The organism is Chishuiella sp., from assembly GCF_032109125.1.
Lineage (GTDB): Bacteria > Bacteroidota > Bacteroidia > Flavobacteriales > Weeksellaceae > Empedobacter.
In genome coordinates, this window is sequence record NZ_DAMCLZ010000001.1 from 492,312 (window position 1) to 607,654 (window position 115,343).

At 27.4% G+C, this 115,343-nt stretch carries 113 protein-coding genes (1 of these 113 only partly in view); 53 read left to right on the top strand and 60 right to left on the bottom strand.

Annotated elements, in window-relative coordinates; translation table 11 throughout:
• Nucleotides 1-514, top strand: the 3' portion of a protein-coding gene (locus RT575_RS02205; RefSeq protein WP_313578453.1) for a hypothetical protein. Its footprint begins 26 nt before the window's first position; the window shows 514 of its 540 coding nt (coding positions 27-540); its start codon lies off the left edge, out of view; its stop codon occupies nt 512-514.
• 72 nt (nt 515-586) lie between these two features.
• On the opposite strand, the gene RT575_RS02210 is transcribed toward RT575_RS02205, so the two are convergent.
• The gene (locus tag RT575_RS02210; RefSeq protein WP_313376324.1) at nt 587-778 is read right to left on the bottom strand and encodes a cold shock domain-containing protein; all 192 of its coding nucleotides are present in this window, start codon (nt 776-778) and stop codon (nt 587-589) included.
• A 126-nt stretch (nt 779-904) separates the two neighbouring features.
• On the opposite strand from RT575_RS02210, the gene hemW reads away from it, so the two are divergent.
• Genes hemW through rocD form a run of 3 tightly spaced genes read left to right on the top strand, consistent with a single transcriptional unit; the run spans nt 905 to nt 4,117 of the window.
• A complete protein-coding gene (gene hemW, locus RT575_RS02215) occupies nt 905-2,032 on the top strand; it encodes a radical SAM family heme chaperone HemW (protein WP_313578455.1) in 1,128 nt (375 codons plus the stop codon).
• 18 nt (nt 2,033-2,050) lie between these two features.
• Nucleotides 2,051-2,857, top strand: a complete 807-nt coding sequence (gene murI / locus RT575_RS02220) for a glutamate racemase (RefSeq protein ID WP_313578457.1) — start codon at nt 2,051-2,053, stop codon at nt 2,855-2,857.
• Between the two features lie 27 nt (nt 2,858-2,884).
• Nucleotides 2,885-4,117, top strand: a complete 1,233-nt coding sequence (gene rocD / locus RT575_RS02225; protein ID WP_313578459.1) for an ornithine--oxo-acid transaminase — start codon at nt 2,885-2,887, stop codon at nt 4,115-4,117.
• Nucleotides 4,118-4,201: 84 nt separating this feature from the next.
• Here the strand turns inward: rocD and fumC are convergent, their stop codons facing one another.
• Nucleotides 4,202-5,599: a class II fumarate hydratase gene (fumC, locus tag RT575_RS02230; protein WP_313578461.1), complete on the bottom strand. Its 1,398-nt coding sequence runs from the start codon at nt 5,597-5,599 to the stop codon at nt 4,202-4,204.
• A 134-nt stretch (nt 5,600-5,733) separates the two neighbouring features.
• Here fumC and RT575_RS02235 point away from each other — a divergent pair, with 134 nt between their 5' ends.
• Nucleotides 5,734-5,940: a hypothetical protein gene (locus RT575_RS02235; protein ID WP_313376332.1), complete on the top strand. Its 207-nt coding sequence runs from the start codon at nt 5,734-5,736 to the stop codon at nt 5,938-5,940.
• A 97-nt stretch (nt 5,941-6,037) separates the two neighbouring features.
• Here the strand turns inward: RT575_RS02235 and RT575_RS02240 are convergent, their stop codons facing one another.
• Nucleotides 6,038-6,793 carry an arylamine N-acetyltransferase family protein gene (locus RT575_RS02240; RefSeq protein WP_313578463.1) on the bottom strand — a complete coding sequence of 252 codons (756 nt, stop codon included), beginning with the start codon at nt 6,791-6,793 and terminating at the stop codon, nt 6,038-6,040.
• 248 nt (nt 6,794-7,041) lie between these two features.
• Here RT575_RS02240 and pafA point away from each other — a divergent pair, with 248 nt between their 5' ends.
• Nucleotides 7,042-8,688 (top strand): alkaline phosphatase PafA, encoded by a 1,647-nt coding sequence (pafA, locus tag RT575_RS02245; RefSeq protein WP_313578464.1) that lies wholly within the window; start codon nt 7,042-7,044, stop codon nt 8,686-8,688.
• 1,218 nt (nt 8,689-9,906) lie between these two features.
• On the top strand, nt 9,907-10,740 hold the full coding sequence (locus RT575_RS02250; RefSeq protein ID WP_313578466.1) for a sulfurtransferase: 834 nt from the start codon (nt 9,907-9,909) through the stop codon (nt 10,738-10,740).
• 222 nt (nt 10,741-10,962) lie between these two features.
• Here RT575_RS02250 and RT575_RS02255 read toward each other — a convergent pair whose 3' ends face one another.
• Nucleotides 10,963-12,063, bottom strand: coding sequence for a PorV/PorQ family protein (locus RT575_RS02255; protein ID WP_313578468.1), 1,101 nt, complete (start codon nt 12,061-12,063; stop codon nt 10,963-10,965).
• Between the two features lie 105 nt (nt 12,064-12,168).
• Between RT575_RS02255 and RT575_RS02260 the strand changes: the two genes are divergently transcribed.
• From RT575_RS02260 to RT575_RS02270, 3 genes are read left to right on the top strand one after another with little or no spacing between them, the layout of a single operon-like run.
• Nucleotides 12,169-12,909, top strand: coding sequence for a CDP-alcohol phosphatidyltransferase family protein (locus RT575_RS02260; protein ID WP_313384186.1), 741 nt, complete (start codon nt 12,169-12,171; stop codon nt 12,907-12,909).
• Nucleotides 12,906-13,664 (top strand): 3'-5' exonuclease, encoded by a 759-nt coding sequence (locus RT575_RS02265; protein ID WP_313384184.1) that lies wholly within the window; start codon nt 12,906-12,908, stop codon nt 13,662-13,664. The genes RT575_RS02260 and RT575_RS02265 overlap by 4 nt, the downstream gene beginning before the upstream one ends.
• A gap of 3 nt (nt 13,665-13,667) precedes the next feature.
• Nucleotides 13,668-14,276: a fumarylacetoacetate hydrolase family protein gene (locus tag RT575_RS02270; RefSeq protein WP_313384183.1), complete on the top strand. Its 609-nt coding sequence runs from the start codon at nt 13,668-13,670 to the stop codon at nt 14,274-14,276.
• 60 nt (nt 14,277-14,336) lie between these two features.
• Here RT575_RS02270 and RT575_RS02275 read toward each other — a convergent pair whose 3' ends face one another.
• Nucleotides 14,337-14,801: a hypothetical protein gene (locus RT575_RS02275; RefSeq protein ID WP_313384181.1), complete on the bottom strand. Its 465-nt coding sequence runs from the start codon at nt 14,799-14,801 to the stop codon at nt 14,337-14,339.
• Between the two features lie 317 nt (nt 14,802-15,118).
• On the opposite strand from RT575_RS02275, the gene RT575_RS02280 reads away from it, so the two are divergent.
• Nucleotides 15,119-15,529 (top strand): hypothetical protein, encoded by a 411-nt coding sequence (locus RT575_RS02280; RefSeq protein WP_313578470.1) that lies wholly within the window; start codon nt 15,119-15,121, stop codon nt 15,527-15,529.
• Between the two features lie 6 nt (nt 15,530-15,535).
• On the top strand, nt 15,536-16,207 hold the full coding sequence (locus tag RT575_RS02285; RefSeq protein WP_313578472.1) for an HAD-IA family hydrolase: 672 nt from the start codon (nt 15,536-15,538) through the stop codon (nt 16,205-16,207).
• 64 nt (nt 16,208-16,271) lie between these two features.
• On the opposite strand, the gene RT575_RS02290 is transcribed toward RT575_RS02285, so the two are convergent.
• Genes RT575_RS02290 through RT575_RS02310 form a run of 5 tightly spaced genes read right to left on the bottom strand, consistent with a single transcriptional unit; the run spans nt 16,272 to nt 20,511 of the window.
• On the bottom strand, nt 16,272-17,057 hold the full coding sequence (locus RT575_RS02290; protein WP_313578474.1) for a C4-type zinc ribbon domain-containing protein: 786 nt from the start codon (nt 17,055-17,057) through the stop codon (nt 16,272-16,274).
• 2 nt (nt 17,058-17,059) lie between these two features.
• Entirely contained in the window at nt 17,060-18,154 is a 1,095-nt protein-coding gene (locus RT575_RS02295; protein WP_313578476.1) for a Nif3-like dinuclear metal center hexameric protein, read from the bottom strand.
• A gap of 4 nt (nt 18,155-18,158) precedes the next feature.
• Nucleotides 18,159-18,644, bottom strand: coding sequence for a GNAT family N-acetyltransferase (locus RT575_RS02300; protein WP_313578478.1), 486 nt, complete (start codon nt 18,642-18,644; stop codon nt 18,159-18,161).
• A 14-nt stretch (nt 18,645-18,658) separates the two neighbouring features.
• Nucleotides 18,659-19,576: a dTDP-glucose pyrophosphorylase gene (locus tag RT575_RS02305; protein ID WP_313578480.1), complete on the bottom strand. Its 918-nt coding sequence runs from the start codon at nt 19,574-19,576 to the stop codon at nt 18,659-18,661.
• 56 nt (nt 19,577-19,632) lie between these two features.
• Nucleotides 19,633-20,511, bottom strand: a complete 879-nt coding sequence (locus RT575_RS02310) for a ChaN family lipoprotein (protein ID WP_313578482.1) — start codon at nt 20,509-20,511, stop codon at nt 19,633-19,635.
• Between the two features lie 76 nt (nt 20,512-20,587).
• On the opposite strand from RT575_RS02310, the gene RT575_RS02315 reads away from it, so the two are divergent.
• Both RT575_RS02315 and RT575_RS02320 read left to right on the top strand, forming a co-directional pair.
• Entirely contained in the window at nt 20,588-21,487 is a 900-nt protein-coding gene (locus RT575_RS02315) for an ABC transporter ATP-binding protein (RefSeq protein WP_313578484.1), read from the top strand.
• Nucleotide 21,488: 1 nt separating this feature from the next.
• The gene (locus tag RT575_RS02320) at nt 21,489-22,319 is read left to right on the top strand and encodes an ABC transporter permease (RefSeq protein WP_313578486.1); all 831 of its coding nucleotides are present in this window, start codon (nt 21,489-21,491) and stop codon (nt 22,317-22,319) included.
• 55 nt (nt 22,320-22,374) lie between these two features.
• Here RT575_RS02320 and RT575_RS15570 read toward each other — a convergent pair whose 3' ends face one another.
• Nucleotides 22,375-22,503: an ArsC/Spx/MgsR family protein gene (locus tag RT575_RS15570; RefSeq protein ID WP_409515939.1), complete on the bottom strand. Its 129-nt coding sequence runs from the start codon at nt 22,501-22,503 to the stop codon at nt 22,375-22,377.
• Nucleotides 22,482-22,718 (bottom strand): hypothetical protein, encoded by a 237-nt coding sequence (locus tag RT575_RS02325; protein WP_313578488.1) that lies wholly within the window; start codon nt 22,716-22,718, stop codon nt 22,482-22,484. Before RT575_RS02325 ends, RT575_RS15570 begins: the two co-directional genes overlap by 22 nt.
• A 40-nt stretch (nt 22,719-22,758) precedes the next feature.
• Between RT575_RS02325 and RT575_RS02330 the strand changes: the two genes are divergently transcribed.
• Genes RT575_RS02330 through RT575_RS02350 form a run of 5 tightly spaced genes read left to right on the top strand, consistent with a single transcriptional unit; the run spans nt 22,759 to nt 27,667 of the window.
• Nucleotides 22,759-23,166 carry a DUF6146 family protein gene (locus RT575_RS02330; RefSeq protein ID WP_313578490.1) on the top strand — a complete coding sequence of 136 codons (408 nt, stop codon included), beginning with the start codon at nt 22,759-22,761 and terminating at the stop codon, nt 23,164-23,166.
• Between the two features lie 36 nt (nt 23,167-23,202).
• A complete protein-coding gene (locus RT575_RS02335; RefSeq protein WP_313578492.1) occupies nt 23,203-23,601 on the top strand; it encodes a hypothetical protein in 399 nt (132 codons plus the stop codon).
• A 34-nt stretch (nt 23,602-23,635) separates the two neighbouring features.
• Entirely contained in the window at nt 23,636-24,736 is a 1,101-nt protein-coding gene (gene prfB / locus RT575_RS02340; RefSeq protein ID WP_313578494.1) for a peptide chain release factor 2, read from the top strand.
• A 22-nt stretch (nt 24,737-24,758) separates the two neighbouring features.
• Nucleotides 24,759-26,126, top strand: a complete 1,368-nt coding sequence (gene trkA / locus RT575_RS02345; protein WP_313384163.1) for a Trk system potassium transporter TrkA — start codon at nt 24,759-24,761, stop codon at nt 26,124-26,126.
• On the top strand, nt 26,126-27,667 hold the full coding sequence (locus RT575_RS02350) for a TrkH family potassium uptake protein (RefSeq protein ID WP_313578496.1): 1,542 nt from the start codon (nt 26,126-26,128) through the stop codon (nt 27,665-27,667). The genes trkA and RT575_RS02350 overlap by 1 nt, the downstream gene beginning before the upstream one ends.
• Nucleotides 27,668-27,816: 149 nt before the next feature.
• Here the strand turns inward: RT575_RS02350 and RT575_RS02355 are convergent, their stop codons facing one another.
• Complete coding sequence (locus RT575_RS02355) at nt 27,817-28,779, bottom strand: glycosyltransferase family protein (RefSeq protein ID WP_313578498.1); 963 nt, start codon at nt 28,777-28,779, stop codon at nt 27,817-27,819.
• Complete coding sequence (locus tag RT575_RS02360; protein WP_313384160.1) at nt 28,780-29,604, bottom strand: UDP-2,3-diacylglucosamine diphosphatase; 825 nt, start codon at nt 29,602-29,604, stop codon at nt 28,780-28,782.
• Between the two features lie 92 nt (nt 29,605-29,696).
• Here RT575_RS02360 and RT575_RS02365 point away from each other — a divergent pair, with 92 nt between their 5' ends.
• Nucleotides 29,697-29,903 (top strand): hypothetical protein, encoded by a 207-nt coding sequence (locus RT575_RS02365; RefSeq protein ID WP_313384159.1) that lies wholly within the window; start codon nt 29,697-29,699, stop codon nt 29,901-29,903.
• A gap of 38 nt (nt 29,904-29,941) precedes the next feature.
• On the opposite strand, the gene RT575_RS02370 is transcribed toward RT575_RS02365, so the two are convergent.
• The 8 genes from RT575_RS02370 to RT575_RS02405 form a co-directional block, all read right to left on the bottom strand.
• Complete coding sequence (locus RT575_RS02370) at nt 29,942-30,706, bottom strand: LytTR family DNA-binding domain-containing protein (RefSeq protein WP_313578500.1); 765 nt, start codon at nt 30,704-30,706, stop codon at nt 29,942-29,944.
• Between the two features lie 62 nt (nt 30,707-30,768).
• The gene (locus RT575_RS02375) at nt 30,769-32,088 is read right to left on the bottom strand and encodes a RagB/SusD family nutrient uptake outer membrane protein (protein ID WP_313578502.1); all 1,320 of its coding nucleotides are present in this window, start codon (nt 32,086-32,088) and stop codon (nt 30,769-30,771) included.
• A 13-nt stretch (nt 32,089-32,101) separates the two neighbouring features.
• Complete coding sequence (locus RT575_RS02380) at nt 32,102-35,452, bottom strand: SusC/RagA family TonB-linked outer membrane protein (protein ID WP_313578504.1); 3,351 nt, start codon at nt 35,450-35,452, stop codon at nt 32,102-32,104.
• 7 nt (nt 35,453-35,459) lie between these two features.
• On the bottom strand, nt 35,460-38,030 hold the full coding sequence (locus RT575_RS02385) for a zinc-dependent metalloprotease (protein WP_409515933.1): 2,571 nt from the start codon (nt 38,028-38,030) through the stop codon (nt 35,460-35,462).
• A 124-nt stretch (nt 38,031-38,154) separates the two neighbouring features.
• On the bottom strand, nt 38,155-39,729 hold the full coding sequence (locus RT575_RS02390; protein WP_313578508.1) for a histidine kinase: 1,575 nt from the start codon (nt 39,727-39,729) through the stop codon (nt 38,155-38,157).
• A 90-nt stretch (nt 39,730-39,819) separates the two neighbouring features.
• Nucleotides 39,820-40,371 (bottom strand): cysteine hydrolase family protein, encoded by a 552-nt coding sequence (locus RT575_RS02395; protein WP_313578510.1) that lies wholly within the window; start codon nt 40,369-40,371, stop codon nt 39,820-39,822.
• A 61-nt stretch (nt 40,372-40,432) separates the two neighbouring features.
• On the bottom strand, nt 40,433-41,311 hold the full coding sequence (locus RT575_RS02400) for an AraC family transcriptional regulator (protein ID WP_313578512.1): 879 nt from the start codon (nt 41,309-41,311) through the stop codon (nt 40,433-40,435).
• A 38-nt stretch (nt 41,312-41,349) separates the two neighbouring features.
• A complete protein-coding gene (locus RT575_RS02405) occupies nt 41,350-42,366 on the bottom strand; it encodes a hypothetical protein (protein ID WP_313578514.1) in 1,017 nt (338 codons plus the stop codon).
• 132 nt (nt 42,367-42,498) lie between these two features.
• Here RT575_RS02405 and RT575_RS02410 point away from each other — a divergent pair, with 132 nt between their 5' ends.
• Nucleotides 42,499-43,389 carry a LysR family transcriptional regulator gene (locus tag RT575_RS02410; protein WP_313578516.1) on the top strand — a complete coding sequence of 297 codons (891 nt, stop codon included), beginning with the start codon at nt 42,499-42,501 and terminating at the stop codon, nt 43,387-43,389.
• 78 nt (nt 43,390-43,467) lie between these two features.
• Complete coding sequence (locus RT575_RS02415) at nt 43,468-44,427, top strand: YeiH family protein (RefSeq protein ID WP_313578518.1); 960 nt, start codon at nt 43,468-43,470, stop codon at nt 44,425-44,427.
• A 62-nt stretch (nt 44,428-44,489) separates the two neighbouring features.
• Here RT575_RS02415 and RT575_RS02420 read toward each other — a convergent pair whose 3' ends face one another.
• The 3 genes from RT575_RS02420 to RT575_RS02430 form a co-directional block, all read right to left on the bottom strand.
• Nucleotides 44,490-44,807 carry a DUF4286 family protein gene (locus RT575_RS02420; RefSeq protein WP_313376618.1) on the bottom strand — a complete coding sequence of 106 codons (318 nt, stop codon included), beginning with the start codon at nt 44,805-44,807 and terminating at the stop codon, nt 44,490-44,492.
• A gap of 66 nt (nt 44,808-44,873) precedes the next feature.
• Complete coding sequence (locus RT575_RS02425) at nt 44,874-45,695, bottom strand: hypothetical protein (protein WP_313376617.1); 822 nt, start codon at nt 45,693-45,695, stop codon at nt 44,874-44,876.
• Nucleotides 45,692-46,750, bottom strand: coding sequence for a hypothetical protein (locus tag RT575_RS02430; RefSeq protein WP_313578520.1), 1,059 nt, complete (start codon nt 46,748-46,750; stop codon nt 45,692-45,694). The genes RT575_RS02425 and RT575_RS02430 overlap by 4 nt, the downstream gene beginning before the upstream one ends.
• 247 nt (nt 46,751-46,997) lie before the next feature.
• On the opposite strand from RT575_RS02430, the gene RT575_RS02435 reads away from it, so the two are divergent.
• Both RT575_RS02435 and RT575_RS02440 read left to right on the top strand, forming a co-directional pair.
• Nucleotides 46,998-48,383: a dipeptidase gene (locus tag RT575_RS02435; RefSeq protein ID WP_313578522.1), complete on the top strand. Its 1,386-nt coding sequence runs from the start codon at nt 46,998-47,000 to the stop codon at nt 48,381-48,383.
• Between the two features lie 331 nt (nt 48,384-48,714).
• The gene (locus RT575_RS02440) at nt 48,715-49,866 is read left to right on the top strand and encodes an FAD-dependent monooxygenase (RefSeq protein ID WP_313578524.1); all 1,152 of its coding nucleotides are present in this window, start codon (nt 48,715-48,717) and stop codon (nt 49,864-49,866) included.
• A 14-nt stretch (nt 49,867-49,880) separates the two neighbouring features.
• On the opposite strand, the gene RT575_RS02445 is transcribed toward RT575_RS02440, so the two are convergent.
• Complete coding sequence (locus RT575_RS02445) at nt 49,881-50,165, bottom strand: hypothetical protein (RefSeq protein WP_313384135.1); 285 nt, start codon at nt 50,163-50,165, stop codon at nt 49,881-49,883.
• Between the two features lie 232 nt (nt 50,166-50,397).
• Between RT575_RS02445 and RT575_RS02450 the strand changes: the two genes are divergently transcribed.
• Nucleotides 50,398-51,492 carry a hypothetical protein gene (locus tag RT575_RS02450; protein WP_313578526.1) on the top strand — a complete coding sequence of 365 codons (1,095 nt, stop codon included), beginning with the start codon at nt 50,398-50,400 and terminating at the stop codon, nt 51,490-51,492.
• An 11-nt stretch (nt 51,493-51,503) separates the two neighbouring features.
• On the top strand, nt 51,504-52,289 hold the full coding sequence (locus RT575_RS02455) for a M15 family metallopeptidase (RefSeq protein ID WP_313578528.1): 786 nt from the start codon (nt 51,504-51,506) through the stop codon (nt 52,287-52,289).
• A gap of 69 nt (nt 52,290-52,358) precedes the next feature.
• Here RT575_RS02455 and RT575_RS02460 read toward each other — a convergent pair whose 3' ends face one another.
• From RT575_RS02460 to RT575_RS02480, 5 genes are all read right to left on the bottom strand, one after another.
• Nucleotides 52,359-53,603, bottom strand: a complete 1,245-nt coding sequence (locus RT575_RS02460) for a T9SS type A sorting domain-containing protein (RefSeq protein WP_313578530.1) — start codon at nt 53,601-53,603, stop codon at nt 52,359-52,361.
• Between the two features lie 6 nt (nt 53,604-53,609).
• Entirely contained in the window at nt 53,610-55,013 is a 1,404-nt protein-coding gene (locus RT575_RS02465) for an HmuY family protein (protein ID WP_313578531.1), read from the bottom strand.
• 11 nt (nt 55,014-55,024) lie between these two features.
• Nucleotides 55,025-57,175, bottom strand: a complete 2,151-nt coding sequence (locus RT575_RS02470; RefSeq protein WP_313578533.1) for a TonB-dependent receptor domain-containing protein — start codon at nt 57,173-57,175, stop codon at nt 55,025-55,027.
• Between the two features lie 184 nt (nt 57,176-57,359).
• Nucleotides 57,360-57,911 (bottom strand): acyl-CoA thioesterase, encoded by a 552-nt coding sequence (locus tag RT575_RS02475; RefSeq protein ID WP_313578535.1) that lies wholly within the window; start codon nt 57,909-57,911, stop codon nt 57,360-57,362.
• Between the two features lie 16 nt (nt 57,912-57,927).
• Nucleotides 57,928-59,427, bottom strand: coding sequence for a GH3 auxin-responsive promoter family protein (locus RT575_RS02480; protein WP_313578537.1), 1,500 nt, complete (start codon nt 59,425-59,427; stop codon nt 57,928-57,930).
• A 239-nt stretch (nt 59,428-59,666) separates the two neighbouring features.
• Here RT575_RS02480 and RT575_RS02485 point away from each other — a divergent pair, with 239 nt between their 5' ends.
• The 5 genes from RT575_RS02485 to RT575_RS02505 all read left to right on the top strand — a co-directional run bounded on the left by RT575_RS02485 (nt 59,667) and on the right by RT575_RS02505 (nt 65,240).
• The gene (locus tag RT575_RS02485) at nt 59,667-61,937 is read left to right on the top strand and encodes a hypothetical protein (protein ID WP_313578539.1); all 2,271 of its coding nucleotides are present in this window, start codon (nt 59,667-59,669) and stop codon (nt 61,935-61,937) included.
• A gap of 223 nt (nt 61,938-62,160) precedes the next feature.
• Entirely contained in the window at nt 62,161-62,694 is a 534-nt protein-coding gene (locus RT575_RS02490; RefSeq protein ID WP_313384122.1) for a methyltransferase, read from the top strand.
• Nucleotides 62,654-63,541 (top strand): glycosyltransferase family A protein, encoded by an 888-nt coding sequence (locus tag RT575_RS02495; protein ID WP_313384120.1) that lies wholly within the window; start codon nt 62,654-62,656, stop codon nt 63,539-63,541. The genes RT575_RS02490 and RT575_RS02495 overlap by 41 nt, the downstream gene beginning before the upstream one ends.
• Before the next feature lie 4 nt (nt 63,542-63,545).
• Nucleotides 63,546-64,304, top strand: a complete 759-nt coding sequence (locus RT575_RS02500; RefSeq protein WP_313384119.1) for a hypothetical protein — start codon at nt 63,546-63,548, stop codon at nt 64,302-64,304.
• Between the two features lie 108 nt (nt 64,305-64,412).
• Nucleotides 64,413-65,240: a hypothetical protein gene (locus tag RT575_RS02505; protein ID WP_313578541.1), complete on the top strand. Its 828-nt coding sequence runs from the start codon at nt 64,413-64,415 to the stop codon at nt 65,238-65,240.
• Between the two features lie 52 nt (nt 65,241-65,292).
• Here the strand turns inward: RT575_RS02505 and RT575_RS02510 are convergent, their stop codons facing one another.
• On the bottom strand, nt 65,293-65,619 hold the full coding sequence (locus RT575_RS02510) for a DUF493 family protein (RefSeq protein ID WP_313384116.1): 327 nt from the start codon (nt 65,617-65,619) through the stop codon (nt 65,293-65,295).
• Between the two features lie 216 nt (nt 65,620-65,835).
• Here RT575_RS02510 and asnB point away from each other — a divergent pair, with 216 nt between their 5' ends.
• A complete protein-coding gene (asnB, locus tag RT575_RS02515; protein ID WP_313578543.1) occupies nt 65,836-67,446 on the top strand; it encodes an asparagine synthase B in 1,611 nt (536 codons plus the stop codon).
• Nucleotides 67,447-67,503: 57 nt separating this feature from the next.
• On the opposite strand, the gene RT575_RS02520 is transcribed toward asnB, so the two are convergent.
• The 4 genes from RT575_RS02520 to RT575_RS02535 form a co-directional block, all read right to left on the bottom strand.
• Nucleotides 67,504-67,830 carry a multidrug efflux SMR transporter gene (locus RT575_RS02520; RefSeq protein WP_313384112.1) on the bottom strand — a complete coding sequence of 109 codons (327 nt, stop codon included), beginning with the start codon at nt 67,828-67,830 and terminating at the stop codon, nt 67,504-67,506.
• Between the two features lie 68 nt (nt 67,831-67,898).
• Complete coding sequence (locus RT575_RS02525; protein WP_313578545.1) at nt 67,899-68,462, bottom strand: Crp/Fnr family transcriptional regulator; 564 nt, start codon at nt 68,460-68,462, stop codon at nt 67,899-67,901.
• 77 nt (nt 68,463-68,539) lie between these two features.
• The gene (locus RT575_RS02530; protein WP_313578547.1) at nt 68,540-69,244 is read right to left on the bottom strand and encodes a phosphoadenylyl-sulfate reductase; all 705 of its coding nucleotides are present in this window, start codon (nt 69,242-69,244) and stop codon (nt 68,540-68,542) included.
• Between the two features lie 162 nt (nt 69,245-69,406).
• Entirely contained in the window at nt 69,407-69,862 is a 456-nt protein-coding gene (locus RT575_RS02535) for a hypothetical protein (protein WP_313578549.1), read from the bottom strand.
• A gap of 252 nt (nt 69,863-70,114) precedes the next feature.
• Here RT575_RS02535 and RT575_RS02540 point away from each other — a divergent pair, with 252 nt between their 5' ends.
• From RT575_RS02540 to RT575_RS15580, 3 genes are all read left to right on the top strand, one after another.
• Nucleotides 70,115-71,296, top strand: coding sequence for an MFS transporter (locus tag RT575_RS02540; protein ID WP_313578551.1), 1,182 nt, complete (start codon nt 70,115-70,117; stop codon nt 71,294-71,296).
• Nucleotides 71,253-71,441 (top strand): hypothetical protein, encoded by a 189-nt coding sequence (locus tag RT575_RS15575; RefSeq protein WP_409515934.1) that lies wholly within the window; start codon nt 71,253-71,255, stop codon nt 71,439-71,441. The genes RT575_RS02540 and RT575_RS15575 overlap by 44 nt, the downstream gene beginning before the upstream one ends.
• Before the next feature lie 118 nt (nt 71,442-71,559).
• Entirely contained in the window at nt 71,560-71,682 is a 123-nt protein-coding gene (locus RT575_RS15580) for a hypothetical protein (RefSeq protein WP_409515940.1), read from the top strand.
• Between the two features lie 95 nt (nt 71,683-71,777).
• Here the strand turns inward: RT575_RS15580 and RT575_RS02545 are convergent, their stop codons facing one another.
• Nucleotides 71,778-72,194: a cupin domain-containing protein gene (locus tag RT575_RS02545; RefSeq protein WP_313578553.1), complete on the bottom strand. Its 417-nt coding sequence runs from the start codon at nt 72,192-72,194 to the stop codon at nt 71,778-71,780.
• Between the two features lie 299 nt (nt 72,195-72,493).
• On the opposite strand from RT575_RS02545, the gene RT575_RS02550 reads away from it, so the two are divergent.
• The 4 genes from RT575_RS02550 (at nt 72,494) to RT575_RS02565 (ending at nt 79,590) form a co-directional block, all read left to right on the top strand.
• Nucleotides 72,494-73,315 carry a helix-turn-helix domain-containing protein gene (locus RT575_RS02550; protein WP_313578555.1) on the top strand — a complete coding sequence of 274 codons (822 nt, stop codon included), beginning with the start codon at nt 72,494-72,496 and terminating at the stop codon, nt 73,313-73,315.
• Between the two features lie 55 nt (nt 73,316-73,370).
• A complete protein-coding gene (locus RT575_RS02555) occupies nt 73,371-76,838 on the top strand; it encodes an AAA domain-containing protein (RefSeq protein WP_313578557.1) in 3,468 nt (1,155 codons plus the stop codon).
• 209 nt (nt 76,839-77,047) lie between these two features.
• Entirely contained in the window at nt 77,048-78,331 is a 1,284-nt protein-coding gene (hemL, locus tag RT575_RS02560) for a glutamate-1-semialdehyde 2,1-aminomutase (RefSeq protein WP_313578559.1), read from the top strand.
• A 371-nt stretch (nt 78,332-78,702) separates the two neighbouring features.
• On the top strand, nt 78,703-79,590 hold the full coding sequence (locus RT575_RS02565) for a hypothetical protein (protein ID WP_313578561.1): 888 nt from the start codon (nt 78,703-78,705) through the stop codon (nt 79,588-79,590).
• Nucleotides 79,591-79,634: 44 nt separating this feature from the next.
• On the opposite strand, the gene RT575_RS02570 is transcribed toward RT575_RS02565, so the two are convergent.
• The 13 genes from RT575_RS02570 to RT575_RS02630 all read right to left on the bottom strand — a co-directional run bounded on the left by RT575_RS02570 (nt 79,635) and on the right by RT575_RS02630 (nt 91,933).
• Nucleotides 79,635-80,225 carry an LUD domain-containing protein gene (locus tag RT575_RS02570; RefSeq protein WP_313384100.1) on the bottom strand — a complete coding sequence of 197 codons (591 nt, stop codon included), beginning with the start codon at nt 80,223-80,225 and terminating at the stop codon, nt 79,635-79,637.
• The gene (locus tag RT575_RS02575) at nt 80,215-81,600 is read right to left on the bottom strand and encodes a lactate utilization protein B (protein WP_313384099.1); all 1,386 of its coding nucleotides are present in this window, start codon (nt 81,598-81,600) and stop codon (nt 80,215-80,217) included. Before RT575_RS02575 ends, RT575_RS02570 begins: the two co-directional genes overlap by 11 nt.
• Nucleotides 81,601-81,618: 18 nt before the next feature.
• Nucleotides 81,619-82,368, bottom strand: coding sequence for a (Fe-S)-binding protein (locus RT575_RS02580; RefSeq protein WP_313384097.1), 750 nt, complete (start codon nt 82,366-82,368; stop codon nt 81,619-81,621).
• 365 nt (nt 82,369-82,733) lie between these two features.
• Complete coding sequence (locus tag RT575_RS02585; protein WP_313578563.1) at nt 82,734-83,447, bottom strand: DUF2071 domain-containing protein; 714 nt, start codon at nt 83,445-83,447, stop codon at nt 82,734-82,736.
• A 212-nt stretch (nt 83,448-83,659) separates the two neighbouring features.
• A complete protein-coding gene (locus RT575_RS02590) occupies nt 83,660-84,592 on the bottom strand; it encodes a polyprenyl synthetase family protein (RefSeq protein WP_313578668.1) in 933 nt (310 codons plus the stop codon).
• 57 nt (nt 84,593-84,649) lie between these two features.
• Nucleotides 84,650-85,603, bottom strand: coding sequence for a hypothetical protein (locus RT575_RS02595; RefSeq protein WP_313578565.1), 954 nt, complete (start codon nt 85,601-85,603; stop codon nt 84,650-84,652).
• A 9-nt stretch (nt 85,604-85,612) separates the two neighbouring features.
• Nucleotides 85,613-86,662, bottom strand: a complete 1,050-nt coding sequence (gene rlmN, locus RT575_RS02600) for a 23S rRNA (adenine(2503)-C(2))-methyltransferase RlmN (RefSeq protein ID WP_313578567.1) — start codon at nt 86,660-86,662, stop codon at nt 85,613-85,615.
• Nucleotides 86,663-86,669: 7 nt separating this feature from the next.
• Nucleotides 86,670-87,719: a tRNA preQ1(34) S-adenosylmethionine ribosyltransferase-isomerase QueA gene (queA, locus tag RT575_RS02605; protein ID WP_313384590.1), complete on the bottom strand. Its 1,050-nt coding sequence runs from the start codon at nt 87,717-87,719 to the stop codon at nt 86,670-86,672.
• Between the two features lie 165 nt (nt 87,720-87,884).
• Complete coding sequence (gene frr / locus RT575_RS02610) at nt 87,885-88,439, bottom strand: ribosome recycling factor (RefSeq protein WP_313384090.1); 555 nt, start codon at nt 88,437-88,439, stop codon at nt 87,885-87,887.
• Nucleotides 88,440-88,446: 7 nt separating this feature from the next.
• On the bottom strand, nt 88,447-89,157 hold the full coding sequence (gene pyrH / locus RT575_RS02615) for a UMP kinase (protein ID WP_313384089.1): 711 nt from the start codon (nt 89,155-89,157) through the stop codon (nt 88,447-88,449).
• Between the two features lie 41 nt (nt 89,158-89,198).
• Nucleotides 89,199-89,975, bottom strand: coding sequence for a TatD family hydrolase (locus RT575_RS02620; protein ID WP_313578569.1), 777 nt, complete (start codon nt 89,973-89,975; stop codon nt 89,199-89,201).
• Complete coding sequence (locus tag RT575_RS02625) at nt 89,969-90,955, bottom strand: GSCFA domain-containing protein (protein ID WP_313578571.1); 987 nt, start codon at nt 90,953-90,955, stop codon at nt 89,969-89,971. The genes RT575_RS02620 and RT575_RS02625 overlap by 7 nt, the downstream gene beginning before the upstream one ends.
• 6 nt (nt 90,956-90,961) lie before the next feature.
• Nucleotides 90,962-91,933, bottom strand: a complete 972-nt coding sequence (locus tag RT575_RS02630; RefSeq protein WP_313578573.1) for a polyprenyl synthetase family protein — start codon at nt 91,931-91,933, stop codon at nt 90,962-90,964.
• Between the two features lie 223 nt (nt 91,934-92,156).
• Between RT575_RS02630 and RT575_RS02635 the strand changes: the two genes are divergently transcribed.
• From RT575_RS02635 to RT575_RS02655, 5 genes are all read left to right on the top strand, one after another.
• A complete protein-coding gene (locus RT575_RS02635; protein WP_313578575.1) occupies nt 92,157-93,191 on the top strand; it encodes an AI-2E family transporter in 1,035 nt (344 codons plus the stop codon).
• 26 nt (nt 93,192-93,217) lie between these two features.
• On the top strand, nt 93,218-93,649 hold the full coding sequence (locus RT575_RS02640; RefSeq protein ID WP_409515935.1) for an acyl-CoA thioesterase: 432 nt from the start codon (nt 93,218-93,220) through the stop codon (nt 93,647-93,649).
• Between the two features lie 90 nt (nt 93,650-93,739).
• Nucleotides 93,740-94,225, top strand: a complete 486-nt coding sequence (locus RT575_RS02645; RefSeq protein ID WP_313578577.1) for a SixA phosphatase family protein — start codon at nt 93,740-93,742, stop codon at nt 94,223-94,225.
• The gene (gene ppk1 / locus RT575_RS02650; RefSeq protein WP_313578579.1) at nt 94,222-96,288 is read left to right on the top strand and encodes a polyphosphate kinase 1; all 2,067 of its coding nucleotides are present in this window, start codon (nt 94,222-94,224) and stop codon (nt 96,286-96,288) included. Before RT575_RS02645 ends, ppk1 begins: the two co-directional genes overlap by 4 nt.
• The gene (locus tag RT575_RS02655) at nt 96,278-97,165 is read left to right on the top strand and encodes an exopolyphosphatase (RefSeq protein WP_313578581.1); all 888 of its coding nucleotides are present in this window, start codon (nt 96,278-96,280) and stop codon (nt 97,163-97,165) included. The genes ppk1 and RT575_RS02655 overlap by 11 nt, the downstream gene beginning before the upstream one ends.
• A gap of 46 nt (nt 97,166-97,211) precedes the next feature.
• On the opposite strand, the gene RT575_RS02660 is transcribed toward RT575_RS02655, so the two are convergent.
• Nucleotides 97,212-97,808 carry an NAD(P)H-dependent oxidoreductase gene (locus RT575_RS02660; RefSeq protein ID WP_313578670.1) on the bottom strand — a complete coding sequence of 199 codons (597 nt, stop codon included), beginning with the start codon at nt 97,806-97,808 and terminating at the stop codon, nt 97,212-97,214.
• A gap of 94 nt (nt 97,809-97,902) precedes the next feature.
• Here RT575_RS02660 and RT575_RS02665 point away from each other — a divergent pair, with 94 nt between their 5' ends.
• The 3 genes from RT575_RS02665 to RT575_RS02675 all read left to right on the top strand — a co-directional run bounded on the left by RT575_RS02665 (nt 97,903) and on the right by RT575_RS02675 (nt 100,718).
• Nucleotides 97,903-98,808, top strand: coding sequence for a LysR family transcriptional regulator (locus RT575_RS02665; protein ID WP_313578583.1), 906 nt, complete (start codon nt 97,903-97,905; stop codon nt 98,806-98,808).
• A gap of 69 nt (nt 98,809-98,877) precedes the next feature.
• Nucleotides 98,878-99,843, top strand: a complete 966-nt coding sequence (locus RT575_RS02670) for a nitronate monooxygenase family protein (RefSeq protein ID WP_313578585.1) — start codon at nt 98,878-98,880, stop codon at nt 99,841-99,843.
• Between the two features lie 11 nt (nt 99,844-99,854).
• Nucleotides 99,855-100,718, top strand: coding sequence for an acyl-CoA thioesterase II (locus tag RT575_RS02675; protein ID WP_313578587.1), 864 nt, complete (start codon nt 99,855-99,857; stop codon nt 100,716-100,718).
• Nucleotides 100,719-100,938: 220 nt separating this feature from the next.
• Here RT575_RS02675 and RT575_RS02680 read toward each other — a convergent pair whose 3' ends face one another.
• The 8 genes from RT575_RS02680 to RT575_RS02715 all read right to left on the bottom strand — a co-directional run bounded on the left by RT575_RS02680 (nt 100,939) and on the right by RT575_RS02715 (nt 107,605).
• Nucleotides 100,939-101,115: a hypothetical protein gene (locus tag RT575_RS02680; RefSeq protein WP_313578589.1), complete on the bottom strand. Its 177-nt coding sequence runs from the start codon at nt 101,113-101,115 to the stop codon at nt 100,939-100,941.
• Nucleotides 101,116-101,118: 3 nt separating this feature from the next.
• Nucleotides 101,119-101,964: an aldo/keto reductase gene (locus tag RT575_RS02685; RefSeq protein ID WP_313578591.1), complete on the bottom strand. Its 846-nt coding sequence runs from the start codon at nt 101,962-101,964 to the stop codon at nt 101,119-101,121.
• 47 nt (nt 101,965-102,011) lie between these two features.
• Nucleotides 102,012-102,203 carry a hypothetical protein gene (locus tag RT575_RS02690; protein WP_313578593.1) on the bottom strand — a complete coding sequence of 64 codons (192 nt, stop codon included), beginning with the start codon at nt 102,201-102,203 and terminating at the stop codon, nt 102,012-102,014.
• The gene (locus RT575_RS02695) at nt 102,200-102,745 is read right to left on the bottom strand and encodes a hypothetical protein (protein ID WP_313578595.1); all 546 of its coding nucleotides are present in this window, start codon (nt 102,743-102,745) and stop codon (nt 102,200-102,202) included. The genes RT575_RS02690 and RT575_RS02695 overlap by 4 nt, the downstream gene beginning before the upstream one ends.
• Nucleotides 102,746-102,897: 152 nt before the next feature.
• On the bottom strand, nt 102,898-103,731 hold the full coding sequence (locus RT575_RS02700; protein WP_313578597.1) for a hypothetical protein: 834 nt from the start codon (nt 103,729-103,731) through the stop codon (nt 102,898-102,900).
• 29 nt (nt 103,732-103,760) lie between these two features.
• Nucleotides 103,761-104,501, bottom strand: coding sequence for an MIP/aquaporin family protein (locus RT575_RS02705; protein WP_115001127.1), 741 nt, complete (start codon nt 104,499-104,501; stop codon nt 103,761-103,763).
• 12 nt (nt 104,502-104,513) lie between these two features.
• Nucleotides 104,514-106,016 (bottom strand): glycerol kinase GlpK, encoded by a 1,503-nt coding sequence (glpK, locus tag RT575_RS02710; protein ID WP_313578599.1) that lies wholly within the window; start codon nt 106,014-106,016, stop codon nt 104,514-104,516.
• A gap of 29 nt (nt 106,017-106,045) precedes the next feature.
• Nucleotides 106,046-107,605: a glycerol-3-phosphate dehydrogenase/oxidase gene (locus RT575_RS02715; RefSeq protein ID WP_313578601.1), complete on the bottom strand. Its 1,560-nt coding sequence runs from the start codon at nt 107,603-107,605 to the stop codon at nt 106,046-106,048.
• A gap of 130 nt (nt 107,606-107,735) precedes the next feature.
• Between RT575_RS02715 and RT575_RS02720 the strand changes: the two genes are divergently transcribed.
• Nucleotides 107,736-108,515 (top strand): DeoR/GlpR family DNA-binding transcription regulator, encoded by a 780-nt coding sequence (locus tag RT575_RS02720; protein ID WP_313578603.1) that lies wholly within the window; start codon nt 107,736-107,738, stop codon nt 108,513-108,515.
• A gap of 77 nt (nt 108,516-108,592) precedes the next feature.
• Here RT575_RS02720 and RT575_RS02725 read toward each other — a convergent pair whose 3' ends face one another.
• Nucleotides 108,593-109,195 carry a DUF4126 domain-containing protein gene (locus RT575_RS02725; RefSeq protein WP_313578605.1) on the bottom strand — a complete coding sequence of 201 codons (603 nt, stop codon included), beginning with the start codon at nt 109,193-109,195 and terminating at the stop codon, nt 108,593-108,595.
• Between the two features lie 312 nt (nt 109,196-109,507).
• Here RT575_RS02725 and udk point away from each other — a divergent pair, with 312 nt between their 5' ends.
• The 5 genes from udk (at nt 109,508) to RT575_RS02750 (ending at nt 115,238) form a co-directional block, all read left to right on the top strand.
• Nucleotides 109,508-110,188: a uridine kinase gene (udk, locus tag RT575_RS02730; RefSeq protein WP_313384060.1), complete on the top strand. Its 681-nt coding sequence runs from the start codon at nt 109,508-109,510 to the stop codon at nt 110,186-110,188.
• On the top strand, nt 110,189-110,572 hold the full coding sequence (locus tag RT575_RS02735; RefSeq protein ID WP_313578607.1) for a septum formation initiator family protein: 384 nt from the start codon (nt 110,189-110,191) through the stop codon (nt 110,570-110,572). It begins immediately after the preceding gene.
• Nucleotides 110,572-111,762 carry a methylmalonyl-CoA mutase family protein gene (locus tag RT575_RS02740; RefSeq protein WP_313578609.1) on the top strand — a complete coding sequence of 397 codons (1,191 nt, stop codon included), beginning with the start codon at nt 110,572-110,574 and terminating at the stop codon, nt 111,760-111,762. Before RT575_RS02735 ends, RT575_RS02740 begins: the two co-directional genes overlap by 1 nt.
• A gap of 34 nt (nt 111,763-111,796) precedes the next feature.
• Entirely contained in the window at nt 111,797-112,966 is a 1,170-nt protein-coding gene (locus RT575_RS02745) for a THUMP-like domain-containing protein (RefSeq protein ID WP_313578611.1), read from the top strand.
• Between the two features lie 61 nt (nt 112,967-113,027).
• Nucleotides 113,028-115,238, top strand: coding sequence for an FUSC family protein (locus tag RT575_RS02750; protein ID WP_313578613.1), 2,211 nt, complete (start codon nt 113,028-113,030; stop codon nt 115,236-115,238).
• Nucleotides 115,239-115,343 lie beyond the last annotated feature (105 nt).

A 115,343-nucleotide genomic window follows, 5' to 3' on the forward strand; every position in this document is an offset into this window, starting at 1 on the left:
ATTATTGAGTCGACCTCGATTTAAGGTTTATACAAATTTATCTAAAAATGAATTTATTAAACTAATTAAAAAATATTTAGATCAAAATTCCGAAGAATATGGAGGATATGTAAATAAAGAAGTTGCAATGATTCGAGTTAGAAAAGGTAAGGATAAGTATTGGCATCCGCAATTACAAATAAGAATTGAAGAAGATGAAGAAGATAATTCTAATTATCTCGTTGTACGAGGAATTATAGGACCCAAGCCAAGTATATGGACATTTTTTGCATTTTTATATGGCTTAAGTGGAGCTATATTTATTACTTTAGGTTCCTATACACTTTCTGAATATATTGTAAAAAATGAAAGTGTATGGATTTGGTCTATTCCTTTTTCTATTTTACTAGCTATGGGAACATATTTCGCAAGTTTATATGGACATCATTTAGCTAAATATCAATTAGGAAGATTATATCATTTTGTAAATATAGTTTTAAATGCTGCTGATTTTTATGAAAATCACGAAAATTAAAACTAAAAATAATGAAATAAAAAAAGCGACCAATATGGTCGCTTTTACAAGAAATATGTTGAAAATATTTAATTATATCACTTTAACATTAACGGCATTGATACCTTTTTTTCCTTGTTCTAGATCAAATGATACTTTATCATCTTGAGCTACTTTGTCTGTTAAACCAGAAATATGTACGAAGTACTCTTTTCCTGATTCATCATCTTTAATAAATCCGTATCCTTTTTCTTCATTAAAGAATTTTACAGTTCCTTTATTCATAGTATTTTTATTTACGTTATAAAGATATATTTTATATTTCAATAAAATATAATTTTTTTTGAAAAAATTTAAAATAGTTTTCTCCCTAAGTTATTAAAAAGTACTTTTGCTGAAAATAATAATAATTTGTCAGGAATTTACATTCATATACCTTATTGTAAACAAAAATGTAGTTATTGTGATTTTCATTTTTCTACAAACTTAGATTCTAAATCTATGTTAATAGATAGCATTAATAAAGAACTGATTCTTAGAAAAAATGAAATAAAAGATCCTCTTGAAACTATTTATTTTGGAGGAGGAACTCCATCTATTTTAACAGAAGTAGAATTACAAAATATATTTGATACAATTTATAAACATTATAATACTTCTCAAATAAAAGAAATAACATTAGAAGCTAATCCTGATGATATTTCGAAAGTTAAATTAGATTATTTAAAATCAACTCCAATTAATCGTTTTTCGATTGGAATACAGTCTTTTTTTGAAGAAGACTTACGATTAATGAATAGAGCTCATAATTCAGTTGAAGCAGAAAAATCTATAAAATTAGTACAAGATTATGGGTTTGATAATATAACTATTGACTTAATTTATGGATCTTCTACAACAACAAATAATATGTGGAAAAAAAATCTTTCTAAAGCAATAGAACTGAATGTTCCTCATATCTCTTCTTATGCGTTAACTGTAGAAGAAAAAACAGTTTTGGATTATCAAATAAAAAAAGGAATAACCAAACCTACTGATGATAATCAACAAAATGAACAATTTCAATTATTAGTTGAGACTTTATCTAAAAATGATTTTATACAATACGAGATTTCAAATTTTGGAAAAAAAGATTATTTTTCTGTACATAATTCAAATTATTGGAAAGGTATTCCTTATTTAGGAATTGGTCCTTCAGCTCATTCTTATAACGGAAAACAAAGAGCTTGGAATATTGCTAATAATTCTAAATATATAAAAAACATTAATGAAAATATTTTGCCGCAAGAAATAGAAACACTTAGCGAAATAGATAGATTTAATGAAATGATTATGATTGGCCTTAGAACCATTTATGGTATTGATATTAAACGAATAAGCAAAGAATTTTCACAAGAATTAGTCAATTATTTTAATTCAGAAATTAAAATATTAGAATCAGAAAAAATCATTCAACAATTAAATGGAAAAATCATCTTAACACCAGAATCATATTTTTTTGCAGATGGTATTGCTTCAAGGCTATTCTACATCAAATAATTTATTATTTTTGTAATTATGAGTGATAACAGACCTATTGGTGTTTTTGATTCTGGAGTTGGAGGTTTGATGTTTGTCAAAGAAATAAAGAGATTATTACCTAATGAAAGTATAATCTATTTTGGTGATACAAAGAATTTACCTTATGGAGATAAATCTAATGAAGATATTACAAAATTTTCTGTAAGTATAACTCAATTTTTAAAAAACAATAATTGTAAAGCTATATTAATTGCTTGTAATTCTGCTACAGCAAGCGCTTTAAAAGAAATAAAAAAAATTGCTGGAAAAGATATCATTGTAATTGATGTAATCTCTCCAGTTGCAGAAAAAATATCTTTCGAACTTCGAGAAAAAATTGGAGTTATTGCAACCAAAACTACAATAAAGTCTGGTGCATACAAAAAAGCAATTCGTAAACGTAACAAACATATAAACGTTATAGAATTAGCAACTCCTCTCCTAGTTCCTGTTATTGAAGAAGGATTTGTAAATACACCTATTTCTAAAGTTGTTTTAGAAACTTATTTATATAATAAAAAATTAGAAGGAATAGATTCTCTTATCCTTGGTTGTACACATTATACTCATCTAGAAAGAGAAATAAATCAACTTTTTAATAAAAAAGTTAATATCGTTAATTCACCATTAATTGTTGTTAATCATATTATTTATTTACTATCCAAAAATGGAAAATTAGCTCCAAAAGATGCTAAATCAGAATATTTATTTTATATTTCATATACTACAGATAGTATTGTAAAAACAACAAAAAGATTATTTGGAAAAGATATTCAGCTAATTGAAAAAAGTTTAGAAGATTAAAAAAATAACAAACAAATACAAAATACAATGGAAAAATCAGTAGAATTAATCGAATTAGAAAATAAGTACGGTGCACATAATTATCACCCACTTCCAGTTGTTTTAGAAAAAGGAAAAGGTGTTTATGTTTGGGATGTAGATGGAAAACAATATTTTGATTTTCTTTCTGCGTATTCAGCTGTTAATCAAGGACATTGCCATCCAAGAATTATAAATAAGTTAAAAGAACAAGCAGAAAAACTTACTTTAACTTCTCGTGCATTTTATAATGCTGAACTAGGAAAATTTGAAAAATATATTACAGAACTTTTTGGTTTTGATAAAATATTACCAATGAATACAGGAGCAGAAGCTGTAGAAACTGCTCTTAAAATAGCTCGTAAATGGGGATATGAAAAGAAAAGAATTCCAAATGGAGAAGCAATAATTGTTGTATGTAAAGATAATTTCCACGGACGTACAACAACTATTATCTCTTTTTCTAATGATGATGAAGCTAGAAAAAACTTTAATCCATATACAAGTGGTTTTGAAGCAATAGAATATAATAATGTTGATGCATTAAAAATATTATTAGAAGAAAAAGCTGATAAAATTTGTGGTTTCCTAGTTGAACCTATTCAAGGTGAAGCTGGTGTAAATGTTCCTTCAGAAGGATACTTAAAAGCTTGTGAAGAATTATGTAAAAAACACAATGTTTTATTTATTGCTGATGAAATACAAACTGGTATAGCAAGAACTGGGAAAATGTTAGCAATTGATCATGAAAATATTGATGCAGACTTATTAATTTTAGGTAAAGCTGTTTCTGGTGGAGCATATCCAGTATCTGCTGTTTTAGCTAATGATGAGGTAATGAATGTTATAAAACCTGGTCAACATGGATCAACTTATGGAGGAAATCCTTTAGCTGCTGCAGTGGCAAAAGAAGCTTTAGAAGTTGTTTTAGATGAAAAACTAGCTGAGAATTCAGAAAAATTAGGTCAAATTTTTAGAAATGAAATTACTAAAATGGCCGAAGAATTTGAATTATTTAAATCTGTTCGTGGTAAAGGTTTATTAAATGCTATTTTAATCAATGATACACCTGAGTCTGAAACAGCTTGGAATTTCTGTGTTGCATTAAAGGATAACGGATTATTAGCAAAACCTACACATGGAAATATTATTCGTTTCGCTCCTCCTTTAGTTATAACTGAAGAACAATTACATGAATGTCTTTCAATAATTAGAAAGACAGCAGAAGAATTTAAAAAATAAAATTTTATATTTCAAAGTTGTTTAAATTTATATAAAAAAGGTCTCGTAATACGAGACCTTTTTTATATAATACTATTCTTTGAATTATTTTAAAGAACCTACCATGTCTTCTGGTTTAACCCACTCATCAAATTCTTCAGCAGTTACATATCCTAATGAAATAGCTGTTTCTTTTAATGTTGAATTATTTTTATGTGCAGTTTGAGCGATTTCAGCTGCCTTATAGTACCCAATTTTAGTATTTAAAGCTGTAACAAGCATTAAAGAATTATTTACTAATTCATTAATACGAGCATGATTAGGCTCAATACCTTGTGCACAATGTTCGTCAAAAGAAACACATGCATCACCAATTAAACGAGCTGATTGTAAGAAATTAGCTGCCATAACTGGTTTAAATACATTCAATTCATAATGACCTTGTGTTCCTCCTACAGAAATAGCAACATCATTTCCAATTACTTGTGCAGCAACCATTGTAAGAGCTTCACATTGTGTTGGATTTACTTTACCTGGCATGATTGAAGAACCTGGTTCATTTTCTGGAATTAAAATTTCACCAATACCTGAACGAGGACCAGAAGCCATCATTCTAATATCATTCGCAATTTTGTTTAATGAAACAGCTAATTGTTTTAAAGCTCCATGTGTTTCTACAATTGCGTCATGTGCAGCTAAAGCTTCAAATTTATTTTCTGCAGTTACAAATGGATGCCCTGTAAAATCAGCAATATATTTTGCTACTAAAACATCATAACCTTTTGGAGTATTTAATCCTGTACCTACAGCAGTTCCTCCTAAAGCTAATTCTGATAAATGATCTAAAGTATGGCGTAATGCTCTTAAACCATGATTTAATTGAGCTACATAACCAGAAATTTCTTGTCCTAAAGTAAGTGGAGTTGCATCCATTAAGTGCGTACGACCAATTTTTACAACATTCATGAATTCAGCTGATTTTTTAGCTAAAGTATCACGTAATTTTTCTACTCCAGGAATTGTTACTTCAACAACTGCTTTGTAAGCTGCTATATGCATTCCTGTAGGGAAAGTATCATTTGATGATTGAGATTTATTTACATCATCATTTGCTTTTAATACTGGATCTCCCTCTCCAATTTTGAATCCAGCTAAAACTTGTGCTCTATTTGCAACAACCTCATTTACATTCATGTTAGATTGTGTACCTGAACCTGTTTGCCAAATTACTAAAGGGAATTGGTCATCTAATTTTCCAGCTAAGATTTCATCACAAACAGCTGCTATAGCATCACGTTTTTCAACTGGTAAAACACCTAATTCTGTATTAGCAAAAGCTGCTGCTTTTTTTAAATAAGCAAATCCTTCTATGATTTCTTTTGGCATTGATGCTGGAGCACCGATTTTAAAATTATTTCGTGAACGTTCTGTTTGAGCTCCCCAATATTTATCTGCAGGAACTTTAACTTCCCCCATTGTATCTTTCTCAATTCTGTATTCCATCTTTCTAAGTTTTATTTTTTAGTTGTCTTACAAATTTAGCAAATCATTGGTAAATGTTAAGATGAAAGAAACTGATTATTATTAGTTATTCAATAAAAAAAAAATGCTATTTTTGTATACATAAAAATAAAATCATGATTCAATTTTTAGGTTTCTTATTATTTTTAGTAGTCGCTTTATGTGGTTTTTGGGGAATCATCTTCTTTGCAACGATGGCAATTTCTTGGATACCATTATGGCTTGCTAATCTTAAAAAAGAAAAAGCTGGTATTATTACAGCAGAAGAAGTTCGTCCTATTTTACCAAATCAAGACGGAGTTACAGTTTTATTCAAGAAATAAAATTATACAGAAAAAAAATTAAAAAGGAACTTTGACGAAGGTTCCTTTTTTTATTGAAATTTTTAACAATAAACCCTATTTTAGGATAAATATTCTTTTATTTTTCTATTCGTATATTAAAATATTTATATAAATATCTATCAAATTCTAATTCATTAAAATTAACTATTTTTGTTTCATCACCTTCTGTAATTTTCAGATTTGTATTTGTAAGAGTAATTCGTCCATTAGGTTTTGATATTGAAATAACCTTATTTTTAGTAAAATGAGATTCATGATTTGATTGATGAAATTTACACATTTCTTCAAACTCTATAAGTTGTTTTTCATTGAATTCAAAAATATATTCTGGTATTATTTTATTATGTTCTAATCTATTTACTCTGTAATATTTATTGTTCCATTTATCAATCATAAAATTCCCATACTTATCTAATTGAGATTGATTAATTATTAATTCAAGTGGTTCGAAAGTAAATTTTCCAAATCCAACATCTACTAAAAATAATTTAGTATCTATTTCAACTATTATTGCCATATGATCAAATTCTTGACCATAAGTTCCATTTTTATTATATACTCTTGCTGAAATTAAAAATGTTTTGAAACCTATTTTTATTAATAATTCATTAAATATTGAATTTAGTTCATAACAAAATCCACCTCTTTTTCGAGTAACAATCTTATCAAAAATTTTATCTAGATTGAGTTCGATTTTAGATCCATAATGAATATCTAAATTTTCAAAAGGGATGTTTTCCAAATGATTACTTTGTAGTTCAAATAAAACTTCTTTAGTTGGTGATACTTTTGATGTGAAATTTATTCTTTTAAAATATTCTTGAATATTCATCTTATAAAATAATTTTAGATACTTATTAAAGTTATTTATTTTGGTTTAATTATAACATAACTTATATGTAAGTAAACATAAATAGAATTTTTAATTTTATTTATAAGACTGAACATAATTTATAAGTTTATATTCAATTAATTATCTATAAATATAAATCTATTCTAATCATAAGTATATTTATAACGTAAATTTAAAAGTTATAGACTTTATTTTATTGCTACATTTGTTATCGTAAATTATAAAAAATGAAATTTAATAAAACTTTTTTAAGTGTATTAGGACTTTTTGCTGGTTTATCTTTATATGCCCAACAGGAAGTTAATCGTCCTAAATTAGTCGTAGGAATTGTAGTTGATCAAATGAGATGGGATTATTTATATCGTTATCAAGATCGTTATAGTAATGGAGGTTTTAAACGACTTTTAAATGAAGGATTTAGCAACGAAAATACATATATCCCTTATATTCCAACAGTTACAGCAATAGGTCATAGTAGTATTTATACTGGTTCTGTTCCTGCAATTCATGGTATTGCTGGAAACGATTTTATTATTCAAGCAACAGGACAAGAAATGTACTGTACACAAGATGATAGTGTTACTGGCGTTGGAGCTACTTCTAAAGCTGGAAAAATGTCTCCTAAAAATTTATTAGTTTCTACTGTTACAGATCAATTAAGATTAGCTACAAATTTTCGTTCAAAGGTAATTGGTATTTCTTTAAAAGATAGAGGAGCTATTTTACCTGCTGGTCATTTTGCTAATGCTGCTTTTTGGTTTGATGGAGAATCAGGGAATTGGATTTCTAGTTCATTTTATATGAAAGAATTACCAAAATGGGTTCAAAATTTCAATAATAAAAAACTTGCAGAAAAATATTTAGATACTTGGAACACTTTATACCCAATTAATACTTATGTACAAAGTGAGAAAGATGGAAATCCGTACCGTCAAAATTATAAAGGTTTAGATAAAATGCAATTTCCTTATAATCTAAATAACTTGAAAAAAGAAAATGGATTAGGATTAATTCGTAGTACTCCATTTGGAAATTCTTTAACAAAAGATATTGCTATTGAGGCAATTGATAACGAAAAATTAGGACAAAATGAAAAAGGAATTACTGACTTTTTAGCAGTTAGTTTTTCTTCTACAGATTATGTAGGTCATCAGTTTTCTCCAAATACAATAGAAACGGAAGATACTTATTTACGTTTAGATAAAGATTTAGAAACTTTATTCAATCACTTAGATCAAAAAGTTGGTAAAGGAGAATATTTAGTTTTCTTAACTGCTGATCATGGAGGAGCTCATAATCCTAAATATTTTCAAGATAAAAAAGGTAATGCAGGATATTTTCCAACAAGTGATGTAAAAAAATCATTGAATGAAAAACTAGTTGCAAAATTTAAAGTTGATAATCTTGTTCGTTCATTTGCTAATTATCAAATTCATTTAAATTATCAAACAATTGAGCAAAATAATTTGAATGTTGATGATGTAAAAACTGAAATCGTAAACTTTATGCAAAAAGTTGAAGGTGTTTCTTTTGTTGCTGATATGGATAAAATTGACTCTACTCCAATACCAGCAATCATAAAAGAACGTATGGTTAATGGTTACAATAGAAAAAGAAGCGGTGCAATCACTTATATTTTAGAACCACAATGGTATGGAGGAAAACAAAATTCTGGAGGTACAACTCATGGAACTTGGGGTTCTTATGATTCTCACATTCCTTTTGTATTAATGGGTTGGGGAATAAAACATGGTGCAAACAACAACCGTGTTTTTATGACAGACATTGCTCCTACTATTTCAGCTTTATTACATATCGAAGAGCCAAATGGTAATATTGGTTCTCCTGTTACAGAAGTACTTCAACAAAAATAATTTTATAAAACTATTATAATTATAATAGCGTTATCATTTATTTGATAGCGCTTTTTTATTTTTCATTATTTTTATAAATGAATTTCAATAAACTTCGTACAAAGATATTTTTAAGTTTAAATTGATAATTACTAAAACTACATTAATTATAATGTATTGATATACAAGTTATTAAATTTATTTTTTTTATATGAATAAATTATGTAAGTAGAATTTATCTTTTTTGTAAATTCTTTAAAATTATTTCTTAATAATTTATAGTGTTAAGTATTTGATTTTTATTTATTTAACTGAAGTAATAAATTATATAAATCTAATTTTTCTTAGAAAAGAAGAATAATTTTACAATATAACAAAACTTTATAGTTGATTACCAATCACTTTCATTGAATAGAGCTAAATTATGTTAAATTCAGTTTTTAATTTTAATTAAAACCCCATTAATTGGACGTTTTAGGGATAATTTACAAATATTTTACAATTAAATAAAAGTAAAAAATATTCCTTTTTAATAATAAATAACTTCTCTCCTAGTATTTCTGTTTTAATCAAGTTCTAAAAACAAAATTTACAAAATGCTTCATCAAAATATTTTATGAACTATAATTTATGTGATAATGCTTTTCATTTATTTTTTTCAAAGTACAAATCTTATAATTATTAAAACTACTTTTAATTATAAACTATTTATATTGAATTAATTATGATTTTTTTGTTTTAGATGAATATAATAAGGATTCAGAAACTATCTTTTTCGTAAATACTTTAAAAGTATTTTACAATAATTTAAAATATTAACTATTTAATTTTCAGTAATTTAATTAAATTAATAAAATATATAAATCTAATTTTTATGAGAAAACAAGAATAATTTCGCAATAAAATAGAAATTTATAGTTGGTTATCAATCACTTCCATTTATTAGGCTAAATTATGTTAAATTCAGTTTTTAATTTTAATTAAAACCCCATTAATAGGACGTTTTAGAGATAATTTGAAAATATTTTACAATTAAATAAAAGTGAAAAATTATAACTTTTTTTTAAATAGATAACTCTTCTCCTAGTATTTCTGTTTTAATCAAGATCTAAAAATAAAAATTAAAAAAAATGGTTTAGTTACAAAATGATTCATCAAAAATAATTTTATAAATTTATTACCATTAGAAAATGTCATCATATATTACTGAAGTTTCTATTTCAATAAAAATTATTACTTATGTATTTCAATCAACCAATAATATCTGTACAAGAACTAAAAGAAAATATTAATAATCCATCTTTGATATTGTTAGATTGTACAATCAATAAAGTTGGACAAAAAATGTATTCAGAAAATTTAGAATTAATCCCCAATTCTAAATTCTTTGATTTAGAAGGTAAATTTTCTGATCGTGCTATTAATTTACCACATACGCTTATTAATGAAAATGATTTTACTAGAGAAGCACAAAATTTAGGAATTAATAATGATTCAATTCTAATTTGTTATGATAGATGGGGAGTTTATTCTAGCCCTAGAGTTTGGTGGATATTTAAAGTGATGGGATTCAATAATGTGTTTGTGCTAAATGGAGGTTTACCAAGTTGGAAACAAGAAAATTATTTGATTACAAATAACTATATTTTAGAAAATAAAAAAGGAAATTTTACAGCTGATTTTCAATATGATTGGTATGCAGACAAAGAAATTATGTTAAATTCAATTCATGACTTTTCGAAAACTATAATAGATGCACGATCAGAAGGTCGTTTCAGAGGAATTGATCCAGAACCAAGAAAAGGTTTGAGAAGTGGAAATATTCCAAATTCGAAAAATTTATTTTTTGAAAATGTTTTAGAAGGAGATAAACTAAAACCTAAACAAGAATTAGAAATTATTTTTAATTCTATTACCAACAACGAAAAGGAAAATATTTTTAGTTGTGGTTCTGGTGTTACTGCTTCTATCCTAGCCTTGGCAGCAAACTTTATTGGTTACGATAAAGTAAAAGTTTACGATGGTTCTTGGTCTGAATGGGGTGCTGATGAAAATTTACCAATTAGTAAATAAGCAATTATGACATAAGAATAATTCTTCTTAAAAATAAAGAATTGAATAGTTCCTATTTTATTCGTATTTGCGTTAAGGATTGAAGTTTAAATCCTTTTTTATTGGTAATTCTTTTTATAAATTTTCATCTGAAAAAAAATAAATTACCAATAAAAAAGATTGTAACGAAAAGCCTGACCTGAAAGGAAACGCCCAATTAAAATTTATAAAAAATAATAAATGTTATCTCCATTTATCCATTTCGAAACGAACAGAAAAGATATTTGAGTATAAACCTAACCCACTATTTCCGAAATTTGTTAAAGCATAATCTATTGATATTCCTTTATATTTGAAACCTACTCCAGCATTTGGCTGAATTTGTGTTTTCTGTTTACCATCAAATTGTTCAATTTTTTGAGCATTATTGAATCCTCCACGTACAAAAATCATTTCATCATAAGATAATTCAAAACCTATTTGTGGTGAAATAGAAAAACCTTTTCCTGAAATAATAGAGTTAGTTTGTTGAAATTCTACGTTCATATCTATTTCTCCTAAGAGAGAAACTCTATCATTAAAATCATATTTTTTACCAATACCAAATTGCACTTTTGGCAAAGTAAGCTCTATATTTTCTGCAGGTAAATCATTCAAAATCATAGGAGGACCATCAACATTTGGTTCATCAACTTCTATTTCTTTTACTTTATTTTTATTTATACTCCAGGCATTAAAAGTAGTTGTGATATCTCTTGCCATAACACCAAAATACATCTGATTATCTGTACGATACTGCAAACCTAAATCTATTCCAAACCCAACTCCTTGTGCAAATTTACCAATATGTCTGTACACAAATTTTGCATTAGCACCAAATTGTATATTTTTATTATTGAATACATTTCCAGCATAAGACATTGTTAAAGCATAATCTGCAGTTGAAAATTTTGATATTTTATCATAATTAACATTACCTTGCTTATCTATTAATTCTGTTGTATTTAAAATATCATCTACTCCAAAACGCATCAAAGAAAATGCAATTGTTGAATTACTTTCTCTAAGAGGAATAGCAACTGCAGCATAATCAAATTTTGCAATTGACTGAAAATATTCCGCGTGCATTGCTGCAGCTTCCCAATCATAATTTACCTCAGTTAAACCAGCTGGATTCCAATAAGCAGCATTTGCATTACCAATATTTGCTACAACAGCATTTCCCATTGCAAAAGAACGAGCATCTGCACCAATACTCAAAAATTCATTAGAATATTTTCTAATTGCTTGAGAGAATACAAATTGACTGGTGATAAATGATAAAAAGAAAATAGATTTTTTCAAAATAATTTGATTACGAGTATAAAAACACAAAAATAGCTGTTTTATTGTATGTAAAAAGGATAAGGATTAATATTTGTTTGTATTTTTGTTTAGAAAAATTCATTTATGAAATTAATAACAATACCTAATTTACTTACACTTCTTAACCTTTCTTGTGGAGTTTTATCCTCAATATTTCTTATTTCGAGCAATGGAAACGTATCAGCTGAAACAATTACAATTGTTTTGATATTAATGGTTATCTCTTTAATTGCTGATTTCTTAGATGGAATGGTTGCTCGATTAATGAAAATTGGAAGTCCAATAGGTAAAGAACTTGATTCTCTGGCTGACTGTGTTTCATTTGGTGTTGTTCCAGGATTGATGTTATTTGAAATATTTAATCATTTTTCTACAAATTTTATTTATGAAAATGAAAATTTAAAAATAGCTGCTATTTCATTATTCGCTTTTCTTGTACCTGCATTTTCTGCATTACGTTTGGCTAAATTTAATTTAGATGAAGATCAAGCTACATATTTTAAAGGATTAGCAACACCATCAAATACTCTTTTTATATTTTCAATTTTCTCAATTTATTATACAAAAGGAGAAATAATTAATACTGAAATAGATCCATTTTTATTGATAGTTATTTCTGTAGTTTTTAGTATATTATTAATTATTGATTTACCTTTATTTGCCTTAAAATTTAAAGGATTAGGTTGGAAAGAGAATTATTATAAATATATATTTTTAATTATTACATTGGTTTTGATTGCATTATTACAAGTAAGTGCAATTCCATTAATTATATTATTATATATTATTATCTCTATTATTTTTAGAAAAGAAATTATAAAATGAAATTAAGTAAAAATATTTGTTTCTTTGATTTGGAAACAACAGGAATTAACGTGTCAAAAGATCGTATTGTAGAAATTGCTATTGTAAAAGCTTTTACTGATGGATCTAAAGAAGTTAAATCTTGGAAAGTAAATCCAGGTATTCCGATTCCTCCAGAAACTACTTTGATACATGGTATCTCTGATGAAGATGTAAAAGATGCTCCTAGTTTTAAAGAATTAGCGCCAACAATTATAGAAATGATTAAAGATTCTGATTTAGCAGGCTTCAATTCAAATCGTTTTGATATTCCATTATTAGCTGAAGAATTATTACGCAACGGTTTCGATTTTGATTTAGCGAAACATCGCCCTATCGATGCACAAGTTATTTATCATAAAATGGAACCAAGAAATTTAGGTGCTGCTTATAAATATTACTGTGGTAAAGATTTAGTTGATGCGCATTCTGCTGAAGCAGATACTTTAGCAACGTATGAAGTGTTAATGGCACAAATTGAAAAATACGATGAAATAGAAAATGATAACAAATTTTTGAGTGAATTTTCTTCTCAACGCAAAACAGTAGATTTAGCTGGATTTATACAAGTTGATGACAAAGGAAATGAAGTAATATCTTTTGGTAAATATAAAGGACAAATTGTTTCTGATGTTTTTGCAAAAGATCCAGGATATTATACTTGGTTACAAAATGCAGATTTTCCTCTTTATACAAAAAAAATATTCACAAAAATAAAACTACAAAACGGATTTTAAGTTATGAAAATTATATGTGTTGGTAGAAATTATGTAGATCATGCAAAGGAATTGAATAATGATGTTCCTGATTCTCCTATGTTTTTTATGAAACCAGATTCAGCAATATTAAGAAAAGGATTTCCATTTGTAATTCCAAGTTTTACAAACGAAGTTCATTTCGAAACAGAATTGGTGATAAAAATAGATCGAGTTGGGAAAATGATTCAACCTCAGTTTGCTGATCGCTATTTTTCTGAAATAGGTCTTGGAATAGATTTTACAGCAAGAGATGTACAACAAGAATTAAAAGATAAACGTTTTCCTTGGGAAAAGGCTAAAGCTTTTGATGGTTCAGCATTTGTTTCTGATTTTTTTCCGAAAGAAAAATTTGATTTAACGAATCTTAATTTCAAATTAGAAAGAAATCAAACTATTGCACAAGAAGGAAATACAAATCAAATGATTTTTGATATTAATACACTTATCGCTGATTGTTCAAGATATTTTACTCTTAAAAAAGGTGATTTAATTTATACTGGAACTCCAGCTGGTGTAGCAAAAATAAATTCAAAAGATATTCTTGAAGGATTTATAGAAAATGAAAAAGTTTTCGAAGTAAAAGTTCTTTAAAAAAAATAGGGTAAATGATTTTTTCATTTACCCTATTTTTTTGATTAATCAAAAAAATGATTAGTTTAATACATACTTAAATCCTAAAGAAAATCTTCCTGCTTTAAAATTAGAATCATCAGAAATATTCCACCAAGGTTTCCAATCGAAATGAAAAGCTAAAGGAACACTTGGTATTTTATATTCTAAACCAGCTTGTGGACGAATTCCAAAGTAAGTTTTATCACTGCTACCGCGATCTACAAAAGATAATTGTGGACCAACACCAACATACCAATTTAACCCATTTGCTCCAGCAATAGATTCATTGTATGTATAATCTGCACCTAAAACAGTAATGTTGTCACCAAACATAACTTGTACATTACCTGCATTTCTACCATCAAAAGAATGTTTAAATTGTGGTCCGAATAATGATTCTCCATTACCAAAATCTACAACTAAACCCAATGAATTATTATAGTCCTGAGCATTTACTTCCGTAATTCCAAGTACTAAAACAGCGGCTAATAATAATTTTTTCATTTCTAAATTTTATATTTTTTTTATTGAGTCTTAAATATTACAAAAAGCGTGCAAATTTTTTGTTAAAGAATAAAAAATCATAAAAAAAAACTAACAAAAATCATCATTTAATTGATTATAAAATGGTTAATAATCTATTTTTTTATAAAAAATATTATTTTTAGAACAATCATATTAAATTGTATTGTTCATTTTTATTATTCGCAAAAAAATAATTAACAGAATATCAATAACCTTGTAATTTATTATGAAGAACATATACTTATTTCTAACAATTATATTTGATTTTTTAACTATTTTTATTTTAAATTTAAAATATGAGATTTTTATTATTAATTTTCACTATCATTAGTTGTAATTTACAATTTAGCTATGCTCAAGAAAAATCTTTAATTGAATATGAAATTTATTTAAATAAAATAATAAAAAATGGAAGATATTATATATCGTCTGAAGAAGCATTGATTAAAAATTCACCTAATTATGTGAAAAATGAAAAAGCTGAGTTTTTTTTTATTATTAACTATATTTCAGACGGAATTTATCAAGGTATTTTACAAAGTGATTTTGGAAAATTAGTTTATGTTAATGAAAAATATCTTTCAAATGATAAAAATTCTAAAAATGCTAGAGAATATATAAAAACCCATAAAAATGAAAACATATCCTCAAGAATAGGAAAAGCTAGATTTGCTATAATTTCAGCAGAGTTAAAACATAAAAATTAAAAAATCATGACAGTCATTTTTGATATGGATGGAGTAATCGTAGATACTGAACCATTACATAAATATGCTTACTTCAATCATTACAACGAATTAAACATTGATGTTTCTGATGAATTATTTGAATCTTTTACTGGGCAATCTACAAAAAATGTATATCAAAATTTGAAAGATAAATTCAATTTAAAAGAAGATGTAAATGATTTAGTTTTACGTAAACGTACAATTTTTAATGATTCGTTTGATACAAAAGAAGATTTAGAATTGATTCCTGGAGTAGAACAATTAATTAAGGATTTGTATCAAAATAATTTCGAATTAATTTTAGCTTCTTCTGCTTCTAAATCTACAATCAACAAAGTATTTGATCGTTTTAATCTAAATCAATATTTTGTACATAAAGTTTCTGGAGAAGAATTTCCAAAATCAAAACCTGATCCAGCTATATTTATTCATGCTGCAAATTTAGCGACTTCAAAAAAAGAATTTTGTATTGTTATAGAAGATAGTACAAATGGAGTGATAGCTGCAAAAAATGCAGATTTATTCTGTTTAGGTTATGATAGTGAAAACTCTAAAAATCAAAATTTATCACAAGCAGATGATATTACAAATAACTTTTTTAATATTAATGCTGATTATATTAGAAATCTTATTTCAGGATTAGTTTCTAAAAAATAAAAATTAAGGCATTTATAAATTATAAATGCCTTAATTATATATTTTAAATTATTAAAAGATAAAATTATCCTTTGATAACATATTCCATTTTTTCTTGCTCTTCTAAAGCTAATTCTAAATCAACCAAAATACGGCCAGAATGCTCATCAGTAATAATTTTTTTACGTTGTGCGATATCCATTTGTCTTTGTGGTGGAATTGTAAAGAAAGATCCAGCAGATGCTCCACGTTCTACAGGAACAACAGCTAATCCATTTTTTACAGAAGATCTAATTCTACTATAAGCATCAAATAAACGTTTTTCTATTTTATCTGCATATTCTGTAGATAACTTTAATAAAACAGCTTCTTCTTTTTCAGTATCTTTTACAATAGTATCCAATTGAGCTTGTTTATGAGACAAATGCTCTTTCATTGAAACTAATTTTGTATTGAAATCTTCAATTTGAGAATTTTTTTGTTGAATTTTAATTGTAAATTCACGAATACGTTTTTCAGATAATTCGATTTCTAATCCTTGGTATTCGATTTCTTTAGCTAAAGCATCAAACTCTCTGTTGTTACGTACGTTATCTTGTTGCTTTGTATATTTTTTAATTAAAGTTTCAGCATTTTTAATAGCTTCTTTCTTTAATTTAATATCTTCATCCAAACCTTTAGTTTCGTCAACAACTTTTTGAATTCTTGTTTCTAATTGTGCAACATCATCACTTAAATCATCAACCTCCAAAGGTAATTCTCCTCTAGTGTTTCTGATTTCATCTAAACGTGAATCGATTAATTGCAAATCGTATAATGCGCGAAGCTTTTCTTCTACGCTAAGCTCTTTGATATTTTTTGTTTCAGACATAGTTAACAATAATTAACAGGATTGGTATTAATTCCAGAATTAAAGATGACAAAATTAGTAAATTTTTCTTTAAGATACGAAGTTATTAAATTTTTTGTAAACTGTTCCGATTCAAAATGTCCAATATCTGCCAAAACAAGCTTATTTTCAGCAGAAAAGAAATCATGATATTTTAAATCTGCAGTAATATAAATATCAGCTCCAGCATTTTTTGCATTTTTTATTGCAAAAGCACCAGATCCTCCAAGTACAGCTACCTTTTTTATTTTCTTATTTAATAATTTCGAATGACGAATCATTGGTGTATTCATTTGTTCTTTCAGATAACTAAAAAAATCTTGTTCTGACATTTCTTTTTCTAATTCACCAATCATCCCAATTCCGATATATTTATTTTTATTATTTAAATTTATAACCGAATAAGCGACTTCTTCGTAAGGATGATTATCAAATAATGCTTTCATAATATTTCCTTCCAAATGATTTGGCATTACAACTTCTACTCTACTTTCAGCTACAGTTTCTAATTTTCCTTTTTCTCCAATATATGGATTAGCACCTTCTATAGGTCGAAAGTTTCCTTTTCCCTCTGTGCTAAAACCACAAGAATCATAATTTCCTATTTTCCCTGCTCCTGCTTCGTAAAGAGCATTTTTTAATGGATCTAAATTTACTTTAGGTACATAAGTAATTAACTGTTTAATAGTATTATCTTTCGGGATTAAAATAGTTGTATTTGTTAATTTCAATTGTTCTGCAATTTTAAAATTAACTCCAACTTTAGAATTATCCAAAGCTGTATGAGTAGCATAAATGCTTATATCATTTTTAATTGCTTTTAAAACAGCTTTTTCTACATAATTATTCCCATTCAATTTCTTTAATCCAGAAAAAATGATTGGATGAAAGCTAATAATTAAGTTACAGTTTTTTACAATAGCTTCTTCTACAACTTCTTCTGTTGTATCTAAAGTTACCAAAATTCCTGTTACATTATTAGAATAATCTCCTACCAATAATCCTACATTATCAAAATCTTCTGCATAAGTTAATGGCGCTATTTCTTCCATTACTTTTGCTACATCCTTTACTTGCATTGTTTTATTTTTTCAAAATCAACTTTTCAGTTGGAACATCGTGTTCAATTCCTTTCCAATAAGAAACAAAGTTAAACTTTTCTAATAATTTTCTAGACGCTGTATTATCTGGATCTATAACAGCTATAATTTCATAAGTTGGAAATCTATCTTTTGATAAAGTTATTAAGTGTTCACAAATTTTAGAACCTATTCCTTGTTTCCAAAAGTCTTTTTTTAATACATAGCCAATTTCAAGAGAATTTTCTAAATGTTTGTTATATACTAATTTACATTCTCCAGCAATTGTTTGATCATCTTTATAAACTTTAAAATAACCAATATCATCATGAATTGAGCTTTTTTCTAAAATAGAATTAAATTTATGATTAGCTTGTTCTTCGGTCATTCCTTTACCAGTAATGTACCTCATTACATCATCATCTTGAACAAGTTTAAAATATTCATTAAATTCTGATGGTTTATATTTTTCAAAATGAATTTTACTCATGTATTTTATTTAATTTATTTCCATAACATTTTTGGATAAATATCCATTTCGATTAGATCTCTAATTCTTTCTATAAGATATTGTTTATCCTCTCGATTATATATTCTACTACATCTTTCATTAGTTTTTCTTACAATTACTTCTAATTGATTTTCTTTAATCATATTATTAATTACTGAATAAAGAGAAAATGTTGATTCTAATTCAGAAGAATCTTTCTTTAAAAATTGAGAAAACTTATCCTCTAAAAATCTAAATATTGATGGATGAAAAATCCAAAAGTTAATAGAAGTTGATGCTTGAGAATCAAATATTAAATCGTCATTTATTTCATCAGAAATAATTTCTTCATTATCATTAAAATGAATATTATTAAATTTTTTAATATGAACTAGATAATCTTTATTTATTGTACAAAGACCTCTAGTAACATAATTATGCTTTTCTATAGTATTTTCTAAATAATAAGTAATTAAACCATATCTATTTGGTAATATTATTCCTTCAACAAATAATTCTTTTGCTTTATAAAAAGTTGTCTTTCCATATAAATGATCAGCATCAATGACAATAAATGGGTTACTAAGATGACTTTTCGCTATAAGCAAAGCATGACCTGTTCCCCAAGGTTGTTTTCTATTTTCAATAGAGTCATAAATACTTCTTGGAACTGCTGTATATGTTGTTTGTAAAATAAATTCTACTTGACTAAAGTTCTTATCAATAATATGCTGAAAATACTTTTTTGTTTCTAGTCCAAAATCTTGATTAATAATAAAAACAAAATGTTTTATACCTATTTCAAGTGCATCAAAAATTGAATATTCTAATAACGTTTCTTTATTAGGTCCTATTGGATCTATTTGTTTTTGCCATTCATATTGTTTACCAATATTTCCTGCTAATATTACTAATGATAAATTATCAGACATGATTTTTTATTCTACAAAATTTGAATTTAATATTTTATCTACAGATAACCTAATGTTTAATAAGATTTAGGAGAATCTTTTGGTAAAACAATTATAAATTCTGTTGGAGTAAAACTTTCTTCTTTTGGTTTTTCTATATTTAATTTATTATCTGATGCTTCTAAAATTTCGATAACAGCTATTCTTAAATTAGGATTTGTATGTTTCAAATACCAATAAATACCTCCGTAATTTTTTGAATGATAATCACCATTAAAATGTATAAATAATTCTCCTACTTTATAACTAGATAAAATAGATTCAGCCATTGTAGCATCTTTTACTGCTTGAGCTGCAACAAATTGTTTAGCTTTTAAACCAGCATGTTCTCCCATCATCTTTATCATTTCTGGATATCCAGGAGCATTATAATCAATATCAAATGGAAGTTTAACAATATTTTTTTTATCATCATTTGATATTGTATCTAAACTTGACAACCCATTTTTTGAAATGTATGAAGCAAATTTTCTAGTAACATTTGTAGCAATAAATGAAATTTTATTTTCTTTTGCGAAATCAACCAAAGGTTTATAATCTGTTGAGTAATTTTTCCATAAAGTTGTTCTTGTTTGTAAATCCTTATCTTCTATCTTATTTTTTAAATAATCAGTTAGATCTTTTTGTTGATGACGTTCAAACATTTCAGCACCAAGAATAATCTTTCCATCCTTTGCTTTGTATAATGCTTTAGTCGTTTGTAATTGTAACCAATGATTTATCGCATCATTATGGTGCTCTCCAAATAAAACAATGTCATAAGAAGAAAGTTCTTTTATCATTTTATCAAAATTAACTTTATCTTCTTTTTGATTATAAATTTGATAATTTTTTAGATCTTGTGCGTTTACAACAGATATAGCAGCAAACATGAATGCAAGTATAACTTTTTTCATTATTTATTTAAATTAATTCTAAATTGTAACAAATAAACAAAAAACTTGACCAATAATAAAAATTAAATTCATTTGTATGAATAAAATTCTTGAAATAAATCATCTAACAAAGAAATTTGGAAATTTCACTGCTGTAGAAGACATAAGTTTTTCAGTGGAAAAAGGAAATGTATATGGTTTATTAGGACCAAATGGAAGTGGAAAATCTACAACATTAGGAATAATTCTTAATGTAATTAATCCAACCAATGGCAACTGGAAATGGTTTAACAAAGAGCCTGATAACAATTCGCTTAAAAAAATTGGTGCTATAATAGAAAGTCCTAAGTTTTATCCTTATTTATCTGGACAAAAAAACTTAGAAATTATTGCAGACATTAAAGAAGTTAACTATAAAAGAATTGATGAAAAACTTGAACTTGTTGGTTTACTACATCGTAAAAAAGACAAGTTTCAACATTTTTCTTTAGGAATGAAACAACGTTTAGCAATTGCAGCTGCTTTACTAAACAATCCCGAAGTTTTAATTCTTGATGAGCCTACAAATGGATTAGATCCTCAAGGAATTATACAAATACGTGAACTTATCATAAAAATTGCTGAACAAGGAACTACAATTATTTTAGCAAGTCATTTACTTGATGAGGTAGAAAAAGTATGTTCGCATGTCGTAGTTCTCAATCAAGGTAAAATGCTTTATGCTGGTTCTGTAGATCAGATGAGTTCTAATTTTGGAAGTATAGAACTTTCAGCAAATAATTCAGAAAAATTAATAACCGTATTAAACAGTTTCTCTTTCGTTGCTAAAGTAACACAAGAAAATTCAAAAATAATAGCTGTTCTAAGTCAGGAAATTGACACGGCTGAAATTAATAAACTTTTATTTGATCAAGACATTATCCTCAGTCATCTTGTAAAAAGAAAAGAATCTTTAGAACAACAATTTTTCGATTTAATTCAGAAACAAAATCACTAAAATGAAACGATTATTTAATATAGAATGGAATAAAATATTTTATAATAAAGGAACAAGAATCTTTATTATTTTATATTTTTTGATGATAATTTTAATGGGAATTATCTTACCAAATTTCAAACCTTATTTAAATGGATTTAATATTAATTTTATTGATTTAGGTGCATTAGAATTTCCAGTCATTTGGCATAATATAACTTGGTTAGTAGGTTTTGGAAAGTATTTTTTGGCAATCATTGTTATTAATAATATTACAAATGAATATTCTTTTGGAACTTTTAAACAAAATACAATTGATGGATTAACGAAGACAGAGTTTTTTCAATCAAAAGTCTTAATGAATATAATCATTACTCTTTTTTCAACATTGATTGTAGGAATTATTATTATTTCATTAGGGATTATCTTTAGTAAAAATACGAGTATATTTAATGGGATTGAATTCCTATTTGGTTATTTTATTGAAGTACTTACATTTATAATTATTTCAATGTTTTTATCTTTTTTATTAAGAAAGAATGCATTTGTTATTTTAGCTATAATTGCTTTAAATATTGGAGAAACAACTATAAAAGGAATAGAGTACTATTTTAGATTATCAAATTTATCATTAGATAAAGAAAATAATTTATTTCTATTAAGTAGATATTTACCATTTAAATCAAATGGAGAAATCATAGATTATCCAAATACTGATGTAGCTAATTTTATGGCTGATAAAAAATTATTCGTTCCAGATACAATTCAATGGGATTACTTAGGTATAAATATTTTTTATATCATTTTATTTTCAGGGCTAACGTTATTCTTAATAAAGAAAAGAGATTTATAATCCAATAAAAAACTCCTTTTATAAAGGAGTTTTTTGTTTTATTTGGAATAATAAATTATTTTATAAAATCTTCCACCAATTCTTTTGGTCTACCTATTACTCCACTTTTTTCATCAATAACAATTGGTCTTTGTATTAATTTGGGAAATTTTACAAGTGCATCTAAAATATCTTCATCAGATATTTTTTACCTTTATAATTTACTTTCCAATCTTCCTCATTAGTTCTAACAATATCAATCGGATTAACTTTTAGCTTAGATAAAATATTTTTTATTTCTTCTTTTGATAATGGTTCTTTTAAATATTCTCTTATTTGAAATTCTTTTCCAGAATCTTCTAAAACCTTCAAAGATTCTCTACTTTTCCCACATCTTGAGTTATGTAATATCGTATACATTATTCTTTTATTTTTAGTAAATTTATTAAAATTTAAAGTGATGAAAAAATTACTACTATTTATTAGTATTTTTCTACTATTCAATGCATGTTATTCAAATAAACATAATATAAATGCTGAATCATCTCTAAAAGAAAATTCATTAAAGTTTGAACCTAACGATGATGGAGAATACGATATTATCGTTTTAGATCCGCAATATGATGTTTATTTAAAATCGATTGCATTACCTAAAACTTTCTATACCGAACAATATTACAAACAACAAAACAGACAATATGTAATTATATGGAATCAAAGATATTTGCAACCATTTGCTTATAATCCTGATTTATATGCTGTAAGCATAGATTTAAATCCTACGGTAGATTATGGTTATGATTTTGAATATAAGCTATTTAATTTTTTTAAGTTCATAGAATACAAATATCATGTAAGAATTAGATAATTACTTCTATTTTTGCAAACTAATTTTTTAAATAAAATGAACGATTTTTCAATTAAAATATATAATCAAATCATTGAAGTTATCCCTAGTTTAGAAGGATTACAAAAGAAAGATACTAATTTATTAGAATTTCATATAGAGAATGAATATAAAGCAGAGATTGGAGATTTTTTTATCCAAACTTCTGAAGAAAATGAAATCTGGATAAAGACATCACATTCATATACAACATATAAAGTTGATTCTGTTGAAGAACTTTTATATATTTTAGAAGGTTTATTTTTTAATGAATTATTTTGGGTTGTTAGTTATGAAGATAATGACTGGGATGATACATTTTTAGTTTTAAAAGAACAAGATATTAAAACTGAAGAAGGTATTTCTTATAAGGTTTTATCTTGGAATGGTAAAGATGACCGTTTTATAGCTGCTTAATATTTTTAACTTCTAATTTTATACATTTGTATTTATGTTTAATAACGAATTACTAAAAGACATCCAAAAACGCACACAGGAATTGTACGAATATCTGGAAATTGAACAAAAAGAAATTGAAGTTCAAAATGAAGAAGAACATGCTGCATCTCCAGAGTTTTGGAATAATCCTAAAGAAGCTGAAAGTTTCATGAAAATTCTTAGAGGAAAGAAAAAATGGATTGATGAATACCAAACAATTGCAAATGCTGTAAATGATGTTGAAGTATTAGCTGAATTTAACCGTGAAGGTGAAGTTACCGATGAAGAAGTACAAGAACAATACGATATTGTAGCTAAACTTTTAGAAGATATTGAATTCAAAAATATGCTTTCTGAAGAAGGAGATAATCTTGGAGCTGTACTTCAAATAACTGCTGGAGCTGGAGGAACTGAATCTTGTGATTGGGCATCTATGCTTATGCGTATGTACCTAATGTGGGCAGAAAAAAATGGATACAAAGTAAAAGAATTAAACTACCAAGCTGGAGATGTTGCTGGTGTAAAAACTGTAACATTAGAAATTGAAGGTGAGTTTGCTTTTGGATACTTAAAAGGTGAAAATGGTGTTCATCGATTGGTTCGTATTTCTCCTTTTGATAGTAATGCTAAACGACATACAAGTTTTGTTTCTGTATACGTCTCTCCTATTGTGGATGATACAATAGAAATTGAAATAAATCCTGCTGACATTGAATTACAAACTTCTCGCTCTGGTGGAGCTGGAGGACAAAATGTAAATAAAGTTGAAACAAAAGTTCAGTTAACTCACAAACCTACAGGAATTGTTGTTGTTTGTCAAGTAGAACGTTCTCAGTTAGCTAACCGTGAACGAGCGATGGAAATGTTAAAATCTGAATTATATAAAATAGAGTTAGACAAAAAAATGGCTGCTCGAAATGAAATTGAGGCAAACAAAATGAAAATTGAATGGGGTTCTCAAATTCGTAATTATGTAATGCACCCTTATAAATTGGTAAAAGATGTAAGAACAGCACACGAAACAGGTAATGTGGATGCTGTAATGAATGGAGAAATAGATGATTTCTTAAAAGCTTTCTTAATGTTAATGGGACAAAAAGAAACAAAAAAATAAGTAAATCTGAAAAATAATCTTCATGAAAATTATTATTGGTGGTGTTGGTGAAGTTGGTTTTCATTTAGCCAAATTACTCTCTAATGAAATGAATGACATTGTCATTATGGATATGGATAAAGATAAATTAGCTCTTATCGAAAACTCATTAGATGTAATGGCTTATCGTGGTGACATAACTTCTTTCAAAGCTTTGAGAGAAGTTGGAGCCAATAATGCAGATATGTTTATATCTGTAACCCATTTACAAAATACAAATATAACAAGTGCATCAATAGCAAAAGATATGGGAGCTAAAAGAACTTTAGCTCGTATTTCCAATCCTGAATTTTTATATAAAGAAAATCAATTTTGGATTGATAAAATGGGGATTGATGCATTAATTAGTCCAGAGAAACTTGCTGCAGATGAAATATATTCATTAGTTCAGCAATCTGCATTTAATGCTATGCACCCTTTTGCAAATGGTCAATTATTTTTAGTAGGTACTGTACTAGATGAAGATTGTAGAATATTAGACAAACGATTCAAGGATATGTATTTAACGACAAAAGGTGGAAAAGAAAACCTTTTTACTCCAATTGCTATTATTAGAAGTAATGATAAAGGTGAATACGAAACTATTATTCCAGAAGATAATACTGATTTCAGAATCAATGACCATGTTTATTTTATCGTTAAAAAAACAGGAATTTTAGAGATTTATAAAATACTCGGAAAAAAACAAGAATATTTCAAAAATATAATTGTTTTGGGTGGAGGAAGTATTGGTGTAAAAACATCTAAAATTCTAAAAGAAAACAAACATAATGTCAAATTAATTGAAATTGATAGAAGTAAAGCCTTTGATTTAGCTGATGAATTAAATAATATCCTAATTATTAATGGTGATGGTCGTGATGGTGAATTATTAATTGAAGAAGGTATATCCGATTCTGATGCATTTATTGCTGTTACAGGAAGTTCTGAGACAAATATTATGTCTTGTTTATTAGCAAAATCGCGAGGAGTAAAAAAGACAATTGCATTAGTTGAAAACATAGACTATATACATCTTAGCCAAGAAGTTGGTATTAATGCTTTTATTAATAAAAAATTGTTAACAGCTGATAGTATTTTTCGTTACATACGTCAAGGTTCTGTAATAGATGTAACAGGTATATCTGATTTAGATGCTGAGGTTCTTGAATTTAAAATACATGATAATTCAGAAATTGCTTATAAAAAAGTTAGTGATTTCCCATTTAGTGATGGAACCATAATTGCTGGAATTGTAAGAAAAAATGAAGGTTTTATACCAACATTAGATTTTGAGATACAACCAAATGATCATGTTGTTGTATTTACAAAAGCTAATTTAATTTCTAAAGTGACTAAATATTTCAAATAATGAAATCACTTAATTTTAAAGTCATTCTCAACCTTTCAGGTGTTCTATTATTACTGAACGCTCTATTTATGCTTATAGCAACTTGTGTAAGCATTTATTTTGGTGATCATCTCTCCTATTCATTCCTTTTCTCTGGTTGTTTAGTTGGTATTGGTGGGCTATTAATGGTTTACTTCACAAAAGACGGACGAAAACATATTAGCAAAAGGGAAGGTTATATTGTTGTATGTGTTGGCTGGCTTTTTCTTATCCTTTCAGGCTGTCTTCCCTATGTTTCTTCTCTATTTTTTCTCCCCAATGATCATATTATCTCTCAAAATTTTAGTGTTGTAAATATTGTTTATGAAACCGTTTCTGGATATACAGCTACAGGAACATCTATCTATGATAATGTAGAAAGCCTACCAAAAAGCATTTTATTTTGGAGAAGTACAACCAATTGGATTGGAGGAATGGGAATTATTGTACTAACAATTGCCATATTACCCTTTTTAGGAATTGGAGGTCGACAATTATTTATGGCAGAAGCTCCAGGAATACATACAGATAAAATACATCCTAGAATTACAGAAACAGCAAAAAATTTATGGCTAGTTTATCTAGGCTTAACCTTATTTTTTGCAGCTCTACTTTATTTTGGAGGAATGAATTTATTCGACGCAACAAACCATGCAATGAGTGTAATAGCAACTGCAGGTTTTTCTACAAAAAACGAAGGTGTAATGTATTGGAATAATAATATTTTTATTCAATACGTTTTCATTTTTATGATGTTTTTAGGAGGAACTAACTTTGCTCTTATCTATTTAATGATAAAAGGTCAATTTAAAAAAATATGGAACAATGAAGAATTTAGATGGTGGGTTGGTTTAATTCTAATGACAACTTTTATTATTTTTCTAGCTCTTTTTTATATTATTTATCCTAATTACTCAACAGGAACTTATTCATGGACAAACCTTGAGCATTCTTTTAGAAATTCATTATTTCATGTTGTTTCTATTGCATCTACAACGGCTTTAGCAATGGAAGATTACACAAATTGGTTAAGTGTTACGACGCTTATTTTCTTTGCTTTATTTTTTATTGGCGGTTCAGCAGGTTCAACATCTGGAGGAATAACAGTTATAAGACACGTCATTTTATTAAAAAATAGTTGGGTAGAATTTAAACGAATATTACATCCTAATGCTATCATTCCTGTAAGATATAACAAACGATCTTTGCATCAATCAATTGTATTTCATGTAATGGCATTTTTTGTGATGTTTATGATTATTTGGATTATTAGTTCTATTCTTTTTGGATTATTGAATTATGGTGTCACAATGAGTTTTCAAAATATCCTTACATCACTTACTATAACAGCATCAACACTAGGAAATATTGGTCCAGGTATTGGCGAATATGGTCCAGGAACATCAATGAATTCTTTATCAGATGGAGCTAAATTATTATGCAGTTTTTTAATGATTTTAGGTCGATTAGAATTATTTACAATATTAATTTTATTTACTCCTGCTTTTTGGAGAAATACATAGTTATTACTAATACATATTCGGGCGTTCCCTTTGGTCGGGCTTTACGTTACAATCTTTTACAAATAGACTTCAACAAAGCTCAGTCATCAATGTAAAAGGATTTTCACTACAATCCCTAACGCAAAAAATACCATTGCATTAAGAATATTTCATAAAAATATTTTTTTTGCAATTTCATATGATTGATCGGGAAAATCTTTTTCTATTATTTTAAATGAATCTGCCCATCTCTGAATTTTTTCTAAATTTAAATCATAAGAAAATGCTACACCAATTTGTTTTAAAGCTTCACAATTGCATAACTGTTCATATTGACCTTTTATTGGTATAACAAATAATTTTTTCTTAAGAAATAAACTTTCAGCGGGCAATTCAAAACCAGCTCCACATAAAACACCTGAACAATTCTCTAGCGCTTTTATAAAAAGCCGTTCATCAATTGGATATATTTCTACGTTAAATTGTTTAACTGAATGTTCAACAAAAGGTGAAAAAACTTTCCAATTACTATCTTTTATTACAGATAATTTTTCTACAATTTCTTTTGGATGATAACTTGGTAAATAAACCAAATTATAATCTTTTTCTTTTGGATTTAGATTTCTAATTTTATCTCTAATAATTGGTAAAAATATAGAGTCGTTATACTGTTCGAAATGAAAACCATAATTTTTTGATGATGGAGCATAATATTTAATAATTATTTCTCCTGCTTTATTTTTTACTTTTGGCGTTTCTTCAAACAACAAAGATGCTTGATGACTTAGTCCAATAATTTCTTTTCTTTTTTTTCGTGCAGCATGCGCTGTTATTGGCTCAAAATCATTAATAATTAAATCATATTTCTCAATAGGATAGTCATTTACTTCTTTCCAGAAAGATTTAAAATTATTTTCTTTAAGAATCTTTTTATAAGAAACCCTTCCCATTTGATTATAAAATAACGAAAGACCTTTATGTTGTTTGTAATTATAATTTTTTAATGATAATTGTGAATTACTTCCACTAACAAATACGTCTAATTCTCCAAAATTCTCTAAAATTGGTAACATTTTTTGAGCTCTTGCCAAATGTCCATTACCTGTTCCTTGAAGTGCATATAGAATTTTCATTTATTTTTGATTTAGAATTGAGAAAATTAGTTCATCTATTGAATCATTAAATTCAATCTCTTCGAAACTTGTCATGAGTTCTTCTTTATGCTCATCAAAATAAAAAATTGACCATTTATTATTTGTAAACTCTAAAGAAGATAAATTTTCTATCCAATCTCCAGAATTCATGTAAACACAATTACCTTTATCTGTCTTTATTTTTCTTAATTGTGGTTGATGTATATGTCCACAAATTACATTATCATAATTATTTTCTATTGCTAATTCTGCTGCAGTTTGTTCAAAATCATTAATATGTTTTACTGCTTTTTTTACAGAGTTTTTAATTTTTTTAGATAGTGAATAACGTTCTTTTCCAAAAAATTCTAAACACACATTGATACAATAATTAAACTGAATTAATTTATCATATCCCCACCCTCCTAATTTTGCTATCCATTTGGAATGCTGAATAGAAGCGTCAAAAACATCTCCATGAAAAATCCAACTCACTTTATTTTCTTGCTTTAAAAGATATTTATCCGTTAAAACAATGTGACCAAAATTCATTGTAGAAAATTTTCTCAATAATTCGTCATGATTACCAGTTATATAAATTATTGGAATTCCTTGCTCAGAAAGAGTAAGTATATAACGGATAATTTGTAAATGACTTTCAGGGAAATAGCTTTTTTTAAAACTCCAAATATCAATAATATCCCCGTTTAAAATGATTTTTTTGGGATTGATCGACTGCAAATAAGCTAATAGCTCTTTAGCTTTACAACCATAAGTTCCTAAATGAACATCCGAAATTACAACAACATCAATATTACGTTTCATTGATTTTTATTTAAATTTCATCATCAAATATTACTTAAACATTTTCTTAATCTTACTAAATCTTTATAAATTTGATAAGAAATTGTAAAACCATGAAAGAATTAAAATTTAAAACAAATATCAACTGTGATAGTTGTATAAAATCTGTAAAACCATTTTTGGATGAAGCTGTTGGTGAAAACAATTGGAAAGTTGATACCAACGACGAGAAAAAAGTATTAACTGTTACAACCAACGAAGATGAGGAAGAAGTTGTAGAAGCTGTAACTGATGCAGGTTTTAAAATTCAGAAGATATAAAACGAAATAAAAAGGAGCAATAAATATATTGCTCCTTTTTATTTTTCCATCCATTTTTTCCATTCAGAAATCTGCATTTTACTAATTAGTATTTCAGTTTTTATTTCTGGTAAAGGATTAAGTATTATTTCTATTTTTTGACTAGAGTGTTTTATTACTTCTTTTATAGCTTCTTTACTTACAATATATTTACGATTTATTTTAAAGAAAACATTTGAATTTAATTTATCTATAATATCTTTCAAATTATCATTATATATATATGTTCTATTGTCTATAGTTGTAATAAAAAGATGCTTCCCAGAAGCGAAAAAATAAGCAATTTCTTCTTCTTCTAAAACAATCAATTTATTACCATTAGAAACCATAATTTTATTTAAGACTTTTGATTTTGTCTGGTTTTCTATTGAAACTAGAGAATCTAAAGTTGAAGTAATATCAAATGAGGTAGAGATGCTTTTATATTTTGTTAAAGCTGATAAAACTTCATCATTTTCAAAAGGTTTCAAAATATAATCAATCGTAAAGTGTTTAAATACTTTTAGTGCATATTCATCGTAAGCTGTTACAAAAACGATTGGATTTTTAATTTCAACTTTTTCAAAAATCTCTAAACTATTTCCATCGCCAAGTTGAATATCCATAAAAATAAGATCAACATTGTTATCCGAAAAAAACAGAACAGCTTCTTGCTTAGATCGTAAAACTTTAATATAATCTATGTTTATAATATTTTGTTGCTCTAATAGCTGTTTTAAATAATTTGCAGCTAATAATTCATCCTCTACAATTGCTACTTTCATAGAATCGCAAAGTTAAATAAAAACCGCTTAATAATAAATTACTAAACGGCTTTTATCGAGTTTTACAAATTTGGATTATTTAATTTTGCAGCAGTAGGGATTTCAATCGTATATCTTACATCATTTTTTTGTAAAATATATTCCACCCCACTTAGTGTATGTTTTATTTCTTTTTGATTTGCTCTTCTAAGATCAAACCAACGTTGACCTTCTAAAGCAAACTCTCTATTTCTCTCATCTAAAATAAAAGACATAAATTGATCCATATTCATAGAAGAAACAGCAGTTGTAATTAAATTATAACCTTCTGTAGTGTAACGATTTTTTAATACACTATTTAATGTTGATTTTGCTTCATCTAAACGATTAAGTTTTAAAAGAGCCTCTGCTTTTATAAAATATAATTCAGTTGTTCTAAAAGTAGATTTAAAATCAGAGCTTCCTCCTTTTAATATTTTGTATTTATTATCATTACTTTCAAAATAAACAGAGAAACGTAAATCATTTTCTTGATCATAACTATTTATCAATTCATCTGATGCAAATGTTGAAGATTGCAAAGCAGAGGTAAAATTGTAATCTAATGCCATAATAGATTCTGTAGAATCATATCTATTTGGTAAAACTTTATTTGAATTTAAATCAATCAAATTACTATTTATACTCAAAGCCAAATTAGCATTATTAAGTGCTGAATCCCAATTCTGTTGATATAAATCTACTTTTGCATTGAATGAAGCTAAAGCAATTTTAGAAAAACGATAATTTATACCTAAAGCTTGCTGATCTAATACCATTAATGATGCTGATGCTTCTAAATCTTTATGAATTTGAGAATAAATTTCACCAACTGTAGATGGAGCAAGTGTCTTTTCTAAATCTAATGATAAGTTTAATGGTACTCCTTTATCAGAATCTACCGTTGAAACATTATATGGCTTGCCATATAAATTAATTAAATCAAAATATGCATATGCACGTAGTGCATAAGCTTCAGCTAATAATTGATTTTTATCAGATGAAGTTTCCATTGTACCTTGTCCCTCATTTATAATTTGATTTGTATAAAAAATCACTTCATAAAAAGCTTGCCATTGAAATGGCGTTGTAGACTGATCCAAGTTTGTATCCTTCCACATTGCTACTTCCCTGTAAGAAGCAAAGTCAACAGATTCTTCATCTAAAAAAACTTCATCTGTTCTTAAAGATGTTAATGATTTATGTTGAGGATAAATTGAGTAAGCAGTTGTAAGTACTTTTCTATAATCATCAACTGTTTTTGGTATAATTTTTCCTTCTGGCTCAATATCCAAATAACTATCGCAACTTACAGCAACAAAACTAGCTGCAAATACACTTAATAATATAATTATTTTTTTCATGTTAATTTCATTTTTAAAAAGAGACATTTAATCCCATTGTTACAGATTTAGCAATTGGTTGTGCATATATGTTTCCATAAGTTTCCGGATCAAAATAACCTTTATATCCATTACTAAATACAAAAAGATTACGTCCTTCTATACTTAGTTTTAAGCTTTTTACACCAATAGATTCTGTAAAACGTGAAGGAAGATTATATCCAAGTCTAATGCTTGTAATACGTAAATAACTTACTTGTTTTGCCCATATATCTAATAAATTATATGCGCTTGCTCTATTTCCTGCAAACCATTTATTAACCATCCAAGAATCATCATCACCCATTACAGGACTTGTAATTCCAGGTAACGTATTACCTGCTTGTAATATAGCTTGTGAATAATTACGGCCAGGATCTACTTCCATTCCTCTGTAAGGAGGAGTACTCATGATCGTTTGTTTGTAATTGAAAGCTGCTGAGACATTAATATCAAAATCTTTTATTTTGAACGTATTTATAATACCACCTGTAAACTTTGGATCACGATCTCCAATATATGTAAACAGACTTCTCATTTCTGCATTTGTTAACTTAGACTCTGCTATTTCTCCTGGTAGAAAATCTGCATATAAATCATATAATGCAAAGAAATCTTTTGCTGAAACTTTTTCTTTTCCTTTCCAAAACATTGGATTTCCAGCTTCATCAAGACCAGCTGTTTTCAATGCAAACACAGCATTTACAGGTAATCCAACTCGTGAAGGCAAAGTACTATTCTCACTTACATTTTCTTGTAAAACATTACTTTTATTATGAGCTAAATTAATTGTAGTTGACCATTTAAAATTTTTAGTATCAATATTTCTTGTAGTAAGAGCAATTTCAAAACCTTTATTTGTAATTTCTCCCCAGTTAACCATTGTATAAGCAAAACCAGTTTCTAATGGAGTTTCTCTCATACTAATCATATCAGTCCCTTTTCTGTTATAAACATCAACAGTAAGATTAATTCTATTCTTTAGTAAACCTAAGTCCATTCCAAAGTTCACATTTGTTGTTTTTTCCCAACGTAATTTCCCATTTGGTGGATTTGAAACAACTATTGTAGGTTCTTTACTTCCTGGTAGTATAGTTGTATCTTTATAATCTCCTATAAAAAATGGAGAAGTATTACGATCTATATTTCCTTGTAGACCATAAGAGGCTCTCAATCTTAATTCTGAAATAAAATTAACATTTTCCATAAATGACTCTCTCGAAACTAACCAAGATCCTGAAACTGCCCATATTGGTAGATATTTATATTTTTTATCAACTCCAAATAAATTTGTCCCATCATATCTTACACTTCCAAAAAATGTATATTTTTTATCGTAAGTATAAGCTGCAGTTGCATACATAGAAGCATATGCATTAATAACTTCAGGAGTTTCGTCATAAGTTCTAAAGCGTTGATCTGCTGCAGAACTAGAGTTAGGAAACATAATAGTTGTTGCTTGACGAGTAATTGGATTATAACCAAAAGCACGAGATATAGTTGTTTTATCTTGTGTTCTTCTTAGCTCTGTACCAGCCATTAAATCTATCTCATGACGATCATTTATTGTTGTACTATAAGTTGCTTGTAATTTCCAATTGTATTGAAAATAATCATTGAACCAATTTTGTTTTACATCTCCATCTGGTAAAAAGTACTTATACCCTGATTGATAATAACGCGTATTTTGTTTTAATTTACGTGTAAAATAAGTTTCTTGACCTGCATACTTCTCTGTTTTGTTATTATCATATTGCATTCCAAATTGAGAAGTAATCTTAAGCCCTTTAGCTATTTTATACTCAAGATCCATAATGGCTTTTAAAGCTCTATTCTTTAAAGTATAACGAGAATTTGATCTTTCTTCTATAAAATTGAATGGAATATAAGTATCCTCAAAACCATCTATATCTTTATCATAACGATAGCTTCCGTCAGCATTATAAGGAGATAAATATGGATTAGCATTACGAGAATAATTAATTGGGTTGATAGATGCATCTGTATCTGTTAAAAAAGAATTACGATCACTTGATGTCGCAAAAATAGAAATACCAGCAGATAAACGATCTGTTAACTTGTAATTGTTTTTCAATGTTAAGTTATAACGTTCGAAACCTGTTCCTATAGTTGTACCATTTTCATCATAATATCCCAAAGAAAAATAATAATCAGATAAATCATTTCCTCCAGAAATACTTAAACCATACTGCTTATTAATTGCATTTTGATATAATAGTTTTCCCCAATCTGTTGTATTACCTCTTAGAGCATTTATCTCTCCTAGAGTCGTAGAATTTAATGCTGATAATCCTCCAGATCTATACGTATCTAATTGATTATTTTGCTGCAAAATTCTCATCACTTCACCTTTCGTATTACGATAAGTTAAGTCATCTCTTCCAGCTAACATTAATTCTAAATCTACTTTCTCTGAAGCATTTAATAAATTTAAACGATCAAAATTTGGTCGAGTATTTACAAATGTATTTGCAGAAAAGTTAATTTGCATTCTACCTTTTTTACCTCTTTTTGTTGTAATAGATATTACTCCATTTGCAGCTCTTGCACCATAAATAGCTGTTGCAGCGGCGTCTTTAAGAATTGTTATATCTTCAATGTCATTTGGGTTTAAACCTGCAATGGAAAAATTTTGTAACTGATCAATATTATCCTTATCACTAAAATTAGGCACATCACTCCCTTCTAATGGTAAACCATCTATTACCCATAATGGATCCTGAGAACCAGATAAAGAAGCTGTACCACGAATTCTAATTTTTGTAGCCCCACCTGGAGAACCAGTTTCAGGAGTTACAGCAACACCTGCTATTTGCCCTTGTAATAATTGATCTACACTAGCAACACCAGCTTGTTCAATATCATCCATTTTTACTGTAGCAACAGCAGATGTTAATTTACGTTTTTCTATTTTTTGATAACCTGTAACTACAACCTCTTGTAAGTCATTATTACCTGGTGTCGTAATAAATTCATCAGATGGAATTAAACTAATTGTGTAATTCTTATCATCTGCAGAAAGGTCAATCTTTTTAGATTCATAACCTAAATAACTAATTAATACAGATTTTGTATTTGCTGGAATTTCTAACGTAAAATTACCGTTTTCATCAGTAACTGTTCCAATCGTTAAACTTTCAATAACATCTTTCTGATTTGTTTTAGTAGATATCGATTGTGCTTCTATTTTCACAGAAGCACCTCCAATAGCAACCATTGTGTCGTCATCAGTAACTTTACCGGTAATTACCCTTTTATCCTGATTCTCTTGCGCAAATGCTAAACTATCAGCTAAAAGAGGTAAAAAAAATAGTGTTTTCTTCATTTTAGTATTACTTTAAAGCTTCGTTAATTCTTAAAATTAAGTCAGCATAATGGGCTTTTGTTGCCTCGTTTCCTTTATTTTTCTTTTTGTTTAAAAGACTTAATAACTTTTGTAATTCTGCTCTTTTATAGGTAGTTACTTCTGACACTCTTTTCATTGAAGAAAAGTTAATATTTCGGATAGATTTATCATCTTCCAAATAATTACAGATGGTTGGTAATTGTAAATTTTGGTTTAATTGTATTCCTGTTACAGTTGTTTTTTCGAATAATTTATTTGAAGAAACAATTAATGCATCAACATAATTTTTTTGAGTCATTCTTTCTAAAATAGAAAGATTAGATTTTTTATCGAAAATTGAATTTCTTACTTGATCAAACAGTTTTTCAACTGTGAAAACATTTTCTTTTGATTCTCTTTCTTCTTGATTTAATTCATTTTCTAATAATCTCAATAATCTATCATCAGAAAGTAATGAATAAACAACACTATATTGCATTTCTCTTGCTAATGTATATGGTGTTTGTTCGTATGGTCCAAATGGAGAATTTTTAATTGCGTATGTTTTATCTGTAATCTCGTTAAAGAATAACCATTTTGGAATTGTAAAAACATTCTTTATAAGGTAATCAACAGCTTTTATTTGCATTTTTGCTGGAACAGCTTCATACGATTTCTTATTATCTCCAAATACAGTACTATTTAAATAAATTCCACCTACGTTAGCCAATACATGATTTGAATATAAATCCCATTGACCAATTGTCCCAAAATATAATTTACCAGCATCGATATAAGATTTATCTTTTTCGTAGGTCCATTTTATAATATTATCAGAAACACGTTTTAAATTCTTTAATCCATATTCACTCGCTAATACAGCATCATCACCTAAATCTTCCGATTGTGAACGAGGATCAATTGTACTAACATAATCTTGTTGTTCTCCATAAAAATAAATTGGATCATTTTGATGGATTTCTAACATTTTATTTAAAGATTTCTTTTCTACATCTTTATTTGGATACCAACGATATCCCCATTCTATTGCATATTTATCATACAATCCTATTTTAGGAGTAATAGCTGTTACACCATCTTCTGGTTGCGCAACATAATTATAACGTGCATAATCCATAATAGATGGAGCTGTCCCTCCCATTTTATCTGTAAATTCTTTAGAACGTAAAGAATCTACTGGATAAGCAAATGATGATCCCATGTTATGTTTAAGTCCAAACGTGTGACCAACTTCATGAGAAGAAACAAAGCGGATAGCTTCTCCCATATGGTCGTCACTAAATTTATTTGCTCTTGCTTTAGAATCGATTGGCCCTGTTTGTATACGCATCCATTCGTGCAATGAAGTCATTACATTATGCCACCAAATAATATCAGCTTCAATAATTTCCCCACTTCTAGGGTCTACTACAGAAGGCCCCATAGCGTTAGATTTCGGAGAAGCTGCATAGGTTATAACAGAATAACGTACATCATCAATATCAAAATCTTTGTCATTAGGATCTGCTTCTTTAGCTATTACTGCATTTTTAAAACCAGCTTGCTCAAAAGCAACTTGCCAATCATATACACCATCAATTATTTTTTGTCTCCATTGTTTTGGTGTAGATGGATCTATATAATAAATAATAGGTTTTTTAGGTTCTACTAACTCTCCTCTTAAATATTTTTCTTTATCAATATCTTTTGGTTCTAAACGCCAACGTGTAATAAAACGTTGGTCTTCCATCTTGTGTTGTTTATCATTAAAAAACCAATGTTTTTCAGTAAAATATCCTATTCTATTATCCGATTGGCGTGGTTGCATAGGTGTTTCTGGTAATAACACTAAATTACTTGTAACACCCAATGTAACGGCTAAATCCCCTCCACCTTCGTTTACTGAAGTTGATAATTGAGATTTTACAACTATATTTTCCGGGAATGTTTTTACTTGCTCTATATATGATAGATTAGATTTTACTGATCCTCCTAATCCTGTATTAGATAAAACATCATTAAAACTCTTTTGATTACCATCAAATATTTTATTTACTTTAATTGCAATTTTTGTTGAGTCACTATTTTGAGCTTCAATATCAAATACTTCAATAATTGATTCAGAAAAGTTATTTTTTACAGAGGCTGTAATTGCATCATCTTTTGGTGAAGAAGCAATTGGATTTAATGTTTTTACCCAAATCTTTTTTGCTTTCTCGTCTTTATAAAAACTTACTATTTTATTTTCATAGTTCATTCCTTTGTTCAGCCCTGCTTCATTTATTTGCATTGGAACTTGAGAAAGTTTATTAACAACTAAAAATTGACGCCCAAAAAGACTATCAGGAATCTCAAAATAAATATCATTTTTAACTTCAATAATATTAAAAAGTCCTTTCTTATATGTTCCTTTCTTAATTAATTCATCAATTTTTTTTGATTTTTTTGAAATAGAATCGGTTTTTTCAGTTTTTTCAACTTTATCTGTCTTCTTTTTTTCTGTCTTCTGACCGTAAAGTACAGAAGATGAAAGGGCCAATCCTAAACAAATGGCATAATGGTATTTTCTATCTGGCATCAAACTCATTTTCGACTTAATTTACATTATGTTTACATTAATGCTCTAAACTTAAGTCATGTTAAAAAATTAACAAATTTTTATAGAGTGAATAGCTTTTTTTTAAGAGTGAATGGTTATTTTATTATTTAATTAATGGAAGTACACAGATAAATAAGCCATTTTTGATTTCAGTTTTAAAAGATTTAGTATTATAAAAATCATACATTTTTTTTAAATAATCAAGACCAAAATGAGCATTTTCTTCAAAAGTATCTTTCAATTGATAAGTATTATTAACGATTAAATAATCAGTTTCTAATCTTATATTTATGGTTAAAGGATTTTCTATTGTCGCAATATTATGTTTTATACAATTTTCTACAACTAATTGCAAAGCTAAATAAGGAATAAATTTTAACAAACTTTTTTGATCTTTAATTTCTAAATTGAAAATTAATTCTTCGTGAAAACGATTTTTTTGTAATTCCATATATTGACTTATAAAATCTAATTCTTTCTCTACAGAAACAATATTCTCTTTTGGAGGAACAATAAGATATCTATAAATTTTGGATAAATTCATTGTAAAACGTTGTGCTTTTTTAGAATCTAATCCAATTATCATATATAATGTATTAAGAGAATTAAATAAAAAATGTGGATTAATTTGATTTTTTAGTTGTTTTAATTGATTTAAAGCATTTTCTTTTATAACTTCTTCATTTTCAATTAAAAGCCTGTTTTTATCCTTAATAACAATTTCATTTTCTTGGTAAGCTTTTCTAGTTATTAAATTAAAAAGTAAAAATATGAAGCTAATTAATATTATTGTGGTTAAGAAAATTATCGCAACATATAGTTTTGTAGGAAAAACACTTTCTTCTATCAGAAAATTTAAATGACCTACAACTACATAACCATCAAAATCGTTTACTTTCATTGGTTTTATAAATCGGGTAATTTCTGTTTCTGTCAAGTATTCTGAAATAGCTTTATTTTCTGTATAACCAGATTTTAAATTACTAGTTATGGTATCATTTGGAGTTATTGTTGTGAAATCAAAAATATTTTTACCTATAAACTTTTCATCTGGGTGAGTGATACAATAGCCTTTATTATCAAAAACAAAAGCATAATTAAATGTATTCTCATTTATATTTACAAAATAATCATGCAAATCATTCAAATTAAATGTATAACCATAATATAAGTTAGACGTTTTTTTGAAGAAATAATGCGTCCAATAATTATTTCCTTTATATCTAATTATTATGCTATTATTTTGTTTACCTAATTTGTTATGAAAAAAATTATCAGATGTGCTAATTTCTCTGTCAATCGCATTAGAATATAATTTTAACGAATCAAAACTATTTTTATCTGAAGTATTTAAAAAAGCCCAATTATATAATTTTAAATCATTTTGACTATTCAAATCATTTAAAACACCTAAATGCTCTCTATAGTTATCTTTATTCGATTTATTTACAACATTCTGAATAACTTTTTTGTAATTTGACATTTTATCAAATTCAAAATAAATAGCATCATATTTACTAAAAAAACTTTTGCGTGCAAATTCTTCATTGTTTTTTATGCTTTCTTTTGTAAGTAGAAAACTTAAAACAATAAGTGCAACTAAAGTTATAAGACTAACTAAAAGTGTGATTAAATAAATAGATTTTTTAGATAAACTGTATCGTAAATGAATAAACAATTATTTTAATTTTCTGCAAAGATAAAATAAGTTATCTATTTGATTGTAAGAAAACGAACTGGATAATAATTATCCAGTTCGCTTATTATTTTAATTTTCTAAAAATTGAACTGTATTATCAATTTTTGCATAAAAAAATGCTAGTGCAGAAAGAAATGCATTATGGACATCATTTGCCTTTACAATATTTCCATTAATTTCTAAATCTTTTGAAGCACAAGCGTCTGCTATAACTGTACATTTGTATCCAAAATCGAAAGCTGCTCTAGTTGTAGCATCTATACACATATGTGTCATCATACCAACAATTACAACTTCATCTATATTATTGGATTTCAAATAATTTAATAAATCTGTTTCTCTGAAACTGTTTGGATAGAATTTTTTAATAACCTTTTCATTATCTAATGGTTTTACATTATCATGAATTTCGACACCATTTGTACCATCTATAAAAATTGGCATTAATTCAGGATTACTAGAAATATGTTGTATATGTGCAATAGGTAATTTCTTTACTCTAAAATCATTAATAATTTTAGCGGCATTTAAACTTGCCTCTATTGGTTTGTGTAGTGGAATAGCTCCATATTCAAAATAGTCATTTTGAATATCAATAACAATTAATGCTTTATTACTCATAGAATTTGTTTTTAATAAAGCAAAATTAATTCTCAATAAAAAATGAATAACTACCAAAAATCTATTTAATCAGACCATTTTGATAACGAAATACAAATTCTGAAATTGTAATACCTGTTAGTTTTTTAAAGAATCTCATTAAATGATTTGACTCTGAAAAGTTTAGTTTTTGAGAGATTTCCTGAACGGATAAATCAGTATAAATCAAGTAATCTTTTATTTGAATTAATAATCGTTTTTTTAATAATTCTGTTGGAGTTATATTAAATTGTTTTTTTACAGATTTATTCAATGAAATTCGACTTATTTTTAATAACTGAAGATAATCATTCACTCTTTGTTTATCTTCTATATGTATTTCGATAAGTTTTTTAAAAGTAAAGGCATAATTTGATTGTTTTTCACTTAAAATAAGATTATTTGCACTTGCATATTCCCTATTTAATTTTTGAAGTAAATAATAAATTAAAGATCGAATAATATGAACACTATCTATTTTTGTTTTATTTAATTCGGATTTCATTTCAATTAATAAGTAATGGTATTTTTCTAATTTTTGATGAGAAACATCCATTATTAAAGGAAATTCTAGTTGGTAAAAATAAAGTAAACGATATGTAAAAAGTTTATCTGAAAAAAAATCATTTAAAAAATCTTCTTGAAATATTAATAAATCAAACTGAATATAATTAATATCTAATTGCCATTTTCTTTTTTGAAGTGGAGAAATAAAAACAATAGAATTATCTTTAATTTCTATTTTTTCATGATTTAAAAATAAATAACCTTTTCCTTTTTTAAAAAAGAGTACTTCAAAAAAATCTGTATTAGAAAAATCTGATGTAAAATAACTTTGTTTAATATCTTTACATGATAATACATTCAGTAAAAAATCAACTCCACATTCAGACTTATTAAATTTTAGTGTAGGTAATTCCATTCTATAAAAATAGACTTTCGAAATATTAAAAACAAAAATTATAAAATAACCTTTCCTATTTTACCTTTATTCCCTACTAAAATAACATATTTTTTATCTGGTGAAACAATACAAGTATTATAACTATCTTTTGTTATATTTTTCCAATTATGACCACCATCTGTTGAATAATCAACCCCTTTGTAGCCACAAACCATAACTTTATCTTTATCTATAATCGTAACGCCTGATTTATATCCTTCTGGATATGACCAAGAGTCTTGAAAAGTTATTTTCCCTGAAACTATTTTAAATTTGTATAAATTGTATTTAGAGTCTTCTGGTTTTGTATAATCACCACCTACAAGATAACCTATATTTAAAGTTGGATTATAGGCTAATCCATTTATTCCTGAAGTTGTAGATTTAGTTTTTTCTAATGCATATAATTGCCCTCCTTTTGGTGTATAATAATATAAATTAGATAAAACACCTCCTGTCACTAATAACATTTGATTATTGTCTACATATAAATTGCTCCCACTTGATGCAAAAAATGCCTCTTTTGGATTTTTTAATCGAAATGGTTGACCATGAAAATTAGTTGTTACTTTCCAATCTTTGGTATTAGAAATAGAAGAAGTTAATACAAAAGGTTTATCTGGAGACATAGGATCTCCTACAACTGTTATTTTTCCTGTTTTTGTATCTAAATACATTGCATCAAGAAAAACACCTTTTTCTTTATTTTCATAAACCTTCTCCCAATTTTTACCACCATCTTTGGTTTGTAAAATATACGCAGGAGAATCAATCCCCATAACTAAATAATTATCTTTACCTAGAACTTCTATATCTCTAAAGTCTCGTCCTTCTACAATTTTAGGATTTATCCAAGTAAATGTTTTACCTGCATCTATCGATTTTCCTATTGTATTTTTAGAACCTGAAACTACAATTGTCTTAGCATCTTGAAATGCTAATCCTCTATAACTAACATCTGGTTTTTCTTCGTTTACAACTTGATAAGTTTGTGCAAAACTTAGACTAGAAAGGATAAAAAATAAATATTTCATAATATATTTTAACTTGAATAAAAGTAATAAACTTATTAAGTAAAACGTCATTAATAGATAAATTATTTTAGTGTAACACAAAAATATTATCTTTAGATAACATTTAATTATTGACTAAAATATAAATTTTATATGTTCGATTTTAGATTAAAAGTTTTTGATACGGTTGCTAAAAGATTAAATTTCACAAAGGCATCCAATGAATTAAATATAACTCAACCTGCTGTTACAAAACATATTAAAGAAATTGAATTAAATTTAAACATTAAGTTGTTTGAACGTAATGGAACAAAGATAAAATTAACCAAAGCTGGAGAAATATTATTAAGTTATACCAATCAAATATTTTCTATTTATGAAAAAATTGAATTTGATATTGGAGAGTTAAAAAATTTACACAATGGTCATTTAAAAATCGGAGCAAGTACAACTATTGCACAATATGTCTTACCTCCTATTTTGGCTAGTTTCAGAAAAAGATTCCCTGATATTAGAATTAGTTTAACTACTAAAAACTCAGAAAAAATTGAAGAATTATTAATGCAAAATAAAATTGATTTAGGTTTGATAGAAGGTCGAATTAAAAATAGAACCTTTCACTATGTTCCATTAATGAAGGATGAAATCGTTTTAACAACAAGAAATGGCCATTCAAATTCTCTTAAAAATTTTTTAAAGTTAGAACAACTAAAAAATATCCCTTTAGTTGTTCGTGAACCAGGCTCTGGAACTTTAGAAACAATAGATTTAGCTTTTAAAAATCATCAAATCAAGCTAAATGAATTAAATATAGAAATACAATTAGAAAGCACAGAAAGTATAAAATCCTATCTTTTATTTTCCGATTCATTCGCATTTTTATCAGTTCACTCTATTTTAAATGAACTTAATCATCAATCATTAAAAATTGTAGATATTAAGAATTTTGAAATAAAAAGAGATTTTAATTTTATTATTCAAGAAGGAGAACAATCAAAACTAGTTAATTTGTTTATTGATTTCTCTAAGCGTTATAACTTTTAGTTATATCAGATTACTTTTTTTCATTTCTATATAAATTCAATTTACAGGAAATTTGTTTTGTAAATAATGAATATAAAAATGAAAAAAATAACAAACCAAAACAATTATATAAATATTATAAATTATCAAAAAGTAATTTTTATTTTTTTTACTATTCTTTGTTTAATGCCATTTATATCATCACCAATTGCATTAATTATTGGAATTCTTATAGCTCAATTATTCGGAAACCCGTACGAAAAACTATCTAAAAAAGCATCTAATTTATTATTAAAAGTAGCCGTTGTAGGTTTAGGATTTGGGATGAATGTTTTTACTGCAATACATGTTGGTAAAGAAGGTATTTCATTTACAATTATAAGTATTTCTTGTGTGATGATTTTAGGTTTTATACTTACAAAAGTATTTAAAATAGATCGAATTACAGGATATTTAATAGCTGCAGGAACTGCAATATGTGGAGGAAGTGCAATTGCTGCTTTATCTCCTATCACTAAAGCAAAAGACAGTCAAATATCTGTTGCTTTGGCTGTTGTATTCACACTAAATTCTATCGCATTATTAATATTTCCTCCATTAGGGCATTTATTTCATATGTCACAGCATGAATTTGGTTTATGGTGTGCTATTGCTATACATGATACAAGTTCTGTTGTAGGAGCATCTAGTAAATATGGAGAAGAAGCATTACAAATTGCTACAACAGTAAAATTAGCAAGAGCATTATGGATAATACCTCTCTCTTTTATTACTCTTTTATTTTTTAAAAATTCTAATAAAAAAATTAGTATCCCTTGGTTTATTGGTTTATTTCTTATTGCTATATGTCTAAATACCTATTTACCTATAATTCATGAGATAAGCCCTATTATAATAATGTTTTCAAAATCAGCATTGACTTTGACTTTATTTTTAATAGGAACAAGTTTATCATTTAATATGATTAAAAATATTGGCTACAAACCTTTACTAATAGCAATTATTTTATGGGTAATAATTGCAAGTGGAAGTTTATTTTTAATATTAAATCTAACATAAATAGAAAAGCATCACAATTGTGATGCTTTTCTATTTATGAGTTTTTGTTTGATTAAAATTTATTACAAGTTAAAATCTCCTATATGCTCCATTTCACTTGCAAAAGACAATACATTTGTTCCAAATTTTTGCAAACTTTTTTGTTGAATATCTGTTAAGAAATTATCTTTAAAAGTATCCAAGGTCAATTGATCATTCACAAATAATTGCAAAGAATAAGAAACGGCTCCTGGTTCTATATGTGACGTTATTTTTCCTAAACGAGCACCTAAGAAACAAGAAGATTTTAAATAATCATTGATATGATCATTTTTTAACCAATCAAACCAATCATCATGTATCTTTTCCTCTACTATAAATGTAGTATTATATAAAATCATTCTTTAATATTTTTGCAAATATACAAAGGTTTTATTTCTAATATCTGGAACATTTATTTCCTCTTTTTAATTAGCATTAACTATTGAATCTTTTAGACTTATTAAATCCGAATGATAAATTTGACCTAAAACATCTCTATAACCATCTATTTTCAAGTATCCATCGTTGGCATAATAAATTGCTTTATTTATATGCTTTTCTGCTAATTTTTGCTTTTTTTCTACTGAATAAATTTTAGCTAAATAATAATGTGCATCAACTATTTCTTTTGATAAACTTAGTGCTTTATTAAATTGCATCTCTGCCAATGAATTATTACCCATTTCATAGTAACATATTCCTAAATAAATAAAATTATAAACATCTACAGATTTTTCTCCATTTTCTTTTATATTTTTATTAAAATATTCTACTGCTTTAGGAAAATCTTTCTTTTGCCAATATGCATTCCCTATCAGATAATTTAAATCTTCTCCCCTTGCAGCAAGATTTTTTGTTTTTGGATGAAGTTTTTGAAGAGCAAAAAAATCTTTTAAAGCTCCATCAAAATCATGTAAATAATACATTTTTACAACTCCTCTCCAGCCTATATATACATCTGGATCTAACTCTACAGCTTTATCCATATATTCAAAATATTTTTTATAATTTCCTATTTTTACTTGCCACGTAGATTTTTCCCACCAAATTTTAGCTACATTGGGATTAGCAAGAATAGCACTATCATAATAGATTAATTCCATTTCATTTCCCTGATTTATCTCTCCATATTTTTTACCAAGGTTAAAATAATAATCAGAAGACTTTAATTCTTTTTTATATTTAGAATGATTAGAGCAAGACAAAATAAAAAATAAAACAATTATAAAACAGACGTTCTTTTTCATGGTAAAATATCTATTATTTTTCCCTCTTTAATTTTAAAGGTTAAATGTTTGTAATTATCATACTTCTGAGAAGGATTGTTATCTGACGTTCCAGGTATCCATCCATCTTTCAAATCAGTTGTTGTTATTTTAAATAACGATAAAACTATTCCAGAATCAAAAGAATATGGTAAATAATTATCATTAAGTTCCATTACACTAAAATGTCCCATTTTTCCATCACAATTTACAATAAATCGAATTCTTATATAGCCATTCTGTTTTTCTTTATTTGTAGAATAATTATATTCATCTGCAAATATTTTCTTTATCTCTTTTAACCCTCCTTTAAATTTTGTTCCTCTATAATTATTAAAATATTCAAAAATAAAATACTCGAAACATAAATTAAATTTATTTTCTATCGTTGGAATATTCTTATCTGTTTGCGAAAATTGAATTTGTTTTGGTCTTATATAATTTAAAAGCTCTATTGTAAATGTTTTTTTACTTTTTTGAATTATTTGAGCAAAATAAGAAAAATTATTGTCCGAATAAATCTGTAAAATATATGTTTTATCTATAGCTATAAATCTATAATTGTAATTTTCTACTTCGGAATAAAGAATCTTATTATTATAAATATAATTTGTTTGAATGATAAGCGTTGAATCTTTATTAAAAATATATTTTTTTAATTTCTCTAAAGATTCATCTTCTTCTTTTTCCCTAGTTTCCCAACCACTTATAATAAGGTCTTTAAAACTAAATTTGAAATTTGTGTTTCTTGCTTTTTTATAAAAGAGATTAATCGTATCTAAACCCACATTAATAGAAAATTTGGAAATTGAATCATTTATAATTGCAAATTTTGATTTATCTTCTATTTTCTTCTTTATAATATTCTGTTTGTATGTAAAAATTGAATCTGAATTATAAATCATATTATTTGGATATTTACCTGCTTCGTCCAAATATGCTCCTATCCATATATTTTTTTCTCGTTTTCCTAAACTTTCGTAACTACAAGAAAACAGTAACAATAAAAATGAAAAGAAGAAAAATTTTATCTTCATAAATGTGTTTTTAATAAAATTAAAGTAAATTATCTTTCCCGCAAAACCGATTGTAATGGAAATCCTTTGCGATGAGCAAAGATTGTAATGAAAAGCGGGTCTCAAAGGGTTTGCCCAAAACAAAAAAAGAATTATTAATAAGTGATAAGAGCTGTGTTAGCTGAACAGAAATTAAATTTTTACACGAAACTATGGGAAAACAAGAAAAATAATAGTTAAATTTACCTCTTATTGATAACATTTTAAAATGAACAATACACAACAATTTATACAAGAAAATAAACAACGCTTTCTTGATGAATTAATCGAATTACTTAAAATACCATCGGTTAGTGCAGATCCAGCGTATGTACAAGATGTAAACGATGCAGCCGAATTAGTTGCTAAATATCTTAAAGATGCTGGTGCAGATAATGTAGAAGTATGCGAAACAGAAGGTTTTCCTGTTGTCTATGGAGAAAAAATAGTAGATGAGTCTAAACCAACTGTATTAGTTTACGGACATTATGATGTACAACCTGCAGATCCATTAGAATTATGGGAATCTGGTCCATATGAGCCAGTTATCAAAAAAACAGATATCCATCCAGATGGAGCAATTTTTGCTCGTGGTGCTGCTGATGACAAAGGTCAAATGTTTATGCATGTAAAAGCATTTGAGGCTTTAAACAAAACAAACGAATTACCTTGTAACGTAAAATTTATGATTGAGGGAGAAGAAGAAGTTGGTTCTCCGTCTTTAGTAAATTTCGTTAAAAACAATAAAGAGAAATTAAAAAACGATGTTATTTTAATTTCTGATACTTCAATGGTTTCTAATGAGCAACCTTCTATTTCTGTAGGATTACGTGGTTTATCTTATGTAGAAGTTGAAGTTAAAGGTGCTAATAGAGATATGCACTCTGGTGTTTACGGAGGTGCTGTTCCAAACCCAATTAATGTTCTTGCAACAATGATTGGAAAATTAATCAACGAAAAAGGTCATATTACTATTCCTGGATTTTATGATACAATCTTAGAATTAAACGAGGATGAAAAAGCTGATTTAGCTAAAATTCCTTTCGATTTAGATGAGTACAAAAAATCTATCGGAATTGCGAATATACAAGGAGAAGAAGGTTTTTCTACTATAGAACGTGCTTCTATCCGTCCTACGTTAGATGTTAACGGTATTTGGGGAGGTTACACTGGTGAAGGTGCAAAAACTGTAATTCCTTCTCATGCTTACGCAAAAATTTCTATGCGTTTGGTTCCTGGGCAAAATCCTGATATTGTAACACAACAATTTGTAGATTATTTCCCAACGTTGGCTCCAGATTCTGTAGAGGTAAAAATAAAACCACATCACGGAGGTAAGCCTTATATTTTACCTACAAACCACAAAGGTTTCCAAGCAGCTAAAAAAGCATTAGCAAAAACTTTTGAGAAAGAAGCATTAGCAGAACGTGGCGGAGGTTCTATTCCTATCGTTGCACTTTTCGAAGAAGAATTAGGAACGAAATCTGTTTTAATGGGATTCGGATTAAACTCTGATGTTATCCACTCTCCTAACGAAAACTATGGTTTATTCAATTTCTACAAAGGAATTGAAACTATTCCTTATTTCTACAAATATTTTAATGAAGAAGCATAATTTGCTGAACATATAACACAGGAAAAGCGTGATAATTGTATCACGCTTTTTTTATTTTTGGGCGTTCCCTTCTGGCGGGCTATCCGCTGCAATCTTTTTCTAAGAAAAAAGGATTTACACTTCTATCCCTAACGCATTTTTAGAAAATAAATAGATTATATTTTAAACACATCAATTGTCATTCTGAGCTTGTCGAAGAATAATACAGTGTTTTTATAAATTCATTGTAAAATATAAAACTAAATAGATTTAAAGTTGTCATTTTATAAAAAACCTTCGAAATAATAGAAAATTTACTTTAAAGAATTAAATTTATACTTTATTTGGATGTATGCCTAAAAAATTTTTGATAGCTGGTGCAGGAATAGCTGGATTAACATTAGCTAAAGTTTTACAAGATTTGAATTATGATTTCGAATTATTTGAATCATCAGAAAAAGTTCGCGGAATTGGAGCAGGATTTGGTCTTGCGTCAAATGCTATGAAAGCTTTTGAAATACTTGGATTATCTGAAGAAGTTGTTCCTCTTGGGCATATGCTGAAAGATTTTGAGATACAAGATTGGAAAGGTAAAACAATTTTAAAGGCAGATACAGAACGATTAATTAATAATTATAATAATGAAAACTTTGCTGTTCATCGTGCAGATTTACACGAATTCTTAGTTTCTAAAATTAATCCTACAAAAATAAAAACGAATAAAAAAGTAACTTTTTTCGAACAGAGCTATGAAAAAGTAGTTCTACATTTTACTGATGGTTCTTCAATAGAAGGAGATTTTTTAATTTCAGCAGATGGAATAAATTCTGTAATAAGACAACAATTATTAAAACATTCTACCCCACGTTATGCGGGTTACATTTGTTGGCGTTCTATTGTAGAAGATAAATCCTATGAATCTAAAAAAAGTATAGAAACATGGGGAGCAAATGGTAGATTTGGATTAACTCCGCTTATTAATAATAAAATATATTGGTATGCTTGTGTTAATACACCTTTAAATTCATCTGTATACAATTACAAACTTGACGATATACAGAAACATTTTAAAGATTATTCTGGTCAAATAAGAAATGTTTTACAAAAAACAAATCCAGAAAAAATAATAACAACACCAATAATGGATATAAAACCTATCAATAATTATGTATTTAATCGTGTTTTATTGATTGGTGATGCTGCACATGCAACAACTCCTAACATGGGACAAGGAGCTTGTATGGCTATAGAAGATGTATGCGTTTTGTTTGATGAATTAGTCAAAAAAGATACTGATATTTTATCCGCTTTTGAAGGTTATAATCAACGCCGATTAAAACGCACACATTACATTATTGATACTTCTCGCTTAGCTGGAAAAGTTGCCCAGATTGAAAATAAATTTTTAATAGCTATAAGAAACTTTGCTTTTAGAAGTTTACCAAAATCAATAACACAAAGTCCATTAGAAGATTTGTTAGAGGAAGATTTTATGAAAAAATAATACAAAACCTTTCTTTAATTTAAATATTCTTCTACTTCATCATTTACTAATTGAAAATGATAATCAAAACTATTTTTAAAAGATTCTAAATCTAATGCAATTTCCCAATCTCCAAATTCTTGAAAGAAAAAATCTTTCATATTATTTTTTATATCAACCAATTTCTGATTTCTATAATCTATATCAGAAATTTCCTCTTCTATAATTTCTTGTTGACTAATTTTTTCTAAAATTAATTTATTAATAACATGATCATGCTCATTAATAAAATCATCTATTGTACCAGTGAAATTTTTCATAATTCTATTTTTTTAGATTTTTAAATGTATAGTTAATTTATAAATAATATTTTGATAATCAAAACATTAACAATAAAATTAACTTTTATAACAAAAAATAAGAATTGATCTTAAAATAATTTTAATTTCTCTTAAAAACAGCTAATTACGAAAAACAGCTCGTTTTTTTTCCTCTCTAACAATAAAAAATCAATACTTTTACTTTTTATAATTTAGAATAAAGACTACGAAAATGAACCAATTAATAGAAAACCCATTTAAAAAATATTTTGATGCAACTTTAGAAAGATGTGGTTTTGATGAAAATTTAAAAGCTGGAATTATATTTTTCCTTGGAGAAAGTATTATATCAGCTAACACAAATCAATTGATGAATATGTTTACTGAAGAACAAAAAATTCATCAAGAATTTCAACGTTTATTTTCTTTATATGCTACACCAACAAATATTTACAACTCTATTGAAGAATTAGATACACAACCAATAAAAGAAATAATCTACACTTATAATGAAGTGTATGTTAATACAATAAGAAAAAAAGATTTTGATTTCGAGAAAATAATCAATCAAGAATTGATTACAGATATAGATCAAGAATTTTTAGATTTATTTAAAAATTCAGACTATAAATTAATTACGAATCAAAAATTAAATACTTACTTTTTTAGTAAAATAGGTGAATATTTAAATGGGTTTGAATTAAGTTATCAAGAAATCTATTTAGCTGGAATAAATTATTATCAAACCAATCAAAAAATAGATTTTGAAGGAATTAATCTTTTAAATTTAAATATTATAGATAGTTTTTCTCCATTATACTCTACTCTATTCCATTATCCATTACTATATGTGTATTATCCAAATAATCTGAATGCTAATCATTTATTTAGCTCTATTCTACAATTTTTATATTTACATACAAATACTGATATAGCAAAACACATTCATGCTTTTCATAATCATGTTTTTTATGAACCAAACCCTAGAAAAGTTAGAAAAGAATGGGAATTTGAAGAAGGAGATCGTGGAGTTTTAATTTCTCAAACTGTACATAATGCTTTAGAAATTAGAAAATCACCAATAGCTAGAACTAGACCAGATTTTTTAATTTCTGATAATTATTTATTGAAAGAAATAAAAGATAAATCTATTTCTAAGAATGATTTTAAAGCTTTAATCACAAATATCATTGAAGAATATTACGAAACGCCTATTGATGATGTTGTAAAAGGTAAATTAAATCACGCTGAATTTTTACAATTATTAGCTATTCTTTTTTATGAAACAGCTGCAAATGCAATGATTGTTAAAGATTGGGTCGAATAAAATATGAAACTATGAACATTAAAAAAATAATTAATTATACATACATAGCTATTCCTTTTTTTATGTTAAATACAAGTTGTGTATTTGGTAGCAATGATAAAAATAATGAAAACGAAAATGTAAATGATAGCATTGAGAATGTTACTCCTCCTACATTTACCACAGCAGAACTTATAGGTAAAGGAAATCCTACCATTGTTGGAAAAGAATATAAATTACTTCCAGAAGTTGCTAAACAGTTTGAGTTAATGAAAGCTGAAGCTAAAAAAGCAGGGTTTAATATTCACGTTGTTTCTAGCTATAGAACATTTGGTTATCAAAATGGTATATGGGAACGTAAATACAAAGCAAATAAGGCAAAAAAAATGTCTTCTTTACAAAGTGTTGAGAGAATTATTGAATATTCTACTATTCCTGGAACTTCTCGCCACCATTGGGGAACAGACATGGATATTATTGATGGTACACGTGGAGTACCAGCTGATCCATTAAATGAGAAACATTTTAATGAAGGTGGATCTATGCACCAATTTAAGCTTTGGCTTGATGAGAATGCATCGAAATATGGTTTTTATTTAGTTTATACTAATGATGCCAAAAGAAAAGGCTTTAAATATGAACCTTGGCATTTTAGTTATAAACCTATTTCTAAACCAATGTTAGAAGCTTATGAAAAACTTGATATTAAAAAAGTATTACAAGACAATAAATTGATGGGAAGTGAAAATTTCACAGATGAATTTATCAATAAATACCGTAAAGAAAATATTTTAGATATTAATCCAGAATTAAAATAAAAAAATGGTTGCCCAACAATTTGTTGGGCAACCTACACAAAGAGACAAAATAAAGTTAACTTAGAAACTTTAACGTAAAACGACTTTTTTCGATTCAGTCTTACCTCCTGATTGAAGTTTTACAATATAAACTCCAGCAGATAATCGTGATAAATTAATCGATTTATTTGTAAATGAACCCGTAGGTTTATAATTTTCTTGATGAACCAATTGACCATTGATTGAATAAATAGCAACAGCTATATTAGATGATGATGCTTCTTGTGAATTATAAATAATACTAATTGTCTTTGGTTGATTAACATCTGTATAAATACCAAATTTAGTTTTTTCTATATCATTTGTAGCTAAAGAAGCTGTTACATCTTTATACTCAAAACTTAATGTTCCTACTGAACTAGAAGGAATTGCATTAAATTCTAGTTTATAAATTTTATTTGATGAAATGTTTTTTACAAAATAACTAACATCTCTTAAAATATAACTAAATCCATTTAATTTTTTCCAATCATAACCTATTGTATTTATATCTGATTTATATTCTGTAGCATTTTTAGGATTGTTATCTCCTTCTATTTCAGCTACCAATATATTATCTGATTGTAAAGGACCTGTCACTAAATATTTTACATATTCATTTCCCATAGGGTAATCAGTAGTATATTGAGTGAATTTAAGATCCCACTGAGAACTTTCAGGTTCAGGAGTTACAACAGAATCCGTTGTAATATTGAAATAATTAAATATTCTATTTAAAGAAGAATCTTTAGATAAAGAGAATGTTTTATCTTCGCCCCAAGCCCCATTTACATATTTAGAATATGTAAAATCATATGTTCCTATTTTTAAGCTATTTATTTTGAACTTAACATATCCACCAGCTGTATATTCTAGTATAAAAATTATTTTACCTTCTACCACATGAGAAATTGAATTATAATTTCCCCAACCAGATTGTGCAGAAGCTTGATTAAATGCTCCTTCTTCCCAAACAGTATCACTATTATATAAAGTTGGTAAAGTTGATAATCCATCAATAGTTACATTATCCCAGTCATCAAAATTATCTGATACCTCATAAACTTTTGAAATTTTAGTATCATTTACTCTAATTCCTGTTTTAAATTCAGATTTTCTATAAAATGATATATCCCAATCTCTAGTAGAAGTAATTGCTGTTTTATCTTCTAATTTAAAATATACATCATTTGCATAACCTGTTCCCATAGCTGCTTCTGCCTTTATAAGTTCTTGAGCATTGATTGTTGTAGCAATTAATATAGCTGCCACAAAAGAAGTAAATTTTTTATTCATATGTATTTATTTAATTAATTTATATTCAAATCTTGGATATCCTCTAACACCCGAATCATTAAGAAAAGCAAGCATTCTTATTTTGTAATAATTACCTTCACCGTCTTTCAATATATAAAAACGATCTGCATATAATGTTTGAGGAGATGTAACTTGACGCCAAGAGTCACCAATAGCACGTTGATCATTAGAAAATTTTGATTCATCAATCATACTAGCATCAAATTTTTCGTAAGTAATATCATTCTCTACATTTACTCTATAAGCTTTTACTCCAGCTTTTAAATTGTTAACTACAAAGTCTGTATAACCATAAGAGCCACTTCCTGTAATAAGATTAGTAAAAACTGTAAAATTCAAATCCCATTTTAATTTTTCCGGTTCTACACTAACTTCATCATTTGTATTGAAACTAAAGAAAACAAAATTATGAGTTGAATTTTTTACTATTCTTTTCTCATGAAAAGTGGTTTCATCCAAATCTGCATATTGAATTAAATAATCTTCTCCTCTTTTTAAAAATTTAATTTTCTTCCATCCTCTCTCTGTTCCAGCAACAGCAACAGATCCAGCTGCAGGAATAGTTGTTCCTACTGTATATCCTAAGTTTAATAAATAAACTGGATTATCATCATCATTGTCTTTTATCTCAGTAATAGCTGTTTTAAGAATATCACCATCAGGATAGTCGACATAATCTTTATTTGAATCTTCAAAAGTTCCAACTCTTACAGTATTTAAAAAGGTTCTAACTGATAATCTTGTTACTTTAGATAAGTCCGTTTCATCTAAAGCTTTTGTGGCCATATAAATAGATCCATTTATAACTACTCTAGGATAAGTTCCATTATAAAATCCTAAATCCCAGCTATCTCTCTTAACTTTAACTTGTTCATCTTTACTTAAATCAACATAAACTTGATATGGTTCATTGGGACCTCCAATTTCAGGAGCCATTGTACCTCCAATAGAAACATCAAAAGATATTACAAGAGAAGTATAACCTTGTATAACAGCTCCACCTGGATAATCAACTTTAGTAATTTCAAATTCAATTTTTTTATCTGAGCGATCAAAAGGATAAATTAAATTCCTGAATAGGAAACTAGTAGAATTTTGTCCTTTTTTAAAAGGAATTACTAATTCATTATTAACTGCACTAGGAAATGTTGAAAAATCAGTATCATAATTTGCATTTTCTGATTTTATTCTAATATATATTTGGCCATCACTTTCTGCTGTTTTAGAAAATTTAAATTCTATATTTTGTTCAGATGTTATTTTACTAAAATCGATACTTACATTATTAAATGCAGCAACAAAATCTAATCCTTCTGGACTATTATCATCATTACACGATAAAAGAATAAAAGAAGTAAATAAAACGATTATTAATGTATATAATTTCATTATTCCTTTGTTTAATTGATTCCTAAGTTGAATGATAGTTTTACAAAATATGAACGTCCATAGCCGTACATTATACTCGTTGCAGCAGCTGTATGCGCTCCATCTGAACTTGTAGTATTTCTAAGATTTTTTACATCAAATAAATTTCTAGCTCCTAGAGTTACATCAAATTTATTTTTAAAAAATGATTGTCTTACAGAAGCATCTAACCAACTAAATCCTTGTTGTTTACCTTTTTCTAGAAATTGTTCTTTCGTATTATCAGGATTTGTTTTTAAAACATATCGTTGTTCTTCTCCGTTGTATTTATAAAAAGCAGAAACAATTGTATTTGATTTTGAGAATTTATAAGAAATACTAGCATTTGCTTGTACTGTATAAAAATATTTATTATCCTCTTTCTCTACTACATTTGTTTGATCAATTGATTGTTTAATACCAGTAATAGTAGCTCCAATTCCAGCAAAGAAATTACCAAATGAGTATTGATTAAGATAAGTAATTCCCTGAACTTTATAATTGTCTATATTCTCATATAGGTAACGTAAACCATCTCCTGCAATTGGAACAAGTTCAATTTTATCTTTTAAATCAATTTTCCAAATAGATAATTTTTGTTCAAATGACGTTATTGAATTTATATTTAAACTATTCTTAAGATGTAAAAATCCAGAAATTCCTTTTTCAGGATTCAAATTTTCATTTCCTCGTATATCATGATTCACATCAACCATATATGAATACATTTCATCATAATTAGGTAATCTAGGTGAAGTTCCTAAAATACCACGAAGCTCCCAATTTTTTGCAAATGAATACTTTGCACTAAAACTCATCACATACTGAGTATTAAATTGTTCTGAGAACATAATTCGAGCTCCTGGACGAAAGGAAATTTTATCATTTAAAGAAATTTCTGATGAAGCAAAAACATCATAAGTTCCTATTCTTCTTTCAACTGGTTTATTTGGATCAGCATTATATTCCATTGAAATTGGTGATGCATAACCTTTAGTTTGATCTATCTCATAACCGAATTGAAAATCAAAATAATCATTTTTATTAATGAAGTTACTAAACATACCTTTAGAGTAATATACCTTTCTACTTTCATAATCATATTTTTTAATATCATTCTCATTACCAGTCAAAATTTCATAAGTATATGATTTTAATTTACGCTTTTGCTCTTGGTATGAAAGCGAAATATCATAATTTATTGCGTTTTTGAATCTTCCTGATGCATTTAAATGATTATAAATTCTATCTGTTGTATATCTCCTATCATCACTTGTAGGATTATCTGTATCTGTTTGAGGTTGATGATTCAATTTTACCTCAGGATTATAGTACTTTGTTTCTTCATTAAAATATTCAAACTTATAGAACAATCTAAAATTTTCATCTTTGTATTGAACTAATGCTTTTGCTGAATTTTGTAATTTAGGAATCCAATCATAACCTCTTAATTTATCACTAAAAGCATAATTCTTTCCTTGTTTATCATTAAAAAATCCCTGAAAATCATTACGTGAAAAACTTAAATTACCGTAGATTTTATCTGAAAATTTATGTCCGATTTTCAGAGATTGTATATGTTTTCCTTTATTCTTCCAATTGTACTCGTTATTTACAGTTTCTTCTTGTACTACAGCTAAAATATCATAAAGATTTTTTCCTCCCTTTTTTGTAATTATATTAATTACACCTGCTATTGAGTTTGCTCCATATTCAACTCCCATTGCTCCTTCCACGATTTCTACCTGCTGAATATCATCAAGATTTATTTGTGTTAAATCTGTATTGTTTCCAAGCCCTTCGTCGTTTACCAAAGGAATATTATCAACTAATATTTTGAAATATTGACCATCTAATCCAAACATACGAACTGTTGATTTTCCTGTAGATGAGTTAGGAATAATATTCATATTCAATGTTTGATTCAAAACATCTGCAAGTGTGTTTCCTGCTTGTCTATCAATTATTTCTCTTGTAATTACTTTTACTTCGTAAATAGATTTTTTAACTGACTGATTATTATATTGCCCCGAAATAACTGTTTGATCTAGTTCTATTAATTCATTTTTATTTATTGAATCATTTGTTTGTGAAAAAACTTGTAATCCAGATAAACAACTTAATAGAATAAAATATCTCTTCATGTGTTCATGTATTAATTTATTAAACCTTATTTTTAATTAGTCTAATGTTTAATAGTGGCAAATATATATTTAAGTTTTCATTTATTTTTAATTATTCTAAATAAATTTATAAAAAAATAATTTTTATCATAAAAAAAGCCCAATCTTTTAACAGATCGGGCTAAATATTTTTATAATTATTAATTTATTTTTCTATTTCTATTTTAACAGGATGATTCTCCAATAAATAATCAATTAAATCTTTTGATTTGTAGTCAATTGGTTCTTTCATATGTCCTTTTAATTTCCTATGCTCTTCTATTCTATGCAAAGCTTTATAGAACCTTCTTACTTCATTTGTATTTTTTAATATTAATTTAGGAGCCTCTGATTTTTCTCCGTTTTCCTCTTTACAGATCATTGTAAAATATGATGAATTACAATGTTTAACTTCTCCAGTTTGTATATTTTGACTTTCTACACGTATTCCTACTACAATTGAAGTTCGACCAACATAATTTACTGTAGCTTTTAAGGTCAAAAGCTCTCCTACTTCTACTGGACATAGAAAATCTACTCGATCTACAGAAGCTGTAACACAATATTTCCCTGAATATTTAGAAGCACAAGCAAATGCAATTTGATCTAACAAAGAAAGAATAAATCCTCCGTGTATTTTACCACTAAAATTAGAATGTGATGGCAACATTAATTGTGAAAAAGTAATAACTGAACTTTTTACCGTTTTGTAAATCATTTTAAAAAAAATTAAATTATTCTATAATTAAATTAAGTTGATAAAATATATCAGCTATTTTTCTATCATTTGATAATCTAGGAACTTTATTTTGCCCCCCTAACTTACCTATAGATTTCATATAATCCTGAAAACCTCCTTTTTTGATAGTAGAAACAACCAAAGGTCGAAGAATATTTCCTGAGATTAAATCATTATAATAAGTATTTTGATTTCTCATTTGCTTATCTAGCTCTATACTAAAAGCAGCAAAATTTTCAGGTTTAGAATCAAATTCTATAAACCATTCGTGATAAGGCAATCCATCTTTTGGATTAACTTGTGGAGCAACTGTAAATTCTATAATATTTGCAGGATAAATTTCTACTGTTTTTTGTAAAGCTTGTTCCACTTCATGTCCTATTACATGCTCTCCAAATGCTGAAGTATAATGCTTTATTCGTCCTGAAACTAGAATTTTATATGGATTTAGAGAAGTAAATCGAACAGTATCTCCAATATTATAACCCCAAAGACCTGCATTTGTATTAAGTATAATTACATAATCTTTATTAATATCAACATCTTTTAAAGATATTCTTGTTGAATTGTCATTAAAAAATTCATCAACAGGAATAAATTCATAAAAAATTCCATTATTCAATAGCAATAATAGATCATCTGATTCTTGAGTATTTTGATAAGCTATAAAACCTTCAGAAGCAGGATAAGTTTGTATGCAGTCAATATTTTTACCTATGAGCTGATTAATTTTATCTTTATATGGTTCATAATTTACACCTCCTGTTACCATTAATTGTAAATTTTTAAAAATTGAAGCTATATTTTCTTTTCCGGAAACTTTAATTAATCGTTCAAAATACATAATTAACCAAGGAGGAATACCAGAAATTAAAGTCATATCAGCCTTTACAGTTTCTTGTACTATTTCATTAACTTTAGTTTCCCAATCTTCTATAATATTTGTTTCATAAGATGGAAGTCTATTTTTTTGTAAATAATTAGGCACAAAATGTGCACTAATACCTGATAACCTACCTACTTTTAAATTATTTTTATCTTCTAGAATTGGACTTCCTTGTAGAAAAATCATTTTTCCATTCACAAAATTTGAATTATTTGTTTCGTGAATATAGAATAATAATGCATTTCTTGCTGAGTTAATATGTGTCGGTATAGACTCTTTTGTTAAAGGAATATATTTTGTTCCAGAAGTTGTTCCAGAAGTTTTTGCTAAATAAATTGGTCTACCTGGCCACAAAATATCAGATTCACCTTTTACAACATCCTCAAAGTAATCTTTCAATGCTTCATAATCTCTAACTGGAACATATTGCTTAAAATCAGTATAAGATTTAATTTTATCAAACTGATGATTTTTACCAAACTTTGTGTTTTGTGCAGAAGTAATTAATTCATTTAGAATCTTATCTTGAAACTCTAAAGGATTATTTATCCATTTTTGTTCTTTATTTACAATATACTTTGCAAAAAATTTAGCTAAAAACGCTTTCATTTGATTTTCTTAAAACAATATTATTGGTCGAATTTAAAGCATTATTCTCAATAAATAACCTAAAATGTTAAGAAATTTATTCATAAAATTATGTGAAATTATGATATACAAAATCATAATATTTTTTAAAAAACATACATATATATATCATTTATAAAAACTTATAGAATATTTTAAATCATTATATAAGATTTTTCTTTATCATGCGTTTTATTGTAGATTTGTTTTTATTTCCAATCATGAAAAAAATTATACTAACGTTATCTGCAGCGAGTATTTTTATTGGCTGTTCTACACAAAATAATAGCTTCAAAAATCGTCAATATCACAAAATGACTTCTTGGTTTAATGGTATTTTCAATGCTGAAGATTTATTAGATAAAAAGAAAGTAGAATTAGAAGATGGTTATGATGAAATTTATTCTAAAATTTTACCAATAGGATTAGAATATTATTCTGTTTATGATTCAATAAATAGTAATTTTTCTAATAAAAGTAGCATTGGAAGTTCAAATAATAATAGTGATAAAGTTGAAACTCCTACTGGTTTTCAAGCAATAGAAGCAAAAGCTACAAAAGCAATTGAAAATCATTCCATGAAAATTAGAGGACATGAGGAAAATAGCATGATCGGAAGAGCTTATCTTTTAATTGGAAAATCTTTATTTTATCAAAAAAAATATTTTGATGCTCTAGATCCTCTTAATTATGTTATAAACAATTTTAGAGGCTCGAAATATGCTCAAGAAGCTAATATTTATAAAACTATTGCAGAAATTTACGGAGGAAATTATTTTGATGGAGTTGATACATTAGAAAAATTATATGAATCTGACCCTTATAAAAATAAAGAATTTAAGGTCATGATTGCTCGCAGTTATGCACAATTACTGATTGATCAAAAAAAGTATGAGGAAGCTTTAGATCCATTACAAAAAGCTGAGTATTTTTCTAAAAATAAAGATGAAAGAGTTCGTTTATTCTATGTTATGGGACAAGTTTTTTCTATATTAGGTAAACAACAAGAAGCAGGAGAAGCTTTTACAAAAGTGTTTAAAATGAATCCTGGATTTGATATGGAAATCAAATCACAATTGGCAATAAGTGCTAATTTTAACCCTGAGACAAATAATTATGCTAATTATAAGAACAATTTATTAGATATTTCTAAAAAAGGGATTTATAGTTCTAAGAAAAATGAATTATATTATGGAATATCTGAAATGGCATTTAGAGCTGGAAAAACGGATGAAGCTATTGAATATGCTAAACTTAGTTTAAAAGAACCAATGTCTGATCCTTATATAAGAGGTAAAGCTTATGAAAATTTTGGAAATATCAAATTTAAGCAAAATGATTATGTATATGCTTCTGCCTATTATGATTCTGCACAAACAAGTTATAAATCAAAAGAAGATCAAGATAGAATAAAATTAAGAAATGAAGGACTAAAAAAATTAATGGAAAAACATTATTTAGTTCAAAAAAATGATTCTATTTTAAAATTAGCACAACTTCCAAGAGAAGATCAGAATAAGTTTTTTACAACTTTTATAGAGAATCTTAAAAAAAAGGAAGAAAAACAAATACAAGAAGAAAAATCTCAAATGGAGACCTTTCAGTTAGAAACTAAAGGTGTAAGTTTCACTAATAGTTTTAACAATACAGACAAGGGTAAATTTTACTTTTATAATCAAGGTTTAAAATCATCTGGACAAGAGGAATTTAAGCGAGTTTGGGGAGGGATACAATTAAAAGATAATTGGAGAAACTCTAATGCTATAAATACAGTAACAGAAGATCGTCAAGCAGAATTAACTGGTCAAGTAAGTGCAGGTAATCCAAGAAGATTCGAAATTGATTATTATTTAGAACAAATCCCAACTTCTCAAAACGATTTAAATAATTTAAAAATAGAAAGAGATACAACTCAACTTTCATTAGGAATTGGTTATTTTGATGTTTTTGATAATCGAGATCTTGCTGCTAAAGAGTTAAATGCTTTAATTGCTTCACCTCCAAAATCAGATGAAGTAAAATTGAAAGCGTCTTATCAATTATATCGTATATACAAGAATAGAGATCAAAAACTAGAAGATAAATATAAAAACGATATTCTTAATAATTATCCTAATACAATATATGCTGGATACATATTAAACCCAGAAGTTGAGTTTATAACTCCAGAAACAAAAGAAGCTTTGGATGCATATAAAATAGCTTATGATTTGTATAAAGATGAAAAATATGCTGAGGTAAAAAATAAAGTTCAAGAAGCTATTAATAAATATCCTACAGAAATTATTATAGCAAAATTTGCTTTACTAAATGCTTATGCAGTAAAACAAACTGAAGGAGAAGAAAAATTTGAACAAACTCTTGAAATTGTAACTACAGCTTACGAAGGAACTGATGAAGCTAAAAGAGCTAAAAAATTATTGGATAGTTTACAAAAACGAAAACAAAATAAGGAAACTAATAAAGATTCAAATAATGACTTTGAACATTAAAATATAAAAAAGGCTTAAGTTTTAAAAAACTTAAGCCTTTTTTATATTAAATTGAATAAAACAAATATTTTCAATTAATTTGATATTTATAAAAATAACTCATTTTTAAGTATATATTAATACTAAATAAACTTTTTATCTAATAAATTAAAAAAAACAACGCTTAAATATTTATTATTAAATATAGATGACTAAATTTAACCCATAAAAAGAGAATATTAAAATGTATAAAATATATCCACAAAAGCGATATAATGAAACGTTAACACTATTAAATAAATTTGCAAAACCTACAGATAAAATATTAGATCTAGGAATTAAAAATCCATTTACTGATGTAATGTTAGAAAATGGATATAATGTGCAAAATACTAATGGAGAAGATTTAGATTATTATTACAAAGAATTACAAAATTATGATGCTAACTTTGTAACAGCTTTAGAAATTTTAGAACACCTAGTAAATCCAATGGAAGTACTTAGAAATTTACCTGGAGACAAATTACTAGCAAGTATTCCAATGCGATTATGGTTTTCTGAAGCCTATCGTAATAAGAATGATCCAAGAGATGTCCATTACCATGAATTTGAAGATTGGCAATTTGATATGTTAATGGAGAAAGCTGGTTGGAATGTTATACATCGTCACAAATGGACACATCCTTCAAATAAATTAGGAATTAGACCATTATTAAGAAGAATTACACCAAGATATTATGCTGTCTACGCAGAAAGAAATAAAAACTTTACTTACTAAATATACTGTCGTTATACCTGCACATAATGAAGAAAAATTTATTGCTATAACTTTAGATTCTATTGTACAGCAAACTGTATTGCCATATCAAGTAATTATCGTAAATGATAATTCTACAGATGGAACTCAAGAAATTGTTGAACAATATGTAGCGAAATACCCTTTTATAAAAATTAGAAATATTTTATCAAAAAGTGAACATCAACCAGGAAGTAAAGTTGTACAGGCTTTTTTGAAAGGATATGAAATAGCAGATATTAATTTCGATATTATTGTTAAATTAGATGGTGATTTAGAATTACCTAACAATTACTTTGAAGTAGTTTTAAATAAATTCAATCAAGATAAAAATATTGCTATGGTTGGAGGATTTGCGTATATTGAAAAAAAAGGAGATTGGATTTTAGAAAATTTAACAGACAAAGATCATATACGAGGAGCATTTAAAGCTTATAGAAAAGAATGTTATGAAAAGATAGGAGGTTTACATCCAGAAATGGGATGGGATACTGTAGACGAATTATTATGTAAATATTACGGATGGGATATTATAACTGTGGAATCTCTTCACGTAAAACATCTAAAACCAACTGGCGCTAGTTATAATAAAGCTGCTCTTTATAAACAGGGTAATGCCTATTATATTCTTGGCTATGGTTTTTGGATTACTTTAATTGCTGCTACAAAATTAGCTTTCCGTAAGAGACGGCTTTCATATCTTTTTTATTACTTAAGTGGCTTCTTAATCGCTAAAAGTAAAAAGACTAAAAAAATGGTCAATAAAGATCAAGAGAAATTTATTAGAAATTACCGTTGGTCTAAAATGAAACAAAAATTTAAAGCTTAAAATTATGCGAAATTGGTTTTCAATATTTATAGTTTTCTTCTCAATTATTAGTTATTCTCAAAATAAACTGATAACAGGTTCTGTTGTTGTAGATGAAGGAAGTGAAAATGGAGTTGCTGTATCAGGTGTTCGTATAGAAAACTCAAGAACAGAATCTAGAACATATACAAATTCTAATGGATATTACTCTATTCAAGCAAATATTGGTGATACAATTTCTTATGAAGCAGATTTTGTTACAACAAGAAAAATTATTGTAAATGAAAATATCTATAATAAAGGTTACTTACAAGTACATTTAGATATTGAAACAATTGAATTAGGAGATGTTACATTAGGAAAAGGACCTTTGCAACCAAAATTTCATAAAGATGATAAAACTGATTTATATGATAGAATTGGTTTAGACCAAAGATTAAGAGATTTGGAACCTAAAAGAGATTTAGCAAAATTTAAACCATTAGATGTTTTAAACCCTGTTAGATTAATTGGTCATATAAATGGATTTTATAGAAATGAAAGAAAAGTTAGAAATTATGAGGCTAAAATATCTCTTATACAAGAGGTAAAACATTATTATCCTGTAGATTTTTATACTAATCAATTGCATATACCTGAATATAAAATTGAAGAATTTTTATATTACGTAAACGCAAGGTATCCTTTGAAAGATAAAGTTCTTAGTAGACAGTTTGGTTCGATTATGATTGATTTAGAGTCATATGCAAAAGATTATTTAAAAGAGTTAAATCAAAATCAATAACTATTCTTAATAGAAATTTAAATTATAGCTAATTAATGTTAACATTGTATCCAATAACAATTTAAGATATATCTTCGTTTTGAAATTTAACACATTAATAAATATCTATTGAAACCACTACTCACGTATTTTATTCTACTTTTGTCACCATTAGTCTTTGCTCAAGAAAAATGGATACAAGGAAATATTATTATTGATAATTCCGAAGATACCGCTGAAGGTATTTATGTAACTAATTTACGCACAAAGCATACAACAATTTCTAATTTTACAGGAACATTTTTTATTGAAGCTAAAGTTAATGATACTTTAAAAATACAATCAGATTGGTACGAAAATAGATCAATAATATTAAAGCCAAATCTTTTTAATAAAACATCTATAATTGTACACTTAGCAGTAGAAACTATTCAATTACAAACAGCATTGATAGGTCAAAAATTAACTGGTATATTAGAAAAAGATACTAAAAATGGGAAAAAGCAGGATGTTATTACTAATCTTTATAAAAGTTTAGGAGTTAATCCTGATTTAAAACCTATAAAAGATACTTCTTCTATAAAAGCAGGATTATTTAGTGGTGATATCACCTTAACCCGTTTAGATGTTGGTCGATTATATGATGTTTTTTCTGGAAAAGCTAAACAACGTAAAGCTTTGATTGATTATGAAGATAGATATGATAAAATTACAAAAATTAAGAACTACTTTGGTGAAGATTATTTCACAAAAGATTTAAAAATTCCATCTTTTAAAGTAAGAGATTTCATTAATAATGCTTTAGCTAATAATGGTAATAATATGCAATTAAATGATGTAAATTATTTTAAGTTATTACAATTATTCAATTCCTATAGCAAAGTTTACTTAGGTTATTTATATAATACTACTCCAAATACGACTAAACCTATTATTAAGGAAGAAGTTGATGAATAAATAAAAAATGGCTCGAAATATTTCGAGCCATTTTTTATTTATAAAAGAAGTATTATAACATAATTACTCCATCTATTTTAGATATTTCTTTATAATAATTAATTACTGTATCAGCATCTATAATATATAATTTAATTGTAATAGATGTATATTTTCTATTTGCAGAAGCTTTATAATCATATTCTGCATTTGTTCCTGCAAATACACTTTTTATTTGATTCATAGTTTCTTCACTTGAAGGATATATAAATTTAAAAATATAATCACTAGGAAACTTTTGTACATCATCTAATCTTTCTTTAAATTTTGCGTAAAAGTCTTGTTCATTATGTGAATTATCTGGAATTTCTTCGAATGTATAGTCTTTATTGTTGTCCATAACTTAATTTTAAAATAAAATAACAAAAACAATACCACTCCTCCAAATTGAAATTCTAAATAAAAAGATAGACATTTTGTCATATTTTAATGATAATTTTAACAAAATCGAATATTTTTATTTAAATATTAAACTAATTAACGTTTAAATGTTTATTTTGTAAATTACAATAACAACATTTGTATGAAATAATAAACGAAATAAAACAATAACATTATGTGTGGAATATTAGGCATATTTGACAAAAAAGACTTAGATGTACAATATGTACAAGAATTAAGTAAAAGAATGAGACATCGTGGACCAGATGAGCAAGATTATGAATTAAATGAATCTAAGACTGGAATTATCACTCACGAACGTCTTGCTATCATAGATTTACAAACTGGTAAACAACCAATAAAAGGAACAAATAATGCCTATGTAGTTCATAATGGAGAAATCTACAATCACATGAAATTAAAAGCAACAGAACTAAAAGATTATTCTTTTGCTACAAAATGTGATAGTGAAGTTATTGTAAAATTATACGAAAAATATGGTACAGATTTTTGTAATTTATTAGATGGTGTATTTGGATTTATCGTAATGGATGGTGACAAATTTATGGTTGCACGTGATCCAATTGGAGTAAAACCTTTATACTATGGACAAGATAAATCTGGCGCTTACTATTTTTCATCAGAATTAAAAGTTATTGAAGATCAAGTTGAAAAATTAGAAGCCTTTCCTCCAGGTCATTATTTTACAAAAGAAACTGGTTTTGTAAAATATTATCAACCAGAATGGGAAGATGATAAAAAATGCACTGATCAATTAGATTTAGAAGTATTAAGAGACAGCTTAATCGATGCTACTAAAAAACGATTAATGAGTGATGTTCCTGTTGGGGTTTTACTTTCAGGAGGATTAGACAGTTCACTTGTTTCATCAATCACGTCTAGATTACTAAAAGAAGAAGGAAAAGAATTACATTCATTCTCTATTGGTCTTGACGATACTGCTCCTGATATTATTGCAGCAAAAGAAGTTGCTGATTTTATTGGAACTAAACATCATGCAATCCATTTTTCTTTCGAAGAAGGTTTAGCTATTATAGATAAATTAGTTTGGCATTTAGAAACATACGATGTTACATCTATCCGTGCTTCTACTCCAATGTATATTATGTCAAAATACATTACAGATATGGGAATTAAAGTTGTTTTATCTGGAGAAGGAGCTGATGAAATATTTGGTGGTTATCTATATTTTCATAATGCACCAAGTGATGAAGAATTTCAAAAAGAAACAATTCGTCGTGTAAAATTATTAAGTACTGCAGATTGTTTACGAGCTGATAAATCTACAATGGCTTGGGCTCTAGAAGCACGTGTACCATTTTTAGATAGAAATTTCTTGGATGTTGCAATGAAAATTGAACCAGATGCAAAACGTCCTAACCGTACAAAAGGTAAAATAGAAAAATATATTTTACGTAAAGCTTTTGATGACAAACAATCACCTTGGTTACCAGAACATATTTTATGGCGTCAAAAAGAACAATTTTCTGATGGTGTAGGATATTCTTGGATTGATGACTTAGTAAATCATTGTGCAGAACAAATTACTGATGAAGAAATGGAAAAAGCAGCAGAATTATTCCCTATTAATACTCCTACTTCCAAGGAAGCTATGTATATGAGAAAAATATTTGCTAAACATTTTCCTAGTGAATCAGCTGCTAAAACTGTAAAAAAATGGATACCAAAATGGCAAGAAAATGAAGATCCATCAGGTAGAGCATCAACAATACATGAAAAAACAACAGAATCAGTTTCTATATAATTTTTCCAAAAAAACCTCCGATTTAATAGTATTAAATTGGAGGTTTAGTTTTCTATATTAATTTGAAACCATTTTAAGTCCTATAATAGATCCTATTAAAGTAAAAATGAAAAATAATCTCCAGAAAGAAGCAACTTCTTTAAAAACTAAAATTCCTACAATAACAGTTCCTACAGCTCCAATACCTGTCCAAACACCATAAGCTGTGCCTAATGGTATTGTTTTAAGAGCCTTCATTAGTAAAAACATACTTGCAAACAAACAAAAAACAAAAACACCATACCATAAATACATTGTAGATCCTGTAGATTCTTTTGCTTTACCTAAAGATGATGTAAACCCTATTTCAAATAAGCCAGCAATAATTAAAAATATCCAATTCATTGTTCTTTATAATTTTTTTACAAAGATCATCTGAATAATTCTATTTTCTTTTTACATATGTTAAAAAATTAAATCTCTGCTCTAATTCTACTTAATGTAACTTGAGAAATACCAAGATAAGATGCAATATAACCTAATTGCACACGATTAATTAAACTTGGATTATCTTTTAATAATTTTTGATATCGTTCTGTAGCTGATTTAGATTTATGAAAAATAAAAATTTCTTCTGTTCTCATTAAATCCTTCTCTGTAAATTTTCTACCCCAATTAGAAAATTCTAAATTAAAATTATAAAGATTATATAAATCATTGGTGTTTATCTCATAAAGCTCACAATCTTCTAATAATTCTACAATTTCATAGCTAGGTTTATTTTCTACATAACTTCTAATAGAAATGATAAAATCTCCTTCTTGTCCAAACCAAAAAGTTATTTCATTTTCTTTATCTAAAGTATAAGCTCTAGCAATTCCTCTTTTTATAAAATAAACCTTTGTTTCAACTCTTTTAGTATCAAACAATATTGAACCTTTAGGTAAAGTAATTAAATTTATCTTACTTTTTATCAATTGAATAGAATCTTTAGAAAGTAAAGATATTTTATTTAAAATTTGTTCAATTTCCATCATTAAATATAATCAATATATAAAATAAATATCCCAGTTTTTAATAAAAACTGGGATATTTATTTATAATCTATTAGAAATTATTTACTATGTAAACCACATTCTTTTTTAGTTTCATCTTCCCACCACCATCGACCAGCACGAAAATCTTCGCCTTCATTGATTGCTCTAGTACATGGCGCACAACCAATACTTATAAACCCTTTGTCATGCAATGGATTATAAGGTACTCTATTGTTTTTTAAATACTCAAAACAATCTTCTTTTGTAAAATGAATTAATGGATTGAATTTATATAAATTTCTTGACTCATCAAATTCAATTTCAGACATTTCATGTCTATTATTTGATTGTTCTGCTCTTAAACCTGTAATCCAAACATCTGCATCTTTTAACGCTCTGTTTAAAGGAATTACTTTTCTTATAAAGCAACATTCTTTTCTTAATTCTACAGAATCATAAAAAGGATTAATTCCATTGTTATCTATAAAATTTTCTAACTCGGAAGTTGGAGGATAAAATGCTTTTATTTTTTGTTGATATTTTAACTCTGTTTTATTCCAAGTTGTATATGTTTCAGGAAATACTCGACCTGTATCTAATGTAAATGTATCAACATTTTTTAAATTTTGACTAAATATAGCGTGTGTTATTACTTGATCTTCAAATCCAAAACTAGTAGAAAAAACAATTTTTCCTTGAACATTTTTATCAAGGAAATTTAATTTATCTTCTAACGTTTTATAATTATTAATTTTGTCTAATATTTCTTTTAATATATTCATTTCATATTCTTTACAGTTTCTCTATAAAAACTATAGAGAAAATATTAAAACAAAATTAAAAAATATATAATGTATCAACAAAATATGCATGAATAGAATTAGTATAAAAAAGAAAAGAACTTAATGTATCTAGATTAAGTTCTTTTAATATATAATATTAGATTATTTACCTGAAATAAATTTTTTAACTCCATCAACATATAAAGCTGATTCTTTATCATTATAAGTATATGTTTTATCCTTATAAACATTATCTTCAGTTTTATCTAATATTGCATGATGATCGCCATCACTTGGTAAAAATAATTCTAACTTAGATTTATCATCATTAAATACTACAAAAGCACTAATTACAGCTTCATCTTTATTTACTTCGATAGGATTCAGTCTTTTTCCTACATTAAAAACTTGAATACATGTATTTTTTAATTCACTCCAATTCTCTCCTGCTGAAGCTAAACAACCATGATCATCTTTCTGACCTCCTAATAAGTGTTGATCTTCTTTTGCTATTTGCTCTTGAGTGTTTTGATTAGAATCTTTTTGATCTTTTTTGCTATCACATGATGTAAATAAAAGTGTTCCAATTCCAAACGATAATAAAATAACTTTTTTCATAAATATTCTTTTTTAAGTAGATTTCGATTTTATCAAATATAAAAAAATAATTTTCCAATGAAAAAAGTAAAAATTAAAATTTTAATTTTTCTCAAATCATCTTCTCCCTTCTTTTGAAATATATACAATACTTCATAAACGTTTACTCTATTTTACCTATAGACTATTTAGAATATATATAGTTAAAATTAAATGAATAATAATTGAAGTCTGCATCATATTTTCATAATTTTGTAAACTCAATAAAAATTCATGGAAAAACTAAAAAACACTACTTCAAAAAAGGTTGATTTACAAATCATTAGCTATGTTTGTTTTTCATTTATTGGCTATTCACTAATAGGTTTACCTTTAGCTATTTTACCAATATATATAACAAAATCACTCGGATATAGTGAATTAGTAGCAGGTATAGTTATAAGTTTACAATATATAACTACATTTTTAATGAGAGGTTATGCTGGTAAAATAGTTGATGATAAAGGTCCCAAACCAGCTGTATTAATAAGTATGTTTTTCTTTATGCTATGTGGCTTACTATTTTATTTTTCGCACTTTTTTCAAACCAATAAACTCTTATCACTTTCAATATTAATTATTTCTCGATTAGTAACTGGATGTGGAGAAGGAATGGTTGGAGCAAGTCCTATTAATTGGGCTATTTTAAAATTAGGAAAAGAGCATACTGCAAAAGCAATATCATTTAATGGTGTTGCAAGCTATGGAGGACTAGCTCTAGGTGCACCTCTTGGTGTATTTATTAATCAATCGTTTGGATTAGAAGCTATAGGTATTTTGACTTTTATATGTGCTGCTTTAGCCTATTTATTTGCTAAAAAGAAAGAAAATATTATTAGTAATGCTGCAAAAGTTGAACAATCATTTCTTAAAGTTTTAAAAATTGTTGCTCCATTAGGTATTTGTTTAATGCTTGCAGGATTAGGATTTGGAGGAATATCAAATTTCATTACGCTTTATTATGAATATTTTCATTGGCAAAATGCAGCACTTTGTCTAACTATCTTTAGTGCATTATTTATTATCGGAAGACTTATTTTTAATAATGCAATTAACGTATATGGAGGCGTAAAAGTTGGTATCGTATGTATGATTTTTGAAACCATTGGTTTATTCATTTTATTTTTAGCAACTACTCCTTTTGTAGCTCTTATTGGGGCTGGAATTACAGGTATTGGTTTTTCATTAATATTCCCAGCACTTGGAGTAAAAGCTGTTTCATTAGTATCTGATAGTAATAAAGGTGCAGCATTAGCAGGTTATGGATTATTTATAGATATTTCTTTAGGTATTACTGGACCAATGGTTGGTGGAGTGATAAGTTTATTTGGAATGCATTCACTATTCCTATTCTGCAGCTTCATGGTATTCGTTGGATTACTATTATGTATTTATCTTTATAAAAAATACCAATAATAAAATAGAATTAAGAGTTGCAAGGCACACGAATGATATAAATAAAATTTTAGATTTTTATACAAAAATCATAGGACTTAATCTTTTAGGTGAATTTAAAAATCATAATAATTATGATGGAATTTTTGTAGGTAAAAAAAAATGAAAATTGGCACTTAGAATTTACTACATCAATTGAACAAGCTAATCATTATTTTGATGAGGATGATTGTCTTATATTTTATGTAAATACAAAAAATGAATATGATGAAATTATACATCGTATTAATCAAAGTAATATTTCAATCATCAATTCTAAAAATCCTTATTGGAATTTGAATGGTGTTACCATAAAAGATCCAGATGGGTTTAATGTAATTATCTCTCCATTAAAAATATCTAATTAAATTTTTAATTAAAGTAAAATAAAATATATGATTAATATTCAATGATTTATAAAACAATAAAAGCTTGAAATTAATTTCAAGCTTTTATTGTTTAGTTAGGAATTAGCTTCATTATAATCTTCTTCATTTACACTATCAAACCATTTATTCTCATTCGTTTTAGGATTACAAGTAATTGCTAAATGAGAAAACCAACTTTTATCTGTAGCTCCATGCCAGTGCACAACATTTGGTGCAATTTCTACAACATCACCAACTTTTAATTTTCGTGCTACTTTGCCTTTTTCTTGATATAACCCTTCTCCTCCTACTACAATCAGAATTTGTCCTCCTGTATGACTATGCCAATTATTACGTGCTCCTGGTTCAAATGTTACATTATAAATAGGAACATTCAACTCTTCATTTTTTGTAATTTGAGCTAAATAAGATTTACCTATGAAATATTTTTCGAAAGCTATATTTTCTTCTCCTAAAGGAAACTCGCTTATTTTTGGAATTTCTGTATTCATTTTATTTATTTTTTTAGTTGTTTGACAAGAAATCAATGATGTTAAGAACAAAAACATTGAAAACATTATCATTATTTGTCTATATTTCATTTTTCTATCCTCTTAATTTCTTTATTTTAGGGTGATTTGGTGAAATAATTTTTCCTTCTTTTAATTCATCAAATATTTTTGTTTTTAAGCTTTCCATTGATCTATTCTTTTGAATATTCAAAGTTAAAAAGAACAAAAATTTCATTTGTTACACTAATTTCTATATAAATGTAACATTTTACGTATATTTAATCTATTAAATTGATGTAATGCAGATACCAAAGATAATTTTATTAAAAATCAATGATATAAAGGATTTTCCAAAAGATTTTCAAACTAAATATCATACTCATTTATATTGTCATAGTGGAAACATAAAGTTTGTTTTTAATGATAAAAAAATGGTTTGCAAAGCTGAACAATTTCTATTTTGGTTCGCAGAAAGTAATTTAAAAGAATTAAATTGTTCTTTGGATTTTAAAGCAAGTATTCTACTTGTAGAAAAGGAATTTTTAATGAACAATATTCCAGATCAAAGCTGGAGTATTAATGCACTATTACATTCAAGAGTTTATCCCATAAAAACTAATTTAACAAAAAAAGATAAAACTAGAATCTTATATAATTTTAATGAATTAAATAATAGATTTCAAGAAACTGAACATCTATTTTATGATGAGGTTTTAAAGAAACAAATGGAATTATTTATTCTAGATATGTGGTATACTTTTGCAAATGAATATGAAAATATAAAACATAGCACAATAACTGGTACTATCTATGAGAAATTCATTCAATATGTACAGCAGCATTGTACAGAACAACGTGAAGTTAAATATTATAGCAATCTATTAAATATTACACCAAAATATCTTAATTATCTATGTAAAACACATTCAGGTATTACAGCTTCCGAATGGATTCAACGCTATACGAAAGAACATATTTTAGTTTTATTACACAACAAAAATCTAAACATATCAGAGATCGCATTGTTATTAAACTTTAATAGTCGTTCATTTTTCACACGCTATGTAAAAAAGTTACTTGGTGTAACTCCAAATGAATATCGTTCTCGATTAAGTAAATAATTTAAACGATACAATTTATTTTAGTTTTACTTAATTTCGCATAAATTTAATTGCCATGACAAAAGAAGAACTTGGAAATCATTATTTAAAAGAAGTATTAACTATTCAACAATCACTTAAGCCAATTGAATCTAAATATTTAGATTTAAAAAGATTAGTTGAAATAATTTCTTTTGAATTAACAAAAAATGAAGCGATTCAATTTTCAAATTTCTTCTCAAAATTATCATTCATTTGTAATCAATATAGTATTTCCACAAAGATACATTCGTTTCGAAAAACAGCACAAAGAATTGATAATGAAAAGCATCTATCTCCAGAAGATAAATACCAACCATCCGAACATGAATACTATACGCATCTAAAATATGTTGCTGAATTTATTGCTGCAATTTATGATATTTTAATTCCCTCGGAAATAATTTATTTCTTTCCTGAAAAAGAATATTATACCAATAAAACATTCGCAAGAAATAAAATAAAAAAACTACGTGTTCAGGTTATCGAGATAAAACGTGATTGTTTAATATGTGATCACGAAGACAACGAAACAGACGAATATATTACTGTACAAATAGATGAAGATGGTGTAAATGAAATTTTTAAATCAACAAAAGATTTTTGGATTGGCGCACAATTAAATTTAATTAATTCCACAATAGATACAGAGGGAATTTACCATCCTCGTTTCGTTATTCTAGAACCTGACTATTTAGTTGATATTTCTGCAATTGCAGAATGTTTTCAAGATTATGGAACTTCTGAATTACATTTCATTCAAAAGAAATTTGAACAAGCTCCTAATAGCAAGCATATTCGCTTAGGTAACTTTGCCAATGCAGTTGTTGACCATTTTTGTACAGAAAATATTGAAGAAACTGATTTTAATGAAATTTTTAAAAATGATTTCAAAAATCATCCTTTAGAATATACAGCTTGTAATGATTTGATAAACCCACAAGATTTAAAAGATTATTATACAGAAGCAAAAGGTCATTTTAATCGACTTCAAAAAGTCTTGATGGAAGATTTTTTACAAAATGGAATTTCATTGGATAGAGCTTTGCTAGAACCTTCTTTTTTATGTGAGCAATATGGAATACAAGGACGTTTGGATTTATTGGATATAAATCCTGATGGAGCAAATAAGATTATTGAATTAAAATCTGGTGGAGCTCCTTATCCTGATGATGGAAAAAGTATAAAACCAAATCATGCGGCACAGCTTTTCTTATATTATCAAATTATTGCTGTATTGTATGATTTAGAATTTAAAGACATTACTAAAAATACAGAAGGATATATTTTATATTCAAAAGTATATCAAGGGAATTTACGTTTTGATGTTCCTACTCTATCTCGTGTACAACGTATACTAGATCTTCGAAATCAAATCATTATTAATGAAAATCAATTAGCGAATCAATCCGAAAAAGAAATTGAAAGTTTATTGTACGCCATTAAACCAACTAATTTTATACAACGAAAAATCAATCCTCGTTTTAGAGAGCTATTAGAAGAACAAATAGAAAAATTTATCTATCCTATTCGTACAAGTTCTTCATTAGAAAAAGCCTATTTCTACTCTTTCACAAATTTTATTGCGAAAGAACAATATATGGCAAAACTTGGGCTTGGCCAATCGACAAGTAATAATGGCTTAGCTAGCTTATGGTTAAATAGTTTTGAAGAAAAAAATAATAACTTCGAAATTATTTATGATTTAGAAATTATTGAAAATCATATTTCTGACATAAAAAGAGAAATAAAATTAAAACGTACAAATCCTGCAAATGACTTTATTTCAATCCGAGAAGGTGATATTTGTATTTTATATCCACGAAATAAATCAACAGATTCTGTCTTAACAAATCAAGTTTTCAAATGTACAATCAAAAGTATTTCGAGAGAATACATTGTTTTACGTTTTCGTTATCAACAGCCAAATACTCGTTTCTTTGATTCGTTCGATAAAAGTGGAAAATGGGCTTTAGAAAGAGATTTTATGGATGCTTCATTTACTTCTATGTATAGAAATTTATATAGTTTTATGCAGGCTCCAAAAGTGAAAAAAGAATTAATTCTTACTCAAATCGAACCTAAAAATGATAACGATTACAATTACTATAATTCTAAACTATCTGATGAACAAAATAGAATACTGAAAAAAGCTCTTTCTGCAAATGATTATTTTCTACTAAATGGTCCTCCAGGTACAGGGAAAACATCTATTATCATCAAAGAATTAGTGAAAGAAATTTATGAAAAACAAGAATGTAATATTCTACTTTTAGCCTATACAAATAGAGCTGTAGATGAATTATGCGAAGCTATTCATAGTGCTATTTCTGATCAGATTGAGCAAAAATTTATACGAATTGGAAGTGAATTATCTACTTCGCCCGAATTTCATAAAAATTTATTGAATAGAATCATAGAACAAAAAGATCATGAATTAACAGAAAAAAATGAAAAATTTTCTCGTAAAACAATTCAAGATATTATTCAACAACAACGAATTTTTGTTTCTACAGTTGCTTCTATATCAAGTAAAAGTGATATTTTAAAGTTAAAGAAATTCGATACAATTATCATTGATGAAGCTTCACAGATTTTAGAGCCACAAATTGTAGGAATTTTACCAAAAACTAGACGTTTTATAATGATTGGCGATCATAAACAATTACCAGCAATTGTATTACAAAATCCAGAATTAGCGAAGACAAATAACGAATTATTAGAAAATATTGGTTTATGGAACCGTAAAAATTCAATTTTTGAACGATTATATGAATTTTGCGAAAAAAATAACATCCAAAATGCGTACGATCAATTAACTTATCAAGGTAGAATGCACGCTGATATTGCTGATTTTCCTAATCAATATTTCTATGATGGAAAATTAAATGTTGCATTTGACATTCCTAATCTTGATGAAGAAGCTAAACAGAGTTTAAACCGACAAAGAGCCGAATTACAATTCAATCAATATGACGAAAACAATACTATTCATAACCATTTAGTGAACAATCGTTTTTCTTACATCAATGTAGAAGAAAATCCCTATTTACCGTCAACTAACATTCAAGAAGCTGATTTAATCGTAAAATTTGTAAAAGAAATTATTCACCTTTATCAACTTAACGATAAAGAGTTTGATTCGAAAAAGACTATTGGAATCATTGCTCCATTCCGAAATCAAATCGCATTAATCAAACAGAAGTTAGAATTAGCAGCTATTCCAAACCACGAACAAATAACAGTTGATACTGTAGAACGTTACCAAGGAAGCCAAAGAGATATTATCTTATACAGCTTTGCTGTAACGCATCCTGCACAATTAAATGCATTGATTAATATGAATGACCAAGGAAATGTAGACAGAAAACTAAATGTTGCCTTAACACGTGCAAAAGAGCAATTATTTTTGGTTGGAAATCAAACCATCTTAAAGGATAATAAAATTATTAAAACATTGATTGAGTATTTAGAAAACAAATCTGTATATAAATTAACAATCTAAGGCATAATGCCTATTTTATTATTTTTTTTGTTTAATGGTGGATTCACTGATTTTAAAAAATGTAAGATTAAATTCTTTCAAACAGCTAAAAATCTATTTAAAATTCATTTTTCAATTTGTTTTTATTTCTTTTTAGCTATGAATTGATTAAATTACTTCTTAATTCATTTTTGATTCTGTAAATTTGTGAAACTATTTTTGTAAAAATTATGTTGTATCAAAGAAGTAGTGCATTATTCAAAGATGCACAAGAATATATACCAGGAGGTGTAAACTCTCCTGTAAGAGCATTTAAATCTGTTGGTGGAACACCAATTTTCATCAAAAAAGCCGAAGGAGCTTATATTTATGATGAAGATGGTCGTGCTTATGTAGATTACATTAATTCTTGGGGACCAATGATTATTGGGCATACAGATCCACGAGTTTTGAATGCCACAGTAGAACAAATGAAAAATGGTTTCTCTTTTGGAACACCAACTGAATTAGAAACTGAAATAGCAAAATTAATTACTTCTGTTGTTCCAAACATAGACATGGTAAGAATGGTAAATTCTGGAACAGAAGCTTGTATGTCTGCTATCCGTTTAGCAAGAGGATATACAAATAGAGATAAAATTGTAAAATTTGAAGGTTGCTACCATGGACATTCAGATTCTTTTTTAATAAAAGCTGGTTCTGGTGCTGCAACATTTGGTAACCCAAATTCTCCTGGTGTTACACAAGGAACTGCAAAAGATACTTTATTAGCTGAATACAATAACTTAGATGCTGTAAAAGAATTGTTTGAGCAAAACAAAGACCAAATTGCAGCTATAATTGTAGAACCAATTGCTGGTAACATGGGATGTATTGTTCCAGACAAAGGATTCTTGGAAGGTTTAAGAGCTATTTGTGATGCAAATGGAGCATTACTTATTTTTGATGAAGTAATGACAGGATTTCGCCAAGCAATGGGTGGAGCTCAAGAACGATTAAACATCAAAGCTGATATTGTAACATTTGGTAAAGTTATCGGAGGTGGGTTTCCTGTTGGTGCATTTGCTGCGAACAAAGAAATTATGAGTCACCTTGCTCCTCTTGGTCCAGTTTACCAAGCTGGGACATTATCTGGTAATCCTATTGCAATGCGTGCTGGTTTAACAACGTTAAACATTATTGATAAAGACAGAGAATTATTCAATCGTATTGATAAGGCTACAGAAATCTTAGACACAGAAATCACTAAAATTTTCAATGAAAAAGGAATTCCTGTTCATACAAATCGATTAGGTTCTATGATGTCTGTTTTCTTTACAGAACAACAAGAAATAAGAACATTTACAGATGTAACAAACTGTAACCACGAAAGATTCAATAAATTCTTTCATCATTTATTAACGAATGAAGTTTATATTGCTCCATCTGGTTATGAAACTTGGTTTACTTCTGATGCGATAAAAGATGCTGAAATCAATAAAACATTAGATGCTGTACGCTCTTTCGAGGGATAATACACATTAAACATAATTAAAAAAGTCTGTATTCTTAAATAAATACAGACTTTTTGCGTTAGGGATTGAAGTGGAAATCCTTTACTAATTGGAATTGGATGCATTTCGACTTCACCTCAATGACCAATTAGCAAAGATTGGGAACGAAAAAGCCCAACCGAAGGGAACGCCCCAATAAAATATCACAGATAGAATAACAATGATTAGAATTAGGGCAAATCCTACGGACCTTGCTTTCCATTTCACTCTTTTCTGTTTGGTTATTTTACTATTTTATAAATGCAACCAAACAAAAAAGGATTTCCATTGCAATCAATTTTGCGTTTTTTTTTAAGTAAACTATATTTATAAAATTTTAAAGTATATCAATATTGAAATCACTAAATAAAAAATACGAAAAAAGAATTGTTGCTTTTATAGACATTCTTGGTTTTAAAGAAATAGTAAGAAATTCTGAAATAAACAGTTCTAAAATAGAATTATTATACACAGCATTGAATTTTCTTAAAAATTGGGAAATTCCAGAAAAATGGGATTTAAAATATATAGAAATAGAAGAAGATGCACAGAAAAAGAATATAAACAATTTTGATATTCGTGGTAAAACTAATACTACTACTTTTTCTGATAGTATTGTAGTTTCTGTTAAAGTTGATAATAATGTAAATGAAATGATTTCAACTCTAGTTAGTAATCTATCTTACATTGGAGCAAATCTTTTTGAAAAAGGAATATCATTTAGAGGAGCTATTACAATTGGTAATATAATTCATGAAGAAAATGGAATTGTATTTGGTCAAGCTTTAATAGATGCATATCAACTTGAAACAAAAAGCGCAAAATATCCTAGAATTATTTTATCTAATAAACTCATCAAAGAATTAAATTATCCAATTGAAAATAAAAAAGATAGATATCCATATCATCAATATATAAATCGTTTTGAAGATGGTTGTGTAGGTTTTCATCAAATGATTTATTATCAAGTATCAAGTAATTCGTCAGAAATGGAACCAGAAACTTTGAAAAAAAATTTAAATAAGATTAGAAAAAATATAATTGATGGTCTTGATGATAGTTTTGAAAATCCTGAAGTTTTTGAAAAATTCAATTGGTTAAAAACACAGTATAATAACTTAATTATACTTAAAGACTCAACAAGTGATGAAGAAATCAAAAAACCAATAAAAGAGTTAAATGAAAATATTTCTGGACAAAATATTCACTACTCTTATACAGATAAATTTTATTATGAATAATATTTAAAAACCGTCTTATTCAAAATAAATAAGACGGTAAAATATTATTTTTTCAAGAAAAATAATGTTAAAGACCTCGCTCCTTGTGCCCCTCTAACTAATACAGCACCAATGTCTGCAGTAGCTGATGGTCCCATAACAAAACAACCATAATTAGCATCAAATAAACCTTCTTTTGAATAGGCTGTATGCATATTTTCTGTTATTTCATCTGGATCTAGTAAAATAGCAATGTGCTGAGATAAAAAACCAATAGCGTTAACTTTCAATGATTTTTCTGTTACCCAAACCATTCCCATTTCTGCAATACCAAACTCGGCACGAACAATTCCTAAATCAACATCATCCAAATCACGCGGATGAGAAATTTTAGAAATGTCTTTTGTACCTACCCATTCGTCCGTAGAAGAACAAGTAATTTTTACGTTTGGTAATCGTTGCTTCATTATTTCCTGCGCTTCCTCGACAGAAGATACATCAAACGTATCAACAGCTGCAAGATTAGCGTTCTTTATAAAAGTTGCTTTTAAATCAATTGCAGGATTTTGAAATTTTGGTACTTCAGGATATTCTGTTTTAGTTCTTTTAACTAAACTATCTCTTACAGATTTTAAAAAATCTTCTCTATTGCTCATTTTTTTTGTTTTTAATATACCACTGTCTAAAAGTTTCTTTTTTTACATCTGGTAAATCTCTATGAATTGCCCAAGGATCTAATGTTTTGTTTTCAGTGATAGATTTTGGAAGAATATTTATTGCATTGTAAGCAACTTTCTCTACTGCTCTGAATAATTTTGGATTTCCAAGCATTATTCCTGCAGCCTTAAATGCCATACGACGACTAAAATCTACCTCTTTATTTTTCATCATTTCTTTTCTCCAATCCATGATTTGTTCAGCTATATTGATGTGAACTGGACAAACCTCAGAACATGATCCACATAACGATGAATGGAATGGCAATTCTGAATATTTTGAAGCATCAAAAGTAGGATCAATAATAATACCTATTGGTCCAGAATAAGTTGCTCCATAAGCTAATCCACTACTTCTTCTGTAAACTGGACAAGTATTCATACAAGCTCCACAACGAATACATTTTAAAGAAGTCCAAAATTTGTCTAAAGCCAAACGAGCACTTCTTCCGTTATCCGTAAGGATAATATGCATTTCTGAACCTTCTCTTGGTCCAGAAAAATGAGATGTATATTGTGTTGCTGGAGTTCCTAAAGCACTACGAGATAAAAGACGAATAAAAACACCTAAATCTTCTACTTTAGGTAATATTTTTTCTATTCCTATACTTGCGATGTGTAAAGGTGGTAAACTAGCTGTTAAATCGGCATTTCCCTCGTTTGTACAAACAACAAAAGTTCCTGTTTCTGCAATGGCAAAGTTTCCTCCTGTCATCCCTGCATCTGCAGCTAAAAATTTTGGACGAGCATTGTTACGCATTGCTTCGTTTAATGAAGCGGCATCAGTATTATTTGGATCAGTCCCAATTTTCTCTGCAAATAGCTTTGCTACATCTTCTTTTGTTTGATGTATTGCTGGCATTACAATATGACTTGGCATTTGATCCGAAAGTTGTTGAATACGTTCCCCTAAATCAGTTTCCAAAACACTTATTCCTCTTTCTTCAAGATAAGGAGTCATTTCACACTCCTCTTGCAACATTGATTTACTTTTAATCAAGCTTTTTGCATTATGGCTACTTAATATTTCATAAGCAATCGCATTATGCTCAGCAGCATCTTTAGCAAAATGTACTTTTATACCTCTTTTCTCTGCATTTGTCGCAAACTGTTCGATATAATGATCTAAATGAGTAAGAGAATGTTCTTTTATAGCAGAAGCTAAATCTCTTAATTGTTCCCATTCTGGAATGTTTGAAGCTGCTATATCTCTTTTAGTTCTTGCATTCCATAAGTTTTTATCATGTTCAGTTACATGTATATCATCTTGGTAGATGAACTTAGCTGCATTTTTTTCTACGTTTACTTTTTCCATTTCTAAGAAATTTTAAAATTAAAAAGGACCATTATTTAAAACTTGAGCAACATGCAAAAATTTAAGAGATGTTTTTTGCTTATCTGAGATTCCTTTTTGGTGCATTAAACAAGACATATCTGGAGAAATAACATACTCAATACCATTATGTAAATAATCAGCAACTTTATCTTGTCCCATTTTAGAACTTACAGCTTCATCTGTAACACAAAACGTACCTCCAAAACCACAACATTCATCAGGTCTATTAATATGCTTGATTGTAATATCTTTTATAGATTCTAATAATTGTTCTGTCTTATTAAATCTAGGCTCCATCCATTCGGAACGAGAAGCGATACCAAGTCCTCTTATAGAACTACAACTATTATGTATTGCAATTGTATGTGGGAATGAAACTGAAGAAAAATCTTTAATCTTAAGAACATCAACAAGAAACTCAACCAATTCTATTGTCTTGGCCCTCATTGCAGTTACTTTATCAGTTTGAGGAATAGCATCAAAATGCTGTTTTACTTGTTTTACACAGCTACCAGCAGGACCAACGATGTAATCGACATCTAAATCTTGAAAATTTTCAGCAAATATTTTTTCCATTTTTGCTGAATTTTCTTGATCCCCTTCATTAGCTGTTGGTTGTCCACAACATGTTTGGTTTAATGGAACAACTACTTCCACATTATATTTTTCTAATAACTCTAAAGTAGCGATTGCTACTTCTGGATATATAAGATCTATATAACAAGGTACAAAAAGTGCAACTTTCATTATGTTTTAAAATTTATATTAAATTTACGGCAAAATACTACTCAAAATCAGTTAATTACTAATTTGGAATGTATCTTTACTAGATAATTTTAACATTTTTTAACGCTGCTTTTTTTATAAAAATATAGTTAATATATAAATTTGTAGTTTTGAAAAAAATGTAATAAAAAGCTCATAATGTTTAATATTTTTTGAATAAATTGTCTTTCAATTAAATAATATTTATTAATAACATCAAAACACAAAAAAATATTTATTTTATTAAAAACATTACTTATTTCTCTATAATTTGATTTTTATTTAATAATTCTTATTTAGAATTTATCTAATGTTTTAAAAAAAGATTTGTGAGATTAATATTAAGTTTAGTGCTTAATAGTTTTTAATGATTTCCATTCATGTTCAATATTTTCCATAAGAATTGCATTATCAAATCTTATTGAACCATCCGGAAATATACTTTTATCTTCAAAAAAGCTTGATTTTACATTGGAAACCGTAAGTGGTTTTACTTTCCATTCATAAGTTTCTAATTTTAATCCATCAATTTTTTTTCCATTTGGCGAATAACCAATTGATCCCTTTTCAAAAAAATTCGAAACATTATCAATTGTTTTAAAAATAGAAATTTCATCGAAATTTTCAGATAGTTCTGCATCAATCTCTACAGTTGTATTATCTGAACTTTTAAAATCTAAATGATAGTTATTATTCTGTTCAATTACATTAAACTTTGCTAAATAATGTTTTCCAGGAAAAATCCTTCCACCAACTATTGTATTAAATTTTAAATTCGTATCTCTTCTTGGAATAAAAACACCTTCATTCATTTTTCCATTTTCTTCCCATTCTACTGCAATTCTATGTGCCCCATTTTCAGAATTTACACCAATAAAATCATGTAAACCTTTTGGTTTAATATTCTTTAATCGTATTAAACAAATTCCAACAATTGCTTTTCCTTTAAATAATTTTGGTTTGAAGGGTTTTGGTAATATTTTTTGAACAACGCTTGGTTCTGCTATATAATTTACAAGTATTCTTCTTTCTATAATTCCATGAATTGCTGGGATTTTCATTTTATAAGCTTTATTTGGTAATGATTAAAAATAAATTATTTATATTATTAAATATAATTATTTTACACAAATCTGCAATAATGATAGCAATGGAAATCCTTTTTTGTTTTGTTACCTTATTTATAAGAATTAAAAAAGAATCAAACAAAAAAGATTGTAATGGATAGCATGGCCCGAAGGGATTGCCCAAAAACAAAAAAAAGAGAAAAACTTTATTTTTCTCTTTCTATAACGTATTTTACCATTGTTTCTAACGATGTTCTATAAGTACTTTCTGGAAACTCGTACAAAATATCTAAAGCTTCTTGGCTATATTGTTTCATCATTTGTTTCGTGTATTCAATACCTCCGTTATCTTTAACGAACTGAATAACTTCTCTGACGCGTTTTTTATCGTTATTATAACGTTTTACAGAGTTGATTAGCCATTTTTTATCTTTTTCGTTTGCCTTATTAATTGTATAAATTAAGGGCAAAGTCATTTTTTGTTCTTTGATATCTATCCCGACAGGTTTTCCGATAGCGTTTGATGTTGTATAATCGAATAAATCGTCTTTAATTTGGAAGGCTATTCCTACTAATTCCCCAAAACGATGCATTTTTTTAGCAATCTCTTCGCTACAACCAACAGACCTTGCTCCTGCCTCGCAACAAGCAGCAATTAAAGTTGCTGTTTTCATTCGGATAATTTCGAAATAAACATCTTCTGTTATGTCTAGTTTTCTTGCTTTTTCTATTTGTAATAATTCTCCTTCGGAAATTTCTTGTATTGCAACAGAAACAACTTCTAGTAAATCAAAATCCTTATTTTTGGTAGAAATAATAAGTGTTTTAGAAAGAAAATAATCGCCTACTAATACGGCAACTTTATTTTTCCAAATGGCACTTAATGAGAAAAAACCACGACGTAACGTACTGTCATCAACCACATCGTCATGAACTAAAGTTGCTGTATGTATAAGTTCTATGAAAGAAGCAGCACGATAAGTTTTTTCTTGTACTTCGCCATTTAGTTTTGCTGTAAGAAAAACAAACATTGGACGCATTTGCTTTCCTTTTCTGCGAACAATGTAATTTGTAATACGATCTAACAATGAAACATTACTCTTCATTGATTCGAAGAATTTATGTTCAAATAATTTCATTTCCTCCGCAATTGGAGCTTTAATTAAATCTACCGTATTACTCAAAATCTTGTTTTTTTATTTTGTAAAATTATTGATACAATGCACAACTTGTTTCACATAGAAGCCTTTGAAGTTAAACTCCTCTCCGCTTACACATATTTCATTTGTTGTAGGCAATACAGAAATACCTTCTAGTTGCCCTAATTGCGTTGTGAATCCCAAAGGTAAACTTATTTTTTTAACTTCGGAAGAGAAGAATAGATGATTATTATCTTTTGGTAAAGCAAACCAATTGATAAAAGATAACGCTTCTTTTGTGTAACCTAATAAATAAATTCCTTGGGTTGAACTATGTACATCAGAATCAATATAAGCAGCTGTTACAGCGTAATTGGTTTTGAATGTTTCAATTTTTTTAGCAGCCCATTTTTTTGAAGTATCAATAGGAATTGTATAATGAGTTGTTGCTAAATTTGACCATTCTTTTGTGAAAATATGAATTTGATTATCGTACACAAAAAATGCTTCTGCATCAAAATTTGTTTTTAATCCTTTAACATTAAATTGTGTTTGTTCTGGATAATAAAATTCTATTTTTTGGGCTTTTAATTCTTGATAAGGTTTTGAATAATCGATTTCTTTTTTTTCGATAAAATAGATGGATAAATCTTTACGATTTCCATTATTATTCCCAAAATCGGCAAAATAGATACGATTTTTATCCGTAGAAATTTCTTCCCAATCTACATTTGGCGAATTGGATATAAAAATTGTATTGATGATTGTACCATCATTGGCATCAAAACGATACAATTCTGGTTTATTCCCAGAATCATTCAATCCCCAAAAAGTAGCCTTATTTTTATCTTTGATTTCATATTCCAAAGCTGATATTTCATTAAGTTTTGAAGGTAAATAATACGTTCTCATCTTATAATCATCTATAGATATGGTATCTATATTTTCTACTGCTTGTGCATGAGAAATACTAGATAAACCAAGTAATAAAAATAAGGCTATATTTTTCATTGTATACTTTTATGCATCTCCCGTCTTATTGGCTAATTGTCCGCATGCAGCATCGATATCTTTTCCTCTACTGCGACGAACATTAACAACAATATTATTACTTTCTAATGCTTTTATATAATTGTCTATTGCTTGTTCTGAAGCTTGTTTATAGATACCGTCGTCAATAGAATTGTATTCAATAATATTAACTTTTGAAGGTACTTTTTTACAAAACTTTACCAAAGCATCAATATCTTCTTTCTTGTCATTAATTCCTCCCCAAACGATGTATTCAAAAGTAATTCTTAAACCTGTTTGTTGGTACCAATACTGTAAACTATCCATAAGGTCTGTTAATGGAAATTTTACGGTGAATGGCATAATTACATTACGAACAACTTCTCGAGCGGAATGTAAAGAAACTGCAAGATTTACACGTAAATCGTCATCAGCTAATTTCTCTATCATCTTTGGAATACCTGACGTAGAAACTGTAATTCTTTTTGGAGACATTCCTAATCCTTCTGGTAAAGTAATTTTTTTGATGGCAGAAATAACTTCATTATAATTTAACAAAGGTTCTCCCATCCCCATAAAAACTATGTTACTTAATGGGCGATTAAAATAACGTTTACTTTCTTCGTCTATAATCACAACTTGATCAACAATTTCTGCTGCAGTAAGATTACGCATACGTTTTAATTGTGCAGTTGCACAAAACGTACAATCTAAACTACAACCTACTTGAGAAGAAACACAAGCAGTTGTACGAGTATCTGTAGGAATTAATACAGATTCTACAACGTTACCATCATGAAGCTTAACAGCATTCTTGATGGTTCCGTCGTTTGATTTTTGTAGAAGATCAACTTCAACAGGTTGAATTTGAAAATTTTCACCTAGACGTTCTCTCAATAATTTTGAGATGTTTGTCATGTCATCAAACTGATGAGCGTTCTTTTTCCATAACCATTCATAAACTTGTTTTGCTCTGAATGATTTTTCTCCAATCTCTTTGAAATATTCTTCAATTTCAGCTTGGGTAAGCCTTCTTATATCTTTTTTTGTTGTACTCAAACCTGAATTATAGGATTAACATTGCATCACCGTAAGAATAGAATTTATATCCTTCTTTTACAGCTTCGTTATACGCTTTCATTGTTAAATCATGACCAGCAAAAGCAGAAATCATCATTATTAAAGTTGATTTTGGCGTATGGAAATTCGTAATCATACAATTTGCTATAGAGAAATCATATGGTGGATGAATGAATTTATTTGTCCAACTATCAAAAGCATTTAAGTGACCATCTGCTGATACAGAAGATTCTATAGCACGCATAGAAGTTGTACCAACCGCACAAACTTTTTTCTTTTCGTCGATTGCTCTATTTACTAAATCTGCTGCTTCCTGAGGAATAATAACTTGCTCAGATTCCATTTTATGTTTAGATAAATCTTCTACTTCTACTCCTTGGAATGTTCCTAAACCAATATGTAAAGTAAGCTCTGCAAAATCTACACCTTTAATTTCTAAACGTTTTAATAAATGTTTAGAGAAATGTAAACCAGCAGTAGGAGCTGCAACAGCACCTTCATGTTTAGCATAAATAGTTTGATAACGTTCAGCATCTTCTGGCTCAACTTCACGAGTGATATATTTTGGAAGTGGAGTTTCACCTAACTCTTTTAATTTAGCACGGAATTCTTCGTAAGAACCATCAAAAAGGAAACGTAAAGTACGACCTCTAGATGTTGTATTATCTACAACTTCTGCTACTAAAGTATCATCATTATCAAAGAATAATTTATTCCCAATACGTATTTTACGAGCTGGATCTACTAAAACATCCCATAAACGAGTTTCAGCATCTAATTCTCTTAATAAGAAAACTTCGATTTGAGCACCTGTTTTTTCTTTATTACCCATTAATCTTGCAGGAAATACTTTCGTATTGTTACGAATCATTACATCTCCTTCATCAAAATAATCAATAATATCTTTGAATTGTCTATGTTCAATTTCTCCAGTATCACGATGAACAACCATTAATCTAGCTTCATCTCTATTTTCTGAAGGATGTTCAGCTAAAAGTTCATCAGGTAGATTAAAGTCGAAATCAGACGTTTTCATTTTCATAGTCGTAAAATTTTTTGCAAATATACGACACGAGATACCCCTTTGTCAAGTGAATTGAGGTATTTTAATTATTTTAAATTTTTATGCACTCTATAAGAACATAAAAAAAGAGTTTGTTTTATATGTAAAACAAACTCTTTTATATCATTTAATAAATGATTATACTTTCATTATTTCAGCTTCTTTTTTTGTTAAAGCTTCTTCTAACGTTTTAGAAAATTTATCAGTTAAACCTTGAACACGAGTTTCGTAGTCTTTAACTAAATCTTCTGATGCTTCTTTTACATTTTTTAATGCTGTATTGGCATCTTTACGAGCATTACGAATAGAAATTTTTGCAGTTTCCATATCAGCTTTAGCTAATTTCACTAACTCTTTTCTACGTTCTTCCGTTACAGGCGGAATACTAATAATAATTGTATCTCCGTTGTTTGAAGGAGCAAAACCTAAATTAGCATTTACGATAGCTTTTTCTATCTCGTAAATTAAGTTTTTTTCCCAAGGTTGAATACTCAATGTCATTGCATCAGGAGTATTTACATTGGCAACTTGACTTAATGGAGTTAAACTTCCATAATAGTCAACACGAACAGAGCTTAACATAGCTGGAGTAGCTTTACCTGCTCTTAATTTGTCAAATGCAACATTTAAATGATCTACAGATCCTTGCATTTGTTCTTTAGTTGTTTCTAAGATTAAATCTAATTCTTCCATTTTGGATTTAATTATTTGTTACTAGAGTACCTACGTTACCTCCTAAAATTAATTCTTTAAGATTACCATCTGTATTCATATCAAATACAATTATAGGTAAATTATTTTCTTCACTCAAAGTAAAAGCAGTCATATCCATTACTTTTAAGTTTTTGTTATATACTTCTTGATAAGAAATTGTATCAAATTTTTCAGCATTAGGATCTTTTTCTGGATCTGCTGTATAAATTCCATCTACACGAGTACCTTTTAATATAACATCTGCTTGTGTTTCAATAGCTCTTAAAACAGCTGCTGTATCTGTTGTAAAATAAGGATTTCCTGTTCCTGCACCGAAGATAACAACTCTTCCTTTTTCTAAATGACGAGTAGCTCTTCTTTTTATAAACGGTTCTGCAATTTGTTCCATACGTATTGCAGTTTGTAAACGTGTATCAACTCCAGCATCTTCTAATGCTCCTTGTAATGCCATACTGTTTATAACTGTTGCTAACATTCCCATATAATCTCCTTGTACGCGATCCATACCAGAAGCAACACCTTGTACACCTCTAAAAATATTACCACCACCAATTACAATAGCTATTTCGCAACCAAGCTCTGCAACTTCTTTAATTTGTTGAGCATATTGTTTTAACATTTCAGGATCTATACCATATTGTAAATCTCCCATTAGTGCTTCACCACTCAATTTTAGTAATATTCTTTTGTATTTCATTTTAAAAAAGGTTTTCTTTTGCAAATATAAATTTTCTATTTCTAATTTTCATAACGTTCGAAAACGTCTAATGCATTTTTTGTTGTAATTTCTGCTATTTGTTCTGGTAGTAAGTGATAAACATCTACTAATTTCTCACAAACATAGGTCAAATAACTACTTTCGTTTCTTTTTCCTCTAAAAGGAACGGGAGCTAAATAAGGCGAATCTGTTTCAAGAACGATATTTTTTATATCAAATTCATTCAAAAATTGATCTATTTTTCCATTTTTAAATGTTACAACTCCTCCAATACCTAATTTCAAATTAAAGTCAATTGCTCGTTGTGCATCTTCTTTTGTACCAGAAAAGCAATGAAAAATACCAAATAATTTTTCATCTTTAACCTCATCAAGCACTTCAAAAACTTCATTAAAAGCATCTCTACAATGAATAACAATTGGTAAGTTTTGTTCTTTAGCCCACTCAATTTGAGTTTTAAAAGCATCTTGTTGTTCTTTTAAATAAGCTTTTTCCCAATATAAGTCGATACCAATCTCTCCTATTGCTTTAAATTTTCTTTTGTCAATCCATTCCTTTACATGACTCATTTCTAAGTCTAATGTATCTGGATGAACAGAACATGGATGTAACCCCATCATTGCAAACATATCATTAGGATATTTAGCTTCTAGGTTTAACATTTTTTCTGTATAAGATTGATCAATCGCTGGTAAATAAAATCTATTTACTCCGTTTTGTTTTGCTCGTAACACAACCTCATCTATATCATCTTCAAATTGTTCTGAATACAAATGTGTATGAGTATCAATTAACATGGTTTTATTTTTAATCTTAAGTTATATATTTCCTCTTGAAAGGATATATTATTTTTTATTTGTAATTCTTCCATCATATCAATCGTTTTTCTCAAAAATGATTGATAAGAATCTGTATCTTCATTAAATGGACGATGATGAATAGCTGACTGTATTTTATAAATCTTATTATTAATAGATAAAGTTACCTCATCAAAATAGATATCACTAAAATGATTCCAAATATAATCTACAGCTTGTTGCGATGGATGAATCATATCATTCTTATAAAATCTATAATCACGTAAATCATCAATCATCAATTCATAAGATGGAAAATACGTTACATTATCCTGATTATTTTCTAATTGATATAACGCATCTATCAATCGTGATTTACTAACATTATTTTCTCTAAATCCATCTTTAGTATGACGTACAGGACTAACTGTTGTAATCACTTGTAAATTTGGATTAACTTTTTTTAATTCATTAATCAAAGTTGTGAGATAAGTTAGATTATCTTCTGTAGATAATAAAATTTTATCAAATTGTTTAGAAGGTATTTTATGACAATTAGAAACAATTTCACCATTTTCTTTTCTCTTATAAACCCAAGAAGTTCCTAAAGTAATAATTAAGACATCACATGTAAATAATCGTTCATGAACTTCATCAATTTTTTGATTTAAATGAGTTAAAAGCTCTAGAGCTGAATTTCTATTAAAAGAAGAATGTACATCAAAACAGAAAAATTGTTCTCCATTTTGATGTACATCAGTTTCAGTATAATATTTTTTTTGTAAACTCCTTGAAATTATATTGGCGATAGAATAAGAATTAAATACAACACCAAATGGATTTATAAGGGAATTATATTTTAAATTATAAAACTTCTCTCCTATCTCATCAGAAAAACAAGAACCAATGGTTAGAATTTTTGTTTGATGAGAAATCTTATAATTAGATTTTGGAATTTGAAAAGTTGTACGAAATTGCATTGTATATTAACCTTGACGATCAATTAAAACTTCACTTAACTCTCTTAAATAAACCTTTTTTTCTTCAGGTAAATCTATAGCATTCAAATAATCATTTGCTTTATTTGTATATTCTCTAATTAATGTAGATAGTTTGCGATTTACATTTAGAGCTCTAAATAATTTTTCTACAGCATATACTTTATCTACATTATCTGTATTAGAACTATACCAATATAACAATTCTTCTTTTTGTGCATCATTAGCTGCTTCTAGAGCAGAGATATAAAGTATTGTTTTTTTATTCTCATAAATATCTCCAGCATGTTTTTTTCCTAAATGTTCTAAGCTTCCAAAAACATCTAAATAATCATCTTTTAATTGATAAGCAATACCTAAATTAAGTCCAAATTGATATAATTTTTCCGCATCTTCATCAGATGAATCTGCTATAATAGCTCCTAATTTCAAACCAGCACCTAAAAGAACACTAGTTTTTAGAGAAATCATTTTTATATAATCTTCATAACTAACGTTTAATTTAGTTTCGTAATTAACATCTAGTTGTTGACCTTCACAAACTTCCAAAGCAGTTTGTGAAAATAACTTTGTAGCACGTTTGAATAGTTCTGGCTCTAAATCTTCTAAAAACTGATAAGCTTTAACCAACATAGCATCACCTGAAAGTATAGCTGTATTTACACCAAATTTTTCATGAACAGTTGTTTTATTTCTACGTAAAGAAGCATTATCCATAATATCATCATGTATTAATGAAAAATTATGAAAAAATTCAATAGCCAAAGAAGGTTTTAAAGCATCTTCTACATTTCCATCAAACAAATCTGTACCAAGTAAAGTAAGAATTGGACGTATTCTCTTTCCTCCTATATTAAGAATATAATCCATCGGTTCATATAATTCTTCAGGCGTTTTAGAAAAAGGATTACGGTCTATCGTTTCAGTAACTAATTCGTGAAATTTATCAAATGAGTACATAGTTTGATTTTTGTATAAATTATGTTTTGGCAAATATAACTAACTATGTCTTATTTTAAATTGTTTTTTCCAATTTTCATTTGAATTTGATAAAAGAAAAATACCTACTATTTTGCAAAAATTTATTAAGAGAAAAAAAAATTTAGAATTAAAATGATAATTTCATAAATAAATACGATTTTTAATAAAATTATTCATCATATCTATAACTAATAAATTATTTATGAAGCCAAATAAAAACTACATATCAAACCACATAATATTACAAATTACATTTATTGCCATTATTCTTATCGTTTTTGGATTAATAACAATGAATTTATTAGCCTTTTTTCCTGGATTCCTAGGTGCTTTATGTCTTTATACACTTTTACTAAACCCTTTAAAATGGTTAACAACAAATAAAAAGTGGAATAAATTAATGAGTGTTATTTGTCTGATGCTATTAAGTGCTATTTTAATTATAGGTCCATTGTATTTACTTATACAAATGCTTACAAATAAAGTATTAGTTGCATTTAATGATACTGCTCAAATAAAATCTGATATAAATCAAATTATAAAAATGATACAAACTAAATTTGATATAGATGTTTTAAGCGCTACAAATATTGAGAAAATAACACAAGTTGCAGGTAAATTATTAGAAAAAATATTAAACGCTTCTGTAAATATGAGCGTACAATTAGGTGTAGCTTTTTTAATTTTATATTTTATGCTAATGAATCATGATAAATTAGAATCATGGTTTTATAGAATTATTCCTATAAAAACAGATCAACTAAAAAAAATGAATGCTGATTTAAAAGATTTAATTATATCGAATGCTGTCGGAATGCCTTTAACAGCATTTTTTCAAGCTGTAATAGCATATATAGGATATTTAATCTTTGGAGTTACAGATTCTTTTACATGGTTTATACTTACAGTCTTTGCAGCTATGTTACCAATTGTTGGAGCAGCAATTATATATGTTCCTATAGGTCTTTTCTTACTCGCAAAAGGAGATACAACTAATGCAATAGGATTACTTATATATTGTTTTGTAATTGTAGGATTATCTGATAACTTAATAAGATTAGTTTTACAAAAGAAAATGGCTGATGTTCATCCATTAATTACAATATTTGGTGTAATAGTTGGAATTAACTTATTTGGATTTATAGGAATAGTATTTGGACCTATTTTCTTTTCTGTATTCTATTGGTTAATCAAATTATATAAATATGAATTTATAAATTCTGAATCCGATAAATAATATAATCATTAAAAACCACAAAAAAAATGAATAATAACGATTTTAAATTTTTTAAAGAATTAGACATACGATGGAGTGACTTTGATGCAATAGGTCATGTAAATAATGTTATGTACTTTGAATATTTTCAAATAGGACGAGGATTCTATTTCCCTAATATTAGTAAAAATTGGGATTGGTCGAAAAATATGTTTGTCATAGCACATATAGAGGCTGATTACAAAAAAGAATTAAAACCAAGCGCTAAGTCACCTAAAATTGGACTTCGTATCTCACAAATAGGTAATAAAAGTTTTGATTTAGAATATATCATTACAAGTAAATCATCCACAAATGAAGATATTATTCATTGTACGGGAAAAAGCACACAAGTAATGATTGATTTAAAAGAAAAAAAATCTATTGAAATCCCTGAATGGTTAAGAAAGGATTTCGAAAATTCGAATACCAATTTATAATCATTTTAAGAAAATAAATAGAAATAGACTAACCATTATCTATAGATAATGGTTAGCTTTAATGTATAATTAATCTTTTTAAATCTACCTATGAAAAATCTTTTTCTAATGCGTCATGCAAAAAGTGATTGGCATCAAAATATCTCTGATGAATTAAGAAAAATTTCGAATAAAGGAATACTAAAAACAGAATTAATTGCAAACTATATACAGTTCAACTTTAATTTATCTTTTGATAAAATATATACAAGTAAAGCTGTGAGAGCACAAGAAACTTCTCAAATTGTACAAAGTATTTTATTTCCAGAGCAAAAAATTGAAGTGATTGATGAATTGTATACTTTTTCCAGTTTTTTACTTGATTCGTGGATAAGAAAATTGGATAACAAACTAGAAAATATTCTTATTTTTGGACACAATCCTGCTTTCACTGAAATTGTAAATCAATTAGGAGACGAAAGTATTTATAATCTTTCTACATCTGGATTTGCTTGGTTACAGTTTGACACTGAAAATTGGAAGTCTATCATCAAAGGAAAAACTATTAAAATAATTTTACCTAAAGACATTAAATGAAAAAATATATAAATAGAGATGTTAGTTGGCTGTCTTTTAATGCCAGAGTTCTACAAGAAGCATCAGATGAAACTGTACCTCTTTTGGAAAGAATTCGTTTTTTAGGAATATTTTCTAATAATCTGGATGAGTTTTATTCTGTAAGATACTCAACAATTCTAAGGTCAATTCAATTTAAGCATCTACATCAAGTATATGATAATATAATAGCAGGTCAATCTAACGAAGAATTAATAGAAGAAATTAATAAAATTGTAAACGAGCAACGTATTGTTTATGACAATTTACATAATAAATTGTTCAAAGAATTAGAAAAACATAATATTTATGTAATTGATGATAAAACAATTCCTGAACAATATTTAGAATTTATATCAGAATATTTTTACAAAGAATTTATTCATACCGTTGGTGTTTTTATTCTAGATGATATTAAATTAGTTCCCACATTAAGAGATGGATCTTTTTATTTAGCAATTAAAATGCAGTTGGCTGAAAAAGTTCAATACGCACTTTTAGTTGTACCAACACATCTTTTTCCTAGATTTATTGTTTTACCAAGAGAAGATGAGAATACCTATGTTATGTACATAGAAGATATCATACGTTATCATTTGAAAGATATCTTCAAAATGTTTGATTTTGAAACAATCGAAGCTCATTCTATTAAAATAACAAGAGACAGTGAATTAGATTTTGATAATGATCTTGAACATAGCTTACTTGAAAAAGTAATACATAGTTTAGAAAATAGAAAAAAAGGAATTCCTGTCCGATTGGTATATGATTCTGATATCGCTGAAGATACTTTAAAATTCTTTTTAAAGAAATTAAGATTAGATGAATATGACAGTATAAATCCTGGTGGAAAATATCACAACAAAAAAGATTTGATGAATTTTCCGACTTTCGATCTTCCTAATTTAGTCTACAAAAAGATAAAACCTATCACCTTAAAAAGCCCTACAAAATACAGTAGTTATTTTCAAGCTTTCTCAGAAAAAGAAGAAATAATGATGGCTCCTTACCATGATTATTCTTTGTTACTAAAATTTTTACGAGAAGCAGCGATAGATCCAAAGGTTACAAAAATTAAAATAACAATTTATAGAGTCGCAAAAGATTCTCAAATTATGCACTCGCTTGTTAACGCAGCATTAAATGGGAAAGAAGTAACAGCTGTATTAGAATTACGTGCTCGCTTTGACGAATCAAACAATGCAATGTGGTCAAAAAAATTACAAGAAGCTGGAGTTAATGTTATTTTTGGCGTACCTGGACTAAAAGTTCATTCAAAAATTGGTTATATAGAACGTAAACCAGAAGGAAAACTTGCTCAAAAATATGTTTTTATAAGCACGGGTAATTTTCATGCAGGAACAGCAAGAGTTTATACAGATTATACTTATTTTACAACAAATGTGAATATTGTTAATGATGTAGAACAAGTTTTTAAATTCTTTGATGTTAATTACCTCAACCAAAATTATAAACATCTATTAGTTTCTCCTTTTGGTACAAGAAAAAAAATTGTGAAGATGATAAAACGAGAAATCAAAAATCATCAAGCTGGTTTACCAGCAGAAATTAATATGAAACTGAATAGTCTTAGTGATAAAGAAATTATAGATCTATTATATAAAGCATCTCAAAAAGGTGTTACAGTACGACTTGTAGTAAGAGGGATAAATTCTTTAATTCCTGGCGTTGAAAAATTATCTGAAAATATACATTGTGTAAGTGTTATTGATAAATTTTTAGAACATCCAAGAGTTTATTGGTTCAAAGACGGAGGAAACGACAAAGTATACATTTCTTCTGCTGATATTATGGGAAGAAATCTTGATCACAGAGTTGAAGTTTCTTGCCCAATTTATGATACAGATTTAAAACAAATTATCATCGACACATTTAACCTTAGTTTCAATGACAACGTAAAAGGTCGTAAAATTACAGCCGAATCAAGTTTAACTTATCAAAAAAATAACCTACCACCTAATAGATCTCAGTACACTACTTATGAATATTTTAAGCAATTAAACAACAAAGAGAATGAAGATTAGAAAACTAGGAGCAATAGATATAGGTTCTAACGCAATGCGATTATTGATTAATTATGTTTATGAAGAAGAAGGAAAAGCTCCTATTTTTAATAAAGCAAGTATCGTTAGGATGCCTATACGACTTGGACAAGATGTTTTTACTGATGGAAAAATATCTGATGTAAACATAGATCGTATTTGTGACGCCATGCAGTCTTATGCTCTTATGATGAAGGTTTATGGAATAGAATCTTACAAAGCGTATGCAACCTCAGCAATGAGAGAATCAAAAAACGGCAAAGATGTCGTTAAAAAAATTCTTAAAAAAGCTGGAATTAATATAGAGATCATAGATGGCAAAACAGAAGCTGAACTTCTTTTTAATTCAGAGCTAGGTAATTTTGTAAAAGATGATAAAACTTATTTGTATGTTGATGTTGGTGGAGGAAGTACAGAATTAACATTATTAAAAGATAATAAAATTTCTGTTTCTAAATCTTTCGAGGTTGGTACCGTTCGTTTGCTAGAAGGTAAAGTAAATCCTGATACTTTCAAAATAATGCAAAAATGGATAAAAGATAATATTGGTGATACAGAATTAGAATTAATTGGCTCTGGAGGAAATATTAACCATATTTATAAATATTCTGGAATTAAACTAGGTAGACCTATGGGAAGTTTCTATGTGAGAAAACATTATCAAATTCTAAAAAGTTTAGACACAGATGAAAGAATGCAACGATACAATATGAAACCAGATAGAGCTGATGTTGTAGTTTATGCATTAGAGATTTATACAAATGTACTAAAATGGACAGGTGCTAAAATAATACATGTTCCTAAAATTGGTCTTTCGGATGGTATTATAAGAAGTGTATACCAAGATTTAGAAGAATAAATACATAAAAAACCAATGATAAAATTTTATCATTGGTTTTTTGTCATTAAAGAAAAGTATTTTCTAAATGTTTACTATATTCTATTTGATAATTATCAATTCTTTCTTGTGTTACATTCTTCTCTAAATCGTGAAAATGAAAACCATCAATTCTTTCTAAAGCCACAAACTGATTCATTTTATGAAAACCAAATAAAATACCATCATCTACACTTGTTTGATCAAAAAATTCTCCTTCTAAAGTGAAAGCTGTATCTGGAGCATTCCAAGAAGTTGTAACCATATATTTTTTATCATGCATTAAACCTCCAGTTCCATAATTTATTGCTGGATTTACTCTACTTCTACCATCACTTTTAAAAATACCATTGTTATGACCAGCTGTAAAAACATCATCAATATATTTTTTTAATCGATTTGGTACCTGAAACCACCAAATTGGAGTATGATAAATAATAATATCTGCCCATTTAAAATTTTCAACTTCTTCAAATGCATCATAATCATCATTAATATTTGATACTTTATATTCTATGTTATTTTTTTCTAAAAATTGAACTGTCCAATTTGTTAATGTATTATTGAACTCCCCTCCTGAATGTGCAAAAACTTGTCCTCCATTTATAATAAAAACTTTCATTATTTAATTTTTAATAATTTATTCTACAAATTTCTCATATAAATACATATTATAAAAATAATTTAAATTATACATTTGTATCATTAATATAATAGCTATGCATTGGAATCTGGAATGGATAAGAACATTTAAAGCAATTTATGAAACAGGGACTTTATCTGCAGCTGCTCAAGAGTTATTTATTTCTCAACCAGGAGTTAGCTTACATTTGAATTCCTTAGAAGCGTTTACAGGATATAAATTATTTGATCGATCAGCTAGAAAAATGGTTCCAACAGAAAAAGGGAAAATTTTCTATAATTATATCATTGATCCTTTAACAAAATTAGAAAAAGGTGAACAGTATTTTCATAAAAGAGCAAAAGAAGAAAGAGCAACCATAAGTGTAGGTATGTGTTTCGAAGCTTTTCAATATACATTAGAAGAATATATATCTAAATTTCCTTTTAATTTTATAATCAAATTTGGAGATTACAATCAAATGCAACAAGATTTAGATAATGGTTTATTAGATCTTATTGTTACACCAAGAGCAGGAAATCAAAAGAATTTAAAATATGAAGCATTTTCTAAAGAAAGAATTGTACTTATAGCAGGAAGTGAAACTGATACTACAGAAATAAAACAATTAATTAAAGAAAATAAAACCAAAGAGATTGCATCATTTCTAAAAAATCAATTATGGTACAGTGTTACAAATGAAATGGAACACATGAAAAATTTTTGGCAAAAACAGTTTGGAGAACATCCAGATTTTAGTCCAAATTATATTGTTCCAAATATCAGCTCCATCATTAGATGTTTAAGTAATAACAATGGATATTCTATTGCTCCAGATTTCCTATGTGGAGAAGCAATAAAAGATAAAAAAATAAAACTGATTTGGGAAGGAAATTCAATTGTTGAAAATACTCTTTATTTTGGTACTAGAAAAAAAACGATCTATCAAAATGAAATAGAAAAACTTGAAACTTTATTGAAAACAAAATGGCAATGTTTATAATTTTTTTAGTAAAAATCCTGCTTTATTTTATTTAAATTGCAAGTACAAAACCACAATAAAATAGAAAAAATGACAGTAGAAGATTTTAAAGAAAAATTAGAATTACCACTTATTACATCGCCCATGTTTTTAGTTTCTAGAACAGAATTAGTTATAGAAGCTTGTAAAAATGGTGTTTGTGGAACATTTCCTTCATTAAATGGTAGAAAACCAGAAGATTTTGAACAAATGCTAATTGACATCACAACTCAGTTAGAACAATTCGAAAAAGAAACTGGAAAAAAAACAGCACCTTTTGGAGTAAATTTAATTGTAAATAGAACCAATCCAAGAATTGAAACTGATTTAGCTTTATGTGTAAAGTATAAAGTTCCATTAATCATAACATCTTTGGGAGCAGTAAAAGAATTAGTAGACACTGTACACAGCTATGGAGGAATCGTTTTTCATGATGTTATAAAAAAACGTCATGCAGAAAAAGCTGTAGAAGCTGGTGTGGACGGAATTATTGCTGTAGCTGGTGGCGCTGGTGGACACGCAGGAACTGCTAATCCATTTGCTTTAATCGATGACATTAGAACATTTTACAACGGTTGCTTAATTCTAGCTGGTTCATTGAACAATGGAAATGATATATTAGCCGCAGAAACAATGGGAGCAGATTTTGCATACATAGGAACTCGTTTTATAGCTACAAAAGAAGCAGCTGCAGATAATAAATATAAAGATATGATAGTAAATTCATCATTTGAAGATATTATTTACACTGACGGTGTTTCTGGTGTTAATGCTAATTTCTTAAAACAAAGTATCAAACATTCCGACATTAATATCGAAGATAAAAAAGAAGAGGATTTTTCTAAACTAATAGATCATGATGACCAAAAAGCTTGGAAAGATATTTGGTCTGCTGGTCATGGCGTTTCTGGTATACATGATGTTCCAACAGTAAAGGAATTAATCACTAGAATGAAAAATGAATATAAAACTGCTTTAGAAAAGAATGTCCAACGCTTAAACAAATTAAAATTTTAATCTAACATAAAATGAAAACAACACAAGAACTCATCGAATTAATTTCTCTAAAAAAATTAGAAAATAATCTATTCGAAGGAAAAAGTTCTTTTATGGGAAGTCCTCATGTTTTTGGAGGACAAGTTGTAGCACAAGCATTAAATGCTGCATACCAAACAGTAGACACAGACAGATTTTGTCATTCATTACATTCATATTTCATTTTAGCTGGTCAATTAGACGAACCAATCTATTATGAAGTTGCTATTTTAAGAGATGGAGGAAGTTTCAGTACAAGAGTAGTAACAGCAAAACAAAATAACGAAGCTATTTTTGTAATGGCATGTTCATTTCAATTAAAGCAAGAAGGTTACGAGCATCAAGAAGAAATTCCAGATGTAAAACAACCAGAAGAATTAATCAGCTGGAGACAAATTGCAGAAATGTTCGGAGATTTTTTACCAAAAGCTACTAAGCAATTTATAATGGCCGATAGACCAATAGATTTTAAACCTGTCGAAACATTAAACCTTGCAGAAAAAAAAGATTATGAAAGTTATAGCAATGTTTGGATGAATTTTAATGATACGCCAGAAAACTTACCCTTACAAGTTGTTCATCAGTTAATCGCTTACAGCTCTGATTATAATTTATTATCTACAGCGTTAAAACCTCATGCTTCTAAGGCTCATTTTGGTAACACTCAAATGGCAAGTTTAGATCACTCCATTTGGTTTCACAGAACTCCAAATTTACAAGATTGGATTTTAGTGAGCTTAGATTGCCCAAGTACAATGGATACAAGAGGGTTTACAAAAGGAGAATTATTTAACAGATCAGGTGAGCTAATTTGTAGTGTTGCTCAAGAAGGTTTAATTCGACCAAAAACAAAATAAATACATCAAAAAAAACCTCATAATATACTATTATGAGGTTTTATATTTATTTAGGCGTTCGAGCGGGTTTTCCTCAATATCTTTTCTAATTGATAACTTAACTGAAATAAAAATACATCCAATTAGAAAAGGATACCGCTTCATCCCTAACGCAAAGTCAATCAAAAATAATTTTTGTTCCTTTACTTATACTATCTTGCATAATAAAATCAATAATCTCTTAATTTATATTTTCTAATAATACAGAACGATTTTTAAAAATTAATAAATCAACATAAAATACTGGTGGATGAAAGAGTAATTCTCCTGAAACTCGTATAAAAACATTAACGGTCTGATTAGAATAATTAATTAATATTTCTCCTCTAGAAACAATTGAATAAGTTATTTGTTTCATCAATTATTTCTTATTTGCAAAGTAATCTAAAAAATTATCTGGATCAGCACCTGTTCTTCCGTTTGAATTCAATGAATCAATTTTATGAATATCATCCAAAGAAAGTTCAAAGTCAAACAATAAAGAATTTTCTTTTATTCGTTCTGGATTTACACTTTTTGGAATTGTAGCTATCCCTTTTTGTAGATCCCATCTTAAAATAATTTGAGCAACAGACTTATTATATTTTTTAGATAAACTTTTTAGTATTTCATTTTCTAACAATCTCCCTCTCATCAATGGAGCCCAAGCTTGATAAGCAATTTGATGATCTTTACAATAATTAACCAATTCTTGTTGAATCAACCTTGGATGAAATTCATTCTGAACAACCATCGGTTTATAAACGCAATTCTTCTGAATTATTTCTAAATGATGTTGCAAACAGTTAGAAACTCCAATAGATTTTACTAAACCTTCTTCATATAAAAATTCTAAAGCTTTCCAAGATTCAATTAATTTATCAGCGACTGGCCAATGAATTAAATACAAATCAATATAATCTAAATTCAGGTTTTTAAGTGATTGATGAAAAGCATTAATTGTTTTATAATATCCCATATCATCTATCCAAACTTTTGTAGTAATAAATAATTCTGAACGATTGATTTCTTGAGAATTAATTGCTTTACCAACTCCAATTTCATTGTCGTAATAAGAAGCTGTATCTATAAGACGATAACCTTCATCTATAGCTGAATGAATAGCATTTATAACCTCATCACCTTCATTCGTTTTATAAACGCCCAATCCTAAAATTGGTAAATGAACACCATTATATAATTTTATTTTTGTGTCTATATCAATCATAATTTGAATTTACGAATGAATTTACAATAAATAAATCTCTTAAAAAACTAGAGACCTAAATATAAATAAGTATTAACACTCATGCTTAAAGGTCTAACATCTAAAGACTGTTGTGTTACTCCCCCGTTAATAGATTCTGTTGTAGCAGAAACTGTATGACTATGATCTCCTGCATTTGATGTTTGATAAGTACCTGAAGTATCATCTGTAATATTTGTTAAATTACCATTTCTTGTCATCTCATAAGATGTATTTCCCCTATCTGTATAATTATGATTATGTGACCCTGCAACATTTGTAGAACCTGATGCAGATAAAGTAACATTTGGAAGCTGACCTCTAGTAAGAGTTTTAGTATTAGAATTTGACAATCCCCAAGCGTTGTATTATTCTGTACTAAATAAGCATTTGTTGCATCAGGTAAATTAGTAGAAAAACCTAAAACACTAGCTTGTCCTTGCTGAGTAGACATTAAACTACTTACTGAACGTCCGTCCAATTTAACCCAACCATTATGGTCACTAGTAATAAGGCTATACTTAATATCACCAGTTAAATTAGTTGCTACAGCAATTGTTTTCCATTCAGGTGAATTTGAAACACCATTTGATGTAAGCACTTGCACTAAAGTACCTGCACTACCTTGACTTGTAGCATTACCACCAACATTCAATTCATTAGTAACTTGTAAACTACCATTTACATGAAATGTTTTCTGAGGTGTTGAAGTATTAATACCAACCTTTGCAATTGCTATGTTCACAATTAGACTAGCAATCATAATTAATAATTGTTTTTTTCATAAAGTTTTAATTATTTGTATTTCAAATTTATACAATTATGTATTATAGTTATTTAACTTTCTTTTTTTTCAGGAAAATAAATAAAAAAAGGGACTAATAAATAGGCCCTTTTATAATTAAATAAAAAATATTAAAAAATATTAAACGCAAGTTGAATATTGCCAGAGTCATTAATTGGACTCCAAGAAGCTGTAGCAGTTATAGGTAATTGATATCTACCAAAATTAAGTGTTTTACCAATAATAAAACCTACGTTTGCTAAACCTGATTTAGGTCCATAAAAATTTTTTCCTTTATCTTCTTTTTCAGGTGATAAAGCAAATGCTCCAGCAGCATACAAATCTAAATTAACTACTTTACTTTTCACCACAGGATAAGAGGCTTGTACATAAGAAGAATAAAGATTTTTCTCATTTTCAATTCCTCTATCTCTACCATGAATCACAGTAGACCAATATAAATTTAATGGAATTTTATCAGAAATTGTATATGACACAGAAAGATCTAAAAAGTGACCTGTTTTATCTCCATTATATTCAAAAAAATCTTTATTATTCCATGTAGCATTAGTGGAATAATTATAAATATCCCAAAGAGCAAAAGTTAAATTTTTCACTGGAGAATAAGTTACATAATAATCAAACTCTCGATATTCTCCAGTTGTTCCGTATCCTCCCCAAACTCCTGCTTTTAATTTACCATCTGTCGTACCAACTCCTGCATCTATAGCAAAAACGGTAGAATTTGTAACAGCTAAACCTCTCCATAAATGCATTGTTTTTAATTGACCATGTAAATAAAATGGAGATAATTCTTGCTGAAATTCTTCATTTAAAGACACCTTGCTTTTTTCATCCTCATTTATTTTAAGATCTGCAACATCATATGACTGAGAAAAAATACTAACTGGAGTTAAAAAAACAAAAGTTAGTAATATATTTTTTAGTGAAGTTATTTTATTCATGTTGTGTGGTTTTGAAATGAATAATTATATTAACTAGACAAAAAGTTAAATAATAACGCTGCAAAAACAGCTCCTAAAATTGGTCCTAAAATTGGAATCCATGCATATCCCCAATTACTTGAACCTTTACCTTTCATTGGTAAAAGAGAATGCATAATCCTCGGCCCAAAATCACGAGCAGGATTAATTGCATAACCAGTTGTTCCTCCTAAAGATAATCCAATAGACCAAACAACGAAAGCTACTGGTAAAGCACCAACTGATCCTAATCCTAATTTCACTTCTTCTGTACCCGAAGTACCTTTAGCATCAGAAAAATAAAATACACAAAAAACCAATACAAATGTTCCCAAAATTTCAGAAAGGACATTTCTAAAATTATTTGGAATTGCTGCCCCTGTAGAAAAAACACCTAATTGAGAACTTGGATCATCTGAAGAAGCATCAAAATGATCTTTATACATTGCCCAATTTAAAAATGCTCCTATCATCGCTCCTAATAACTGAGCAAGAATAAATAATGGTACTTTAGACCATTCAAATTTATTTGCTAATGCTAAACCTACAGAAACTGCAGGATTTAAATGAGCACCACTCACAGGACCTGCAATTACAACTCCTGCAAAAACAGCCAAAGCCCAACCTGTTGTAATAACAATCCAACCAGAACCATGACCAATTGTCTTTTTCAAAGCAACGTTTGAACAAACACCACCACCTAAAAGTATTAGGACAGCAGTTCCTATTAATTCAGCTGAAAATTCATTCATAATTCAATTGATTTAATCTTCAATCCAATTTTGAGTTCTTTTTACAGCCTTATTCCAGAATTTCAATAACTCAGCTCTTTTATCTGAATTCATCTCTGGTTTAAAAATTCTATCCTGCTTCCATTGAACTTTTATCTCATCAATATTTTTCCAATATCCAACAGCTAAACCAGCTAAATAAGCAGCACCAAGAGATGTAGTCTCCAAAACTTTAGGACGAATAACTTCATTTTCAATCAAATCAGCTTGAAATTGCATTAATACATTATTCGCACAAGCTCCGCCATCTACTCTTAATTCTTTTATTTCCCCTTCAACATCAGATTTCATACTCTTAATTAAATCATCAACCTGAAATGCAATTCCTTGGATAGCTGCTTTGGCAATATGAGCCTGTGTCGTACCACGAGTAATTCCAAAAATTGCACCTCTCGCATATTGATCCCAGTAAGGAGCACCAAGACCTGTAAGAGCTGGTACAAAATAAACACCACCATTATCTTCCACAGATGCAGATAATCTTTCACTTTCTGGTGCAGATGAAATTATTTTAAGACCATCTCTCAACCACTGAATAACAGCTCCTCCTACAAAAACAGAACCTTCTAATGCATAAGTTGTTTTACCGTCTATTTGCCAAGCAACTGTCGTTAATAAATTATTTTTTGAAAAAACTGGTTTTTCACCAATATTCATTAATAAAAAACAACCTGTTCCGTATGTATTTTTAGCCATTCCTTCCTCCACACACATTTGTCCAAATAATGCAGCTTGTTGATCTCCAGCAATACCAGAAATTGGAATTTTAGTTGAAAATAACGTTGTTGATGTTGTTCCATAAATTTCACTACTACTCTTTACTTCAGGTAGCATAGATTTGGGAATATCAAATAAATTTAACAATTCATCATCCCACTCCATTGTATTAATGTTATAAAGAAGTGTTCTTGAAGCATTAGAAACATCCGTAATATGCATTTTTCCTCTAGTAAATTTCCATACAAGCCAACTATCTACAGTTCCAAAACATAATTTCCCTTGTTCTGCTTTTTCTCTTGCTCCATCAACATTATCTAAAACCCATTTAATCTTTGTAGCACAAAAATATGAATCAATAACAAGACCTGTCTTTTCTTGTATAATATCTTTATACCCTTTTTCTTTTAATGAGTCACAGTATTTTGATGTTCTTCTATCTTGCCAAACAATTGCATTATAAATAGGATCTCCTGTTTCCCTATCCCATACTATAGTTGTTTCCCTTTGATTTGTAATACCTATAGCTGCGATATTAGTTCCATTTAAATCTGATTTAGCTACAGATTCAGCAGCTACTGAAGATTGTGTATACCAAATTTCATTTGGATCATGTTCTACCCAACCTGGCTGGGGAAATATTTGCTGAAAATCTTTTTGAGATATCGCCACAATTTCTCCATCATGATTATAAATAATAGCTCTCGAACTAGTTGTACCTTGATCTAATGCAAGAATAAATTTTTCGTGTGTTTCCATTTTTTGTGGTTTTTAATTTTTTTTTCTTCTTATAATTGATATATTTTTGCTAATTGAGCAAATTCATTTACTTCTTTTTGAATCCATTGTTCATCTTTACCTAACTCTTGAGCCATAATTGTTGCTACTTTATGAGAAACTTCAACTGCTCCTTTTGCATCTAATAATAAAAGTCGAAGTCTACGAGCTAAAACATCTTCTAATTTATATGCTAATTCATTTCTTACAGCAAAAACAGCACAAGCATATGTGTAATCATATTTTGGCAATAATTTTTCAGCATACTGAGGGTTTTCTTTTTCCAATTTCAATATCTCTGATCTATCAGAACCATAAAAATGTAAATCTTTTTCAAAGTTGACATTTTCTTCATATCCATGTATTTTTAATTGCTCAGTTTTACAACTTACTGAAGGAACTTTATTCAATTGAATAATTTTATCAATTGTATCTTGTCCCATTCTTCTAAATGTTGTCCATTTCCCACCTATAATTGTTACTAATCCACTATCAGAAACTAAGATTTTATGACTACGAGAAATCTCTTTAGTGTTTTTCCCTTCACCTTGTGGTGCAGCTAAAGGACGTAAACCAGCAAAAATAGCTTGCACATCATCTTTAGTCGGTTTTCCTACTAAATATTGTTGAGCTGTAGTTAAGATAAAATTAATTTCTTCATCTAAAGCTCGTGGTTCTAATTCTGCATGATCTCTAAGCGTATCAGTTGTTCCTAGAATTAATTTATCATACCATGGTACAGCAAATAATACACGACCATCACTAGTTTTAGGAATCATTAAAGCATTTTTACCTGGCAAGAATTTTTTGTCAATTGTTATATGAACACCCTGACTTGGTCTTACTAGATGAGGTGAATTAGGTTTATCAAATTGCAAAATATTATCAGCATAAACTCCTGTTGCATTAATAACTGCTTTAGCATTTAATTCATATACTTCTTCCGTATCTTCTGTTTTTATTTTTACTCCAGAAAGTTTTCCTTTCGAATCTTTTAAAAGACCTACAACTTTTGTATAATTTAAAACACAAGCACCATTTTCTATAGCTGTCTGAGCTATATTTAGGGCTAATCTTGAATCATCAAATTGACCATCTTGATACACTACTCCTCCTTTTAAACCATTAGGTTTTACTGTAGAAAGTAATTTCAATGTATTTTTTGAATTAACGTATCTTGATTTTCCTAAACTTAATTTCCCAGCTAAAAAATCATAAAACTTTAAACCAACCGTATACATAATATTATCAAAATACGAGTAATTAGGAATTACAAAAGAAGTATTTCTTGTAAGATGAGGTGCATTTTTTAATAATAGACCTCTTTCATGACAAGCCTCTTTTACTAAACCAATATCACCTTGTGCCATATATCGAACCCCTCCATGTAAAAGCTTAGTTGCTTTACTTGAAGTCCCTTTTGCAAAATCAGCTTGTTCAACTAATAAAGTCTTATATCCTCTAGTAGCAGCATCCATTGCACATCCAAGACCAGTGGCTCCTCCACCGATTATTATAACATCCCAATCTTTTGTTGATGCTATTTGTTTTAATAAAGAGCTTCTTTTCATAATAAAAACATTTCGAAATCAAAAATAATAAAAAAAAACAAATAAGAAATAAATAAAAACTATTTTTAATGTAAAAAGAAATAATTATATGTAAAAACTTTATTAAATTTGAGTAGATTTTAAAACATAAATGATGATAGAATTTGAAACAATGGCGCAAAGACATAATTATATTTTAGATCAATTAGAGAAAAATGAAGTCGTTAAAATATCTGATTTAGCAAAAAAACTTGATGTATCTATTGTCACAATCAGAAAAGACATTAAAACATTAGAAAACATGGACTTAATATACAAAGCTCATGGTTTAATATATAAAAACAATCCCTATACACAAGATATAAATGTAAACGAAAAAAGCTTATTAAATGTTGAACAAAAGAGAGATATAGCAAAATTTGCTGCATCTTTAATTGAACCAAATGATGCAATTTTAATAGCTTCGGGAACAACTGTTTTACAATTTGCTCAGGCTATAAACGTAACAAATGGAAAGTTAACAGTTGTAACTTCTGCAATGAACGTTGCATTAGCTCTTAGTGGTAAAGCTAATATTGAAGTAATACAATTAGGTGGTGTTGTTCGACCAAACTCTACATCTGTTGTTGGACCTTATGCTGAAGATACATTGAAAAAACTTTCTTTTTCTAAATTATTTCTTGGAATTGATGGTATTGATACAGATTACGGATTAACAACCTCTAATTTACTCGAAGCCAATTTAAATCATCTTATGATAAAAGCTTCTCAAAAAACAATTGTATTAACTGATTATAGTAAATTCGGAAAAAAAGGTTTTGGTAAAATATGTAATCTTAATGAAATTGACCATATTATAACTGACTCTAGAATTACGGAAAAAGCAAAAGAAGATATTGATAACCTTGGAGTAAAATTAACTATTGTTTAATAATATTTCTTTTTGTTTCTTTTAATAAAAAACCTTGATAACAATTGTTATCAAGGTTTTTTATTATTATTTTAATTTTAATGCAATAATATATTGTTTTTTCTTTTACTTACATGACTGTAAGCATAATAACAACTGTACAATATAAATAATACAAAGAAGAAACAAAGCACTGGTAAATAAATTGACATAAATATCAAAATTACAGAACAAAGTGTTTCTACTGTACTAATTACAAAATTCCCCTCTCCTCTTGTAGTTATTGTTGATACATCTCTTGCTGCTGTCATAGTTGCAGAAATAAAGAAAGAAACTCCTCCTCCAATAACTATAGCTAATACCCAAGAAAGGTATTCATTAATCAACTCAGGTAATACAATTTTAAAAATAAATATCCCTGCAATTGCAGCTAAGGGCACAGATAATTTATCTAAAAAATTGTCTAAAATAGGAATATAATATACTACTATTTCTACAGCGGCCAATAATCCTAAAATCATCATCGTTGTATCAGTTCCAATCCAACTCCAATTATCAGAAATATTTAAATCAATACTTCCTGAATCGGTTAATAAACTTACAATGAAAAGTGGTAAGAATATTCTAAAACCAGTTGCAGCTACTAAACCAATACCTATGAGTATTGGTAAGAGAAAATTTGTTGATAATAATTCGTTCATTTTTTATGTTTTTAACAGTTTTGATTACTTAAATTTACAAAAAAAATACTTAATAATTATCATTTTTTTCTTTCCTTTGCACGCGATTAATAAAATTAGGAAAGTACTGTCAAGTACTTTTTTTGTGTGAAAAAATTTAAATGATTAATTTATACCTAAATAGTCGATTAAAATTAGAATCAAATAATAATTTGATTAACCATACTCTTTTTATTAATCCTAACCTATTCTATACTAAAAAAATAAAAAAACAAGAATCATTCATAAATATTTTAAAATTAGGAAGTAAAATTTTATCTTTAATAAAATTTAATGGATGATCTTGCAATGGAAACAACTAATAATTTAAAAAATAATAAAAAAAAGATGCTAGTAATTGGAATTGCAGGTGGAACAGGTTCAGGAAAAACTACTGTTGTTAATAATATTTTGAGAGACCTAAACGCCGAAAGTGTAATTGTTATTTCGCAAGATAATTATTATAAAGATCATTTAGATTTATCTTTTGAAGAACGCTCAAAAATAAATTTTGATCACCCAAGATCAATTGATTTTGAATTATTAAAAGAACATGTTTCATTATTAAAAAGTGGTATCTCTATAGAGCAACCAGTTTATTCATTTATTACTCACAGCAGAAAAGATGAAACAATTCTTACTCACCCACAAAGTGTTATTATTGTTGAAGGAATTTTAGTTTTAACAGATCCAGAATTAAGAGATTTATTTGATGTTAAAATCTTTGTACATGCAGATTCTGATGAAAGATTAATTCGTCGTGTACGAAGAGATATACAAGAAAGAGGTCGTGATTTAGATGAAGTATTAACTCGTTATCAAAAAACATTAAAACCAATGCATCAACAATTTATAGAACCTTCTAAAAACTACGCAGATATAATTATTCCTAACATGAAAAAGAAAAATTCTGTTGCGGTAAAAGTTCTTTCTACTGTTATCAAAGAAAAGTTAAACTCTCAAGTAACCATATAAATGAAAAATACATCGAAAGAAATATTAGATGAAGAATTAACTCCAGAAGTTCCTAAAAAGAAAATAAGAGATTCTCGATTATTTAAAATAGTTTGGAATCGTTATTTTATTCTGTCTGTTGCTTTTGTTATTTGGATGTTTTTTTTCGATCAAAACTCATTTTTTGTACATAGAGAATTAGATAAGCAAATTCGTTTATTAGAAATGGATGAAGCCTATTTTGAACAAAATTTAAATAAAGAAAAAGAAAAATTAAACGAACTAAATAATAATCCTGCTGAAATAGAACGTATCGCAAGAGAACAGCATTTTCTTAAAAAAGAAGATGAAGATATATTCATTATTCAACAAGAAAGAGTTGAAGAACCAAAAGATAAAAAATAATGGATAAATTTTTTGACGATATCATTTCTATCTCAGAAAAACAATGGAAAAATAAAGTTCAAGTAGAATTAGAGGGTTTAGATTATAATAAAACTCTCGTTTGGGGAACAAATGATCATATTAATGTAAAACCATTGTACATAAAAAATGATGTTGATTACATTAATCTAAAATCTATTTCTAATACTACTAAAATTATTTCTAAATACAATAACCAATTTGATAATAAATTAAGTTCTGCTTATTATATTGAAAAAGATAATATTGAGAATTTAGAAATAATTTCTTCCTGCTATGATTTACACTTTCAATATTATGAAACATTAAATTTTAATAATTTAGAAAAATTACCCCAAAGAAAATTTTTGGATTTTGATGTATATGGTTATTATGCACAGAATGGTCTTCGATTAAAAGAAAATCGAAAAGCTGATCGAGATTTAATTAAACATATCCTAAAACAAAAATGCTTTACGAAATGTATATCTATTCAAGGTGAAATATATCAAAATGCAGGAGCAAATCATATACAAGAAATAGCTATAAGTTTAGCACACGCTGTAGAATACATTGAAGAATTTGGGGTAGATATTGCTGATAAAATCTATTTTAAATTTGGAATTAGTAGTAATTATTTTTTTGAAATTGCAAAACTCAGAGCTTTTAGATTTTTATGGCGATTAATATTAGAACAATATAATGTAAAAAGTGAAGCTTATATTGTTTCATTAACTTCTAATAGAAACAAATCCTCTCTAAATGAAAATAATAATATTATCAGGTCATCATTAGAAATATCTGCATCATTATTAGGAAAAAGTGATGCAATAGTTATAGAAAATGAAATGAATAGTTTATTGCAATATGAAGATTATATTTCTGGCTCTTATTATGTAGAAAATTTAACTGATCAAATAGGTGAAAAAGCTTTGGAATTATTTAAAACTATTCAAAACTCAGGAGGTTTTCTACAATCAATAGAAAATGAAACTATTCAAGATTTGATTTATACAACTGCCAAAAAGGAGCAAAAAGATTTTGATGAAAAAATTTTACAACTAATAGGTGTAAATAAAAATAAAATTTCATTAGAGGAAAGAGATATAAGAAAAAAAGAAAAAGTAATAAAACAAGTTATTTTTTTACCTATTGTTCCAACTAGATTAGCTGAAAAAGAAGAAAAAAAATAATTTCATATTAGTTAATTAATAAACTATTACAACATTGAATAATACTATTTTATCCTCAGAATTTCAAGATTATTTAAAATCAATTGAACATGAGGATTTTAAAAAAATTGTTTTAAAAAAATCTCCTTTTGAATCAATTTCTTCTGCAGAAATTGCCCAACAATTAAAAGGATTACAAGTTTCTAAATATAAATTCCCTACTTTATACAAAACCAAAAACATATTCTTTCCTCCTTCAATTAATTTAGAACAAGCAAGTTCTGAAGCTACAGCAAATTATAAGAGTAGTATAATTGAGGGGAAAACATTGATTGATTTAACTGCTGGATTTGGAATTGATACAATGGCTTTTGCTAAAAGATTTTCAAAAGTTTATCATATAGAGAAAAATAAAGAATTAAGTGAGATTGTAAAAAACAATACTTCAATTCTCACACCAAATGTAGATGTTTATTCTAACTCTTTTCAAGATTTTTTTGAACAACATTCAGAATTAAAATTTGATGTTATTTACCTTGATCCTGCACGAAGAAACTCTGGTGGAAGAAAATTTATTTTAGAAGATTTAGAACCTAATATTTTAGAATGGATTCCTACTTTTTTTGAAAAAAGTGATAAAATAATGATAAAACTTTCTCCATTATTAGATATTTCTTTAACTCTTGAACAAATAATACATATTTCTGAAATACATATTGTTGCTTTAAAAAATGAGGTAAAAGATTTTCTAATTTTATTAGATAAAAATAATACATTAAAAAATCCTATAATAAAAGCTATTAATTTAGAAAGTAATCAAACTAATTTTCAATTTAATTTCTTTGATGAAATAGATGCAATAGCAAGTTATGGTTCTGTTTCAAAATATATCTATGAACCTAATGTATCTATATTAAAAACAGGAGCTTTTAAATTAGTATCAGAAAAATTAAATCTTACAAAACTTCATCAAAATACTCATCTATATACTTCATCAGAAATTATGAATGAATTTCCAGGTAAAATTTATGAAGTTGAACATGAAATAAGAAATCCTAAAAAAGAAATTACTAAAATGAAGGCAAATATGCTAGTTAAAAATTTTAATCAATCAATCGATAGTATTAAGAAAAAATTTAAAATTATTGATGGTGGAGATACTACTCTTATTTTTACTCAAAGCATGAATGGTTTTCATATTTTAAAAACATCACGTATTTATTGAATTTATAAAAAAGATATATTAATTTTATAGATATCAAAATCACAATTAAAATTTACATCATTTGGAATTTAAAAACAAATTAGAAAATTTCATTTATGGAGAAGCTTTAGCAGATGGAATAAAAACTTCAATAGCTATTGTTATTCCTCCTATTGTAGCAGGATATTTTGGAGAATTATATACTGGTGTAACAATGAGCCTTGGTGCTGTATTAGCACATATGACAGATACACCTGGACCTTTTAAAGAAAGACGAAATTTTCTATGGTTATCTGTTCTTTTCATTTTTATTATTTCATTTCTTACTAAAACAATTAATCATTTAGAATATGTTTTGGGATTATTCTTAATTGTAATTGTTTTTTGTTCAAATATGCTTGCTGTTTGGGGACAAAGAGCCAGTGCTCTAGGGATGGTAATTATGATGTCTATGGTCATGAACATGAATGACTTAAGAGACGACCTAAGTGCTTTACAAATTGCAAGTTACATAACTGCTGGTGCTATTTGGTATTCTATATTTAGTCTTGCTATAAGTACTTTTCGACCATATAGGATGGCACAACAAAATCTTGCTGACACTATGATACATGTATCTGAATATATTCGTATCAAAGCATCAATGTTTGATAGAGACTCTAATTATGATGATATTATAAAGAAGTTAATTGATGAACATGTTATCATTAACGAAAAACAAAGTTTAGTTCGTGAGTTGGTATTTAGTAATAAAAGATTAGTAAAAGATCAAACACCTATTGGACGATCAATTGTATTTATCTATTCTGACTTAATTGATATTTTTGAAAATATAACTGCAACACAATACGATTATAAAAAAATCAGAGAAGAATATGGCGATACTAAAGCTATGCGTAAAATTTATAATATGATGAATAAACTTGCGCATGAATTAAAAATGATTGCTTACCATATCAATTCTAACAAAAAACCTAAATCGCCTACTTTTGATTTTGAAGTAGAATTAAAAAAGATTGATGATGCTATTAAAGAATTGTATGATGAGGGTAAAAAACCTATTGTTCTTACAAAAATATACATTAATATAAAACAAGTAATATACAAAATAGACTTTATTCACAAATTCTTTTATGATGATTCTTTTTCAGAAAAAAAGAAAAATCCATTAGATCATGCACAGAATTTTCAGCCTACAGTTAATTACTCACCTTATAAAATGCGAGATCATTTTAATATAAAATCATCTATATTTCGTCATGCGCTAAGAGCTACAATTGTTATGCTTGCTGGTTATGCAATTACATTTATTGTACCTACAAGTTACCATAGCTATTGGATTTTAATGACAACAGTTGTTATATTAAAACCTGGTTTTAGTGTTACAAAGAAAAGAAATTATCAACGATTAAAAGGTACTATTTCAGGAGGAATTATAGGGTTATTAATTGTTCTTTTTATTCATGATCAAGGAATTAGATTTACTCTTATGCTTTTCTTCATGCTTCTTGCATATACATTTATAAGACAAAGATATTCTGTAGGAACATTTTATTTAACAGCTTATGTACTTATTGCTTTTAGTTTTTATTCTAAAATTGATACCATAACCATCATAGAAGAACGATTTATGGATACTATTATAGGTGGATTTATGGCATTTATTTCATGTTATTTAATATTTCCTACATGGGAAAAAAATAATATGAACGAATATATACAAAAAGCACTTATAGCCGATTATGAATTTATTTTTCTTGTCTTTAAACGTTTAGCTGACAATGAAGTTTCTACAACAGATTATAAAATTGCACGTAAAGATCTTTTCATTGCTATGGCAAACATTAATTCTGTTTTTCAGCGAGTTATTTCTGAACCAAAAGACAAACAAAAAAATGCTGATGAACTAAATAGTTTCACCATTTTCAATCAATCATTTGTTTCTTATTCTGTAGGCTTAGTAAAGATTATTAAAAAAAATAATTCGGTTATTCTTACATCTGAGCATATACGTTTAATCACTAAAATTCTACAATTGTTATTACAAAACATTAATATGTATGGAAATTACAAAACAGAGAATTTATTAAAAACTATTATTTTTGATGAACATCCAGTAACTATGGAAGAAATGACTACAGATGATTTAAAAAATGATGCTGAATTAATTAAAAATTTACTTGAGTATTTATATGAAATCGTTTCAGATTTTTCTAAAGTTGGACAAGTTTTTGTTGAAAATAATTCAAAAGATACTGAATCTAAAATTGAAGAAAAAAAGATTACAGTTTAACTTTTTAATCACTGAAAAAAAATTTACAGTCTTTTAAAGAATCAGCTGTTTTTTTTAATAAAATTCCAAAATTTATTTAAAGAAGAAAAAAGATAAAATTATTTT

Coding starts and splice junctions, on each gene's coding strand:
- RT575_RS02280 (WP_313578470.1), top strand. CDS start 15,119: ATGAGATTTTTATTATTAATTTTCACTATCATTAGTTGTAATTTACAA.
- RT575_RS02290 (WP_313578474.1), bottom strand. CDS start 17,057: ATGTCTGAAACAAAAAATATCAAAGAGCTTAGCGTAGAAGAAAAGCTT.
- RT575_RS02380 (WP_313578504.1), bottom strand. CDS start 35,452: ATGAAGAAAACACTATTTTTTTTACCTCTTTTAGCTGATAGTTTAGCA.
- RT575_RS02335 (WP_313578492.1), top strand. CDS start 23,203: ATGAACGATTTTTCAATTAAAATATATAATCAAATCATTGAAGTTATC.
- RT575_RS02530 (WP_313578547.1), bottom strand. CDS start 69,244: ATGAATATATTAAAAGAAATATTAGACAAAATTAATAATTATAAAACG.
- RT575_RS02385 (WP_409515933.1), bottom strand. CDS start 38,030: ATGCCAGATAGAAAATACCATTATGCCATTTGTTTAGGATTGGCCCTT.
- murI (WP_313578457.1), top strand. CDS start 2,051: ATGAGTGATAACAGACCTATTGGTGTTTTTGATTCTGGAGTTGGAGGT.
- hemL (WP_313578559.1), top strand. CDS start 77,048: ATGTTGTATCAAAGAAGTAGTGCATTATTCAAAGATGCACAAGAATAT.
- RT575_RS02720 (WP_313578603.1), top strand. CDS start 107,736: ATGATGATAGAATTTGAAACAATGGCGCAAAGACATAATTATATTTTA.
- RT575_RS02495 (WP_313384120.1), top strand. CDS start 62,654: ATGCTGTCTACGCAGAAAGAAATAAAAACTTTACTTACTAAATATACT.
- RT575_RS02625 (WP_313578571.1), bottom strand. CDS start 90,955: ATGCAATTTCGTACAACTTTTCAAATTCCAAAATCTAATTATAAGATT.
- RT575_RS02635 (WP_313578575.1), top strand. CDS start 92,157: ATGAAGCCAAATAAAAACTACATATCAAACCACATAATATTACAAATT.
- RT575_RS02435 (WP_313578522.1), top strand. CDS start 46,998: ATGAACAATACACAACAATTTATACAAGAAAATAAACAACGCTTTCTT.
- RT575_RS02510 (WP_313384116.1), bottom strand. CDS start 65,619: ATGGACAACAATAAAGACTATACATTCGAAGAAATTCCAGATAATTCA.
- RT575_RS02465 (WP_313578531.1), bottom strand. CDS start 55,013: ATGAAATTATATACATTAATAATCGTTTTATTTACTTCTTTTATTCTT.
- RT575_RS02430 (WP_313578520.1), bottom strand. CDS start 46,750: ATGAAGATAAAATTTTTCTTCTTTTCATTTTTATTGTTACTGTTTTCT.
- RT575_RS02455 (WP_313578528.1), top strand. CDS start 51,504: ATGAACATTAAAAAAATAATTAATTATACATACATAGCTATTCCTTTT.
- RT575_RS02330 (WP_313578490.1), top strand. CDS start 22,759: ATGAAAAAATTACTACTATTTATTAGTATTTTTCTACTATTCAATGCA.
- RT575_RS02550 (WP_313578555.1), top strand. CDS start 72,494: ATGCAGATACCAAAGATAATTTTATTAAAAATCAATGATATAAAGGAT.
- RT575_RS02575 (WP_313384099.1), bottom strand. CDS start 81,600: ATGGAAAAAGTAAACGTAGAAAAAAATGCAGCTAAGTTCATCTACCAA.
- glpK (WP_313578599.1), bottom strand. CDS start 106,016: ATGGAAACACACGAAAAATTTATTCTTGCATTAGATCAAGGTACAACT.
- RT575_RS02325 (WP_313578488.1), bottom strand. CDS start 22,718: ATGTATACGATATTACATAACTCAAGATGTGGGAAAAGTAGAGAATCT.
- RT575_RS02540 (WP_313578551.1), top strand. CDS start 70,115: ATGGAAAAACTAAAAAACACTACTTCAAAAAAGGTTGATTTACAAATC.
- RT575_RS02300 (WP_313578478.1), bottom strand. CDS start 18,644: ATGAGTAAAATTCATTTTGAAAAATATAAACCATCAGAATTTAATGAA.
- RT575_RS02585 (WP_313578563.1), bottom strand. CDS start 83,447: ATGAAAATCCCAGCAATTCATGGAATTATAGAAAGAAGAATACTTGTA.
- RT575_RS02640 (WP_409515935.1), top strand. CDS start 93,218: ATGAATAATAACGATTTTAAATTTTTTAAAGAATTAGACATACGATGG.
- RT575_RS02265 (WP_313384184.1), top strand. CDS start 12,906: ATGAAATTAAGTAAAAATATTTGTTTCTTTGATTTGGAAACAACAGGA.
- RT575_RS02420 (WP_313376618.1), bottom strand. CDS start 44,807: ATGATTTTATATAATACTACATTTATAGTAGAGGAAAAGATACATGAT.
- RT575_RS02240 (WP_313578463.1), bottom strand. CDS start 6,793: ATGAATATTCAAGAATATTTTAAAAGAATAAATTTCACATCAAAAGTA.
- RT575_RS02670 (WP_313578585.1), top strand. CDS start 98,878: ATGACAGTAGAAGATTTTAAAGAAAAATTAGAATTACCACTTATTACA.
- RT575_RS02315 (WP_313578484.1), top strand. CDS start 20,588: ATGAATAAAATTCTTGAAATAAATCATCTAACAAAGAAATTTGGAAAT.
- RT575_RS02415 (WP_313578518.1), top strand. CDS start 43,468: ATGAAAAAAATAACAAACCAAAACAATTATATAAATATTATAAATTAT.
- RT575_RS02735 (WP_313578607.1), top strand. CDS start 110,189: ATGAAAAATACATCGAAAGAAATATTAGATGAAGAATTAACTCCAGAA.
- RT575_RS02485 (WP_313578539.1), top strand. CDS start 59,667: ATGAAAAAAATTATACTAACGTTATCTGCAGCGAGTATTTTTATTGGC.
- RT575_RS02645 (WP_313578577.1), top strand. CDS start 93,740: ATGAAAAATCTTTTTCTAATGCGTCATGCAAAAAGTGATTGGCATCAA.
- trkA (WP_313384163.1), top strand. CDS start 24,759: ATGAAAATTATTATTGGTGGTGTTGGTGAAGTTGGTTTTCATTTAGCC.
- prfB (WP_313578494.1), top strand. CDS start 23,636: ATGTTTAATAACGAATTACTAAAAGACATCCAAAAACGCACACAGGAA.
- RT575_RS02685 (WP_313578591.1), bottom strand. CDS start 101,964: ATGATTGATATAGACACAAAAATAAAATTATATAATGGTGTTCATTTA.
- RT575_RS02460 (WP_313578530.1), bottom strand. CDS start 53,603: ATGAATAAAAAATTTACTTCTTTTGTGGCAGCTATATTAATTGCTACA.
- frr (WP_313384090.1), bottom strand. CDS start 88,439: ATGGAAGAATTAGATTTAATCTTAGAAACAACTAAAGAACAAATGCAA.
- RT575_RS02360 (WP_313384160.1), bottom strand. CDS start 29,604: ATGAAACGTAATATTGATGTTGTTGTAATTTCGGATGTTCATTTAGGA.
- RT575_RS02570 (WP_313384100.1), bottom strand. CDS start 80,225: ATGAGCAATAGAGAAGATTTTTTAAAATCTGTAAGAGATAGTTTAGTT.
- asnB (WP_313578543.1), top strand. CDS start 65,836: ATGTGTGGAATATTAGGCATATTTGACAAAAAAGACTTAGATGTACAA.
- RT575_RS02235 (WP_313376332.1), top strand. CDS start 5,734: ATGATTCAATTTTTAGGTTTCTTATTATTTTTAGTAGTCGCTTTATGT.
- RT575_RS02555 (WP_313578557.1), top strand. CDS start 73,371: ATGACAAAAGAAGAACTTGGAAATCATTATTTAAAAGAAGTATTAACT.
- RT575_RS02450 (WP_313578526.1), top strand. CDS start 50,398: ATGAACCAATTAATAGAAAACCCATTTAAAAAATATTTTGATGCAACT.
- RT575_RS02490 (WP_313384122.1), top strand. CDS start 62,161: ATGTATAAAATATATCCACAAAAGCGATATAATGAAACGTTAACACTA.
- RT575_RS02525 (WP_313578545.1), bottom strand. CDS start 68,462: ATGATGGAAATTGAACAAATTTTAAATAAAATATCTTTACTTTCTAAA.
- RT575_RS02705 (WP_115001127.1), bottom strand. CDS start 104,501: ATGAATGAATTTTCAGCTGAATTAATAGGAACTGCTGTCCTAATACTT.
- RT575_RS02440 (WP_313578524.1), top strand. CDS start 48,715: ATGCCTAAAAAATTTTTGATAGCTGGTGCAGGAATAGCTGGATTAACA.
- rocD (WP_313578459.1), top strand. CDS start 2,885: ATGGAAAAATCAGTAGAATTAATCGAATTAGAAAATAAGTACGGTGCA.
- RT575_RS02405 (WP_313578514.1), bottom strand. CDS start 42,366: ATGAAATATTTATTTTTTATCCTTTCTAGTCTAAGTTTTGCACAAACT.
- RT575_RS02535 (WP_313578549.1), bottom strand. CDS start 69,862: ATGAAAAAAGTTATTTTATTATCGTTTGGAATTGGAACACTTTTATTT.
- RT575_RS02590 (WP_313578668.1), bottom strand. CDS start 84,592: ATGAAATTATTTGAACATAAATTCTTCGAATCAATGAAGAGTAATGTT.
- pafA (WP_313578464.1), top strand. CDS start 7,042: ATGAAATTTAATAAAACTTTTTTAAGTGTATTAGGACTTTTTGCTGGT.
- RT575_RS02630 (WP_313578573.1), bottom strand. CDS start 91,933: ATGTACTCATTTGATAAATTTCACGAATTAGTTACTGAAACGATAGAC.
- RT575_RS02655 (WP_313578581.1), top strand. CDS start 96,278: ATGAAGATTAGAAAACTAGGAGCAATAGATATAGGTTCTAACGCAATG.
- RT575_RS02680 (WP_313578589.1), bottom strand. CDS start 101,115: ATGAAACAAATAACTTATTCAATTGTTTCTAGAGGAGAAATATTAATT.
- RT575_RS02285 (WP_313578472.1), top strand. CDS start 15,536: ATGACAGTCATTTTTGATATGGATGGAGTAATCGTAGATACTGAACCA.
- RT575_RS02620 (WP_313578569.1), bottom strand. CDS start 89,975: ATGTTAATTGATACTCATACACATTTGTATTCAGAACAATTTGAAGAT.
- RT575_RS02355 (WP_313578498.1), bottom strand. CDS start 28,779: ATGAAAATTCTATATGCACTTCAAGGAACAGGTAATGGACATTTGGCA.
- RT575_RS02580 (WP_313384097.1), bottom strand. CDS start 82,368: ATGAAAGTTGCACTTTTTGTACCTTGTTATATAGATCTTATATATCCA.
- RT575_RS02260 (WP_313384186.1), top strand. CDS start 12,169: ATGAAATTAATAACAATACCTAATTTACTTACACTTCTTAACCTTTCT.
- RT575_RS02740 (WP_313578609.1), top strand. CDS start 110,572: ATGGATAAATTTTTTGACGATATCATTTCTATCTCAGAAAAACAATGG.
- RT575_RS02410 (WP_313578516.1), top strand. CDS start 42,499: ATGTTCGATTTTAGATTAAAAGTTTTTGATACGGTTGCTAAAAGATTA.
- RT575_RS02400 (WP_313578512.1), bottom strand. CDS start 41,311: ATGGAATTACCTACACTAAAATTTAATAAGTCTGAATGTGGAGTTGAT.
- queA (WP_313384590.1), bottom strand. CDS start 87,719: ATGAAAACGTCTGATTTCGACTTTAATCTACCTGATGAACTTTTAGCT.
- RT575_RS02520 (WP_313384112.1), bottom strand. CDS start 67,830: ATGAATTGGATATTTTTAATTATTGCTGGCTTATTTGAAATAGGGTTT.
- RT575_RS02675 (WP_313578587.1), top strand. CDS start 99,855: ATGAAAACAACACAAGAACTCATCGAATTAATTTCTCTAAAAAAATTA.
- RT575_RS02700 (WP_313578597.1), bottom strand. CDS start 103,731: ATGAATAAAATAACTTCACTAAAAAATATATTACTAACTTTTGTTTTT.
- RT575_RS02270 (WP_313384183.1), top strand. CDS start 13,668: ATGAAAATTATATGTGTTGGTAGAAATTATGTAGATCATGCAAAGGAA.
- RT575_RS02210 (WP_313376324.1), bottom strand. CDS start 778: ATGAATAAAGGAACTGTAAAATTCTTTAATGAAGAAAAAGGATACGGA.
- pyrH (WP_313384089.1), bottom strand. CDS start 89,157: ATGAAATACAAAAGAATATTACTAAAATTGAGTGGTGAAGCACTAATG.
- ppk1 (WP_313578579.1), top strand. CDS start 94,222: ATGAAAAAATATATAAATAGAGATGTTAGTTGGCTGTCTTTTAATGCC.
- RT575_RS02375 (WP_313578502.1), bottom strand. CDS start 32,088: ATGAAAAAAATAATTATATTATTAAGTGTATTTGCAGCTAGTTTTGTT.
- RT575_RS02470 (WP_313578533.1), bottom strand. CDS start 57,175: ATGAAGAGATATTTTATTCTATTAAGTTGTTTATCTGGATTACAAGTT.
- RT575_RS02725 (WP_313578605.1), bottom strand. CDS start 109,195: ATGAACGAATTATTATCAACAAATTTTCTCTTACCAATACTCATAGGT.
- RT575_RS02445 (WP_313384135.1), bottom strand. CDS start 50,165: ATGAAAAATTTCACTGGTACAATAGATGATTTTATTAATGAGCATGAT.
- fumC (WP_313578461.1), bottom strand. CDS start 5,599: ATGGAATACAGAATTGAGAAAGATACAATGGGGGAAGTTAAAGTTCCT.
- RT575_RS02310 (WP_313578482.1), bottom strand. CDS start 20,511: ATGAAAAAAGTTATACTTGCATTCATGTTTGCTGCTATATCTGTTGTA.
- RT575_RS02665 (WP_313578583.1), top strand. CDS start 97,903: ATGCATTGGAATCTGGAATGGATAAGAACATTTAAAGCAATTTATGAA.
- RT575_RS02250 (WP_313578466.1), top strand. CDS start 9,907: ATGTATTTCAATCAACCAATAATATCTGTACAAGAACTAAAAGAAAAT.
- RT575_RS02595 (WP_313578565.1), bottom strand. CDS start 85,603: ATGAAAAATATAGCCTTATTTTTATTACTTGGTTTATCTAGTATTTCT.
- RT575_RS02275 (WP_313384181.1), bottom strand. CDS start 14,801: ATGAAAAAATTATTATTAGCCGCTGTTTTAGTACTTGGAATTACGGAA.
- RT575_RS02690 (WP_313578593.1), bottom strand. CDS start 102,203: ATGACAAGAAATGGTAATTTAACAAATATTACAGATGATACTTCAGGT.
- RT575_RS02320 (WP_313578486.1), top strand. CDS start 21,489: ATGAAACGATTATTTAATATAGAATGGAATAAAATATTTTATAATAAA.
- RT575_RS02365 (WP_313384159.1), top strand. CDS start 29,697: ATGAAAGAATTAAAATTTAAAACAAATATCAACTGTGATAGTTGTATA.
- RT575_RS02395 (WP_313578510.1), bottom strand. CDS start 40,371: ATGAGTAATAAAGCATTAATTGTTATTGATATTCAAAATGACTATTTT.
- RT575_RS02695 (WP_313578595.1), bottom strand. CDS start 102,745: ATGATTGCTAGTCTAATTGTGAACATAGCAATTGCAAAGGTTGGTATT.
- RT575_RS02480 (WP_313578537.1), bottom strand. CDS start 59,427: ATGAAAGCGTTTTTAGCTAAATTTTTTGCAAAGTATATTGTAAATAAA.
- RT575_RS02500 (WP_313384119.1), top strand. CDS start 63,546: ATGCGAAATTGGTTTTCAATATTTATAGTTTTCTTCTCAATTATTAGT.
- RT575_RS02715 (WP_313578601.1), bottom strand. CDS start 107,605: ATGAAAAGAAGCTCTTTATTAAAACAAATAGCATCAACAAAAGATTGG.
- udk (WP_313384060.1), top strand. CDS start 109,508: ATGGATGATCTTGCAATGGAAACAACTAATAATTTAAAAAATAATAAA.
- RT575_RS02305 (WP_313578480.1), bottom strand. CDS start 19,576: ATGTCTGATAATTTATCATTAGTAATATTAGCAGGAAATATTGGTAAA.
- RT575_RS02370 (WP_313578500.1), bottom strand. CDS start 30,706: ATGAAAGTAGCAATTGTAGAGGATGAATTATTAGCTGCAAATTATTTA.
- RT575_RS02475 (WP_313578535.1), bottom strand. CDS start 57,911: ATGATTTACAAAACGGTAAAAAGTTCAGTTATTACTTTTTCACAATTA.
- RT575_RS02545 (WP_313578553.1), bottom strand. CDS start 72,194: ATGAATACAGAAATTCCAAAAATAAGCGAGTTTCCTTTAGGAGAAGAA.
- RT575_RS02350 (WP_313578496.1), top strand. CDS start 26,126: ATGAAATCACTTAATTTTAAAGTCATTCTCAACCTTTCAGGTGTTCTA.
- RT575_RS02295 (WP_313578476.1), bottom strand. CDS start 18,154: ATGCAAGTAAAGGATGTAGCAAAAGTAATGGAAGAAATAGCGCCATTA.
- RT575_RS02425 (WP_313376617.1), bottom strand. CDS start 45,695: ATGAAAAAGAACGTCTGTTTTATAATTGTTTTATTTTTTATTTTGTCT.